Raw genomic sequence first — 115343 nt, forward strand, 5'->3', positions numbered from 1 at the left:
GTGGAGGGCCCGTGCAGACCGACATCGATCCGCGCAACCTGATCGGCCGCAAGGCGTTCGACCGCAACGGCACCAAGATCGGCACCGTCGACGAGGTCTATCTCGACGACGCGACCGGGGTCCCGGAGTGGGCGGCCATACGTACCGGCCTGTTCTCCCGCGACGCCTTCGTCCCCCTGGAGCCCAGCGAACTGGTCGAGGGCAGCCTGAAGGTCCCCTACGACCGCACCCTGATCAAGGACGCCCCCGACTTCGGCGTGGGCCGCCACCTCTCCCCGGCCCAGGAACTCCAGCTCTACCACCACTACGGCCTGCACCTGTCCCCACCGTCCCCCCTCCCGGACCGCCCCTTCGGCAAGGTGGCAGGCACGGAGGACGCAGAGACCTGACACCCGGCCGAGAGCCCTCGCCCCCCTCCCACTCCCCCACGATGTCCGGCGCAGGGCGAGCACCCACCTCCAGAGCCCACGAGCCGACCCCCACGCCCAGCCGACCACCCCCGGCACACGCCCACAACGACCAGCCGACCACTCCCCACGAGCAGCCCCACCACGCCCCCACTCCCCGCACCAACCGGCAGCCGCACCACGCCGACTCCCCCCAACCGCCCAGCGGCCCCGTCACACCCGAACTTCCCCACCACAGCCGGCGCCCCGCCACACCCCCGACTCACCCACCACCCAGCGGTCCCGCCACACCCCGACTTCCCCCACCACCCGACAGCCGCCGACGGCGCTCAGCCCCCACAGGGGCCACCCGCACCCGACGACGAAACCGTCACGGGTGGTGCGGGTGGGAACTCATCCCCGACGTCCCCTCAACCAGCGGCAACGGCTCAGCCACCTCCAGCCCAGGATCGTCGACAGAAAACGTCCGCACCCGCCCCGGCAGGGAATCCGGCGTCTCGAACCGCACGGTCACCCGCCCCAGCCCACTCCCCTGCACCCACCCATGCCCGTACTCGGCGTGCCGCACATCGTGACCGGCCACCCACCGCCGCTCGGACGCCGTCCGGGCCTCCACCACAGCCACCTCCCCGATGTCCTCCTCGGCGACCTCGACCCGCTCCCCCGCGGCCTGAGCGAACAGATCCTCCTGCGTGAAGTCGGCGAGCCCCGAAACCCCCACCCCCAGCAGCCGCACACCCCCGGTGGAATCCACCCCCTCCAGCAACCGCAGAGCGGCCTCCCGCACCACCGCCGGATCATCCGTGGGCCCCCGCAGCGTCTCGGACCGCGTCAGGGTCGAGAAGTCGTACCGCCGCACCTTCAACACAATGGTCCGCCCCGACAACCCGGCCCCCCGCAACCGCCGCACACACCGGTCCGCCAGCCGCTGCACCTCGAGCCCCACCCGGACCCGGTCATGGATGTCCACGTCGTACGTGTCCTCCACCGACACGGACTTCGTCTCCCGCTCCGCCACCACGGCCCGCTCGTCCCGCGCCAGCGCCATCGCGTACAGCCCGTGCCCGTGCGCCTTCCCAAGGAGCCGTACCAGCTCGTCCTCCCCCGCCTCCACGATCTCGTCGACCGTGTGGATCCCGGCCCGCCGCAGATGGTCCCCCGTCGCCGGCCCCACCCCCGGCAGGGTCCGCACCGACATCGGCCCCAGCATCGCCCGCTCGGTCCCCGGCTCGATCACCACCAGACCGTCCGGCTTGGCCTGCTCGGAGGCGATCTTCGCGAGCATCTTGGAAGCGGCGAGCCCCACGGACCCCGTGAGCCCCGTGACGGCCCGTATGTCGGCCCGCAGCTTCGCCCCGGCCAGCCGCGCCGACCCCTCGTCCCAGGCCGCTCCCCCGGCCTCCAGATCAACGAACGCCTCGTCCAGGCTCAGCGGCTCCACGAGCGGCGACAACTCCCGCAGCAGCCCCATCACCTGCTCGCTGATCGCCTTGTAGAACCCGAAGCGCGGCACGAGATACGCGGCGTTCGGCGCGAGCCGTCTCGCCTGGGCCATGGGCATCGCCGAGTGCACCCCGAACACCCGGGCCTCGTAGGACGCGGTGGCCACCACACCCCGCGGCCCCAGCCCGCCCACGACGACGGCCTTCCCACGCAGACTCGGCTTGGACGCCTGCTCCGCCGAGGCGTAGAAGGCATCCATGTCGAGATGCAGGATCGTGGGCGCTTTTCTCACATGTCCGATGCTGCCCTACGCCACTGACAATGCCCCGCCGAAGGCAGCGGGGCAGGCTTCAGACCGCCCGGTTGCGGCGCCTGGCCAGCTCGTCCGCGGGGTTGTGCCCGACCAGCGTCTCCCCGGTATCGACCCGCTCCCCGTGCAGCTGCGACAACGCGCTCTCGACGTCGCGCCACACGACACCCACGGCGATCCCGAAGATCCCCTGGCCGCCCTGGAGCAGCGCGTGGACCTCGTCGGGCGAGGTGCACTCGTAGACCGTGGCTCCGTCGCTCATGAGCGTCATGCGCTCCAGGTCCTGGAAGCCGCGCTCGCGCAGGTGCTGGACCGTGGTGCGGATGTTCTGCAGCGACACGCCCGTGTCGAGGAACCGCTTGACGATCTTCAGGACGACGACGTCCCGGAAGCTGTAGAGCCGCTGCGTGCCCGAACCGTAGGCGGGCCGCACGCTCGGCTCCACGAGCCCGGTGCGCGCCCAGTAGTCGAGTTGCCGGTAGGTGATACCGGCCGCCGCGCACGCCGTAGGGCCGCGATAGCCGATCTGCTCGGACGTCATGGACGTCGCCCCTCCGCTGCTCGGCACGGCCGCCGGTCGCTGCGGAGCGTGATGATCGGCCGCGCTGGTGTGAAGCGGGTACGGACCGCTCGCCCCGAGACTCCGTCCGGGGGCACCCCCAGCCGTACCGTCGCCGCTGCTTCTCACGCCGACCTCCGTCCTTGACCTGCCTTCTCGACGGTAGGCAGTCACCAGGGGTGCGTCAACGATCGCCACACTCGGCACGCCGAGTGATAATCACCCTAGGAGTGGTTTCCCGTACCCGTCCGCGGGGAAAGGCTAGCCGAATGCGCTCTGAGCGGGCCGCAGGACGCTCTCACGCGCCGGTGGCAAATGCCGGCATTTCAGTGGCGACCGGACACGGCCGACCCGTCACGGACCACTGATCCGCCGGACCGGCCGCCCCCGCCTCACTGACTGCTGGTGCCGAAGTCCTCGGGGGAGATCTGGTCGAGGAACTCGCGGAACTTCTCCACTTCGTCCTCCTGCTCGTCCGGGATCGCGATGCCGGCGTCGTCGAGCACTCCGTCGCTGCCGTAGATCGGCGTCCCGGTGCGCAGGGCCAGCGCTATGGCGTCGGACGGCCGCGCGCTCACCTCGACCCCGCTGGCGAACACCAGCTCCGCGTAGAAGACGCCCTCACGCAGGTCCGTGATGCGCACTTCGGTGAGCTCCTGGCCGACCGCCTCCAGCACGTCCTTGAACAGGTCGTGGGTCAGCGGTCGTGCGGGGGCCATGCCCTGCTGCGCGAAGGCGATCGCGGTCGCCTCCCCCGGCCCGATCCAGATGGGGAGGTAGCGGTCGCCTCCCACTTCACGCAGGAGCACGATCGGTTGGTTGGAGGGCATTTCGACCCGGACACCTACGACATCGAGCTCGTTCACACAGCAACCCTAGGCCGTGCCCGGGACGTTTGGGTAGTCGGGCAGGAAACGGGTGACAGTTCCTGCACCTGCCGTCCTCAGGGCAGCCGCACACCGAGGGCCGTCTGCACGAGCGCCGCGTGCAGCTTCACCGTGAGCCCCGCCAGTTCCTTCGTACGGGCTTCCGCGTGCACGCGGGTCTGCGGGTTGCGGTGGCGCTTCAGCGGAGCCACCACCTGGTCCACGAGCCCCGCCTCACGGTCGGCCGCTGCCTTCATCGCGCGCAGGTGCCGCGGCTCGATCCCGAACCGCCCGAGCTCGACGACGAGCGCGGCCACGGTCACCGTCTCCGCGTCGTACGCCCCGTCCGGCAGCGGGGTGATGAGCCCGTACGACTCCCACTCCGCGAGCTCCGCCTCACCGATCTCGGCGGCGGCGAGCAGCTCGGCCCGGCCGATCCGGGCCGCGGTGGGCCCCTCGGGGACCTCCAGGACCGTTTCTCCGTCCCGCTGACGGCCCACTGTGGGCAGCGCGACGGCCTCGCCCCGCTCCATGGCGTCCAGGTGCTCCCGGATCACCTTGAGCGGCAGATAGTGGTCCCGCTGCATCCTCAGGACGTGGCCGAGGCGCTCGACGTCCCGGTCGCTGAACTTGCGGTACCCGGAGGGGGTCCGCTGCGGCTCGATGAGGCCCTCGGACTCCAGGAAACGGATCTTGGAGATGGTGACTTCGGGAAACTCGTCGCGCAGCACGTTCAGCACCGTGCCGATGCTCATCAGTCCACTGTCCGTGGCGGCGGTGCCGTGTCCGGCACCGCCGCTCGGTGTTTGAAGCATGGACCTTCCCTGGGAGGGTCAGTAGCCCTGCTGGCTCGCGTAGAACACCAGCCGGTACTTGCCGATCTGCACCTCGTCGCCGTTGTTCAGGGCGACCGAGTCGATCCGCTCGCGGTTGACGTACGTACCGTTGAGGCTGCCCACGTCGGACACCGTGAACGAGCCGTCCTGGCCTCGGCGGAACTCCACATGGCGGCGCGAGACGGTGACGTCGTCGAGGAAGATGTCGCTCTGCGGGTGGCGGCCGGCCGTGGTCAGCTCGCCGTCCAGCAGGAAGCGGCTGCCCGAGTTCGGCCCCCGGCGCACGACCAGGAGCGCGGAGCCCAGCGGCAGCGCGTCGACGGCAGCCTGCGCCTCCGGGGAGAGCGCCGGCATCTGCGTCTGACCGGTGACCTCGGAGTCGTAGGCCTCGAGGCCGGAGATGGAGATGGTGGAGGTCGTCTCGGAAGGACGCTCGGGCACCGCCCCCGCCCGCAGCGGAGCTCCGCAGTTGGAGCAGAAGCGGCTGTTCTCCGCGTTGCGGTTACCGCACCTCGTACACACCTGGGCCGACATAGGGGAAAACCCTCCACCCGTACTTGAGGTTGACGGCTGCCCGAAACCTATGCCGCCGGACTGGGCAGGGTCAACAGAAGGCGCGCCCTGACCTCCGGAAATGTCGCCCGGCCCACCGACCTGGTCCCGGAACAGCGGACGCTGGCCCTCGGCGTCGGGCTGTGCGCGGTGCCGAGCGGTGGCGTTGTTGTCGCTGCCCTCTCGCGCGCTCTTGCCGAACAACTTCTGAAACAACTTCACGGGCGATTCCCCTTGACCGAAACAGACCCGCCCGTGGGGCAGGACGAACCCTGATTGAACACACCGGTCGACCCGGACATCCTCACAACGTCCGTTTCCACCAGACAGTTTCCACCACGCACCACCCAATCGGTGCGCCGACCCCCCGCAACCTCATGCCCTGGCCCGACGCCCCGCATGCACCCCCGGTTCACCGGGAGGACGACCGAGCGTAGTCAGGCCGCTTCGCCGCTCGCAAGGCGTCCACAACGATCTTGTCCGACCGCTCGACGATGACGGTGGCCTGCTCCTTCTCGAGAGTCTGCACCACGCCTCCAGGGATGTTGAGCGCCGGTTCCAGGTCCTGCGGATTGCCGATGACCTTGAAACGAAAGGGAGCGGTGATCTTGTTCCCGTCGACGCTCACGCTTTTGTCGGAGTCCGACAGATAGGTGCCGGCGACGACCCGCACGCCGTTCACCTGGATCGCCTCCGCGCCGGCCGCCCGCAGCTCCTGGATCGCGTCGAGCAGCATGTCCGCCTCGACCGTTCCCTTGGTGTCCTCGATCGTCATCTCGATGCCCGGCCCCTGCGCGGCCACCGTGCCCGCGAGGATGCCGAGTTGCCGCTCCTTCTCGACCGTCTGCTTGCGGGCCTCCTCCGCCTGGTCGGAGCTGTTCTCCAGCTCGTCCCGCTGCTTCTCGAGGCCCTGCTTCTCGTCTTCAAGACGCTGGGTACGGTCGTCCAGTTCATCGAGGATGCGTACGAGATCCTCCTGCCTCGCCCCCCGCAGCGCACTGTCACTGTCGCTGTTCGACGCCACCTGGACGGCGAGGCCGAATCCGAGGCCGAACAGCAGCACCGCGACGATGAGTTGGGCCCGGGTCACGCGCGGCGGCCACAGCCCCTTCACCAGCCTCTGACGGCCGGTGAGACCGGGCTCGTCGGCCGGGTCCGCGGTCTCCTCGGCAGGCGTCACCGGGAGTTCCTCGGGCAGTTCCTTGCGCAGCCTGTTGCCTGGCGTCTCTTCCTGCTCGCTCATCGGCGTCACGCCCGGAAGACGTGCCGGCGGATCGCCGCGGCGTTCGAGAAGATGCGGATCCCGAGCACGACGACGACACCGGTCGACAGCTGGGCACCCACACCCAACTTGTCGCCCAGGAACACGATCAGCGCGGCCACGACCACGTTCGACAGGAACGAGACGACGAAGACCTTGTCGTCGAAGATGCCGTCGAGCATGGCGCGCAGACCGCCGAAGACGGCGTCCAGCGCCGCCACCACGGCGATCGGCAGATAAGGCTCGACGACCGCCGGAACCTCAGGCCGGACCAACAGGCCGGCCACGACTCCCACGACGAGGCCCAGTACGGCGATCACGATGTGCCCTTCTCAGTTCTCGGCTCTGCTGTACGTACGATCACACTCGGTGCGGCCGGCAGCCGGAGGTCGTCCTCCACGGAAATCGCGGTCCGGATGCCGTAGTTCTCCTGCAGGGCGTGCAGATACAGCCCGTCGGCACTGTTCTGGAACTTCGTGCTGAGCCGCTGCCCGTCCCCCACCGCAAGCACCGTATACGGCGGAACCAGCGGCTTGTTGTCGACCAGTATCGCGTCACCCGCGGCCCTGATCGCCGACAGGGCCGTCAGCCGCTGTCCGTTGATGGAGACGGCCTCGGCGCCCGACTCCCACAGCCCGTTGACGACTCGCTGCATGTCGCGGTCGCGCACCCGCCCGGTGTCGGAGAACCCCGACGTCTCACGCGGGTTGCCGTCACCCCCCGTGGTGGCCTCCTTGGCGTCGTTCACGACCAGCTTGACGCCGGGGCCGTGCACCTCGGCCGCGCCCGACAGGATGTCCACGAGGTCGGCCTGGCCGCTGTCCCCGCTCTCCTTGAGCGCTTCACGCTGCCGCGTGCCCACGTCGTCACGCAGCTTGTCGACACTTTCCTCGAGCTTGTCCGCCGTGTCGCTCTCGCGGTCGATACGGTCGATGAGCTCCTGGCGCTCCTTGGCCACGACCGGAGCCGCCACCCGCGCCTGAGCCGCCCCCACGGTGACCACCAGGGCGGCGAGCACCAGGCCGACGGCCAGACCGAGCTTCGCCCTCAACGTCTTGGGCAACCCGCCGTCACCGGCGGCCTTCTTGCGGGCGGCCGCCTCGGCGTACCCGTCGTCGAGGCTGTGGTCCATGACGTTGGTGAGCAGCGACATGGAGGCGTCCGGGCGCGAGGGGCGCGTGGGGGTGCTCCGAATGGGGGGCTGCTGCGGCATGCCGCACATCGTCGCACGTCGCGGCCCCTACCTCCGAATGGCCCCATCGGCGTGCCGGACAGGCCCCCTTGGGGACACTTGTCCGGCACGCGTGCGTGCGTCGGTTCAGCGGCCGGCGCTGTCCACGACCGCCGACCACTCGTCCAGCAGGGCCTGCGCGGACGCGTCGTCGGGCCCCTCGGCCCACAGATGGGTGACCGCCTCGGCCGGGTCGGGCAGTACCATCACCCAGCGTCCGTCGGTCTCGACGACCCGGACCCCGTCGGTCGTGTCGACAAAGCGATCGCCCGCCGCCTCCACGACCCGCCGCATCACCAGTCCCTTGACGGCCCACGGGGTCGCCAGGTCCCGCTTGAGGACATGGGCCCGCGGAATCCGCGCGTCGATCTGGCTGAGCGTGAGCTGCGTCCGCGCCACCAGCCCGATCAGGCGTACGAAGGCCGCCGTACCGTCGAAGACGCTGCTGAACTCCGGCACGATGAAGGCGCCCTTGCCGTCACCGCCGAAGATCGTCGTTTCGTCGCGCCCGACCCTGGTGAGGTCGTCGGGCGAGGTGGTCGTCCACTCGACCTGAGTGCCGTGATAGGCGGCCACCTGCTCGGCGATCCGCGTCGTGGTGACCGGCAGCGCCACCCGTCCACTGCGCCGCTCCGCGGCGACAAGGTCGAGCATGACGAGCAGGGCGCGGTCGTCCTCGATGATGCGGCCCTTCTCGTCCACCAGGGACAGCCGCTCACCCACGGGGTCGAACCGCACACCGAAGGCGGCCCGCGCGGACGCCACGATCTCGCCCAGCCGCACCATCCCCGACCTACGGGCATCCGCCGTCTCGGTCGGCCGGGACTCGTCGAGCCCCGGGTTGATGGTCAGCGAGTCCACACCGAGCTTCCCGAGCAGGCTGGGCAGCACAAGCCCCGCACTGCCGTTGGACGCGTCCACGACGACCTTGAGCCCGGACTCGGAGATCCCGGTGATGTCGACGTTCCGCAGCAGCGACCCGGTGTACGAGTCGAAGACACTCGCCGGGAAGTGCAGGTCCCCGATCTCCCCGGGGAACGCCCGCCGGTACTCCTGCCGCGCGAACACCCGGTCCAGCTTGCGCTGACTCCCCTGGGACAGGTCGGCGCCCCGCCCGTCGAAGAACATGATGTCGACGGAGTCCGGCACCCCGGGTGTGGTCCGGATCATGATCCCGCCGGCACTGCCTCGCGCGGTCTGCTGCCGCGCCACGGGCAGCGGTACGTTCTCCAGATCGCGTACGTCGATGGCGCTGGCCTGCAGAGCGGAGATCACCGCCCGCTTGAGTGCTCGGGCGCCTCGGGAGTGGTCGCGGGCCGTGGTGACCGTCGAGCCCTTCTTGAGGGTCGTCGCGTAGGCACCGGCCAGCCGGACGGCGAGTTCCGGCGTGATCTCGACGTTCAGGATGCCGGACACCCCGCGGGCCCCGAAGAGATGCGCCTGTCCCCTGGACTCCCAGATGACGGAGGTATTGACGAAGGCGCCGGCTTCGATGGTCTTGAACGGGTAGACCCGGACATTCCCCTGAATAATCGATTCCTCGCCGACGAGGCACTCGTCCCCGATGACCGCGCCGTCCTCGATCCGCGCGGCACGCATGATGTCGGTGTTCTTCCCGACGACACAGCCACGGAGATTGCTCTGCTGTCCGACATACACGTTGTCGTGCACGACGGCCTTGTGCAGAAAGGCCCCGCTCTTGACGACGACATTGGAGCCGACGACGGTGTGCTCCCGGATTTCGGCGCCGGCCTCGACCTTCGCGTAGTCCCCGATGTACAGCGGGCCGCGCAGAACGGCGTCGGGATGCACCTCGGCACCCTCGGCCACCCACACGCCCGGGGAGAGCTCGAACCCGTCGATCTCGACGTCGACCTTGCCCTCGAGGACGTCGGCCTGGGCCTTCACATAGCTCTCGTGGGTGCCGACGTCCTCCCAGTAGCCCTCGGCGACATAGCCGTAGATCGGCTTGCCTTCCTTCATCAGCTGAGGAAAGACGTCACCGGACCAGTCCACAGGTACGTCGGCCTCGACATAGTCGAAGACCTCGGGCTCCATCACGTAGATGCCCGTGTTCACGGTGTCCGAGAAGACCTGGCCCCAGGTCGGCTTCTCCAGGAAGCGCTCGACCTTGCCCTCTTCATCGACGATGGTGATACCGAATTCAAGAGGATTGGGCACACGCGTCAGACAGACGGTGACCAGCGCGCCCTTTTCCTTGTGGAAGTTGATGAGCTCGGTGAGGTCGAAGTCGGTCAGGGCATCACCGGAGATGACAAGGAAAGCATCGTCCTTCAACGCCTCTTCGGCGTTCTTGACGCTTCCGGCGGTACCGAGTGGCTTCTCCTCATTGGCATAGGAGAGCTCCATGCCGAGCTCTTCACCGTCACCGAAGTAGTTCTTGACCAGAGAGGCCAGGAACTGGACGGTGACGACGGTCTCGTTGAGCCCATGCCTTTTGAGCAGCCTCAGAACGTGCTCCATGATCGGCCGGTTGGCCACCGGCAGGAGCGGCTTGGGCATGCTTGAGGTCATGGGACGAAGGCGTGTGCCTTCGCCTCCGGCCATCACGACGGCCTTCATGTCGGAAGCGTCCTCCTCTAAAGAGTTGACGGTCTAGCCGACTTCACCCGTCCAGATTGTCCCGCACTTTTCCGCCGGGGGCCATCGAGCCGCTTCGGCCGTGCCAAAGGACGAGTTCAATCGGCCATGGCGTCCGCACGGATCAGGCGGCGGACTTGTACCACGTAGAGGACTCCTGCCCACCAGTACAGCGTTGTACCCCATCCGGCGAACGCCCATCCGAAAATAGCAGCGAGTGACGAGATCCATCCAGTTCCGTCACTGAGCAGGAGGAGGGGGAAGGCGTACATCAGGTTGAACGTGGCCGCCTTGCCGAGGAAGTTCACCTGCGGCGGCGGATAACCGTGACGCCTGAGGATGCCCACCATCACCAGGAGAACCAGCTCCCGCAAGAGAAGTGCAGCCGTCAACCAGATCGGCAGAATCTCGCGCCAGGTGAGTCCGACCAGAGTCGACAGAATGTAGAGCCGGTCGGCCGCCGGGTCGAGCAGCCGGCCGAGGCTGCTGATCTGGTTCCACCTCCGGGCCAGCTTGCCGTCGAGGTAGTCGCTGATGCCGCTCAGCGCCAGTACCAGCAACGCCCAGCCGTCACTCTTCGGGCCTCCGAACTCAGGCCTGAGAATCAGCCACAGGAAGACCGGCACACCGACGAGCCGCGCCATGCTGAGGATGTTGGGGATGGTGAGGACCCGGTCCGTCTGGACCCGGGTCTCCTGGACCTCCACCCGGGGGCCTCCTGTGGGAAACGTGCCAACGATGCCCCCTGACCCTACCTCAACGCAAAAAAGCTCTGGCTCTTGGGCTGAGTGCCCAAGAGCCAGAGCTCTAAAAGGAGTTCGGCGGTGTCCTACTCTCCCACAGGGTCCCCCCTGCAGTACCATCGGCGCTGTAAGGCTTAGCTTCCGGGTTCGGAATGTAACCGGGCGTTTCCCTCACGCTATGACCACCGAAACACTATGAAACTCAGACCGGAAAACACACGGTCGTTGCCTCAGAACTAACACAGTGGACGCGAGCAAATATGGACAAGCCCTCGGCCTATTAGTACCGGTCACCTCCAGCGGTTACCCGCCTTCCAGATCCGGCCTATCAACCCAGTCGTCTACTGGGAGCCTTAACCCCTCAAAGGGGGTGGGAATACTCATCTCGAAGCAGGCTTCCCGCTTAGATGCTTTCAGCGGTTATCCCTCCCGAACGTAGCCAACCAGCCATGCCCTTGGCAGAACAACTGGCACACCAGAGGTTCGTCCGTCCCGGTCCTCTCGTACTAGGGACAGCCCTTCTCAATATTCCTACGCGCACAGCGGATAGGGACCGAACTGTCTCACGACGTTCTAAACCCAGCTCGCGTACCGCTTTAATGGGCGAACAGCCCAACCCTTGGGACCGACTCCAGCCCCAGGATGCGACGAGCCGACATCGAGGTGCCAAACCATCCCGTCGATATGGACTCTTGGGGAAGATCAGCCTGTTATCCCCGGGGTACCTTTTATCCGTTGAGCGACGGCGCTTCCACAAGCCACCGCCGGATCACTAGTCCCGACTTTCGTCCCTGCTCGACCCGTCGGTCTCACAGTCAAGCTCCCTTGTGCACTTACACTCAACACCTGATTACCAACCAGGCTGAGGGAACCTTTGGGCGCCTCCGTTACCCTTTAGGAGGCAACCGCCCCAGTTAAACTACCCATCAGACACTGTCCCTGATCCGGATCACGGACCCAGGTTAGACATCCAGCACGACCAGACTGGTATTTCAACGACGACTCCACAACCACTGGCGTGGCCGCTTCAAAGTCTCCCAGCTATCCTACACAAGCCGAACCGAACACCAATATCAAACTGTAGTAAAGGTCCCGGGGTCTTTCCGTCCTGCTGCGCGAAACGAGCATCTTTACTCGTAGTGCAATTTCACCGGGCCTATGGTTGAGACAGTCGAGAAGTCGTTACGCCATTCGTGCAGGTCGGAACTTACCCGACAAGGAATTTCGCTACCTTAGGATGGTTATAGTTACCACCGCCGTTTACTGGCGCTTAAGTTCTCAGCTTCGCCACACCGAAATGTGACTAACCGGTCCCCTTAACGTTCCAGCACCGGGCAGGCGTCAGTCCGTATACATCGCCTTACGGCTTCGCACGGACCTGTGTTTTTAGTAAACAGTCGCTTCTCGCTGGTCTCTGCGGCCACCCCCAGCTCACCAAGTAAATTGGATCACCAGGTGTGGCCCCCCTTCTCCCGAAGTTACGGGGGCATTTTGCCGAGTTCCTTAACCATAGTTCACCCGAACGCCTCGGTATTCTCTACCTGACCACCTGAGTCGGTTTAGGGTACGGGCCGCCATGAAACTCGCTAGAGGCTTTTCTCGACAGCATAGGATCATCCACTTCACCACAATCGGCTCGGCATCAGGTCTCAGCCTCATGTGCGACGGATTTGCCTATCGCACGGCCTACACCCTTACCCCGGGACAACCACCGCCCGGGATGGACTACCTTCCTGCGTCACCCCATCACTCACCTACTGCAAGTCTGGTTCGTCGGCTCCACCACTCCCCTTTGCCCGAAGGCTCCGGGGCGGCTTCACGGACTTAGCATCGCCTGGTTCGATGTTTGACGCTTCACAGCGGGTACCGGAATATCAACCGGTTATCCATCGACTACGCCTGTCGGCCTCGCCTTAGGTCCCGACTTACCCTGGGCAGATCAGCTTGACCCAGGAACCCTTAGTCAATCGGCGCACACGTTTCCCACGTGTGTATCGCTACTCATGCCTGCATTCTCACTCGTGAACCGTCCACCACTGCCTTCCGGCGCAGCTTCACCCGGCACACGACGCTCCCCTACCCATCACAGCCTCCGTTGGGAGTATTGCTGCAATGACACGACTTCGGCGGTACGCTTGAGCCCCGCTACATTGTCGGCGCGGAATCACTAGACCAGTGAGCTATTACGCACTCTTTCAAGGGTGGCTGCTTCTAAGCCAACCTCCTGGTTGTCTCTGCGACTCCACATCCTTTCCCACTTAGCGTACGCTTAGGGGCCTTAGTCGATGCTCTGGGCTGTTTCCCTCTCGACCATGGAGCTTATCCCCCACAGTCTCACTGCCGCGCTCTCACTTACCGGCATTCGGAGTTTGGCTAAGGTCAGTAACCCGGTAGGGCCCATCGCCTATCCAGTGCTCTACCTCCGGCAAGAAACACACGACGCTGCACCTAAATGCATTTCGGGGAGAACCAGCTATCACGGAGTTTGATTGGCCTTTCACCCCTAACCACAGGTCATCCCCCAGGTTTTCAACCCTGGTGGGTTCGGTCCTCCACGAAGTCTTACCTCCGCTTCAACCTGCCCATGGCTAGATCACTCCGCTTCGGGTCTTGAGCGTGCTACTGAAACGCCCTATTCGGACTCGCTTTCGCTACGGCTACCCCACCCGGGTTAACCTCGCAACACACCGCAAACTCGCAGGCTCATTCTTCAAAAGGCACGCAGTCACGAGACACCAAGCAAGCTTGATGTCCGACGCTCCCACGGCTTGTAGGCACACGGTTTCAGGTACTATTTCACTCCGCTCCCGCGGTACTTTTCACCATTCCCTCACGGTACTATCCGCTATCGGTCACCAGGGAATATTTAGGCTTAGCGGGTGGTCCCGCCAGATTCACACGGGATTTCTCGGGCCCCGTGCTACTTGGGTGTCTCTCAAACGAGCCGCTGACGTTTCGACTACGGGGGTCTTACCCTCTACGCCGGACCTTTCGCATGTCCTTCGCCTACATCAACGGTTTCTGACTCGTCCTGTCGCCGGCAGACGACAGAAGAGAGATCCCACAACCCCGCATGCGCAACCCCTGCCGGGTCTCACACGCATACGGTTTGGCCTCATCCGGTTTCGCTCGCCACTACTCCCGGAATCACGGTTGTTTTCTCTTCCTGCGGGTACTGAGATGTTTCACTTCCCCGCGTTCCCTCCACTTGCCCTATGTGTTCAGGCAAGGGTGACAGCCCATGACGACTGCCGGGTTTCCCCATTCGGAAACCCCCGGATCAAAGCCTGGTTGACGACTCCCCGGGGACTATCGTGGCCTCCCACGTCCTTCATCGGTTCCTGGTGCCAAGGCATCCACCGTGCGCCCTTAAAAACTTGGCCACAGATGCTCGCGTCCACTGTGCAGTTCTCAAACAACGACCAGCCACCCATCACCCCGCCCTACAAGGCGAGTTCACTGGGGCCGGCATCCGAAGACAGACCAAACGGCCGTGCCCTCAGACACCCAACAACGTGCCCGACCAGATCCCGTCCGGAGATCATGCGTTCCACGCTCCAAAAGAGCAGTACTTGCAGCCTCCGACCCGTGAACCCGGCCGAATAATCAACGTTCCACCCATGAGCAACCACCGTCGAACGTTTGCCGACGTAATGGCCCTGGACCACCAAGCAAGCTCGGCGGCCTAGATGCTCCTTAGAAAGGAGGTGATCCAGCCGCACCTTCCGGTACGGCTACCTTGTTACGACTTCGTCCCAATCGCCAGTCCCACCTTCGACAGCTCCCTCCCACAAGGGGTTGGGCCACCGGCTTCGGGTGTTACCGACTTTCGTGACGTGACGGGCGGTGTGTACAAGGCCCGGGAACGTATTCACCGCAGCAATGCTGATCTGCGATTACTAGCAACTCCGACTTCATGGGGTCGAGTTGCAGACCCCAATCCGAACTGAGACAGGCTTTTTGAGATTCGCTCCACCTCACGGTATCGCAGCTCATTGTACCTGCCATTGTAGCACGTGTGCAGCCCAAGACATAAGGGGCATGATGACTTGACGTCGTCCCCACCTTCCTCCGAGTTGACCCCGGCGGTCTCCTGTGAGTCCCCGTCACCCCGAAGGGCACGCTGGCAACACAGGACAAGGGTTGCGCTCGTTGCGGGACTTAACCCAACATCTCACGACACGAGCTGACGACAGCCATGCACCACCTGTACACCGACCACAAGGGGGCGACCATCTCTGGCCGTTTCCGGTGTATGTCAAGCCTTGGTAAGGTTCTTCGCGTTGCGTCGAATTAAGCCACATGCTCCGCTGCTTGTGCGGGCCCCCGTCAATTCCTTTGAGTTTTAGCCTTGCGGCCGTACTCCCCAGGCGGGGAACTTAATGCGTTAGCTGCGGCACCGACGACGTGGAATGTCGCCAACACCTAGTTCCCACCGTTTACGGCGTGGACTACCAGGGTATCTAATCCTGTTCGCTCCCCACGCTTTCGCTCCTCAGCGTCAGTAATGGCCCAGAGATCCGCCTTCGCCACCGGTGTTCCTCCTGATATCTGCGCATTTCACCGCTACACCAGGAATTCCGATCTCCCCTACCACACTCTAGCCTGCCCGTATCGAATGCAGACCCGGGGTTAAGCCCCGGGCTTTCACACCCGACGTGACAAGCCGCCTACGAGCTCTTTACGCCCAATAATTCCGGACAACGCTTGCGCCCTACGTATTACCGCGGCTGCTGGCACGTAGTTAGCCGGCGCTTCTTCTGCAGGTACCGTCACTTGCGCTTCTTCCCTGCTGAAAGAGGTTTACAACCCGAAGGCCGTCATCCCTCACGCGGCGTCGCTGCATCAGGCTTGCGCCCATTGTGCAATATTCCCCACTGCTGCCTCCCGTAGGAGTCTGGGCCGTGTCTCAGTCCCAGTGTGGCCGGTCGCCCTCTCAGGCCGGCTACCCGTCGTCGCCTTGGTGAGCCGTTACCTCACCAACAAGCTGATAGGCCGCGGGCTCATCCTTCACCGCCGGAGCTTTCAACCACCCAAGATGCCTTGGGCAGTGGTATCCGGTATTAGACCCCGTTTCCAGGGCTTGTCCCAGAGTGAAGGGCAGATTGCCCACGTGTTACTCACCCGTTCGCCACTAATCCCCACCGAAGTGGTTCATCGTTCGACTTGCATGTGTTAAGCACGCCGCCAGCGTTCGTCCTGAGCCAGGATCAAACTCTCCGTGAATGTTTACCCGTAATCGGGTGCACACATCACGAGAGCGGAGCGACCGCCGGAATAAGGCGATCGCTCACAGCGTCCTCGCTGTGTTTTTTCAAAGGAACCTCGTCCCAGCCGAATGGCCGGAGACGGGGTATCAACATATCTGGCGTTGATTTTTGGCACGCTGTTGAGTTCTCAAGGAACGGACGCTTCCTTTGTACTCACCCTCTCGGGCTTTCCTCCGGGCGCTTCCCTTCGGTGTTCCAAACACTATCAGTGTTTTTCCGTCTCCCTGACCACCGTCCTGCGGGCATGCAGAAGTTGATCGAGATAAGGTCTGACAAGTTTGGTTGCTGCCAGGCAAGGACACGTGGTCGCGTCACTCGGCCTCAAGCAGGAGTACGACTGTACACGGGGCCTCGAAGGCCGTGCAAATCCATGGGACTGGTGGTCTAGACCACCACCGGGTATCTTCCGTGCGGAACCCTCACTTCATCTGACATACGCTGCTGGACAGAGCCGTCCGAGACAGGCAGTGACGGCCCATATACGCAGCTCCACCCCTGGGAGGCTTCCCATGACCACCGTGACGTCCCCTCTTGCAGGACGCGCCATCGGACTGGCAGCAGTGCCGGATCCGGTCTTCTCCGGGGCCATGGTCGGCCCGGGCACCGCGATCGACCCCGTACGTGAACCGTCCGAGGCCGTCGCGCCCGTGGACGGAGTGATCGTCTCTCTCCACCCGCACGCGTTCGTCGTCGTGGACGAGACGGGGCACGGCGTGCTCGTGCACCTCGGCATCGACACCGTGCAGCTCAACGGCGAGGGCTTCGAACTGCTGGTGAACAAGGGTGACACCGTCACGCGCGGCCAGGCCGTCGTGCGGTGGAACCCGGCGGCCGTCGAGGCAGCCGGCAAGTCCGCGGTGTGCCCCGTCATCGCGCTGGAGGCCACGGCCGAGGCCCTCTCCGAGCTCCGTGACAACGGCGATGTGAAGGCCGGCGACAGTCTCTTCCTCTGGAAGTGACGTCAGCGCCGTCGTAGGACGGCAAACAGGCACGACAACCATCGCGGCGGCGGGACCCGCCGCACTATCGGAGACGGGTGAGATGGAGACAACGCTGCGAGGCGTCGGCGTGAGCCACGGTGTGGCGATCGGCGAGGTTCGGCATATGGGAACGGCGGTGCTGGAGCCGCCTGCCAAGCAGATACCGGCTGAGGACGCGGAGCGCGAACAGGGGCGTGCCCGCAAGGCCGTGGAGGCCGTCGCGGCCGACCTGATGGCGCGCGGCAACCTGGCGGGGGGCGAAGCCCAGGCGGTGCTCGAGGCGCAGGCCATGATGGCCCAGGACCCCGAGCTGATGGCTGATGTGGACCGCCGTATCGCTGTCGGCAGCACGGCCGAGCGTGCCGTGTACGACGCGTTCGCCGCGTACCGCGAGCTGCTGGCCGGTGCCGGTGAGTACCTCGCCGGGCGGGTCGCGGACCTCGACGACGTGCGGAATCGTATCGTCGCCCGGCTGCTCGGGGTGCCCATGCCGGGTGTCCCGGACAGCGACGAGCCGTATGTCCTGGTGGCGCGTGATCTCGCGCCCGCCGACACGGCTCTGCTGGACCCGACGCTCGTGCTGGGCTTCGTCACCGAGGAGGGCGGGCCGACCAGTCACAGTGCGATTCTGGCGCGGGCGCTCGGTGTGCCGGCCGTCGTGGCGCTGCCGGGTGCCGGTGAGCTCGCGGAGGGCACGGTCATCGCCGTCGACGGCAGTACCGGGGACATCTTCGTGAACCCGAGTGACGAGAAGAAGGCCGAGCTGGAGGCCGCTGCCGCTGAGCGGAAGGCTGCGCTCGCCGCGTCCACCGGTCCCGGTGCCACCGCGGACGGCCACAAGGTGCCGCTGCTCGCCAACGTGGGCGGTCCGGCGGACGTGCCCGCCGCCGTCGAGGCCGGTGCCGAGGGTGTGGGTCTCTTCCGTACCGAGTTCCTCTTCCTCGACGACAGCAAGAACGCCCCGACCGAGGAGAAGCAGGTCGAGGCCTACCGGCAGGTGCTGGAGGCCTTCCCGGAGGGGCGGGTCGTCGTTCGTGTGCTGGACGCGGGCGCGGACAAGCCGCTGGACTTCCTGACGCCGTCCGACGAGCCGAACCCGGCGTTGGGCGTGCGGGGGCTGCGGACGCTGCTCGACCACCCCGAGGTGCTGCGCACCCAGCTGACAGCGCTGGCGAAGGCTGCCGAGGGACTGCCCGTCTACCTTGAGGTCATGGCCCCGATGGTGGCCGACCGCGCCGATGCCAAGGCCTTCGCCGATGCCTGCCGGGAGGCGGGGCTCCGGGCGAAGTTCGGCGCGATGGTGGAGATTCCCTCGGCGGCGCTGCGGGCGCGGTCGATCCTTCAGGAGGTCGAGTTCCTGTCGCTGGGGACCAATGACCTCGCGCAGTACACCTTCGCGGCCGACCGTCAGGTGGGTGCGGTGTCCCGGCTCCAGGACCCGTGGCAGCCCGCGCTGCTCGACCTGGTCGCGCTGTCCGCGGAGGCGGCGAAGGCCGAGGGCAAGAGCTGTGGTGTCTGTGGCGAGGCCGCGTCCGACCCGCTGCTCGCCTGTGTCCTGACCGGTCTCGGGGTCACCTCTCTTTCCATGGGCGCCGCCTCCCTTCCTTATGTGCGGGCGACGCTGGCGAAGTACACGCTCGCCCAGTGCGAGCGGGCGGCCGCGGCCGCCCGGGCTGCGGACAGCGCCGACGAGGCGCGCGCCGCCGCTCAGGCGGTGCTGTCCGGCGAGTAGTCGGGCGGGGTCGGCCGATCGACGGTTCTGAGAGGGCGCTCCACCGGTGGGTGGGGCGCCCTCTCTTCGTATGTCAGTGGCTGTGGTGCGCTGTCGGTCCTTCCGGTCCGAGGTCGGGCGGGACGCAGTAGTCGACGTCCGATTCCGGGGAGATCAGGTCGCCGGAGTCGATGTCGGTGCAGTAGGCGTCGAAGACTTCTCCGGCGGTGAGGGGTTCGAGGTGGTCGCCGCGCAGGCGCCAGCCGTAGATGCGGTCGGTGGTCCCTGGGGTGCTGGTGCGCATGACCAGTCCGCCGGGGCTCTGGGTGGCGATGCCGAGTGCCAGGACGGTGGTGAATTCGAGGGCTTCGGCTTCGTCGAGTTGGACGGAGCCGTCGCTGTTCTCGTCGGAGTGGAGGACGGAGACGAGGGTTTCCGGGGTGCCGGTGATGCTGCACACGAGGTGGTGTTCGCCTGGCTGTGCGGTGTCGAGGATCCGGACGAGGAGGTCCGAGGCCCGGGTGAAGGCGGCGCGGCCGATGTCCTCCCCGCAGGAGCCGCAGCTGCCGAGGCGGGCGAGGAGTGTGGTCGCGTACTCCCAGGTGGCCTGGCGTACGGCCTCGTCCACGAGGGCGGGCACCAGGTCGGTCAGGGGCTGGCCCTCGTAGGGCAGTGCCGGCCCGGTGGAGGCGAGTTCCGCGGTGAAGCGGGTGCGGCTGGACGGGATGTCCGGGTTCAGGCCCGTCTCCTCGCAGAACTCGGCGTACTCCTGTGGGTCGAAGAGGGCGACGGTGGTGTGGCTGCCCTGTGAGGCGCGGGTCCTCAGGAGGTCTTCGACCTGTTTCAGGTAGGTGGCGTGGTCGTCGAAGGTGAAGCTGCGGTAGCGCCGCATGGCGCGGAAGTCGTGTTCGTCGGTGAGCAGGCCGATGGTGCCGGCGATTTCGCGGCGCAGGACGCGTCGCATTGTCTGGTGGCCGGTGTGCGCCATGTTTCCCCCTGTGCGCAGTCGATCAATGCTCACTCACAGTAACCGGCGGCACTGACAACGGCGTCCGGGCGAGGCGTGCCCGGATCACGCGGTGCTGAATTGCGCAGGTCAGGGCGATGGCTGTGCCGAAGGTGGCCCAGCCTGCGGGGCCGGTGGCGATGGCCGCCGTGACCGCGAGTGGGCCGAAGGTGCGCTGGACGGACTGGGCCAGGCCGTGGACGCCGAGGTAGGCGCCCTGGGCGGTGTCGGGGGCGAGTGCTACGGAGAGTTCCCAGGAGATGGTGGCGTGGAGCATCTCGGCCGTGGTGAAGGCGGCTGCCGCGGCGGTGAGGAGCAGTGTGGCGGTGACGGCTCCGCCGGTGGCCGCGAGTGCCATGGCGAGGCCGCCCAGGCCGAAGGCGAGGGAGAGCGGGAGCAGGAGGTTCCGGGCGGCGGCCGTGGTGGTGCCGAAGCGGGCGAGCGGGACCTGGAGGGCCACGACCATGACGTTGTTGAGGACCATCAGGAGGGGTGCCAGTCCGTTCGGTGCGTTGCTCGCGTGGGCGATCCACAGGGGCAGGCCGACCTTGAACATGGCGTCGTCGAGGAAGAGCACGGTCTCGGTGGCGACGTAGGCGAGGTAGGTGCGGTCGCGCCAGGGGTTCGCCGGTCTGGTGGTGAGGGTCGTGTGCTTCGAACCGGTGACCGTGCGGGACGGGGAGGCGGGTTCGCCGCAGCGCAGGGTGAGGAGTGCCGAGACAACGAAGGACAGTGCGTCGCCGGCCAGGAGCCACTGGTAGGCGCTGGTCGCGCCGAGCGCCAGGGCCGCTGCCGCGGCGAGGCCGCCCAGGGCCCAGCCCGCGTTGGCGATCGTCCGGTGGAATGCCTGGTAGCGGACGCGGTCGGGGCCGGCGACGCGGGTGGCGTACAGCTTGGTGAGGATGCTCGCGGCGCGGTCTCCGAGGCTGCCGACCGCCGAGAAGGCGATGAGCAGGGCGTAGTGGTCGGTGGTGAGCAGGGCGCAGGAGGCCAGGGCGCGCAGGAGCTGGACGATCAGCAGGATCCGGGTGATCGGGAAGCGGTCGGCGAGCTTGCCGCCCAGAGGGGCGCCCGCGATGCCGACGGCGCCCGCGGCCGCGGCGAGCGTGCCGACCTCGGCGAGGGAGAGATCGGAGACGTAGGTGAAGTAGAGGACCGACACGGAGGCCCACAGGCCGCTGCCGACGCGGTCGACGAGCGCGATGACGAGCATTCTTCGTCCGTCGCGCCCGCCGGGAATGCTTCTCGACCATGCTGCCGTGCGCCGTGTCGGATGCACCGCTCCCCCTGTCTCCTTGCTTTTCATTTATGTACTGATACATACTGTGCAACGTGGCAACACAATATGGGATCAGTGGTACGACGGCCAAGGGAATTGCCGCGTCCGTCGAACGGGCCGTGGCCGACGGCTCCTTGGCGCCCGGGGTCGCGCTGCCTCCGGTGCGGCGGCTCGCGGACGGGCTGGGGGTGAGTCCGGGGACCGTCGCGACGGCGTACAAGGAGCTGCGGCAGCGCGGGATCGTGGTCACCCGGGGGCGGGGTGGGACCGTGGTGGCATCGGCGCCGGCCGTGGCGTCACGGCGGCCGCCCAAAGTGCCCGAGGGGCTGCGGGACTTGGCGGGCGGTCATCCCGATCCGCGGCTGCTTCCCGCTCTGGTGCCGCCGTCCAGGCTCTCCCCCGGGGCTCGCTCGCACCGGTCGGCGCCTCGGCTGGCGCGGCTCGAGGATGTCGTACGCGAGTGGCTGGGGTCCGACGGGGTGCCTGTGGAGCAGGTGACCTTCGCTCATGGGGCGCTGGATCTGGTCGGGCGGCTGCTCTCCGTGGAGTTGCGGCCCGGGGACGTCGTCGCGATGGAGGATCCCGGGTACCACCATCTGCTGGACCTGGTCACGGCATCGGGGCTGCGCATGGTTCCCGTGGCGGTCGACGACGAGGGGGTGCGGCCCGATGCCCTGCGCGATGCGCTGCGGGGCGGTGCGCGCGCTGTCGTATGCAGTCCTCGGGCGCAGAATCCGTACGGCGGTCGCTTTTCCGTGGAGCGTCGGGACGCGCTGCTCGGTGTGCTCCGGGAGCATCCCGAGGTGCTGGTCGTGGAGAACGATCACGCCTCGGCCGTCGCCGACGCGCCGCTGTGGACGCTGGCCGGCGGGGGGCTGTCGCGCTGGGTGCATGTGCGGACGGTGAGCAAGTTCCTGGGGACGGACCTGCGGTGGGCGGCCGCGGCCTGTGACCCGATCACGCTGGCGCGGCACGACGGGCGGCTGTTGCTGACCTCCGGTTGGGTCAGTCATCTGCTCCAGGAGACGGTGTTCGGGCTGCTCGTGGACGAGGGCACGCGCGCGTTGGTGGCTCGTGCGCGGGAGACCTATGCCGTGCGCCGGAGCGGACTGGTGCGGGAGCTCGGTGAGCGGGGCATCGAGGCGCACGGGGTGAGCGGGATGAACGTGTGGGTGCCGGTCCGGGACGAGTCGGCGGTGGTGAACGGACTGCGGTCGCACGGCTGGTGGGTCGCGGCCGGGGCCCGGTTCCGGCTGTCGTCCGGTCCTGGGGTGCGGATCACGGTCGCCGAGCTGGAGGCGGCCGACGCGGCGCGGCTGGCCTCGGACTTCGCCCGTGTGCTGGGTGAGTCCGAGGCCACGTACGGTGGTTGATCCGCCGGGTCAGGCGCGTTTGCGGGCCAGGTTCTCGTAGAAGTGGAGCAGGTCGAGGTTGTCGATGGAGCCGGCGTTGACGGCCTTTTCCAGGGGGGTGCCCTGGAGGAGGCGTTTGACGGGGACCTCGATGCGCTTTCCGGTGAGGGTGTGCGGGATGCCGGGGACCTCGATGACCTCGTCGGGGATGTGGCGGGGTGAGAGGTTCTCGCGGATGGTCCGCTTGATGCGGTCCAGGAGTGCCTGGTCGAGGACGGCTCCGGGGGTCAGGTGCACGAAGAGCGGCATCCAGTAGCCGCCGTCGGACTGTTCGATGCCGATGACCAGGGATTCCTTGATCTCGGGGAGTCGCTCCACGGCCTCGTAGATGTCGGCGGAGCCCATGCGGACGCCCTGGCGGTTGAGCGTCGAGTCGGAGCGGCCGTGGATGACGACCGAGCCGCGCGAGGTGACGGTGATCCAGTCGCCGTGGCGCCACACATCGGGGTAGGTGTCGAAGTAGCTGTCGTGGTAGCGGCTGCCGTCGGGGTCGTTCCAGAAGTGGATCGGCATCGAGGGCATGGGGTTGGTGACGACGAGTTCGCCGACCTCGTCGATGAGCGGTTCGCCGCTGGGGTCCCAGGACTGGAGGTCGGTGCCGAGGCCGGGGGCCTGGAGTTCGCCGATGTACACGGGCAGGGTCGGTACGGCGCCCGCGAAGCAGGAGCACACGTCCGTGCCGCCGCTGACGGAGGCGATCCACAGGTCCTCGCGGACCTCGTCGTGCAGCCAGCGGAAGCCGTCGGGCGGGAGCGGTGAGCCGGTGGTGGCCACGCACCGCACCTTGGAGAGGTCGAAGTCGCGTCCCGGGTGCACGTCGGCCTTGCGGCAGGCCATGACGTACGCGGCGGAGGTGCCGTAGAGGGTGGCGCCCGTGCGTTCGGCGACGCGCCACTGGGCGCCGGTGTCGGGGTAGCCGGGGCTGCCGTCGTAGAGGACGACGGTCGTGCCGGTGAGGAGGCCGGAGACGAGGAAGTTCCACATCATCCAGCCGGTGGACGTGTACCAGAAGAAACGGTCCTCTGGGCCCAGGTCGCAGTGCAGGCCGAGCTGTTTGAGGTGTTCGACGAGGATGCCGCCCTGGGACTGGACGATGGCCTTGGGGAGGCCGGTCGTGCCCGAGGAGTACAGCACCCAGAGGGGGTGCGCGAAGGGCACCTGTTCGAAGACCGGTTCGGTGTCCGTGCTCGTGAGGGCCGACCACTCCAGGGCGCCTTCGGGGGCTTGGGTGCCGAGGAGCGGGATGTGGACGACGGCGCGCAGGGAGGGCAGTTCGCGGCGGAGTTCGGCGACGGTGTCGCGGCGGTCGTGCTCCTTGCCGCCGTAGCGGTAGCCGTCGACGGTGAACAGGATCACCGGTTCGACCTGCTGGAAGCGGTCCAGGACGCTGCGGGCGCCGAAGTCGGGGGCGCAGGAGGTCCAGACGGCGCCGACGGCGGCCGTGGCGAGGAGGGCGACCACTGCTTCCGGGATGTTCGGGAGGTAGCCGCTGACACGGTCTCCCGGCCGCACGCCGAGGGCCCGCAGCTCGGCGGCCAGGGAGCCGACCTGGCGGCGCAGCTCGGACCAGGTCACCGGGCGCGGCTCATGGGTCTCGTCGACGTACAGGAGGGCCGGTTCGTCCGCGCGGGTGTCGGCGGCGCGCAGGGCGTGCTCGGCGTAGTTGAGGGTGGCTCCGGGGAACCACTCGGCGCCGGGCATCGAGCGGTCGCCCAGCACGCGCGCGTAGGGGGTCGAGAACCGGACGTCGAACCACTGGGTGACGGCCTTCCAGAACGTCTCCAGCTCGTCCACCGACCAGCGGTGCAGGGCCGCGTAGCCGCCGTCGGCCGGGGCGCCGTGGTGCTCGGCCGCCCATGCCTGGAACCTGGTGACCTGGGACCGGGCGATGCGCTGCGGATCTGGCTGCCAGAGCGGCTGGGGGTTCACGGTCGACATGGGGCGGCTCCCGGACTCTGCGCGTCGTGTGCGTCTCCCGCGCACGGGCAAGGGGTGTGCGCGTGACGCGGCTGACAGGGACGATGCCATGTGATCAACTTCTACGCCAGGGTGCGGCCCACATAGTCCGTGTCGTGAAGATGTGGTCCCGGCACGGGTGAACGGAAGTTGAACGGCACACGCGTGTGGGGCAGTGAGTGGCAGGGTGAACAGCATGAACGGTCGTGACCTGGTGCGTTCGGTGAAGGCGGTCGGCTCTGCGGGGTCGCCCCAGGGGTTGCGTACCGTGCGGGCGGCGTGGCGCAGGCGGCGTACCGACGCCGCGGGGCTGCCGGCCCGGGGGGCCGAGCGGGCCCGGGTGCCGGGGCCGGTGCAGAGCGCCGAGCCTGGGCCCGGCGGGGGTGTCGTCCGGTTCGCCCGGTCCGAGCTGCGGATCACGGTCGCGGTGAACGGGGCGGTCTTCTGGGGCTGGGACGGGGCCGGACCCGAGCCGTCGTACGCGCTGGCGGGCCGCTGCCCGGAGCCGGATCCCCGTGCGGTCCTCGAGCCGGACAAGGACGACGGCTGGCGGGTTGTGTCCGAGCGGGCGACCGTGGTGGTGTCGCGGCACGGCGCGGTCGAGGTGCGTACGCCCGGTGGGGTGACCGTGCGCCGGGATCTGCCGCCCCGGTGGTGGGAGCCGGTGGAGGGCGGTACGGCGCGCTGGATGCAGCGGTCCGAGGTGGCCGCCGACGCGCGGTTCTTCGGGCTCGGGGGCCGGGCGTCGGGGCCGCGGCTGCGGGACGGCAAGTACCGGCTGTGGAACACCGATCCGGGCCGGGCCTTCGGGCCGGGCGACGACCCGCTGTACGTCACGATGCCGGTGCAGCTGGTCGTCGCCGACGTCACCACCCATCTCGTGTTCCACGACACCTCCTGGGACGGCACCGTGACCCTCCACGAGGGCGAGGAGGGTGCGGGGTCCGGGCACGACCGGGTCGGGACCTCCGAGCTGCGGATGGACGGCGGTCCGCTGCGCTGCTGGGTGATGGTGGGCACCCCCGCGCGCGTGCTGCTCGCGTGGGCCTCCCTCACCGGTGCGCCCGCCCTGCCGCCGTCGTGGGCGCTCGGCCATCATCACGCCCGCTGGGGCTTCGGCAGCGAGCAGGAGGTGCGCCGGATCGTCGCCGGGTACCAGGAGCGCGGTCTGCCGCTCGACGCCGTCCATCTGGACATCGACCACTTGGACGAGCACCAGGTGTTCACGGTGGACCAGGAGCGCTTCCCCAAGCTGCCCCAACTGGCCGGGGAGCTGCTGCGGGACGGGATCCGGCTGGTGTCGATCGTGGACCCCGCGGTCAAGGCGGCGCCGGGCAACGCGGTGTTCGACAGCGGGACGGCCGAGGACGCCTTCGTGAAGGACGCGGCCGGACAACTCGTGGAGGGGGTCGTGTGGCCCGGGGAGGCGGTCTATCCGGACTTCACACGCGCGCGCGTGCGTGAGTGGTGGGGCCGTCTCTACCAGGAGCGGCTCACGGCGGGCTTCGCTGGCTTCTGGCACGACATGAACGAGCCCACGTCGTTCACCGCCTTCGGGGAGTCCACGCTGCCGCGCTCGGCCCGGCACGCCCTCGAGGGCAGGGGCGGCGACCACCGGGAGGCGCACAACGTCTACGCCCTGTGCATGGCCCGGGCCGGCTATGAGGGGCTGCGCGCCCTCGTGCCGGACGAGCGGCCCTTCCTGTTCTCGCGCTCCGGCTGGGCCGGCATGCAGCGCTACGGCGGCACCTGGTCCGGTGACGTGGCCACCGGCTGGCCCGGTCTGCGGGCCTCGCTGTCCCTCGTGATGGGGCTCGGGCTGTGCGGGGTGCCGTACTCGGGGCCGGACGTGGGCGGCTTCGACGGGAGCCCGTCGCCCGAGCTGTATCTGCGCTGGTTCCAACTGGGCGCCTATATGCCGCTGTTCCGTACGCACGCGAGTCTGCGGGCGGGCCGCAGGGAGCCCTGGGAGTTCGGGGCCGAGGTGCTGGAGCACGCGCGTGTGGCGCTCGTGGAACGCCGGCGGCTGCTGCCGTACTTCATGACGCTCGCGCAGTTGGCCCGCCGTACCGGGGCGCCCTACGTACGGCCCTTGTGGTGGTCCGCGCCCGAGGACCGCGCCCTGCGGGACTGCGAGGACGCCTTCCTGCTCGGCGACAGCCTGCTGGTGGCCCCGGTGCTCGATCCGGGCGGCGACCGGCGGGCGGTCCAGTTGCCGCGCGGGCGCTGGTACGACACGACGACCGAGCAGGCGTACGACGGACCGGGGCAGGTGCTCGTCGACGCCCCGCTGTCGCGGATCCCGGTGCTCGCGCGCGCGGGTGCCGTCCTTCCGGTACGGGGCGCCGACGGCGGTCTCGAACTGGAGGTGTGGGCGCCCGCCCGGGGCCGGAGCGGGGGCGGACTGGTCGTGGTGGACGCGGGCGACGGGTGGGACGAACCGGAGATCGAACGCTACGTCGCCCGCTGGCAGGGCCGGAAGGTGGTCGTTCAGCGGGAGGGTGAGGACGGCGTGAGCGCGCCGTCCCTCCCGGTGCGGCTGCGCGGGCTCGGGGCGCGCTGAGTCTCAGACGTAGCGGCCCTCGAACCAGGCCCGGACGGCCACGGTGTGCAGGGGGAAGGCAAGTTCCTCGGGCCGGCGCAGGAGGTGCCAGCCCTCCGTCTCGTTCGTGGCGGCGGACTGCGGGAGGCCGTCGGCGGGGCGCTCCGGCAGCACCCCGAACAGGAGCAGGTGGCCGTCGGGCGAGCTGAGCGCGTCGACGAGCCGTACGTCGCGGCTCGCCGCCTCGATGCCGGTCTCTTCCCTCAGTTCGCGGACCAGGGCGTGCCGCCAGTCCTCGCGGTCGTCGACGAAGCCGCCGGGCAGGGCGATGCCTCCGCGCGCGGGGGCGACGGTCCGGGTGATGACGACGAGGGCGGTGCCCTGGGTGTCGTACACGGGCTGGAGCGCGACGGCGACCGGCAGGGGGTTGCGGTAGGCCACGGTGGCGCAGACGGGACAGGTGCGGGGCCAGCCCGCGACGCCCTCTCCGTAGGGCGCTCCGCAGCTCGAACAGTGGGAGCCGGGCGCGGAGTTGGGGATGGAGTGCAGAGTTTCGGACACGCGGCGGACTGTATCCGATCACCGGTGGCCTCGATTCCGCTGGGCCCCCTGCCTCTTCGCGGCCGCCCGTGCGACACTTCTGACGATCCGTCAGATGCCGTCCGTCAGATCTGCTCCGGGGAGGGACGTTGGCACGCACGCGTACACCAGTGGTCACCGGATGGTTCACCGGTGACGGAGACGACTTCACGCTTCTCGGGACCCGCTGCTCCGCCTGCGCCTCGGTGTTCTTCCCGCGCGAGGACGGCCATTGCCGCAACCCCGGATGCGTCGGTGGCGAGCTGGCGGAGATTCCCCTTTCGCGGCGCGGGCGGGTCTGGTCCTACACGGACAGCCGGTACCGGCCGCCGTCACCCTATGTGACCGATCCGGAACTTCCGTGGGAGCCGTACACGTTGATCGCTGTGGAGCTGGCCGCGGAGCGGATCGTGGTGCTGGGGCAGGCCGTTCCCGGGGTCACCGTCGCCGATCTGACGGTGGGGGCGGAGGTGGAGGTCGTCCCCGGTGTCCTGCATGAGGACGGGGAAACGGTGTTCACGACATGGCGGTGGCGGCCGACGGGGGTGACGGTATGACGGGAGAGGTGGCGGTGCTCGGCGCGGGCATGCACCCGTGGGGCAAGTGGGGGCGCGGTTTCGTCGAGTACGGCGTGGTGGCGGCCCGCGCGGCGCTGGCCGACGCGGGTCTGGAGTGGCGGGACGTCGGTTCGATCGTCGGCGCGGACACCGTGCGGGGCGGTTATCCGGGCTATGTGGCGGGGGCGACCTTCGCCAAGGCGCTGGGCTGGCAGGGGGCCCGGGTCGCCAGTGTCTACGCGGCGTGCGCGTCCGGGGCGCAGGCGGTCGCCGCCGCGCGGGCGCAGATCCTCGCGGGCCTCGCCGACGTGGTGCTGGTGGTGGGCGCCGACGCGGCTCCCAAGGGTTTCTTCCGGCCTGCCGGCGGCGACCGGCCCGACGATCCGGACTGGCTGCGGTTCCGGGTGCTCGGGGCCACCAACCCCACCTATTTCGGGCTGTACGCGCGGCGGCGGATGGCCGTGCACGGAGACACTCCCGAGGACTTCGCGCAGGTCAAGGTGAAGAACTCCGCGATGGGCGCGCTGAATCCGAACGCGCGCTACCGGAAGCGGGTCACCGCGGACGAGGTCGCGGCCTCGGCGGTGGTGGCCGATCCGCTGCGGCTGCTCGACATCTGCGCCACGTCGGACGGCGGGGCGGCGCTGGTGCTCTCCAGCATGGAGTTCGCGCGTCGGCGGGGTGCCACCGCGTCCGTGCGGATCAGGGCGGTGTCGACGGTGACGCCGACGTATCCGAACACCGTGCTGGATCTGCCGGACATCGCTACGGACTCCGCGGCGGCGGTCGAGCCGGCCGAGCGGACTTTCCGTGGGTCGATCGCGCACGCCGCCTACCAGGAGGCCGGCATCGGGCCGGAGGATCTCTCGCTCGCCGAGGTGTACGACCTCTCCACCGCGCTCGAACTGCAGTGGTACGAGGACCTCGGTCTGTGCGGGGAGGGCGAGGGCGCGAAGCTCCTGCGCGAGGGGGCCACGGCGGCGGGCGGGCGCATACCCGTCAACATGAGCGGCGGGCTCGCCTCCTTCGGCGAGGCGGTCCCGGCCCAGGCGATCGCCCAGGTGTGCGAGCTCACGTGGCAGTTGCGGGGCGACGCGGGCCAACGGCAGGTGGAGCACGCGCGCGTGGGGATCACCGCGAACCAGGGGCTGTTCGGGCACGGGTCGGCGGTGATGGCGGTGCGGTGACCGAGGGACCGCGTTCACGCTGCGTGAGGGCCGGCGAGGTGCCGGGCAGGCCGGAGGGTGGTTCCACCTTCCGTCGTCGAGGCCGGGCGGGCGGGCGTTGCAACCGTTGCCGTCGGCGACCTTGACGCCCCCCGGGGCCCGGTGAACACTTCCGGTGTCGGTCGACATCGCCGTACATTCTCGGCGTTCCAGGCACCACGCCGCGCGGGCCCCCCACGAGCCAAGGCCCGAACCCCCCACGGGCGATTCGGCCGCGACGGCACGCTCGTCGCGGACGCCGGGCGGGGCGCGGGATCCTCCCTGCCCTCGGCAGTTCGCCAAGGGAACCGCAACCCCTGCACGGAGGAGGACCGGGGCGGGACCGTCCCGGGCCAGGGCCTAGGAGCCGCCATGAGCAACGGAGACGTATTCCTCGGTGAGGTCATCGGTACGGCGATTCTGATCCTCTTCGGCGCCGGTGTGGTAGCCGCCGTCGTACTCAACTACTCCAAGGCGAAGGACGCCGGCTGGGTCGTCATCGCCTTCGGCTGGGGCTTCGGCGTGCTGGCCGGGGCGTACACCGCGGCCCCGCTGTCCGGCGGGCATCTCAACCCCGCCGTGACCCTCGGGATCGCCGTCGACACCGGGGACTGGGACCAGGTACCGATCTACATCGCCGGGCAGATGGTGGGCGCCATGCTCGGGGCGGTCCTGTGCTGGCTGACCTACTACGCGCAGTTCCAGGCCAACGCCGAGGAGGAGATCGCCCAGCCCACGCTCGGGATCTTCTCCACCGGGCCCGCGATCCGCAATCCCGTGGCGAACCTGATCACGGAGATCATCGCGACCGTCGGTCTGGTGCTGCCGATCCTGGCCTTCGGGCTCACCAAGGGGCTCGGCGAGTCGGGTACCGCGGTCCTGGTCGTCGCGTTCCTGGTGGTCGGCATCGGTCTGTCGCTCGGCGGGCCCACCGGATACGCCATCAACCCGGCCCGTGACCTGGGCCCGCGTATCGTCCACGCCCTGCTGCCGATCCCCAACAAGGGGACCTCGGACTGGGGTTATGCGTGGATACCGGTGGTGGGACCGCTGATCGGCGGGGCGCTGTCCGGGGTGATCTTCAACGCTGCCTTCTGAGACACCGACCCGGACACCGACCCTCCGCAACACCGGCCTACAGAACACGCCTTGTGCAGGAACCGACGAAGGGGACGTCATGACGGACAAGTTCGTCGCCGCTATCGACCAGGGCACCACCTCCAGCCGCTGCATCATCTTCAACCAGGACGGCGCGATCGTGGCCGTCGACCAGCGCGAGCACCGCCAGATCTTCCCCAAGCCCGGCTGGGTGGAGCACGACGCCACCGAGATCTGGTCCAAGGTGCAGGCCGTGGTCGCCGGCGCGATCGCCAAGGCCGGGCTCCGTGCCGACCAGCTCAGCGCGCTCGGCATCACCAACCAGCGGGAGACGACGGTCCTGTGGGACCGCGCCACCGGCAAGCCCGTGCACAACGCGATCGTGTGGCAGGACACCCGCACCGCGGCCCTGACCAACCAACTGGGCGGCTCGGACGGTCAGGACCGGTTCCGCGAGCAGACCGGGCTGCCGCTGGCCACCTACTTCTCCGGCCCGAAGGCGGCCTGGCTGCTGGACAATGTGCCGGGGCTGCGTGCGCGGGCCGAGAACGGCGAGATCGCCTTCGGCACGATCGACTCGTGGCTGATCTGGAACCTCACCGGCGGCACGGACGGCGGCCGGCACGTCACCGACGTGACCAACGCCGGGCGGACCATGCTGATGAACCTGGAGACCCTCCAGTGGGACCAGTCGATCCTGTCCGCCATGAACGTGCCGGACGCCGTGCTCCCCGAGATCAGGTCGTCCGCCGAGGTCTACGGCACCGCCGTCGGCCAACTCGCGGGCGTGCCCGTGGCGTCCGCGCTGGGCGACCAGCAGGCCGCGGTGTTCGGGCAGGCCTGCTACGACGTGGGCACGGCGAAGAACACGTACGGCACGGGTTCCTTCCTGCTGCTCAACACCGGCAGCCGGCCGGTGCCGTCGAAGAACGGGCTGCTGACGACCATGGGGTACAAGATCGGCTCCGAGGCGCCGGTCTACTGTCTGGAGGGGTCGATCGCCATCACGGGCGCCCTGGTGCAGTGGTTCCGCGACCAGCTCGGCATCATCCGTACCGCCGATGAGATCGAGCCTCTGGCGGCGAGCGTCGAGGACAACGGCGGCGCGTACATCGTGCCGGCCTTCTCCGGTCTGTTCGCGCCCTATTGGCGCTCGGACGCGCGCGGGGTCGTCACGGGGCTCACCCGGTACGTCACCAAGGCGCATCTCGCGCGGGCCGTACTGGAGGCGACGAGCTGGCAGACGCGCGAGGTCGTGGACGCCATGTACCAGGACTCCGGGGTGCAGATCACCACCCTGAAGGTCGACGGCGGCATGACCAAGAACAACCTGCTGATGCAGCACCAGGCCGATGTCCTTGACGTGCCCGTGGTCCGGCCGAAGGTCTCCGAGACCACGTGTCTGGGCGCCGCGTACGCGGCCGGGCTCGCCACGGGCGTGTGGAACGACCTCGACGAGCTGAAGTCCCACTGGCAGAAGGACGTCGAGTGGACGCCGGACATGGAGGCGTCCGTCCGGGACCGCCAGTACCACAACTGGCGCAAGGCCGTGGAGAAGAGCTTCGGCTGGGAGGAGGACGGCGAGAACTAGGCACACGCGTGTGGGGCCGTCGAGCCGCGGCCCGTACCCCTGTCGGCGGGGGTTCGGGCCGCACCCGCGCACGAGGGGCCGCGCCGGTGCCTCAAGTGCCGCGCCGGCGCTTCAGGTGGTGACCGGTCGGCGGTGGCGTGCCGAGAAGGCCATCGCGTGCTGGACGACGCCCACGAGGACCTCCTTGACCGACTGCTTGTCCCGGGCGTCGCACAGCACGACCGGTACGTCCTCGTCGAGGTCGAGGGCCTGCCGTACGTCCTCCTCGGGGTAACGGATCGCCCCCTCGAAGCAGTTGACGCCCACGAGGAAGGGGATGGAGCGCCGCTCGAAGTAGTCGACGGCGGCGAAGCAGTCCTCCAGGCGGCGGGTGTCGGCGAGCACGACGGCTCCGAGGGCGCCCTCGGAGAGCTCGTCCCACATGAACCAGAACCGCTCCTGTCCCGGCGTGCCGAACAGGTAGAGCACCAGGTCCTCGCGCAGGGTGATGCGGCCGAAGTCCATGGCGACGGTCGTGGTGCGCTTGCTCTCCACGCCGCTGATGTCGTCGACCGGGCGGCCTGCCTCGGTGAGCAGTTCCTCGGTGCGCAGCGGCCTGATCTCGCTGACCGCGCCCACGAGCGTGGTCTTGCCCACGCCGAAGCCGCCGGCCACCAGGATCTTGAGCGTGACGGGCTCGACCGGGGCCTTTCCGCGCTCAGAACGCCCGAAGATCATTGGTCTTTTTCTCCTGCTTGCTGGGGTTGTCGTTCAGGCGCGGGCCGGAGGGTCGGTCACAGGGCCCTCAGACCGTTGATCACATCGCGCAGGATGCTTTCGTCAGGGAGCTCGGCGGGCGGCACCGGCCGGTTCACATGGACCCACTCGGAGTCGACGAGGTCACCGATCAGGACCCGTACGACCCCGACGGGCAGGTCGAGTTCGGAGGACAGCTCGGCGACCGACTGGGGGGTGTCCCGGCACAGGTCGACGATGTCCACGTGCTCCGGGGACAGCGACTGGTCCCCTTCGGGATCGTCCGCGTGGGGTTCGGCCACGACGACCGCGATGAGGTCGAGACGGTGCTGGCCGACACTTGTGGTGCGGCCGCGTGTCATGGCGTACGGACGGACCACCGGTCCGGCCTCGTCGTCGAACCAGTGGCTTCTTCCCTGTCCTTCTGTGCTCATGCCATCTCACTACCCGCCCTGAGGCAGATCGGTGCGCGGGGCGGCACCGAGATGCACACCGACCCGCTTGACCAGGAGCGTCATCTCGTACGCGACGAGGCCCACGTCCGAGTCGGCGTCCGAGAGGACGGCGAGGCAGCTGCCGTCGCCGGCGGCCGTCACGAACAGGAAGGCGTCGTCCAGCTCGACCACGGTCTGGCGGACGTTGCCCGCCTCGAAGTGCCGGCCCACACCCTTGGCGAGGCTGTGGAAGCCGGACGCCACGGCAGCGAGGTGCTCGCTGTCCTCGCGGGTCAGGTCCTGGGACACACCGGTCGGGAGGCCGTCGCTGGAGAGCACCAGGGCCTTGCGGATGCTCGCGACGCGCTCCACCAGGTCGTCGAGGAGCCAGTTCAGCTCGCCGGACTTGTCGGTCGCCTTCGGTGCGGTCATCGACCGTCCCCCTTAGTCGTTCGTTGTGGTGCTGTGCCGCCGGACGTGTCGTCGCCCGCGGCGTTCTCCTCACGGCCGCGCTGCCAGCCGCGCTGGAGCGAGGCCATACGGCTGCGTACCTCGTCGGCGTCCCGGTCGGCGGGCTCCGCCTGCTTCTGGGGGCGCCGGTCGGGGGCCTGCTTCAGCTGCGGGGCCAGGTTCGCCTGCCGGACGCGGCGGGGCAGCGGGGTGGTGCCGGAAGCGGAGTCCTGCGGGCCGCGTGCGGCACCGCCGGAGCCGCCGCCGCTTCCGAGGGCCCCGGGAACGGATCTGACGGGGCCGAGAGCGGGCGCGGCCGGCCTACCGAAGGCTCCGGAGGCTCCCGCAGAGCCTGTGGGCCCGCTGACACCGGTGGCCCCCGTGGCGTCACCGGCGCCCGAAGGTCCGGCTGCTCCGGCAGCCGTGTCGTCCGACGCCGTGCCGCTCGACGCGATCTCCGCACGCCGGGTGCGTCGAGGCAGCGCGGGGGCTCCCGACGGGCCGCCGAGCTCACGGCCCGGCGATGCCGAGGAGGTCGGCACCTCCGTCAGCTCGTCGAGGCGGTCGGCCACGCCGGTGCCCCGGCGAAGAGCCGCGGCACGGCGGCGGCTCGGCAGCGTGGGAGGTTCCGGGCGCGAGGCACCCGCGGTCACCGAGGGAGCCGTCCGGGGCCGGGAGTCGCCGGGGCCGATCGCGGGCGACTCGTCCCGCTCCTCGCGGCCCGGCCGCTCGTCGGTGACCGGACGCCCGTGGGAGCTGACCAGCTTGGGTGTACGGCGGCGGGGCAGCGACACCGAACCGTCGCCGGCGCCACCGTCGGCGCCCGGGCCGTCGTCGTCCACCTGGGCCAGGGAGCGACGCGGCCGGAACAGCCCGCCGCGCTCGCTGTCCTCGGAGTCGAGCACGCCCGGGAAGTCGTTCAGGGCGTCCAGGTCGACGGGAGCCTCCAGTTCGACCGGGCCGTCCAGGATCGCGGGCGGCATGCCCGGCAGCTGGGCCGGTCCCCGGGTGAGCGAGACCCGCTGGGCAGCCTCCAGTTCGGCCTCCTTCGACGGCTGGGGGCGGTCCAGGCGGAAGCCGATGCCGTTGGTGTCGGGGACGTCGTCGGTCAGCAGCGCGTCGGGGATGAAGACGACGGCCGTCGTGCCGCCGTACGGCGAAGGCTGGAGCGAGACCCGGACGTTCTGCCGCTGGGCGAGCCGGCTGACCACGAACAGGCCCAGGCGGTCGGTGTCGGACAGCTCGAACTCGGGTGTCTCCGCGAGCCGGAGGTTGGCGTCCAGCAGCGCGTCGGCGGCCATGCCGAGTCCGCGGTCGTGGATCTCCAGGGTGAAGCCGTTGGCGACGCGCTCCCCCACGACCTGGACGGCGGTGTGAGGCGGGGAGAACACCGTGGCGTTCTCCAGGAGTTCGGCCACCAGGTGGGTGAGGTCCGCGACGGCTGGTCCGGTCACGGCGACCCTGGGCAGCCGTCGGACCTCGATGCGCTCGTAGTCCTCGACCTCGGCGACGGCGGCGCGTACGACGTCCATCAACTGGACGGGTTTACGCCACTGCCGGGAGGGGGCGGCGCCGGAGAGGATCACGAGGCCCTCGGCGTGCCGGCGCATACGGGTGGTCAGGTGGTCCAGGCGGAACAGGTCGGCGAGTTCGTCGGTGTCCTCGGTGCGACGCTCCATCGTGTCGAGCAGGGTGAGCTGCTTGTGCAGCAGGACCTGGCTGCGACGGGCGAGGTTGACGAAGACCTCGGAGACACCGGCCCGCAACTCGGCCTGTTTCACGGCGGCTTCGACAGCCGCGCGCTGGAGGGTGTTGAGGGCCTGGCCGACCTCGCCGATCTCGTTCTTGTCGTACTCCAGGCGCGGGACCTCGGTCTCGACGTCGACCTGTTCGCCCACGGACAGGCGGCGCATCACGCTGGGCAGCCGTACGCCGGACGCCTCGTGGGCCTCCAGGCGCAGTTGCCGCAGGTCGCGGATGAGGGTGCGGCCGACGCGGACGGACAGGATCAGCGAGAAGAGCAGGGCGATCAGGCCGAGGACGCCGACCGCGGCGGCCTTGATGATGACGCCCATCGCGTCCGGCCGGACCCGGTCCTGGAGGCGGTCGCCCGCCTGGTCGTCGAGCTTGGCGAGTTCGTCGAGCGCGGTGCCGGCGGCCGCGTCCCAGCTCTTGGCGCTGACCTTGTCGAAGGTGCCGGGCTGGGCGGTGGCCACGGACTGCTCGGCGGAGCGCAGCGGCGCCGTGCCGGCGTTCTTCCAGAACCGCTCGTAGCGCTCGCGCTCCGACGTCGGCAGCACCGCCAGGCTGACGTCGTACATCAGGGTGCGCTGGGCGACGAGGTCGGAGACGTCACGGATCTCGTCGCGGGTGAGCTTGCCCACCACCAGGGAGGATCCGAGCAGGGCGTCCTCGCGGGAGAGCAGTTCGCGGGCCCGGGTGATGTTGACCAGGGCCCGTGCCTGCTTGTCCAGTTCCACGCTGTCGACGCCGTCGAGGGTGGCGAGGAGGGCGTAGGCCGGGTCGACGAGGCGGTTGTACTGGTCGAGGGCCTGGAGCCGGGAGACGGTTCCCTCCTCGACGCTGCGGCGCAGCGAGTCGATGCCGTCGAAGGCGTCCAGGACGGCGGTGAGGCGTTCGTCGTCGTCCTGGTCCAGGCCGTCGCGCACATCGGGATCGTGGGCGCTCCGGCGGAACTTGGCGATGGCGTCGTCCGAGGCGTTCCTCGTGTCGCGCAGCGCGGACAGGGCGTCCGAGGCACGAGGATCGGCCAGGTAGACGAGCGACTGGCGGCGTTCCTGCTGGAGCACGCGCACGGTGTCCTCGATGGGATACCCGAGTTTCTCCGTGACGGTCGACACCTGGAAGAGCTGGGCGACCTCACGTCCCGTCAGTGCCGTGGCGAAGCCCCACACCGCGATCAGGGACACCAGCGGCACGAGAAGCAGCGCCACGATCTTCCGGCGGATCGACTTCCCGCGAAAGCGCATGGCCTCCCCCAGCTCGACCCCCACCGGCCGGGGGGTACACATGTACGTCAACAAACGGCGCGAGCCTACTACCGACGCACCCGTAACTCGAAGCTCCGTCCGGAACCTGAACTTCCGCTCCCAGGCGCGGGCATGGGGAGTTGTCCGCCCATTGCGGGAGATTGCCTCCTGTCACCAGGCAGTCCGCATCCGACCGGAACCGACCACCCAGGGCGGGTGGTTGGCTGGATTTTTTCGTTTCTTTGACGTCCTGCGGGAATCTTGAAGAGGTCTTGTTCGTCCTTCTCTTCGGGAAATGGCGGTGGATTCGGCCACAGGAGCCGCATCTGCAACTGGGCGGCGTAAAGCAGCGCAAGCCGGGCAGCCACATGGAAGCCCGGTCCACGGACACCGGGACGAGGGGACTGCCGGCGGTGGGGAGTGACACGGTGATGGGCACGGCGGAACGGCAGGAGGCGCCGCGAAGCGGCGTGGAGACGGCGCGTTCGAGGCCATCGCGGCGCCCGGAGGCGCCCGTTCACGACACTCCGGCGAGGGCGGACGTACGGCGCCGACGCGAGGCGGTCCGGGAGGAGCCGTACCGGCCATTGTGGGTCGAGGAGCCCGCGCGCAGGCGCCGGCTGCCGGATCCGGTGCGGACCTCCGCGGTGCGGGCGGTGCTCATCATCGCCGTGACCCTGCTCCAGGCGATGGTGGCCTTCCTGTGCACCATGGCCGGTTCCTGGCTGGCGTTCCCGATGGTGATCAGCAGCGTGGCCAGCACCGTGGTGGCCACCTGGGGCGCGCTGGACGTGTGGGTGACCCGTCAGGTGTGGAACCAGCGCAACGGCGTGGTGTCGACGCCCAGCAGCACCGCCCGTGCACTGCGGCGCGAGCGGCGCAAGGCCCGCCGGCAGGCGCGGCTCGCCGAGCGGGCCCAGGCGCGCATACGGCGGCAGGGCGGCAGCACGGGCCGACTGTCGCACTCCTGAGCCGCGAGGCTTCCCTACGGAGTCACCGCTGAGCTCCCTTGCGGAGTCACGGGCGCCGGACGCTTGAACATCCGCGTCGCCGTGATCTCGCTGTGCACCGCCTCGCCCGCCTGGGGCTGCTGCGGCAGACCCGGGCGGAGGTGTTCCTCCACGCTGATGTACTTCAGGCCGGCCCGGAGGTCGGCGTCGTTCCGCAGCCGGATGACCAGCGGGAACTCGGCCAGCGCGGTCGTGTCGAACAGGCCCGTGGTGTACAGGAGTTGCACCCCGAGCGCGTCCGACACGGCCCGCTGGAGCTCCAGCAGATACGTCGCGTTGGCGCGGCCGATCGGGTTGTCCAGGAACAGCGTGCCGGCGTGCCGGTGCTTGTCCCGGCCACGGTCGTTGGAGCGCAGGGCGGCCATCGTGCAGTACAGCGCGATGGCCGCGGTGAGCAGCTGACCGCCGGAGAACACGTCGCCCATCTGACCGACCGGCACCCGCTCGGCGCGCAGCACGGCGTCCGGCTTGAGGATCTCGACGGCCACGCCCCTGGGCTGGAGCGCGGCCGCGACTCCCCGCAGCAGCAGGGACATTCCGTCGCGCCGCAGGTCGGAGTTCTTCTTCACGGCCGCGCGGGTCGCCTCGTCGATGACCTCACCGAGCCGCTCGGTCAGCGTGGCCTGGTCGGGCTCCTCGAAGCGGATCCGCAGGAACTCCTGCCCGGACCACTCGCCGAGCCCCTCGGGCAGCCGGGACAGCCGCTGGGCGGACCTGAGCGTGGCGAGGGCGGACTCCACGAGCCCGCGCAGCCGGTCCACGATCGAGTCACGGTTGCGCTCCAGCTGCGCCAACTCGTCGGTCAGCACCCGGAGTCGGGGCGCGAAGGCGTCCGCCCACTTCTGCGCATGCTCGGGCAGCGCGGAGGCCGGCAGCTCGCGGATCTGCTGCCGGGCCGGGGTGCGGACCTGCTCGTAGCGCGTGGAGTTGGCGTGCCGGACCAGCACATCGCTCGCCTCGCGCACGGCCGACTCGGCGGCGGACAGGTCAGCGGCGCAGCCGCGCAGCGACCGGCGGGCCTCCGCGGCGGCCTGCCGGGCCTCCTCGGGGCTGCCCGGGTACGGCTCCGTCTCCTCCTGCTCGTCCTCCATCGCGTGCTCGCGCAGCAGGTCGCGGAGCATCGCCGCGATCTCGTCGAAGCCGCTCGCCGCGTCCTCGGCGGCCCGGTGGGAGCCGAGCAGCTCCGCGTGCGCCTCCCGGGCCTGCGTCAACGCCTCGGTGCGGGAGGCGAGTTCGGAGGTGGCCGTACGCAACAGCGCCTGCGCGTGCTCGGCGTCGCGCGGCTCCAGCTCCTGCGGCAGCTCGGTGTGCGCCTCGCCGTCCTCGGGCGCGTGCCGCTCGGCCTCCCCGCGCAGCCGCCCGAGCTGCTCGCTCGCGGTCGACATCCGGGTCTCGAGGAGCTGCACCAGCTCCTCGGCACGGGCGGCGGCGGCCTGCCGGGAGGGCCCGTCGGAGCCGTCGGGCGACTGGAGCAGTTGCTCGGCGCGCGTGCGGACCTTGTTGCTCAGCCGGTCCCACTCGGCCAGTGCACTGCTCTCGTCGCTCTCCGCGCGGGCCTGCTCGGCCCGCAGGTCGGCGCCCACGCCGACCTTCTCGTACACCTGGGACGCGGCCCGGTAGGCCTCGCGCAGGGCGGGCAGCGACGCCTTCGGCGTGGCCGCGTCGTCCTCCGGTACGTCGTCGGGGGCGCCGGCGATCTCGGCGCGCTCGGCGCGCAGCGCGCGGGCGGTGCGGCGGGCGTCGTCGGCGGCCCGCTGGGCGGCGCGCCGGTCCTCGTCGGCGGCGCGGGCGCGTTCCAGGCAGGTCTGGGCGCGGCCCTCCGACTCGGTGGCCTCGTCGGCCAGTTCGCGCAGCTTGACCTGCCAGCCGGCCCGCTCGCGCAGCCGGTAGGCGAGACCGGCGAGGGCGTCGGCGGCCCGGCGGGCCTTCTGCGCGGCCTCCTGCCGCTCGTCACGCGTCTGCGCGGCCTCCGCGGCAGCCTCGTCGGCCTCGGCCCGTACGGTGCGTGCCTCGGCCAGCTCGGCCTCCGCCTCCTCGGCGAACGCGCGCGTGTCCTCGGCGGCGCGGGCCAGCTCGACGAGCCGGCCTGCCGGACATCCGGTGCGCCAGGAGGCGAGCCGGGCGGCCAGTTCACGGTCCTTGCCGAGCCGGGCGGCGAGCGACCGGATCTCCTCGTCCCGCTCACCGGCCCGCGCGCGCAGCGCCTGGCGCTCCTCGTCGGCGGCGTGCTCGTCGTGCATGGCCGGGTTCGGCGGTACGAGGAAGACGTCGCCGCTCTGGGAGTCGGTCGCCGGAGTCGGCGCCAGGAGTGCGGCGGCGGTGCCGACCGCGACGGCCGAACGGGGCAGGAGGGCGGCGTCGCTCAGCGCCTCACGGGCACGCGCGTGCGTGTCGGGGTCGGTGATGATCACGCCGTCGACCAGTTCCGGCCGGGCGGCGAGCACGCGCGCGTGGTCGGCGGGGTCGACGGCCTGCGCGAGATAGCGCCAGCCGGGCAGCGCGGGGATGCCGTTCTCGCCGAGGAACTCGACCGTGGCCAGCACGTCGGGTCCCGGCGGCAGCAGTCCGCCGTCGCCGAGCGCGCCGAGGATCCGGGAGTCGTCGGCGGCGGCGGTGCGCAGCTCGAAGAGCTGGCGTTCGGCGGAGGACACCGAGTCGTCGAGCAACTCCCGCAGTTCGTCGGCGAAGCGGTCGAGTTCCTCGGGCGTGAGACCGCCGACGGAGTCGGCCTGCGGATCGGTGCCCTCGCGTCCCTTCCTGGTGCCGTCCGTCTCCGCGCGCGGCCCCGGCACCGCCCCGGAGGCCCCGGTCAGGCTCAGCAGCTCCGCGAGCCGCTCCTCCCCCGCCAGCCCCTCGGCGAGCCGGCGCTCGGCCTCGTAGGACCGGGCCGCGGCGGCGGCCGCGTCCTCCGCGCGGGCGGCGGTGAGTTCCGCGCGGGACTCGGCGGAGGCGGCCTCGCGCGCGTGCTCGCTCGCCCGTCGGGACGCCTCGCGAGCGGCGTCCCAGGCGGCCACGGCGGTCTTCTCGGCGTCGCTCGCGGCGAGCGCCGCGCGGGCGGGGTCGGCGTCGGGGGCGCTGTCGTCGAGCCAGCCCGCGCGGACCGCTTCCGCGGTCTCCTGCTCGACCTCGCTCAGCCGCTGGCGCAGGTGCCCGACCTCACTGCGGGCGCGCTGTGCCTCGGTGGCGGCCGAGGTGGAGTCCCGGTAGGCCGTCTCGCTGACCTCCTGGAGGGCGGCGGACCGCTCCTCCTCCTCGTTGGCGAGGGTCTCGGCGCGCTCGGCGGCCGCGTGCAGGGCCCGTACGAGGTCGACGGCGGCCTTGGCGCGGGCGGCGAGGGCGGGAGCCGCGTCCCGCTCGGCCTCCTGGATGGCGGCGGCGACGCGCGCGACCCGGTCGGCGGCGGCGCGGTGGCGCAGTACGGCCTCCGCGGCCTGCCAGGCGGAGTGGAGGGTGCGTGCGTCGGCGAGCTCGCGCTTCTGGGCGGCGGCCGACTTCTCGGCGGCGGCGAGCGCCAGGGAGGCGTGCCGGTAGGCGAGTTCGGCGGCGATCAGCGCGCTGCGCTCACGGCCCGCCTCGGCGTGGGTGACGGCGTACGCGGCGGCGGTGACCCGCTGGGCGAGATCGGCCGCCCGTACGCGCTCCCGCACCCCCCGCGCGGAGAGCCTGCGGGCCAGGGTCCGGGTACGGCGTTCCGCGCCGGTGTGGATGTCACGCGCGCGTGAGCGTGCCTCGGCGGCCTCGACGATCCGGCCCAGCAGGTCCACCGACCCGGCGGTGAAGTCGCGTTCGGCGATCAGTTCGGCGCGGCGTCCCAGCTTGTTCCCGAACCCGCTGACCAGGTCGGCGAGTCCGTCGGTGTCGCGGGTGTCGGTGACCGCGCGCAGCAGGAGGTCGGTGAAGTCGGAGTCCTTCTTCACCGCGAAGAGGCCGGCGGCCTCGCCCTCGTCGGCGTTCATCTCCCGCTGGTAGCGGAAGAGTTCGGGGTCCAGGCCGAGGTCGCCGAGGTGCTCGATCCAGCGGTCGTGGATCTCCTCCCAGTGCACCTCCAGATGCGGATAGGCCTTGCCCGCCTCGGTGATGGCGTCCCGGAAGCCCTTCATGGTGCGTCGGCGGCCCTGGGCGGCCGACTGGCCCTCGGCGGGCGGCCGCACGCCGGTGGACTCGGCGACCGGGAGGTTGTCCAGCGAGAGCCCGGGGCCGGGCCGGAAGGAGTACCAGGCCTCGGCGAACTTCCGCGGGTCGTTGGAGACCTGGCGCCCCCGCCACTCGCTCACCTTGCCCACGACGACGCACTCGCCGGTGAGGGTGTGCTGCCACTCCAGGGCCACATGCCCGCAGTCGTCGGCCAGCAGGAACTTCCGCAGCACGCCGGAGCTGGCGCCGCCCAGGGTGTTGCGGTGCCCGGGCAGCATCACCGAGAAGATCAGCTTGAGCAGGACGGACTTGCCGCCGCCGTTCTCCAGGAAGAGCACCCCGGCGGGCGCGGGCCGGCGCGGCGGGCCGACGGGCTCCTCCTCGAAGAACTCCGCCTGGGTGGGCGCGGGGTCGGGCACTTCCGCGCCGACGCCGCGCAGGTCAAGCACGGTGTCGGCGTAGCGCGCACCGGCGGGACCGATGGAGTAGAGGCGGACCCGGGACAGCTCGTACATGGCGGACTCTCGTAAGTCTTCGGCAGGTCAGGGAGGTTCAGGAGTGGAACGGCAGTCCGGCGTCGGCCACCAGCTCCGCGTCGTCGTCCGCGGCGGGCACCAGGGTCGGCGTGCCGTCGGTCACCGGGACGACGCCCAGCTCGAGGAGTTCGGCCATGGCGGCGCTGCCAGCCATGTCCCGCACCTGGAGCTGGTAACGAGCCGTGGTCCGGTAGGTACCGCCGTTGTCGTCCCCGGTGCGCTGGAGGAAGCCGGAGTCGGTGAGGAAGGCGGCGGCCTTGCCCACGATGCCGGTGGTGGACCCGGCGAGCCGACGCGCGTCCTTGGTCGCGCCGGCCGCGCTGCGTCTGGCCCAGATCCGCCAGGCCGCCTCCAGTCCGGGCGCGTCGGTGGCCGGGTCGGTGTTCTCGCCGGTCTCCTCGGCCCGCTCCTCCAGGCGTCGGCAGGCCTGCCGTACGAAGGCGTCGACGCCGTTGACCGAGACGCGCCCGATGTATCCGTCGTCGGCGAGGTCCTCGGGTCGCGGGAACGCCATGGCGGCGACGGCGAGGTGGGCGAGCCCGTGCAGGAAGCGGTCACCGCCGTCGGCCGACGTACGACGCGCGTAGTCCCCCATCCGCACGGCGAACACCGAGTCCTCGGCGGCGGTGACGGCCATGCCCGCGCGCGGGGACACCTCGAGGACGATCAGGCCGAGTCCGGCGGCGACGGCGTCGGCGAGCCGGGCGAACGGCGGGTCCTCCCGGTAGCGCCGCAGCAGCTCGGCGTACTCCTGGTCCCGCGCGGGCTGGAGCTTGGGCTGCAGTCCGAAGGCGACGAGCCGAGCGGCGTCGGCGGCGTCGGCGGGGGTGACGGGGGCGGGCGCCGACGGGGTCGGGGCTGCCTCCGTGTCGCTCCACTCGACATGCTCACTCACGGCTGGGGCTCCTTGTCACGCTCTTGCTCGCGCTTGCTGCTTCCGGGTCACGCTCTTGCTCGCTCATGCTGCTTCCGTCCGGTCCGCCGCCATCCCGAGGGCGTCCAGCAGGGCGGTGCCGACGATGAGGTCGGCGCCGCCGAAGTCCGGGTCGTCGAGTTCCGTCCCGTCGTCCACCGCGAAGAGCAGCTTCTCCTCGCCCTGGCGGTAGGCGGTGCCGACCGGGGGGCTGGCCGCGTGGATCGACATCAGGGCCACGAGGTAGGCCAGGTCGAAGCCGCCGGTCCTGCGGGCCTCCGCGAGCAGCCCCGACAGGCGCCGCGGTGCGTCCGCGGGCAGGTCCAGCAGTTCCTTGGCGGCCGCCAGCTGCTCCTCGCTGAACCGGCTGTCGTCCGGGGTGGCGATGAGGTCCGGCTCCGGCATCTCGGCGCCCAGGTGCTCCCGCTCCATGGGCGGGGTCAGCAGTATGTCGACGAGGTCGCCCACCCGCACGGACACCGGCGTGCGCATGCCGGTCCCGCGCGCGAAGAACGCGTCCGTGACCCGCGTGGCCTGTTCCAGCGGCAGGGGCAGCAGCGGCGCGACGAGGTGGCCGTAGAGGTCGATCCCGGAGGTGGTCATCGGTGTGGCGAAGGCCTGGCGGTCCTGCTCGGCGCGGAACAGCGGGCCCGCCTCCAGGAGCCGGGACTGTAGCTGGGTGTGGCGCCGGATGCAGTCCTTGACGATGTCGACGAGCTCGGCGGCCCGGCGCTTCTGCTCGGGGTCCTCGGACTCGTCCCGGGCCTTGCGGATGTTGGTCAGGATCGCGTTCTCGTGGCGGTACCGGTCGGCGACGTGGTCCAGGGCCTCGGCGATCATGTCGGGCACGGAGTTGAGCCAGTCGACGGCCCGGACATTGCGCCGGGTCGCGTCCAGGGCCCTGCGCAGGGTCTCGGAGTACTGCACGGTCCGGTACCGGGCCTGTTCGGCGGCGAGTTGGGCGTCGGCGAGGCGGCCGCGGCTGATCAGCACCTCCAGCTTGACCTCGGCGGCGATCTGGGCGCTGGTGACATCGGTGTCCAGGGCGCCGACGAGGACGTTGACCGCCTCGTCGGTCGTGCGGAGGTAGACCGAGCCGCCGGGACCCGGCACCTCCTCGATCAGCTTGAAGTCGTAGTCACGGCGGACATAGGTGCCGTCCGGTGCGAACGTGCCGTAGACGGCCCGGAATCCGCGGTCCACGCTGCCGACGTTGATCAGGTTCTCCAGCACCCAGCGGGCCACGCGCTCGTGCTCGGCGACGGGGCGCTGCGGGGCCTGGGCGGCGATGCGCGGGATGAGACGGGCGACGATCTGGTCGTGGTCGGCGCCGGTGTCGAAGTCCATGTTCAGGGTGACCAGGTCGATGCCGGCGAGGGCCACCTCGGCCATGCCGTACACCGAGTACTCACCCGCGAGGTTCGCCTTGCGCGCGTCCAGGTCGTGCAGCGGCGCGGTGCACGCGAGCGCGCGCAGCCGCCGCGCCAGCCCCTCGTCGGCGGCCGGGCCCGGAGCGGGGCGCGGCCCCGCGCTGAACTGGGGCGGAACGCTGTCCGTCGATGCAGGCGAAGTCACGGTGCACAGACTAGGTGCTGGGTCTGACAACTCCCCAAACGACGCGGATCGCCTCCGGCGGTCGGGCGGGAACTACGGGTTCTGATTCGTCTGCGGGCCGGTGGGGGCCGATCGCGCAGTTCCCCGCGCCCCTGACTAGGTGTCCTCGCCCACCCTTCGCCTGTACACCTCGACCACTCGCCCCAGAGAGTCCGAGAGGTACACGGCGAGCAGTCGCTCCGCCTCCTCCCGGTCGCCCGCCTGGAGCGCCTCCAGGATCTGCTGGTTTCGGGCCAGGTACGGCTCGTGCAGGGCCTTCGGGTCGTCCACCACGTGGAACGCCAGGCGGAGTTCGGCGAAGACGCTGCGCATCAGTTCGTCGGTGCGGTCGCTGCCGGCGAGGGCGACGAGTTCGCGGTGGAAGTGGATGTTGGCCGTGCCCAGCGTTTTCCAGTCACCTTCGCGCACCGCCCGCCGCCCCTCGGCGACCGCGCCGGCGAGCCCGTCCAGGGCGTACGGCGGCTCGCCGAGCCCGCGGACGACGGCGCACTCGACGAGCGCGCGGGTGCGGTAGATGTCCTCCACGTCCTCGACGGTGAGGACCCGCACGAACACGCCCCGGTTCAGTTCGTGGACGAGCAGGCGCTCGTGCGTGAGCAGGCGGAACGCCTCGCGCAGGGTGTTGCGGGAGACCCCGAGGGCGCCCCCGATGCTGTCCTCCGACAGCCGTGTCCCTGGCGGGAAATAGCCCTCCGCGATGCGGCTCCTGAGGATGTCCGAGACCCGCTCGGCCGTGCTGGTGCGGCCCAGGAGGGCGCGATCGTCGGCCAGTCCGCTCAGCTGCTCTGCCATGCCCGGAATTCAACCGCAGAGAGGAGAACGAAACAACAGGGGTATTGAAGGATCGTTGAACGATCCTCTACGTTGCTGGAACACCGCATGGCTCAGCTCCGCACCCTCCGTCCTCCCACTGCGAGGTGCCCATGAGCACGACCCGTCCCCCTCAGACCCTTACCAGCAGCCCCTCGTCGACCGAAGACGGGGCGTTGGGCTGGTTCCGGGCGCTCGGTCCGCGCGGCCGACGCGCCTTCGCCGGCGCGTTCGGCGGCTACGCCCTCGACTCCTACGACTACTTCACGCTGCCGTTGAGCATGGTCGCGCTGGCCGCGTACTTCGGCCTGGACAGCGGCCAGACCGGCCTGTTCACCACCGTCACCCTGCTGGCCTCCGGCATCGGCGGGGCCCTGGCAGGGGTGCTGGCCGACCGGGCCGGCCGAGTCCGGGCCCTGATGATCACAGTGATCACCTACGCGGTCTTCACCGTGGCCTGCGGCTTCGCGCCCAACTTCGAGTCACTGCTGGTCTTCCGCGCCCTCCAGGGCCTCGGTTTCGGCGGCGAGTGGGCGGTCGGCGCGATCCTGGTCGCCGAGTACGCGAGCGCCAAGCACCGGGGCCGCACCCTGGGCGCGATCCAGAGCTCCTGGGCCGTGGGCTGGGCCCTGGCCGCGATCATGTACACGCTGGTCTTCTCGGTCTTCGACGACGGCACGGCCTGGCGCGTGATGTTCTGGACCGGCGCGCTGCCCGCGCTGCTGGTCGTCTGGATGCGCCGCCGTGTCCAGGACGCCCCCGAGGCGGTGGCGGTACGCGAGAAGAGCGCCGGAAAGGGCTCCTTCGCGGCGATCTTCAAGCCGGATCTGCTCCGTACGACGATCTTCGCCGGGCTGCTGTCCACCGGCGTCCAGGGCGGCTACTACACGCTCGCCACCTGGGTGCCCACGTACCTGAAGAGCGACCGCGGGCTGTCGGTCGTCGGCACCGGCGGCTATCTGACGTTCCTGATCTCCGGCGCCTTCCTCGGCTATCTGACCGGGGGCTACCTCACCGACCGGCTGGGCCGCCGGCGCAACATCTGGCTCTTCGCCCTGCTCTCGGCCGTCTGCATCGTGGCCTACGGCAACATCCCGAGCGGAGCCGACACCTGGCTGCTGGTGCTCGGGTTCCCCCTCGGGTTCTGCATGTCGGCGATCTTCAGCGGCTTCGGGTCCTACCTGAGCGAGCTGTACCCGACCGCGGTGCGCGGCTCGGGCCAGGGCTTCACGTACAACGCGGGCCGCGCGGTCGGCGCGGTCTTCCCGACCACCGTCGGCTTCCTGGCCGACAGCTGGGGCGTGGGCGGGGCACTGGTCTTCGGCGCCATCGGCTACGGCATCGCCGCACTGGCCCTGCTCGGACTGCCGGAGACTCGAGGGAGGGAACTCGCGTGAACCGCACGGAAGACCGCCCCAGGACTCTCACGGACGACAGGCCCCCAATGCTCATGGAAGACCGCCCCCTGACCCTCGTCGACGAGCACGCGCACGCGTGGAGCCCGGCGCAGGCCCGCACCCGCTTCCGCGCGGGCCTGGCCGGACCCACCGCCGGGGTCGCGGCCGGCCACACCCAGGTGAACCTCATCTCGGTGCCCGCCGACTGGGCGTACGACATGCTGCTGTTCTGCCAGCGCAACCCCAAGCCGTGCCCGGTCCTCGACGTCACCGACGCCGGAGACTGGACCACCGTCCTCGCGGACGGGGCGGACCTGCGCACCGATCTGCCGCGCTACCGGGTGTGGCAGGACGGCGAGCTGGTGGACGAGCCGACGGACGTGCGCGCGTACTGGCGCGACGACCTGGTTTCGTTCCTGATCGGCTGCAGTTTCACCTTTGAGTGGGCACTTTCGGGGGCGGGCGTCCCGATCCGGCACATTCAGCAGGGCCGGAACGTTCCCATGTACGTGACCAGCCGACAGTGCCGCCCAGCGGGGCGGCTGCACGGGCCCATGGTGGTGTCCATGCGCCCGGTGCCGCCGCAGCACCTGGCGGCCGCCATCAGGGAGAGCAGCCTGCTCCCGGCGGTGCACGGCAGCCCCGTGCACTGCGGTGACCCTTCAGGGCTCGGCATCGCCGACCTCGGCCGTCCCGACTTCGGCGACCCGGTGGACGCCGAACCGGACGACATCCCGGTGTTCTGGGCCTGCGGGGTGACCCCGCAGGCCGCGGTGATGGCCTCGCGCCCGCCGTTCGCCCTCACCCACGCACCGGGCCAGATGTTCCTGACGGACGCGCGGGACGAGCAGTACCGAGTGGCCTGAGAAGAGCGGTCCGAGAAGAGCGAGCTGACAAGAATGGGCTGACAAGTCCCTGAAAGGAGCACCGAGACCTCCATGACCTCGATCGATCTGAACGCCGACCTCGGCGAGGGCTTCGGCCGCTGGCGACTGACCGACGACGAGCAGCTGCTGACCGTCGTCACCAGCGCCAACGTGGCCTGCGGGTTCCACGCCGGGGACGCGGTCACCATGCGGCGGGTGTGCGAGCTGGCGGCCGCGCGCGGGGTGCGGATCGGCGCCCAGGTCTCCTACCGGGACCTGGCCGGGTTCGGGCGGCGCGCGATGGACGTGCCGTCCGCCGAGCTGACGGCCGAGGTGGCCTACCAGATCGGCGCCCTGGAGGTCTTCGCCCGCGCGGCGGGCACCCGCGTGTCCTACGTCAAGCCGCACGGAGCGCTCTACAACCGGGTCGTGCACGACGAGGAGCAGGCCGACGCGGTCGTCGACGGCGTGCTCCTCGCCGACGCCACGCTGCCCGTGCTCGGCCTGCCCGGCTCGCGTCTGCTGGAAGCGGCCCGCGCGGCGGGCCTGACCGGCGTCCCGGAGGCCTTCGCGGACCGGGCGTACACCGAGGAGGGCACGCTCGTGCCCCGCGGCCAGGAGGGCGCGGTGGTCTCCGACCCGGAGGCCGTCGTGGAGCGCTCGCTGGACCTGGCCCGGGACCGCGCGGTCACCGCCCGTTCCGGGGCGCGGATCGACGTCGAGGCCCGCTCCCTGTGCCTGCACGGGGACACACCGGGCGCGGTGGAGCTGGCCCGGCGGGTCCGGGAGCGGCTGGAGTGCTCGGGCGTCCGGGTGGAGGCCTTCGTATGAGGACGCTGCCGGTCGGCGACGACGCGCTGCTCGTCGAGGTCTCCTCGGGCGAGGAGGCCCAGGCCCTGCACGCCGAACTGGTACGGCGCCGCGCGGAGGGCTCCCTGTCGGTCCGCGAGATCGTCCCGGCCGCCCGCACGGTCCTCCTGGACGGCCTCACCGACCCGGCCCGCCTTGCCGCCGAGCTCACCGCCGCCGAGGTACCGCCCGCTCCCCCACGCGCGCGTGAAGTCGTCGAACTCCGGGTGCGCTACGACGGCCCGGACCTGGCCGATGTGGCCGCGCACTGGGGTGTCAGCCCCCGGGAGGTGGCCCGCATCCACGCCGGCACCGAATTCACCGTCGCCTTCTGCGGATTCGCCCCCGGCTTCGGCTACCTCACCGGCCTGCCCGCCCGCTACGACGTCCCACGCCGGGCCACCCCGCGCACGGCCGTCCCGGCGGGTTCGGTCGCGCTCGCGGGCCCGTACACGGGCGTGTACCCGCGCTCCTCCCCCGGCGGCTGGCAGCTCATCGGCACCACGGACGCCGTCCTGTGGGACCACGCGCGCGTCCCGGCCGCACTCCTGTCACCGGGCACCCGGGTCCGCTTCGTGGAGGCGCCGTGACGGATGGAACCCTCCAGGCGCCAATGACGGGCCGGCTCCTCCTTACCGCGGAGGCACGGACGACCGATCGCACCGCGGAGGCACCGACGACCGGCCGCACCGCGGAGGCACGGACCTCGGGCCGCCCCCTCTCCGCCGTAGTGGTGGCGCCGATGGCAGGCCGCTCGCTCTCCGCCGTGGAGGCCCCATGACCGACCGCGCTCTCTTCGTCGTCCGGGCCGGTGCCCTCACGACCGTCCAGGACCGGGGCCGGCCCGGTCACGCCCATCTCGGCGTACCCCGCTCGGGTGCCCTCGACGGCCCCGCGGCCGCGCTCGCCAACCGCCTGGTGGGCAACCGCCCCGAGGCGGCCGTCCTGGAGACCACGCTCAACGGCTGCGCGCTGCGCCCCCGTTCGACGGTCACCGTGGCCGTCACGGGCGCCCCCTGTCCGGTCACGGTGGAGGGCCGTCCGGCATCCTGGGGCGGGCCGGTGCGCGTACCGGCCGGAGCGCTCCTGACCGTCGGCACGGCCCTGTCAGGGGTACGCAGTTATGTGGCCGTCTCCGGCGGCATCATCGTGGAGCCGGTCCTCGGCAGCCGCTCCACCGACCTCCTGTCGGGCCTGGGCCCGCCTCCCCTCACGGACGGCGCGATACTGCCCCTGGGCACACCGGCGGCGCTCCACACGCGTGTGGACACGGCCCCCCAGCCCGCGCCCCCCACCGAACTGGTCCTGCGCGTCACGCTGGGCCCCCGGGACGACTGGTTCACCCCGGAAGCGGTGCGGGCCTTCACGACCCACGCCTTCCGGGTGTCCTCGGCGAGCAATCGCATCGGCCTGCGCACGGACGGGCCCGCCCTGGAGCGGAGGCTCGAGGGCGAACTGCCCAGCGAGGGAATGGTCCTGGGAGCGGTCCAGGTACCGCCCGACGGCAGACCGGTGGTCTTCCTCGCCGACCACCCGACCACCGGCGGTTACCCGGTGATCGGAGTGGTCCGCGAGCCGGACCTGCCCGCCGCGGCCCAGGCGGTACCGGGAACACCGGTGCGCTTCCTGGCCGTACGGCGGCGGTGAATCGCTGGTCGGGGCCGACGCCTGGGCGTGCACTCCCCGCAGGCCGAACGCCTAGGCGGCCTCCGGCCCTTGCTCCACCACCGACAGGGCCGCCAACGCCGTCGAGACCGCGTGGGCCGTCCGAAGGTCGAGCCTGGCGCTCGTTCCCCGCACGCGGTGCCGTGTCTCGTCGGCGGCCAGCGCCAGCAGCTGGGGCAGCAGATCGGTGCACCGTCTGACCACCCACCCGGTACCGGCCGTCGCCAGCCACCACAGACTCGCCGACCTGGTGGGCACCGGGAACTCCGGCTCGGGCGAGGGAGCGGCGCCGGTCGCCCGACCGCGCTCCGCCAGCAACGCGTGGAACCTCGACGCGAGCTGCCGGTGACCCCGCTCACCGGGATGCAACCGGTCCGCGCTCCACATGGCCCGATCGGTGGTCCACTCCCCCTCGGCCGCGTGCAGATGCACCGCCCCGTACCGCTCGGACAGCGCGTGCACCACGGTGTTGACCGACCGCTGCCGCCGGGCCAACGGCCGTGACAGCGCCCCCGGCAGCCCGAGCATCGTTCCGGGATCGGGCAGACACGCCGTGAGCAGCAGTGCGCCCTGCTCGGTGCAGGCCGCGTACACCCGGTCCAGCCGGGCGGCCACCGCCTGGATGTCGAAGGTGCACCGCAGGGTGTCGTTGACACCGACGACCACGGACACGACGTCCGGCCGCAGGGCGAGGCCCGCCGGGAGCTGCCGCTCCAGGACGTCCCGCGTCTGCGCCCCGCTCACCGCGAGGTTGGTGAACTCGACGTCCCCGTCGGACAGCCCGGCGGCGAGCAGCGCGGCCCAGCCGCGCCACCCGTCGCCCACGGGATCCCCCACGCCCTCGGTGAGCGAGTCCCCGAGAGCGACGAAGCGCAGGTTCCTCATGACAAGCCCCCGCCTCTCATGACGCGCCCCCGCTCACGCCACACCCCCGCGCACAGAACGCCGTACGAACGCCTCCGCGTCATGCGCCGCGAGAAACGCCCGGACCGCCGCGTCCCAGCCGAAGCACTCCGCACGCGCGCGTGCGAGCCCGCGGCGCTCGGCCTCCGACCGCGCCAGCAGCAGGTCCACGGCGTCCGCGAACGCCTCCCCGCGGTCGGCGGCGACGGCTCCGGCGGAGCCGATCACCTCCGGCAGCGCGGAGGAGGCGCTGACCACGACCGGCGTGCCGCAGGCCATGGCCTCCAGCGCGGCGAGCCCGAAGGTCTCGGCGGGCCCGGGAGCCAGGCACACGTCGGCGGTGGCCTGGAGCGCGCCGAGCAGCCCGCGGTCCGAGACGTGCCCGAGGAAGGTCACCGGCAGCCCGCGCTCCCGCGCCCGCTGCTCCAGGCGCGGCCGCAGCGGCCCGTCCCCGGCCACCACGAGCACCGCCCGCCGCCCCCGGCGCACCAGCGACTCCACGGCGTCCAGGGCCGTGCTCGGCCGCTTCTCCACGGACAGCCGGGTGCACGTCACGAGCAGCGTCTCGTCGTCGCGCGCGTACCGGCTCCTGAGACCCGGGTCGCGCAGCGCCGGGCGCCGCTCGACCAGATCGACGCCGAGCGGGGCCCGTACGACATTGCGCGCCCCGATCCGCACGAACTCCCGCTCGGCGAACTCCGTGGTGCACACCACGCGTGCGTACGTGTGCGCCGTACGGACGTTGAGGGCATCGGCGGCACGCCGGGCCGCGTGCTCCGACAGTCCCCAGGTGCGCAGGACGCCGTCGGCGGTCTCGTGGGAGACCATCACGGCGGGGACGCGGGCGCGGCGGGCCCATTTGCCGGTCCACCTCAGGGTCGTCCGGTCGGAGACCTCCAGGCGGTCGGGGGCGAGTTCCTCCAGGAGCCGGGCCACGCGCCGCTTGTCGGCGAGGACGCGGTAGCCGCCGGTGCCGGGGAGCAGCGGGCCGGGCAGGGTGATGACGCGCCCCTGCTCGGTCTGCCGGTCGCTCGCGCGCTCGCCCGGCACGATGAGCACCGACTCGTGCCCGGCGGCCTGGTAGCCCTTGCCCAGCTCACGCAGGGCGGTGCGCAGGCCGCCCGAGGCGGGGGCGACGAAGTTGGCGAGGCGGACGATCCGCAGCGACTGTCCGCTCATGCCGCCACCGCCGTCTTCCGGCCGGCGAGGACGGCGCCGTAGTGGGCGATGAGCTGGTCGCCGACGGCGGCCCAGGTGCGGCCCCCGACCAGGGCCCGCGCGGCGGAGCCGAACGCGGCCCGCATGCCGGGGTCGGCGGCCAGGGACCGGACCGCGTCCCGTAGGGCGGCCGGGTCGCGCGGCGGGACGAGGAACCCGGTGCGCCCGTGGGCGACCAGGTCCAGCGGACCTCCGGCGGCGGGCGCGACGACGGGCACGCCGCTGGCCATGGCCTCCTGCACGGTCTGGCAGAAGGTCTCGAAGGGCCCGGTGTGCGCGAAGACGTCGAAGGAGGCGAAGATCCGGGCCAGTTCGTCACCCGTGCGACGGCCCAGGAAGACCGCGCCGGGCAGGGCCTCGGTGAGCGCGGGCTCACTCGGCCCGTCGCCGACCACCACGACCTTGACGCCCTCCAGGCGGCAGGCGTCGGCCAGCAGCTCGATGTGTTTCTCGGGGGCGAGCCGGCCGACATAGCCGACGATCGTCTCGCCGTTCGGGGCGAGCTGCCGGCGCAGGGCCTCGTCGCGCAGCTCGGGGCGGAAGCGGACGGTGTCGACGCCCCGCGGCCACAGCTTGACCCGGGGCACGCCGTGCGCCTCCAGGTCGTGCAGGGACGCGCTGGACGGGGCGAGGGTGAGGTCGGCGGCGGCGTGGACGGAGCGGATGCGGCGCCAGGCGGCGGCCTCACCCGCGTGCACATAGGTGCGGGCGTATCCGGCGAGGTCGGTCTGGTAGACGGCGACGGCGGGGATGCCGAGCCGGGCGGCGGCGGCCATGCCGCGGACGCCGAGGACGAAGGGGCTGGCCAGGTGGACGACGTCGGCACGGTGCTCGGCGATCGCCGCGGCCACGCGCCTGCTGGGGAGGGCGACGCGGACCTGGGGGTAGCCCGGGAGGGGGAGGGAGGGGACACGGACGACGGGGCAGGGCGCGAGGGCGTCCACGCCGGGCCCGGGGCCGGACGCGGTGGCCGGCGCGACGACGAGCGGGAGGTGACTGCGATCCACGAGGTGCCGGGCGGTCTGGAGCGCGCAGTGGGCCACGCCGTTCACGTCGGGGGGAAAGGATTCGGTCACTATGACGACACGCATACCGGTGTTGTCGCCGTACTGGACGTGGCCGCGTCAACGTGGATCTTTGCGAACGGTGAACGTCCCATGAGCGTTCCGCTGCGCACCCGAGCAGGTCAGGCCGTGTCCATGCCGACCTGACCCGCGGGTCACCCCGGGTTCACCCGCCGGGCGTGACGGTGCCCGGCGGTGCGCTTCCGGGCGGGTGTCACATGGCGGCGGTGTCCGGTCCGATGCGGCTGCGGACGACCGTCTGGACCTCGGCCTCCTCGGCCGGGTCGGCGGCGAGCCTGCGGAGCCGTTCCACGACCCGGGCGTCGCCGGTCTCGGCGTGCCGGGCGGCGATCTCGCGGGTGGTCTCCTCGCAGTCCCAGAGGCATTCGACGGCGAAGCCGGTGGCGAAGGAGGGGTCGGTGGCGGCGAGCGCGTGGGCGGCGCGGCCCCGGAGATGGGAGGAGGCGGTCTCCCGGTAGACGTGGCGCAGTACGGGGGCGGCGCAGGCGATGCCGAGCCGTCCGGCGCCGTCGACAAGGGTCCACAGGGTGGGTGCGTCGGGGCCTTCGCCCCGGACGGCCTCCCTGAGGGCCGCGAGCACGAGGTCGCGGTCCTGGGCTCCGCCCAGACAGGCGAGCATGCGTCCGGCGGCGGCGCCCAGCGGATCGGGCCGTCGGGCCCAGCCTCGGGCCCGGTCGACGGCGGCGATACTGCGCATACGTTCGAATGAGTCGAGCGCGGCCTCCACGACGGCCGCGGAGCCGGTCGTGACGGCCAGCTCGATCAGATCGAAGGCGGCGGGATCATTGCTGTCGGCCAGGTAGCGCAGTGCGGTGCAGCGCGCCCCGTCGGTGCCGTCCTCGGCGGCCGCGAGGATCTCGGAGCGGTCCTCGGGGCCCGCCACGGCGGCCAGACAGCGGGCGGCGGGCACATGCAGCGCGGCCCCCCGCTCGACGCCCTGCTGGGCCCACTCGAAGACGGCCCGCACGCTCCACCCCGGACGGGGCCCGGTAGGTCGCATCTGGCGTTGCCAGCGGTCGAAACAGCCGGCTTCCTGAGCGGCACGCACACGCGTGGAGACGGATTCGCGGGGATCGTCGGCCCACAACCGCCAGGGCCGCGGTTCGAAGGCGTCCCGGACGGCGGCGGCCAGCTCGGCCTCGCCCTCGGGATCGGTCCCGAACCGCGCGAGCACGGGAGCGGCCAGGGCCCGCAGGCCCGCGTCGTCGTCCCGCAGCGCCAGTTCGTCCAGGGCCCAGGCCCAGTTGGAGCCCGAGGCGGCGTACCTGCGCAGCAGTTCGAGCGCGTCGCGCCTGCCGTAGGAGGCGAGGTGGCCGAGGACGGCGAGGGCGAGGCCCGTGCGTGACTCCTCGGTGTCGAAGACGTCGTCCACCTCGAAGAGGTGCGCCTCGATCTCGTCCAGCTCGCCGTTGAGGTCGAGGTAGAGACGGGCGTAGTAAAGGGAGCGGTTCTCCACCTGCCAGTCGTGGCGGGGATCGCGCAGCACGCAGTGGTTCAGAGCCGCGAGCGCCTCGGCGCGCGGGGCGGTGAGCGCGTGCAGCGTGCCGTCGCCGCGGCCCCGCTGGAGCAGGCCGAGCAGCGTACCGCTGGGCGCTATGACCGGATCGAACATGGGAAACAGCCTCACATCAAGCGTCGACGCAACCGGGGACGTGCATTACCTGGCCGCGTGACAACACGTCGGGGCGCCCGCCGTTTCCTGCTTGCTGTAAGCCATCTTCCTCTGCCTCTCGTCGGTGGCCCATGCGGACCGTTTCACGGTCCACGCGGTGCGGCATCACCTGCCCAGCCATCCCGTCCGTGAACCACGACGTCATGATGACTCGGCACTTCCATCTGCCGCGACCGAAATTTCGGCGGCCTTGTACCGCCTCCCCCGTTGTCTGTGTTTTCGCTGGTCAGAACATTCGGATCAGTGTGCGCCGAACAATTCGAGCAGTTCTGTCCGGCCGAACATCCGGGCCGTGTCGACGGCCGACGGAGTGCCCTCGGACGGGTCGGCGCCGCCCTCGAGCAGAGCCTTGATGACACCCTCGGAGCCCTTGAAGACCGCTCCGGCGAGCGGTGTCTGCCCCCGGTCGTTGACGCCACCGGCCGCCGCCCCGCGGGCGACGAGCGCGCGTACCGCGTCCGCGTGGCCGTGGTAGGCGGCGAGCATCACGAGCGAGTCCCCGCGGTCGTTGGTGAGGCCTGCCGGGACACCCGCGTCGACGTACGCCACGAGTGCCTCGGTCTGCCCCTGCCGGGCCAGATCGAAGATCTTCGTCGCCAGCTCCACGACCTCGGGGTCGGGGGCTTCGCTCATCGGCCGGACCGCCTCTCATACAACCGTTCAGGTGAACCGCAAGGGTACTGGCTCGCGCGGCACATGACCCGAAGTGCCCGGAGGTAAGGATCACCGCGGCTCTGCCAACCAAGTGAAATCAAAAGAATTTCACCCATTTGCACCTTTTGTCGTATGGATACATGCTGTGATCCTGGAAGTACTCATGGTGACTGTCCCCACGAACCAGGAGCACTCACATGATCCTCTCCATCTCCGGTGTCGTACTGCTCGGCATCGTCGTCTTCATCTTCTTCCGCAAGGACGGGCTCAAGGCCTCCCACGCCCTGATCTCGGCGCTGTTCGGCTTCTACCTGGCCAGCACGGCGATCGCCCCGAGCATCAAGGCCGGCGGCGAGAGCCTGGCGAGCCTCCTCGGCGGCATCAAGTTCTGACGCCGTCCGTCCCGTCCGTACGCACCTCCAGGAGACAGCCGTGGCCCGCCGCCCCCTCCCCCGCATCCTGAGCACAGGCAGCGCGCAGATCGCCCGGAGCCGGGAGCTGGCCCGGACGGCGGCCGACAGCGCCACCGACGTCCTCCACCCGCTGATCACGATGACCCGCGGTCTGCGCCGCCTCGCCTCGGCCGGGCGGCGCAGATGGGCCGAGACCCCCAAGGACAAGCGCGGGCCGCTGCTTTTCCTGGTGGCCTCGGTGGTCCTGGTCGTCGCGCTCGTCCCGTACGGCCCGCTGCTCGCCGTCATCAGCCTGATGGCGGCGGCGGCCTGGCAGGGCCGGGACCGAAAGTCCCCCGAGCCGGAAGGACCGGACGAGTCGCAGACCCAGCGCCTCCAGTCGCTGTACGAAGCGCTCGTCCCGTACTTCTCGGCCGCCGAGGACCCGGACCCGCTGTACACACACGGCGGCGAGTGGGAGAAGGCCTTCCCGGCGTACGACTTCGACGCCACCGGCCGCATCACCCACCTGCTGATCCGCTACCCCGCCTACTTCACCGACGGTGAGGCCGAGTCCCGGGCCCGCATCGAGCAGCTGCTGCACGCCAAGTCGGGCCGCGGCCGCGAGTACCACTTCACCTGGGACGAGGAGGGCAACGAACTCACGGTCACCGTCCTCGCCCCGCTCCCCACCGACATCGCCGCCCAGCGCTTCGTCACCGCCCCGGGCGAGACGGTCCTCGGCTTCACCGACCCCACCCAGGTCCAGCGCACCCTCCCGCTCGGCTACGGCGACGAGCAGCGCGACGTCCCGCCGGTCGTCTGGCGCACCGGCATCCGCTCCACCGAGCCGCACCTGCTGGTCATGGGCCAGCCGGGCAGCGGCACCTCGACCCTGCTGCGCTCGATCGCGCTCCAGGCCCTTCAGTACGGCGATGTCGTCATCGTCGAGGGCGGCGGCACCGGCGAGTACGCGTGTCTGACCGGGCGGGACGGCGTCCTCGCGGTCGAGTGCGGACTGGCGGGGGCGCTGGCGAGCCTGGAGTGGGCGGCGACCGAGACCGAGCGCCGCCTGATCGCCGTCAACCGCGCCCGCCAGGCCGGCCACCCGTCGCCGGACGACACCAAGCGCCCCCTGTGGATCCTCCTCGACCGCCCCACCGCGTTCACCCACCTCGCCGCCGCGGACGGCCGCAAGGATCCGCAGTCCCTGCTCCAGGTCCCCCTGCGGCACGGTCGTGCGGCGAATGTCACGGTGGTGGTGGCCGACCAGTTCGACAGCGCGGAAGCGTTGAGCGATCCGGTACGGCAGCACACGCGCGCGCGTGTCGTGCTGGGGCCCGCGACCGCGGAGCAGTTGGAGTCCGTGCTGGGGGCGCCGCCGCACACGACTCCCGTGGCACAGGTGCCGCCCGGGCGGGGGTACGCCCGCCTGGGGACGGGGCCGGTGCATCGGCTCCAGGTTCCGGCGACCCCGGATCCCTACGACGACGCGACGAGTGAGGCGGACCGGCAGGCGGTGCTGGCGCTGCTGCCGGAGCGGACCACTCCGGCGGACGGGGAGACGGTGCCGTCTGATGCGGCCGACGGAAAGACGGTGCCTTCGGAGACGGTGCCTTCGGAGACGGTGCCTTCGGATGCGGTGGCCGCGGAGGCGCCGTAGCGGCGGAGGTCGTCATGCGGCTGCGGGCCGTTCGGGGCTGGTCGCGCAGTTCCCCGCGCCCCTGAGCGGGTTCCGGTCGCCGCGGGCCGCGACGCGTCACGGCCCTCCACCTCACGCCACGAAGGTCCGCGGCGACTCCCCGCTGCCCGACCCGCCGCTCTCCACCACCCTCGCCGCCGCGGCCAACCGCATCGCCGCCTCCTCGGCCACCACGCCTCCCACCGTGAACGGCAGTCGCACATAGCCCTCGAAAGCGCCGTCCACTCCGAAGCGCGGGCCCGACGGAACCCGGACTCCTACCCGCTCCCCCACCTCCGCCAGCCGCGACCCGGACAACCCCCCGGCCCGCACCCACAGCGTCAGGCCGCCCTGCGGGACCTCGAACTCCCAGGACGGCAGTTCCTTCCGTACCGCCGACACCAGCGCGTCCCGGTTCTCCCGGGCCTGGCCCCGCCGGAGTTCCACGGCGTGCTCCCAGCCGCCGGTGCTGAACAGCCAGTTCACGGCCAGCTGTTCGAGGACCGGGGTCCCGAGGTCGGCGTAGGCCCGCGCGGCGACCAGGCTGCGGATGACGTCGGGAGCCGCCCGCACCCAGCCGATGCGCATCCCCGCCCAGAACGCCTTGCTGGCGGAGCCGACGGTGACCACGGTGGAGCCGGCCGGGTCGAAGGCGCACACCGGGCGCGGCATCGTGACGTCCTCGTCGAGCCACAGCTCCGTCATCGTCTCGTCGGCCACCAGGACGGTCCCCGCGGACCGCGCAGCCTCCACCAGCCGCCGCCGCTGGTCGTCGTCGGCCAGCGCGCCGGTCGGGTTGTGGAAGTCGGCGACGACATAGGCGATCCGGGGTGCCGCGTCCCGCAGGACCTGACGCCAGCGGTCCATGTCCCAGCCGGTCAGCCCCTCCGCCATCGCGACGGGCACGAGCCGGGCGCCCGCCTCCCGCATCAGCTGGAGGATGTTCGCGTAGGACGGGGACTCGACCGCGATGCGCTCGCCCCGTCCCCCGAACAGGTGACAGATCGCGTCGATCGCGCCCATCGCGCCGGTCGTGACCATGATCTGCTCGGGCATGGTCGGGATCCCGCGCGCGGTGTAGCGCTCGGCGATCATCGCGCGCAGGGCGGGCAGCCCCGCCGGGTAGTCGCCATGGGTGTGGGCGTACGGCGGCAGCTCCTCCAGGGCGCCCTGCACCGCACGGGTCAGCCAGGGCTCGGGGGCGGGCAGCGCCGCGCAGCCGAGGTCGATCATCGAACCGAGGGCCTCGGGCGGGAGCGGCTCCAGGCCGCGGGCGGGGAGCGGGTTCCCGGCCGGGACCGCAGTCCAGCTGCCGGCGCCGCGCCGGGACTCCAGGAATCCCTCGGCCCGCAGTGCCTCGTAGGCCGCCGCGACGGTCGTACGGCTGACGGACAGGGAGAGGGCCAGTTCGCGTTCCGCGGGCAGGCGGGCGGCCACCGGGACCCGGCCCTCCAGGACCAGCAGGCGGATGCCGTCGGCGAGAGCGCGGTAGGCCGGCGGGCGACGCGTACCGGCGCCTGCCGGGCGGTCCTGCTGGGAGTTGAGCAGCCGGGCGAGTTGCGCGGCACCCACCGCGGAGGTCCACTGCGCCACCGAAATCAGTCCACCTTCCCGGAATTGGCCATGGATGGCGTGCCATCCCAAGCCACAGGGTGTCATGCGTCAGGCCACTACCACCACAGGGGGACCCGCCTTGTCCGCACAAAACCGTCTCGGGCGACGGTTGATCCAGCTGTACGTCGGACTCGCTCTGTACGGAGCCAGCTCCGCGCTGCTCGTCGAGGCGGGTCTGGGCCTGGAGCCCTGGGGTGTGCTGCACCAGGGCCTCGCCGAGCTCACCGGCCTGTCCATCGGGGTCGTGTCCATCATCGTGGGCGCGGTGGTGCTGCTGCTGTGGATCCCACTGCGCCAGCGGCCGGGGCTCGGCACCGTCTCCAACGTCTTCGTGGTCGGCATCGCCATGGACGCCACCCTCGCCGCCGTCCCCGAGGTGCACGGTCTCGCCGTACGGATACCCGTCCTGCTGGTCGGCGTCCTGCTCAACGGCGTGGCCACCGGCCTCTACATCGCGGCCCGGTTCGGCCCGGGACCGAGGGACGGGCTGATGACCGGGCTGCACCGGCGGACGGGGCGCTCGATCCGGCTGATGCGGACGGCGGTCGAAGTGGCCGTGGTGGTCACCGGGTTCGCCCTGGGCGGCACCATCGGGGTCGGCACCGTCCTCTACGCGCTGTCCATCGGCCCGCTCGCCCAGCTCTTCCTGCGGGTGTTCGCCGTGTCCCGGGCATCCGACGGCAGCACGGTCGTTGCCGGCGGGCAACCGCGGGGAGCGATACTGCGTCCGTGACCTCCCGGATACGCCACCCCTATCTCGACCATCCCGGCCCCATCCCCTTTGCCCACCGGGGCGGGGCGGCGGACGGTCTGGAGAACACCGCGTTCCAGTTCCGGCGGGCGGTCGAGGCGGGCTACCGGTATCTGGAGACCGACGTGCACGCCACCGCGGACGGCAGGCTGGTCGCCTTCCACGACGCCACTCTGGACCGGGTCACCGACGGCGCGGGACGGATAGCGGACCTCCCCTGGGCCGACGTACGGCACGCGCGCGTGGCGGGCCAGGAGCCGGTGCCGCTCTTCGAGGAGCTGCTGGAGACCTTCCCCGAGGCGCGCTGGAACATCGACGTCAAGGCCGAGCCGGCTCTCCTGCCGCTCCTGGACCTCGTCGAGCGCACCGATACCTGGGACCGGATCTGCGTCGGCTCCTTCTCCGAGGCGCGGGTGATGCGCGCCCAGCGGCTGGCGGGACCGCGGCTCGCGACGTCGTACGGCACCCGGGGTGTGCTCAATCTGCGGCTGCGCTCCTGGGGAGTGCCCGCGGCCCTGCGCCGCTCGGCCGTCGCCGCCCAGGTGCCCGAGACCCAGTCCGGCATCCAGGTGGTCGACCACCGCTTCGTGCGTACCGCCCACGCGCGCGGGCTCCAGGTGCACGTGTGGACCGTCAACGAACCCGAACGCATGCACCGGCTCCTGGACCTGGGAGTCGATGGCATCATGACCGATCACATCGACACACTGCGCAAGGTCATGGAGGACCGGGGCACCTGGGTCTGACACCCGCGTCCCCTGCTCCCGGTCCGCGCACGGCACCATGACGGGGAGGCACGGGTGGGCATCGACACCGTGCGGGCGGGCTCGGCCGACGAGGCCGCCGAACGGCGGCGCGAGCAGCGCGGCTGGTACTTCTACGACTGGGCGTGCTCCGTCTACTCGACGAGCGTGCTCACCGTGTTCCTCGGCCCCTATCTGACCTCGGTCGCCAAGCACGCGGCGGACGCGGACGGTTACGTCCACCCGCTGGGCATCCCGGTGCGGGCGGGCTCCTTCTTCGCGTACTCGGTGTCCCTGTCGGTGATCGTGGCCGTGCTGGTGATGCCCCTGGTGGGTGCCGCCGCCGACCGCAGGGGCCGTAAGAAGCCGCTGCTCGCGGCCGCCGCCTACACCGGGGCCGCCGCCACGACCGGGATGTTCTTCCTCGGCGGTGACCGCTATCTCCTCGGCGGCGTCCTCCTGGTCGTCGCGAACGCGGCGCAGTCCGTCGGGACGATGCTGTACAACTCCTACCTGCCGCAGATCGCCCCGCCCGAGGAGCGCGACGCGGTCTCGTCCAAGGGCTGGGCCTTCGGCTACGCGGCGGGCGCCCTGGTCCTGGTCGCGAACCTCGTGCTCTACATGGGCCACGACTCCTTCGGTCTCTCCGAGAGCGCCGCGGTCCGCATCTGTCTGGCCTCGGCAGGGCTGTGGTGGGGAGCCTTCGCGCTGATTCCGCTACGACGGCTGCGCGACCGGCGGTCGGCCGCGCACGGGACGAAGGAGCCCACGGCCCCCGGCTTCCGGCAGCTCGCCGCCACCGTCCGCGACATGCGCCGCCACCCGCTCACCCTCGCCTTCCTGTTGGCGTACCTGATCTACAACGACGGCATCCAGACCGTCATCTCCCAGGCGTCGATCTACGGCTCCGAGGAACTGGACCTCGGGCAGTCGACCCTCATCGCGGCCGTGCTCCTGGTCCAGGTGCTCGCGGTGGCGGGAGCGCTGGCGCTCGGCCGGCTCGCGCGGACCTACGGGGCCAAGCGCGCGATCCTCGGCTCGCTGGTCGCCTGGGCGGTGATCCTGGCGGCCGGGTACTTCCTGCCCGCCGGCGCGCCCGTGTGGTTCTTCGTGCTGGCGTCCGGGATCGGGCTGGTGCTCGGCGGCAGCCAGGCCCTGTCACGCTCCCTGTTCTCCCATCTCGTCCCGCCCGGCAAGGAGGCCGAGTACTTCTCGGCGTACGAGATGAGCGACCGGGGCATGAGCTGGCTGGGGCCGCTGCTGTTCGGGATCACCTACCAGGTAACCGGAAGTTATCGGGACGCGATCATCTCCCTGGTGGCCTTCTTCGTCATCGGATTCGCCCTGCTCGCGAGGGTTCCGGTGCGGCAGGCGATCAGCGACGCGGGCAATCCCGTACCCGAAAGGATTTAGCGTTCAACACCAAAGCGCTGTAGTGTACGCGTTTGGCCTGCCAGGCGTACCGTTACTGCGCGTCAAAGATGCCGAAGCGCTGGGTGACATCTGCTAGCAGATGTGACAAACCGGGCGCTGGTGGGTACAACAAGGGGCGGCTACGACGGCGACGCATTGCCCGGGACGGGACCCGGAACGGGAATCTTTACCGCCGACCGGACGTTGACCGGTATGACGACGACAGCGACACCTGTCCTGTGGGCGACAAGCCCGGGAGGCACGATTCATGAGTGAGCGAGCTCTTCGCGGCACGCGCCTCGTGGTGACCAGCTACGAGACGGACCGCGGCATCGACCTGGCCCCGCGCCAGGCCGTGGAGTACGCATGCGAGAAGGGGCACCGCTTCGAGATGCCCTTCTCGGTCGAGGCGGAGATCCCGCCGGAGTGGGAGTGCAAGGTCTGCGGGGCCCAGGCACTCCTGGTTGACGGCGACGGCCCTGAGGAAAAGAAGGCCAAGCCCGCGCGTACCCATTGGGACATGCTGATGGAGCGACGCACCCGTGAGGAGCTCGAAGAGGTCCTCGAGGAGCGTCTGGCGGTTCTGCGATCCGGGGCGATGAACATCGCGGTTCATCCCCGGGACAGCCGCAAGTCGGCGTAGTCCCCACGGGGGCTGGGCCGCAGCACAAGTGCACGTGAAACACCGCGGGCGCCGTACGTGACTCCACGTACGGCGCCCGCGGTTTGTGCTGTCCGGAGCCGTTGAGCAGCGGCTGCAGCCGGCCCCGGCTGGCTCGCGTGGCTCCCGGCCCGTCAGCGGGTCAGCGGCGGCCTCGGGTCCTGCGGGGTGTCCTCGGGCCGGTCCTGCGTGTCACGGATGACCTCGCCCTGGACCACCTTGCCGTCGGGGTGGTGGATCCTGGCCTGCTGGAAGGCGTCGCCCAGGGTGCCCGGGACGGCGGCGCGGAGCTTGCGGTCGAACGTGCGCTCGGCATAGCGGCCGACGGCCTTCTGGACCGGCGGGACCAGCAGGAGCAGGCCCACCGCGTCGGAGATCAGACCGGGGATCATCAGGAGCAGCCCGCCCAGCATCATCAGGCCGTTGCCGCCGCTGCCCGAGTCGGACGGGGCGCCGCCCCGCTGGAGCGCCTCGTTCAGGTTCTGGAAGGCGCGGCGGCCGGCGCGCTTGATCACCACCGAGCCGAGCACGAAGCCGGCTACCAGCAGCAGGAACACCGCGAACCCGCTCGCCGCGCTCGCCACCAGGGTCAGCAGCCAGATCTCCAGCACCAGCCAGGCGGCGACGCCCAGCGGCAGGAAGGTGCGGACACGGGAGCGGCGGGGCCGGGCGGGGTACGTGGGGGTCGAAGCGCCTGTCGTCATACGTCCAGTGTGCCTGGGCGCGGCTCAGCACGGCATAAGGGGACGATCAGCCGCACCTGTGCGGCCGTAGCGGGACCACAGGCCTACGGCCGCGGGCGCTTCCCGCGCGCGGTGATCCTGCCGACCCGCTCGCCCACGCCCCAGGTGGTGACCCGCCACAGGGCCTCCACCAGGATGTCGCGGCTCATCTTGGAGTCGCCGAGTTCACGCTCGACGAAGGTGATGGGCACCTCCACGACGTGGAAGCCGGCCTTGACCGCGCGGCGGGCGAGGTCGACCTGGAAGCAGTAGCCCTGGGACGCCACGTCCTCCAGGCCGAGGCCTTCGAGGGTCTCGCGGCGGAAGGCGCGGTAGCCGCCGGTGATGTCCCGCAGGGGGAGTTCGAGGGCGACCCGGGAGTAGAGGCTGCCGCCGCGGGAGATGAACTCGCGGGACCTGGGCCAGTTCACGACCCGGCCACCGGGCACCCAGCGCGAGCCGAGCACCAGGTCGGCGCTCTTGAGGGCGGTCAGCAGGCGGGGCAGTTCCTCGGGCTGGTGGGAGCCGTCGGCGTCCATCTCGACCAGGACGCCGTAGTCACGCTCCAGGCCCCAGCGGAAGCCCGCGAGGTAGGCGGCCCCGAGGCCCTCCTTGCCCTTGCGGTGCAGGACATGGACCTGGTCGTCCTCGACGGCCAGTTCGTCGGCGAGCTTGCCGGTGCCGTCGGGGCTGTTGTCGTCGGCCACGAGGACGTGCGCCTCCGGGACGGCCTTTCGCACCCGGCCGACGATGGCCTTGATGTTCTCCGCCTCGTTGTAGGTCGGAATGATCACCAAGGCTGTGCCGAGCGGGCCGAACCGTCTCCCCTGGGCCGTACGGGTCCCGTCGCCGTCGTTCACTGCTGCCCCTTCGAGTCATTGCGCAGGCGTCCACCATAGTGCGCACGGCCTGCGATGACGTGACAAGGCGTTCGTATGCTGGTGTCGTTTCCACAAGATCGGGGTAAGAATGCGGTTTTCGGCCGCTGTGGCGACATCATGCTCCCCCGGCGGAGGCGGTCGCCTCGCTGCGGATGGGGGCCCGGCGCCCTTCGGGCCGACCTGGGGCCCGCTGGCTGCGGGTCGACCGAAAGCCGTTGTCTACTGAGCGCCCGGGCCCCACCCGGGTCACACCTCCCCGACCGGACGGAACGTTCCCTCGCCGTGGCGCGAGCGCTGAGCCTGGCTCCCAGTGGCGGTGCCCCGGTGCGGCACACCGTCCCTGACCCAGCGGCGCTGCGACGACTGGGCGGAGGTTCCGCGGTCGGGCGTCCGGTGGTGGACCCGGCCGAACCTACCGGCCCCCTGCCGTCGGCTGTCAACAGCCGTTTGACCTGCGGCTCCGCCGTCAACGCCCTGGTCAGCGGGGAGGATGCGCAGGTCGCGCGACAGGTCGGCCGGTACCGCGCCACCCCGGGAGATCACTCGCCCGGCCGTACGAAGACCGTCCGTCCGCCGACCACTGTGCGCAGACAGACGGGCAGGTCACGGCCCGGCGTCAGGTCGGGCAGGCCGGGGGTGCCGGAGCGCGGGTCGGTGGACCAGCGGGCCACCCGGTCGTCGGGGGCCTGCACGACCAGTTCGTCGGTGCGCCACACCGCGTAGTCCGCGGGGGCGCCGGGCACCAGGACGCCGGCGTCGTCGCGGCCGACCGCCCGCCAGCCGCCCCGGGTGTGCGCGGTGAAGGCGGCGCGCACGGAGACCCGGTGCTCGGGGGTGTGGTGGAAGGCGGCGGCGCGGACCGTGCCCCACGGGTCGAGGGGGGTCACCGGGCTGTCGGAGCCGAAGGCGAGCGGGACGCCGGCCCGCAGGAGGGCCGCGAAGGGGTTCAGGCGGCTCGCCCGCTCCCGGCCCAGGCGCCGGGCGTACATGCCGTCCTCGCCGCCCCACAGGGCGTCGAAGGCGGGCTGGACGGAGGCGGTCAGACCGAGTTCGGCGAAGGCGGCGATCGCCTCGGGAGTGAGCATCTCGGCGTGCTCGACGCGGTGCCGGGCGGCACGGACGCGGGCGAGGCCGAGCTTCTCCGCGGCGGCGCGGACACCCTCGACCACGGCGGTCACGGCCGCGTCGCCGATCGCGTGGAAGCCGGCCTGGAGGCCCGCCTCGGTACAGGCGATGACATGGGCGGCCACGGCGGCGGTGTCCAGGTAGGCGGTGCCGGTGTGGTCGGCGTCGGTGTAGGGCTCGTGCAGGCAGGCGGTGTGGGAGCCGAGGGCGCCGTCGACGAAGAGGTCCCCGGCGGCGCCGACCGCGCCGAGCTCGCGTGCCTTGACCACGCCTTCGTCGGCCCGCTCCGCCCAGTAGCCGACGACCCGTGGACCGGGCTCCGCTTCCGCGAGGCGCAGGAGGCCGGTGAAGTCGTCCTCCGAGGAGATCTCGGGGCCTGCGCATTCGTGAACGGTCCCGATGCCGTGTGAGGCCGCGTGGGCGAGGGCGGCACGCTGCGCTTGTGCCCGCTGGGCCGGGGAGACGGCGGCGAGCGCCGTCGCGCGTACGGCGTGATGGGCGTCGGCGGTGAGAGGTCCGTCCACGTGCCCCACGGCCGTCATGTCGAGGAGTGCCGTCGTCACGACCGCGGAGTGGACGTCGATGCGGCTCAGATAGAGCGGGCGGCCCCCGGTGGCCTCGTCGAGTTCCGCGCGGGTGGGCGGGCGGTTGCCGGGCCAGCGCGAGGCGTCCCAGCCGTGACCGAGGAGGACGCGGTCGTGCGGACGGGCGGCCGCGAACTCCCGTACAAGGGTCAGCGCCGCGTCGAGCGACGGCGCGTCCGACAGGTCGAGACCGGTGAGGGCGAGGCCGGTGGCGGTCGTGTGCACGTGTGCGTCGGTGAACGCGGGAGTGACCAGGGCGCCGTCCAGGTCGACGGTCTCGTCGACCCCGTCCGCGAAGGCGTCGGCGGCGCCTTCCGAGCCGACCCAGGCGACTTGGCCCCGCTCCACGACCATCGCCGTGGCGAAGGGGTCGGCGGGGCTGTGCACCTCGCCGCGGCGCAGGAGGACGGTCTTCGGTTCACTCATGAGGGACAGTGTTCCAGGGGCCGCGCGACCACCGGAGTGCGGGTGATCAGATGCGCGGCGGCCTGGCCTCGTACGGGGTCGACAGCACCACCGTCGTGCGCGTCGAGACGCCCGCCAGGGAGCGGAGCCTCGCGAGCAGCTCCTCCAGTTCGTGCGGGGTCGCCACCCGCACCTTGAGGATGTAGTTCTCGTCGCCCGCCACGCTGTGGCACGCCTCGATCTCGGGGACGCCGGCCAGGCGTTCCGCGATGTCGTCGGGGGCGCTGGGGTCGAAGGGTTTCACCGAGATGAAGGCGGTCATGGGCAGGCCCACCGCCTCGGGGTCGACCACCGCGGCGTACCCGCGGATGACACCGCGCTGCTCCAGCCGTCGCACCCGCTGGTGCACGGCCGACGTGGACAGGCCGGTGGCCTTGCCCAGGTCTGTGTAACTCATCCGCCCGTCCTTGACGAGCAGCTGCACGATTTGTCGGTCCAGCTCCTCCATGGCGCAAGAACCTACAGTGCGTCTGATCTCCTCGGATACAGGAGCGGCCCAGGTCATGCCCGGTTCGTGATGTGACCGGGCACGACCTGTGCGCCGCCTGAGGGACAAAGCGACCGCCACGGGCATCTGCGAGCGGCATGTGACGAAGGCCACACGCCCGCGGGAGCCTCCGTGATGTTCTCGTGATTACCCCCGCGACCGGACGGGAAGTGCTTGCTGTGGTCGAGGCCGCAGTGCCTTCACGGCCCAGCCCGAGGGGGAGAACCCAATGCAGAGTCTTAAGCGTCCTGGTCGTACCGCGCCCAAGCGCCTGGCAGTCGTCGAGCCCGAGCCGGAGGGCGTCGAACCCGACGCTCTCGACGACGAGTTCGACGCGTACGACACCTTCGAGATGTACCGGGTGATCTGCCCGGACTGCGCGCAGCCCATCGCCCTGCTGGCGGACGAGGAGGTGCTGCCGGAGCACGCGCTGTGTGCCTCGCCGTGGAACCCCTTCGGCCTGACGGTCTGCGCCGGTACGGGTCGCAGGGCCGCCGAGGCCCGCTCGGCGGACGAGTCGGCGCAGCCCCAGGAGCAGGACACCGCGCTGCTGTTGACGCTCCCTCAGGGGCTCGACTGGCGGACCCAGCCCTTCTCGCACGTCGGTGGCCCGGGTTCGCGCCCCATGCGCGTGCCGGTGATGCGCCGCCAGGCCGCGGCCTGAGTCAGGTCTTCCGGCGCTCCGGCGCCCGAGCCGGCTCGCTCATTCCCAGTAGCTGCCCTGCACCATGGCCCGCAGGCTGCCGTGGTGCAGGATCAGTGTGTCCGGGTCCGCCGGTACGGCCACCTCACCGAAGTGGACCTGCCGGTAGGCGACGCGCAGCATGACGATCGCGTGCCGCAGCGCGGCGTACAGCGTGAAGAAGTCCATGTCGTGCGGGGTGTGGCCGGTGAGTTCGGCGTAGCGGGCCTCGATGCGGTCGCGGCGCAGGAAGTCGGGCAGTCCGCGCTGCCCGAAGGCGACCGTGAGGTCCTGGAAGAAGCGGTGCAGGTAGACCGTCCAGCCGAGGTCCACCTCGCGCGGGGCCAGGGCGGCCATCTCCCAGTCCAGTACGGCGACGGGGTCGAAGCCGTCGTAGATCACGTTGCCGATGCGTGCGTCGCCCCAGTTGAGGACGGGTGGGCACGGGTCGTGCGGCCAGAGGTCCTCCAGCCGGTCGAAGGCCTGCTCGATGAGGGGTGAGCGGGGCAGTCCGGCCACCACCCAGTCGTAGTAGGCGCGTTGGGCCGTGACATGGCGGCGCAGCGCGTCGCCCTCGCCGGGCAGCGCCAGGAACTCGGCCTCGGCCAAGGGGACTTGGTCGTGCAGGCGGGCCAGCAGTCCGACCGTGGCCGCCTCCAGGTGCTCGCGTTCGGTGTCGCTCGCCGCGTGCAGCCAGTTGCCCTCGTAGGTGTACGGCATGACGTCCGGCGGTACGCGCCCCTCGACCCGCTCCATCACGAAGAAGGGCGCCCCGAGCGGGCCCGGGTCCTCCTCCAGCCACTGGACCCTCGGGACGGGAAGGTCCGTGCAGCGAGCCACCGTGAGCATCGTGCGGTACTGGCGGACCATGTCGTAGACCGGGAAGACGGTGTACGCCGACGGGTCCGCGGCGAGTCTCAACGCGCAGCAGCGCAGGGGCGGTTCGGGGTGCTCGATGTCGAAGAGCAGGGTCTCGCTGGACAGGCCGTTGGAGGCGGGGACGCTGACGTCCACGGCCTGCGCGCCGGGCAGGCGCGCCGCGAGCCAGGCGGTGAGGCGGTGGGCGAGCTCCTCCGGGTCGCGGGTGGTGGTGCGGGGGCGGGGTGCCGTGGCCATGGTCGTCAACTCCCTTGTGGAGCAGCCGGATCCTTCCTACGGAGCGACCGAGTCGAACCCGGTGAAGCCGCTCGGGTCGTGCCGTCCGATCGAGCCGTGCTCGAAGATGCCGTGGCCGACGCGGCCGTCCAGGCGGAAGCGGGCCGCGTGGTCGGTGACGCCGTAGGCGGCCAGGGGGTGCGGCTCGGTGAGGTCGTAGGTGCGCCGGTCGGTCCAGTCGCGGCCCTGCCAGGTGCCGTGCTGCCAGTCGTCGGCCGGTGGATAGCCGGCGCCGACGGCGAGCGGGGAGGAGGTGAGGACCTCCACCTCCAGCTCCATGGGTTTGCGGACGTCGCCGAGGTGGATGAGGGCGCGCTCCGGGTGCCGGGTGCCGGTACGGTAGCCGATCTCGGGCTGGGGCCAGCCGAGTTGGCGGTCGCGCCGGCCGGGGCGGACCAGGGTCGCGTCGTTCAGTGAGCGGTGGCCGTCGGCGTCCTCCTGGACGATCACCATGAGGAAGCGGTCGTCGAAGCGGACCGGGCACCAGATCCAGTGGAAGCCCTCCGTCGGGTGCTCCTCGGCGAACCGGCCGCCCTCCTCCCCCGGCACCGGCCGCACCCCCCAGCTGCGGTCCCGGGTCCCGGTCCAGCCCTGGACGGAAATCTCGCGCCCACCCACCCGGATCCAGCCGTCGCAGTGCCCGGCCTGCACGAAACGCCGGCCCTCCAGGGTGAGCCGGCCGCCCCGCCGCTGGAGGTGGTGCGGCTCCCACAGGGCCGGGAAGTCGGCGGTCCAGTTGATCTCGTACGACAGTCCCTCCGGGTCGCCCGGGGCGGCCTCGCAGCTCAACACGAAGTCGCGCAGCGGGCGTTCGACGAGGATGCGCAGCGGGCCGACGCTCAGGTCGGTGCGGGCGTCGTCGCGCAGGGCGTCCGAGGCGCGCACCGCGTGCAGGGTGTCACCCAGGCGCAGGGTGGCGTAGGCGTCGATGACCCCGAGGTTGGGGTACACCCCGAGCCCGAGGATCAGCAGGGCGCGTCCCTCGTGGTCGAGGACGTGGAAGATGCAGCGGTCGTAGGCGTTGCGGTCCCCGGTCGCCACGTACTTCATGGACAGGGGCACCTGGTGCACGGGGTACTCGTCGAGCGGTACCGGGCGGTCGTCGGCCACGGTCAACCTCCCTGCCGGGGTGGGGGCTGACGGTACGTCAGGCGGGCGTCGGTGGCCAGATGTTCGGCCGGACGCCGGTGAACTCACGCTCGATTACGGGGAGCGGTGACCCGGTTGCCGGCTTCCGCGTTGCCCCGGTATGACCCTTGCCTACGCGCCGGTCGCAGAATCGGTTCCGCCTGCCTACCGCCCTGCTCCGCCGCCGCCCCAGGACCCGCCCATCTACCGCGATCTGATGCGCACCTGGGCCAGCGGCGGGCGCACCCTGCCGGGGCGCCACGACCCGGAGTGGGTCCGGCTCGCGGCGCCGCAGGTCAGGCCGGGGCAGTTCAGCGGGTCTCAGGACCCGCCAGGTGACGGGCGATGACCATGCGCTGGATCTGGTTGGTGCCCTCGACGATCTGCAGGACCTTGGCCTCGCGCATGTACCGCTCGGCCGGGAAGTCCGCGGTGTAGCCGTAGCCGCCGAGGACCTGGACGGCGTCGGTGGTGACCTTCATCGCGGTGTCGGTGCAGTGCAGCTTGGCCATGGCCGCCTGCTTGGCGAAGGGGCGCCCGGCATCCCGCAGCCGAGCCGCCGCGAGGTACAGCGCCCGGCCGGCCTCGATCTGGGTCGCCATGTCGGCGAGCATGAAGCGCAGCCCCTGGAAGTCGGCGATCGGCCGCCCGAACTGCTGCCGCCCGGTCGCATAGTCGACCGCCTCGTCGAGGGCCGCCTGGGCCAGTCCGATCGCGCAGGCCGCGATGCCCAGCCGCCCCGAGTCCAGCGCGGACAGGGCGATCGCGAAGCCCTGGCCCTCGTCGCCGATGCGCCGCGCGTCCGGGACGCGGACCCCGTCGAAGTGGACCTGGGCGGTGGGCGAGCCCTTCATGCCCATCTTCTTCTCCGGGGCCGCGGCACTGACCCCGGGCGCGTCGGCGGGGACCAGGAACGCGGTGATCCCGCGCGGGCCCTCCTCGCCGGTCCGCGCCATGACGGTGTAGAAGTCGGCGACCCCACCGTGGGTGATCCAGGCCTTGGTGCCGGTGATCACCCAGTCGTCGCTGTCCCGGACCGCTCTGGTGCGCAGCGAGGCCGCGTCGGAACCGGAGGACGGCTCGGAGAGGCAGTAGGCGCCGAGGAGCCCGCCGCCGAGCATCGCGGGCAGGTGCTCGACCTGCTGTTCCTTGGTGCCGTAGGTGGCGAGCGCGTAGGAGGCGAGGGTGTGCACGCTGACGCCGAGGCCGACGGTGAGGCGAGCGGCGGCGAGCTCTTCGAGGACCTGGAGGTAGACCTCGTACGGCTGGTCGGCGCCGCCGTGTTCGGAGTCGTAGGGCAGGCCGAGCAGTCCGGTGCGGGAGAGCAGGGTGAAGACCTCGCGCGGGAAGTGCCCGGCGTCCTCCTGCTCGGCCGCCCGCGGGACGATCTCGTGCTGCGCGATGTCGCGGACGAGCGAGATCAGGTCCCGGGCCTCGTCCGTGGGCAGTTGCCGGTCCACCGGCTGCGGGGCGCGGTCGGGCATGGCGACGCTCTCCTCCCTGTAGGGGCGCTGGCGGACGCACGCCGTGGGGTGGGGCGGCTCCGCCGGTCTCACTGGGCGCCGCTCGCTGCTCGCGTCTCCCGGGTCACGGAAGCTGCTGACCAGCGGCTGCGCCCTGTGAGTATGCCCGATCGGGGACCCCTGGTCACTGGTTAACGACCGCTTACTTCAAGATAGCCCAGAGCGCCGACAACCGGCCCGAGAAGCGGACCGGAATTGGTCCGAACCATTGACGTGGTGGTCTAGTCCTCCTACTGTTCCGGCAACGCATTACCGCGTTCATGCCAAACAGCTGGCGTTCCCCTCTCCCCCACGAGGAGACACCGATGCACTTTCCCCAGCGCGCCCGCTTCCGGGCGCTGATCTCCGCCGCGTGTTGCGCGGTCCTCGGCGCGGGCCTGCTGGCCGGCGCGACCAGCGCGACCGCGACCACTCCCGAGGCTCCCGTCGCGAAGGCGGCCGGCTCCAAGGTCGTCGGCTACTTCACCGAATGGGGCACCTACGACCGCAAGTACTACGTCAAGAACATCGAGACCTCCGGCTCGGCGGCGAAGCTGACCCACATCAACTACGCCTTCGGCAACGTCACCGGCGGCAAGTGCGCGATGGGCGACGCCTACCCCGCCACCGACAAGGCGTACACCGCGGCCGAGTCGGTGGACGGTGTCGCCGACACCTGGGACCAGCCGCTGCGGGGCAACTTCAACCAGCTGCTGAAGCTGAAGAAGAAGCACCCCGGCCTCAAGGTCATCTGGTCCTTCGGCGGTTGGACCTGGTCGAGCGGGTTCGGCGAGGCGTCGAGGAACCCGGCCGCGTTCGCCCAGTCCTGCTACGACCTGGTGAAGAACTCCAAGTGGGCGGGTGTCTTCGACGGCATCGACATCGACTGGGAGTACCCGAACGCGTGCGGCAACACCTGTGACACCAGCGGCCGGGAGGCGTTCAAGAACGTGATGGCGGCGCTGCGCGCCAAGTTCGGGAGCGGCTCGCTGGTCACCGCAGCGATCACCGCCGACGCCACGGCGGGCGGCAAGATCGACGCGGCGAACTACGCGGGCGCGGCCCAGTACGTCGACTGGTACAACCCCATGACGTACGACTACTTCGGCGCCTGGGACGCGGCGGGACCGACGGCCCCGCACTCGGCGCTGAACAGCTACTCGGGCATCCCGAAGGCCGACTTCCACACCTCGGCGACGATCGCCAAGCTCAAGGGCCTCGGCATCCCGGCCTCGAAACTGCTGCTCGGCATCGGCTTCTACGGCCGCGGCTGGACCGGCGTGACCCAGTCGGCGCCGGGCGGCACCGCGACGGGCCCGGCGGCGGGCACGTACGAGCAGGGCATCGACGACTACAAGGTGCTCAAGACCAAGTGCCCGGCGACGGGGACGGTCGGCGGCACGGCGTACGCCAAGTGCGGCAACAACTGGTGGAGTTACGACACTCCCGCGACCATCGCGACGAAGATGACGTACAAGAACCAGCAGGGCCTCGGCGGCACCTTCTTCTGGGAGCTGAGCGGGGACACCTCGGGCGGTGAGCTGATCAAGGCGATCAACTAGCCGGGCCCGGTCAGGGACTTGGGGCGGGGGACCACGAGCCTCCGCCCCTTGCCGTCAGCCGTCCCGGCGGGCGGGCCGGGGAGCGGGGTAGTTCGGGTCCATCTCCTCGATCGCCCGCATCGAGCCACCGAGCGCCTTCACCAGCAGCTCGCGCATGGTGTCGCGGGAGAGCTGCGACGGGCCGTCGATCCAGTCCAGGGTGGCGCCCTCGACGCTGCACACCCAGGCGAGCAGTCCCATGCGGGCCAGCGGGGCGATGTCGGTACGGCCGTACGCGCCCTCGGCGATGGTCGCGACGATCGCCTCGCGCACCCCGTCCCGGATGGCGTGCACCTCGGCGTCGAAACCGACGCCGCCGCTGACGACCGTACGGTAGGCGGCCTGGTTGTGTTCGGCGTAGCGCAGGTAGCTGTCCAGGGTGCGGTGGACGCGGTCCACCTGTTCCATCTCGAGACCGCTCGCCGCGTAGGTGACCAGGTCGGCGACGGAGTCCTGGATGATCGCCAGGTAGTAGCCCCGCTTGGACTGGAAGTAGTAGTAGATCAGCCCCTTGGCGACATGCGCCTGCTTGGCGATGTCGTCCATGGAGAGCGCGTCGTAGGAGGTGTCCGCGAACAACTTCCGCCCGATGGCGATGAGTTCGGCGCGGCGCGCAACCGAGCGCTCGGTGCCGCGGGCCCGCGGCCGGGCGGCTTCACGCTGATCACTGATATTCACATTGCGACCCTGATCTCGGGCTGGCGGCGGGACAAGCGCAGTATGTCAGGTCACCTTTGAGTCAGGTCACAGCAGACGGATGAGCCGGATCACAGCAGACCGAGTTGCGTGACGAGCATGGCGATCACCGCGACGAGGACCCAGCCCGCGAGGTGTTCGACGACGCTCGGGCCGTCGTCCCGGGGGCCGCCGGTGCGGGTGCGGGCGGCGGTGGCTGACTGTGCGGTCATGATGTCTCGCTGCTCTCGGACGACTGGGTGGACTCCCCCCACCGATCCGTCCACCTTGCCACCGAAAGGGGCTTTTGCGGCAGAGACCTTGGTCACAGGGCCCCGGTCGCCCGGGGCCCCGGAGGACCTCAGCGCACGCCCACCACTTCGAGCGCCTTGCGCTGGCGCGGGGTCGGGCAGGCGGGGAAGTACAGGTAGCAGACGCCTCCGGTGCCGGAGACGACCTTGCCGCTGGCGTTGTACCGCTTGGTGCGCAGCCAGATGTTCTCCCACTCGCGCCGCTTGTAGACGCGCCGCACCGCCGCGTCGCTGGGCGAGGCCGGGTCGTTGGCGATCACATCGCCCTCGGCGGTGAAGCCGATCACCGTCATGAGGTGGCCCGAGGTGCCGTAACCGGCCCCGGTGAGCTCCTCCTTGAGGAACGACTGGGACGTTATGGCCGGGATGCCGGCCGCGATCAGGGTCTCCAGGTCGGTGAGCGAGCCGAGCCGGGTGACCACGCCCTGGAGGTCCTTGAAGGTGGCCGCGTAGGCCGCGTTGAACGGCCAGTTGCCGCAGCCCGCGTACTGGTAGTCGTAGGTGTAGCGGGCCGCGTGGCAGACCTGCGGGTCGGCGTACGACGGGTCGACCCAGGCCAGTTGCTCCTTGGTGAGCCGGCCGCCCCAGTACTCGATGATCATCTGCGAGCTGGTGGGACTGCACCAGGCCTCGCCGCCGTTGTCGTACTCCGGGTACTGGCCCACGTGGATCTCCTGCGAGTAGCGCGGGACGATCAGCTCACGGGCGAGGCCGGGCGTGGAGGCCGGGACGGTGAAGCGGTCGGGGACGTCCGAGCCCATCGCGCCCAGCCGCCACACGGTCGGCGTGTACTTCGCGCCCGGCCTGCGGTACAGGGTCAGCCGCAGCCGGTACGACGCCAGGCGCAGCCCGGTCGCCGGGTCGTCGATCGCGAAGGTGTCCGTCCAGATGGTGCTCTTGCCGTCGGTCTGGTCGTCGACCGAGGTCCGCCTGATGTCCCCGTCCCCGGCGGCCCAGCGGCCCATCACGTACCAGGGGGTGGCCGTGCCGTCGGAGTACGTCCCCTGGAGCTCGATCTGGATCCAGGTGCCGGCCGGGGTGTGGGCGTTCCAGGAGGCGATCACCTCGGTCGAGGGCACGGCGAGCGTGTGGACCGGGGAGGTCCAGGTCGCGTACTCCCAGGTGGCGGTGGTGCCGGTGTGCGGGTCGGTGTAGTCGGTGGTGCCGACGGGCGCGCCGATCACGAGGCCGGGGCGGCTGCCGGCGACGGCTCGGGTGCCCTGCGCGGTGCCGGCGCGCCAGTCGCCGTACATGGTCCAGGCGTGGTTGTCGACCAGGCGGGCGGCCTCGTCGGGGTCCGCGTCGGCCGTGGTGCCGACGGCGGCCGCGGGGCCCGCGGTGCCGGCCACCGCGGCGGCGACCGCGACGGCGAGAACGGTTCTGCGGGACGGCTGTTCGGCTCTGCTCATGGGTGGGAGATCCCCCAGGTGTCCGAGTCGGGCGGGTCCAATGCACGGTTGTGCGCCAACTATGGATGAGGCGGCATGCTCCTGCCAGCACTTCGGGCCATGCCACGCCTACGAATATTGGTCTCGTCCACTGGCATGACCTGGGAAGCTGCCGTTCCGGCGGCGATCACAGGCCCCTCACTAGACTGGACGGGCCCGACCGTCCGTCCGTATGAGCACCTCCAGGAATTGTCATCCACCTCCTCGCCTCCCGGCTCCGCCGACTGCCCCCGTCCTGCGGCCTGGTCCGGCTGATCGGCGTCGACGGCCACGCCGGCTCCGGAAAGTCCACCTTCGCCGGGCAGTTGGCGGACGCCCTCGGCGGCGCTCCGGTGCTGCACCTCGACGACATCGCCAGCCACGAGGAACTGTTCGAGTGGACCGGACGGCTGCTGCGCGAGGTGATCGACCCGCTCGGGCGCGGCGAGACCGCCCACTACGCCCCCTACGACTGGCACACCCGGCGCTTCGGAGCGACCCGTGCCCTGCCGCCGGCGCCCGTGATCCTGCTGGAGGGGGTGGGCGCGGGCCGGCGCGCGCTGCGGCCGCACCTCGCGCTCCTGCTGTGGATGGACCTGCCCCGCGAGGAGTCCTGGGCACGCGGGCGGTCCCGGGACGGGGTGGAGCAGCGGGAGTTCTGGGAGGGATGGGTCGTGGCGGAACAACGGCATTTCGCCGAAGACCCCTCGCGGCCCTTCGCCGATCTGCTGGTACGACAGTGTCGGGAGCGCTACGAGACGCTCGATGGGCCTGCGGTGACTGCTGGACCGGACCATGTCATCACGCACGGTGACGGTCCGACGTCGATGTGTTGAACCTGTGAAGACCCCCCGGTAAGAACTTGCCTCAGTCGCCCAACTCCGCTTGACCGAGGGGTCGTACAGGTCTTACGTTCTCAATGTGCGGCCGTTGGAGGTCGCCCGCAGTCGCGAAGCCCCCGGTTGTTCCCCCGTGATCGGGGGCTTCGTTCTGCCCTCACACAGAAATATCCACGCGGTGAGGCGCGATTCGCTCACCCTCGGTCACCGTCCGCGGTGCGCCCCATCTGCTCCCACCTCGCCAAACGGCCTGTGCGGCACCCTACGGCGGGCAACACCACCGCAGGTACGATGCCCTCGGTGCGACCTACGGACAACCGCTCTGCGCACCGTTGCAACTCCGGTCCGCGGCACAGCGGTTGGACGAAGGCGGCCACCGGGCGTCGGCCCGGTGGTGAAACCACGGGGGCACGGTTTGTGGGGGACGTGATGGATTTCGGCACGCAGGGCCCCGAGGCCCCGGCCGACCTCGCCTGGCTGCGAGGTGTGGACGCCTACACGATGGGCGCCTACCCCCAGGCGGAGGAGGAGTTCCGGGCCGCGGTGCGGATCGATCCCGGGATGGCCGACGGCTGGCTCGGACTGCACGCGCTGCGCGTCGACACGACGACCGCGCTGCTCCGGATGTTCCGGCACCGCGAGCGCTTCGGCGAGCAACGCGCCCGCCATCGCCGTACCCTCAACTCCTGGTACTGGCTGGGCTGGTGGGTGCAGCCGGTCCTGGAGAGCCCGCGTGACCTGCTGCTCGCGCACGCCTCGCACTGGCTGGACGGCCGGCACGTCCCGGAGCTGGACCGGGCCCTCGCGGGCCTGCCCCCGGTGGACACCGACCACCAGGTCCGCTTCCTGCACGCCTGCCGCGCCTATCTCGTCAAGGACTGGGAACAGCTGGTCCGGCACACCGACCCGCTGATCGACGACGCCATGCTCGGCATCGAGGCAGGTCTGTTCGGGGGCATGGCCCGGGTCCGCCTGGAGATGTTCGGCCAGGCCGAACCGCTGCTCTCGGCGGCCCTGATGCGCTGTCGCAGCGAGCAGCCGCAGCGCAAGGAACTGCGGTACTGGCTGGCCCGGGCCCACGAGGGCACGGGCCGTTCCGCCGCCGCGCTCCCCCTGTACCGGGCGGTGCACCGCGTCGACCCCGCCTTCATGGACACCTCGGCCCGGCTCGCCGCGATCGCCGAGGGCGACGGCTACGACGACCCGGCCGACCTCGCGGCGATCACGCTCACCGGGTTCGGGCAGGACGTGCTGGAGGGCCCCGACGGGGTCGACCCGCTGTTCGGCGTCGAGGGACGGGAGTTGAAGCTCTCCGAGCCGGAGCCGCCGCCGACCGGGTCGCTGCCGTCCATGACGGACCCGGCCGGACGGGAACGGTCCGGCAGCCCGACGGGGGCGCTGCCCGCAGGCCCCACCGACCCCGTCTTACTGGAGGAGGCGCTCGCCGAACTCGAGCGCATGGTGGGTCTCGAGCCGGTGAAGCGCCAAGTCAAGGCGCTGTCGGCCCAGTTGAACATGGCCCGTCTGCGGGCCGGTCAGGGCCTGCCGGTCCAGCCGCCCAAACGTCACTTCGTCTTCTCCGGCCCCTCCGGCACCGGCAAGACCACCGTGGCCCGCATCCTCGGCCGGGTGTTCTACGCCCTCGGGCTGCTCGGCGGCGACCACCTCGTGGAGGCGCAGCGGGCGGACCTGGTCGGGGAGTACCTCGGCCAGACGGCGGTCAAGGCGAACGAACTGATCGACTCGGCGCTGGGCGGGGTCCTGTTCGTGGACGAGGCCTACTCGCTCTCCAACTCCGGTTACGGGAAGGGCGACGCGTACGGCGACGAGGCGCTCCAGGTGCTGCTGAAGCGGGCCGAGGACAACCGGGATCACCTGGTCGTGATCCTGGCGGGTTACCCGGAGGGCATGGACCGCCTGCTGGCCGCGAACCCCGGCCTGTCCTCGCGCTTCACGACCCGGGTCGACTTCCCCTCCTACCGCCCCCTCGAACTCACCTCCATCGGCGAGGTGCTGGCCGCCGAGAACGGCGACGTCTGGGACGAGGAGGCACTGGACGAGCTGCGCTCCATCGCCGGGCACGTGGTGGACCAGGGGTGGATCGACGAACTGGGCAACGGGCGGTTCCTGCGGACGCTGTACGAGAAGAGCTGTGCGTACCGGGATCTTCGGTTGTCGACGTATCCGGGGGTGTTGAGCCGGGACGACTTGTCGACACTTCGGCTGGCGGATCTGATGCAGGCGTACGGGGAGGTCCTGTCGGGGCGGGGGCCGCAGGATCCGTCGGCGACGTAGTTCGTCGGCAGTTCGTCGGCTGCGGGCCGGTGGGGGCTGGTCGCGCAGTTCCCCGCGCCCCTGAGTGGGTGCAGGCAATGTCTGCCCAGCAGCACCCACTGCTTTTAAGGGGCGCGGGGAACGGCGCAAGAAGCCCCCACCGGCCCGCAGCCGTACGACGACCCCTACGACGCCAGCGCTTCCTCACTGCTCCGAGGCTCCGTGACCCGGACCTCCGGCAGCTCCCGGTGCGCGGGATCCCGTACCTCGCCGACCAGCAGCTCCAGCACGTCCTCCAGTGCCACCAGGCCCAGCACCTTCCCGGACCCGTCCGCCACCTGCGCCAGGTGTGTCGCCGCTCGCCGCATCACCGTGAGCGCGTCGTCCAGCGGCAGGTCGGAGCGGAGTTTCGTCATCGGGCGCCAGATCTGCTGGGGTACCGCCCGCTGGGACTCCTCCAGATCGAGTACGTCCTTCACGTGCAGGTAGCCCATGAACGCGCCGTTCTCCGCCGCGATCGGGAAGCGGGAGTACCCGGTGCGGCCGGTGAGCTCGATGATCTGGCCCGGGGTCACCGAGGGGCGGACGGTCACCAGGGACTCGCGCTTGAGGAGGACGTCGGTGACCGGGCGGGAGCCCAGTTCCAGCGCGTCCTCCAGGCGCTCCTGTTCCTCCGGGTCCAGCAGGCCCGCCTGGCCGGAGTCCTCCACCAGTCGGTTGAGCTGTTCGCTGGTGAAGACCGCCTCGACCTCGTCCTTCGGCTCGACACGGAAGAGCCGCAGGATGGCGGCGGCGCAGGCGCCGAGGGCGATGGTGATGGGCCGGCACAGTCGCGCGAAGGCCACCAGGCCCGGGCTGAGCCACAGCGCGACCTTCTCCGGGGCCGCCATCGCGAGGTTCTTCGGGACCATCTCACCGATGACGAGGTGGAAGAAGACGACCGCGGCCAGGGCGATGACGTAGCCGAGCGGGTGGATCATGCCGTGCGGCAGGTGGATCCACTCGAACACCGGCTCCAGCAGGTGCGCGACCGTCGGTTCGGCGACCGCGCCGAGCGTCAGCGAGCACACCGTGATGCCGAACTGGGCCGCCGCCATCATCTGCGGGAGCCGCTCGAGGCCGTACAGCACCTGGCGGGCCCGTGCGGTGCCGAGCGGTTCGATCTGGCTGCGGCGCACGGAGACGAGCGCGAACTCGGCGCCGACGAAGAAGCCGTTGGCGAGCACGAGCAGGGCGGCGAAGAGGAGTTGGAGCACGCTCATCGGGCGGCCTCCATGACGTTGACCGCGGGGACCGTGCGGACCAGGCGGACCCGCTCGGCGCGGTAGTGCCCGACCTGGCGCACGGTGAGCCGCCAGCCGGGCAGCTCGGCCCGGTCTCCGACGGCGGGGATACGGCCGAGCAGGTCGGCGACCAGCCCGGCGACGGTCTCGTACGGCCCCTCGGGCACGTCGAGGCCTATGCGCTGGAGGATGTCGACCCGGCAGCTGCCGTCGGCGTCCCAGGCGAGGCGGCCGTCCTCCGGCGGGGCGGCGGCGAGTTCGGGGACGTCCTGGCCGTCGTGCTCGTCGCGGACCTCGCCGACGATCTCCTCGACGATGTCCTCCAGGGTGACCACGCCGGCGGTGCCGCCGTACTCGTCGACGACGACGGCGATGGGCTGCTCGCTGCGCAGCTGGGCCAGCAGGGGCTGGACCGGGAGGGTCTCCGGGACCAGCAGCGCCGGGCGGGCGATCCGGCCCACGGGGGTGCGCAGCCGGTCCTGCGCGGGAACCGCGAGGGCGTCCTTGAGGTGGGCCATGCCGACGATCTCGTCGATCTTCTCGCGGTAGACCGGGAAGCGGGACAGCCCGGTGGCGCGGGTGAGGTTGACGACGTCCTCGGCGGTCGCGGAGGCCTGGAGCGAGCTGACCTTCACCCGCGGGGTCATGACGTGCTGCGCGGTGAGCTCGCCGAGGGACAGGGTGCGCACGAAGAGGTCCGCGGTGTCCTGTTCCAGGGTGCCGGCCTGCGCGGAGTGGCGGGCCAGGGAGACCAGTTCGCCGGGGGTGCGAGCGGAGGCCAGTTCGTCGGCGGGCTCGATTCCGAGCGCGCGGACGAGGCGGTTGGCGACCGCGTTCAGGGCGGCGATCACCGGCCGGAAGAGGCGGGCGAAGGCGTGCTGGGGTCCCGCGACGAAGCGGGCGACCTGCATCGGCTTGGACACCGCCCAGTTCTTGGGCACGAGCTCGCCGATCACCATCTGCACGGCCGAGGCCAGCAGCATGCCGACGACGACGGCCACGCCGGAGACCGCTCCCTCGGGGATGCCGACGGCCGTGAACGGGCCGTGCAGCAGTTCCGCGAGGGCCGGTTCGGCGAGCATGCCGACGACCAGGGAGGTGATGGTGATGCCGAGCTGGGTGCCGGAGAGCTGGAAGGACAGCTCCTTGAGCGACTCGGCGACCCGGCGGGCCCGCCGGTCGCCTTCCGCGGCGGCCTTCTCGGCGTCGGTGGCCTCCACGGTGACGAGGCCGAACTCGGCCGCCACGAAGAAGCCGTTGGCGAGAATCAGCAGGAACGCCGCTCCGAGGAGCAGCAGGGGGATGGTCATGCCGCCGCCTCGGTATGCCGGGAGGGGGCGGCGCAGGTACTACAGGACGATCCGTCCATCGCTGGAGGGAGTCACTCCTCGGGTAGCAGGAACAACGAGAGGCGGAGGCGCGATGAGAACGCCTCCGCCAACAGATTAATCAAGACAGGGCCGACTGCGGCAGGGTGGAAGCCCCTGAGTCAGCCCTGATCTTCGTCGGAACGGGCTGTGGAACGGGCCTCGGCGAGTGCCCTGAGGGCCTTCGCGTCGGCGATGGCCTGCTCTTTCGCGATGCCCGGCTGGATGCCGAGCGCCGGCAGGCTGGTGCCGTCGCTGAGGTTGAGGAACACCCACGGGTCGCCCGGGCGGAGGTTCACCTGGATGATCTCGGCCCACTCCAGACGCCGCCTGCTGGCGATGTTCTGGACGGTGACGCCGGACTCGTCGGCGACGACCTTCACCCTGGCCAGCAGGAACAGCACTCCGGCGAGCAGGGCCGCGGTGACGATGAAGCTCAGGCGCTCGCCGGGCCCGAGCTGCTCCAGGAGCAGCGCGATCACCGTGATCACCACGAAGATCGCGACTCCGGCGGTGAGCAGGACCACACGGGTGCGGCCCGGCCGGAACGTGACGGGGAGGGCGGGCGGTGCGGAGGACATGGCGGTACGGCCCCTCAGAGACGGCAGGCGTGGATGGCCGTCGTCAGGATGGCCCGCGCGCCGATGTCGTACAGGTCGTCCATGATCCGCTGCGCCTCCTTGGCCGGGACCATCGCGCGGACGGCGACCCAGCCCTCGTTGTGCAGCGGGGAGACGGTCGGGGACTCGAGGCCCGGGGTGAGCGCGACGGCCTTCTCGAGCTGCTCGACGCGGCAGTCGTAGTCCATCATCACGTAGGTCCGCGCCACCAGGACGCCCTGGAGGCGGCGCAGGAACTGCTGGACCTTGGGTTCCTCACCATCGGCACCGGTACGGCGGATGACGATCGCCTCGGACTTCATGATGGGCTCGCCGAAGACCTCCAGGCCCGCGTTGCGCAGGCTGGTGCCGGTCTCGACGACGTCCGCGATGACCTCGGCGACGCCGAGCTCGATGGCGGTCTCGACGGCGCCGTCGAGGTGGACGACGGCCGCGTCGACGCCGTTGTCGGCGAGGTGCCCGGCGACGATCCCCTCGTAGGAGGTGGCGACCGTCTTGCCCTTGAGGTCCTCGACGCCGTTCGCGGTGCCGGGCTTGGAGGCGAAGCGGAAGGTGGAGCGGGCGAAGCCGAGCGGGAGGATCTCCTCGGCGTCGGCGCCGGAGTCGATCAGCAGGTCACGGCCGGTGATGCCGATGTCGAGCCGGCCGGAGGAGACGTAGATCGCGATGTCCCGGGGGCGGAGGTAGAAGAACTCCACGTCGTTGACCGGGTCGACGATCCGCAGTTCCTTGGACTCGCGGCGCTGCTGGTAGCCGGCCTCATGCAGCATGTCCGCCGCAGGTCCTGACAGGGAACCCTTGTTGGGGACGGCGATGCGCAGCATGAGGTCGGCTTCCTTTGCTCTCAGGGGTGGTTTCGGCGACTGGCTTACAGGTGGGCGTAGACGTCGTCGAGGGAGATCCCGCGCGCGACCATCATCACCTGGACGTGGTAGAGCAGCTGCGAGATCTCCTCCGCGGCCGCCTCCTTGCCCTCGTACTCGGCGGCCATCCAGACCTCGGCGGCCTCTTCGACGACTTTCTTGCCGATCGCATGGACGCCCTTGCCGACCAGTTCTGCGGTGCGGGAAGTGGCGGGGTCGCCGGTGGCGGCCTTCTGCTGGAGCTCGGTGAAGAGCTCCTCGAACGTCTTGTTGGACATGGTGGCGCCCACTTTACGCGTAAGCCCGCACCACCTAGTGCCACGGTTCAGATACTGAGCGGAGGGTGGCCGCCGTGGCCACCGCGGCGGTCACCGCCTCGTGCCCCTTGTCCTCGTTGGAGCCCTCGATACCGGCCCGGTCCAGGGCCTGTTCCTCGGTGTCGCAGGTCAGCACGCCCATGCCGACGGGGACCCCGGTCTCCACCGAGACCTGGGTCAGGCCCTGGGTGACGCCCTGGCACACGTACTCGAAGTGCGGGGTGCCGCCGCGGATGACGACACCGAGGGCGACGATCGCGTCGTAGCCGCGGCCCGCGAGGACCTTGGCGACGACCGGGAGTTCCCAGCTGCCGGGGACCCGGAGCAGGGTGGGCTCGTCGATGCCCAGGTCGTGCAGGGCCCGCAGGGCGCCGTCGACCAGTCCGTCCATCACCTTCTCGTGCCACTGCGCCGCGATGACGGCGACCCTGAGGTCGCCCACGTTGCGTACGGACAGCTCCGGTGCACCCTTGCCGCTCACGTTCTCAGACTCTCCTCGAAGTGCTTGTGCTACTGGTTGCTGCAGGTGGACACGGGGGTGGTGTCCAGCCAGGGCAGGTCGTGGCCCATCCGGTCCCGCTTGGTGCGCAGGTAGCGGAGGTTGTGCTCGCCCGCCTGTACGGGCATCGGCTCCCGGCCGGTGACCTTGAGGCCGTGGCGCAGGAGGGCGTCGGACTTGTCGGGGTTGTTGGTCATCAGGCGCAGGCTGCGCACCCCGAGGTCCTCCAGGATCTGCGCACCGGCGCCGTAGTCCCGGGCGTCGGCGGGCAGGCCGAGCTCCAGGTTGGCGTCGAGGGTGTCGTGGCCCTGCTCCTGGAGTTCGTACGCCCGCAGCTTGGACAGCAGGCCGATGCCGCGCCCCTCGTGGCCGCGCAGGTAGACCACCACTCCCCTGCCCTCTTCCTGGATGCGCTCCAGGGAGGCGTCGAGCTGGGGGCCGCAGTCGCAGCGCAGGGAGCCGAAGATGTCGCCGGTGAGGCACTCGGAGTGGACGCGGACCAGGACGTCCTCGCCGTCGCCGATCTCGCCGTGGACGAGGGCGACATGCTCGACGCCGTCGACGGTGGAGCGGTAGCCGTACGCCGTGAAGGTGCCGTGGGCGGTGGGCAGCCGGGTCTCGGTCTCGCGGCGGACGGTGGGCTCGCTGGTGCGGCGGTAGGCGATCAGGTCCTCGATGGAGATGATCGTCAGGCCGTGCTTGCGGGCGAAGGGGATCAGCTCGGGGAGGCGGAGCATCCGGCCGTCCTCGCCCGCGATCTCGACGATGGCGCCGGCCGGGCGCAGTCCCGCGAGCCGGGCGAGGTCGACGGCGGCCTCGGTGTGGCCGTTGCGGGTGAGGACGCCGCCGTCCTTGGCGCGCAGCGGGAAGATGTGGCCGGGGCGGACGAAGTCGGTGTGGTCGGCGTCGCCGCTCGCGAGGAGCCGGAGCGTGGTCGCGCGGTCGGCGGCCGAGATGCCGGTGGTCACGCCGTGCGCGCCGGAGGCGTCCACGGAGACGGTGAAGGCGGTCTTCATCGACTCGGTGTTGTCGTCGACCATCTGAGGCAGCTTCAGCCGGTCCAGTTCGTCGCCCTCCATGGGGGCGCAGATCAGGCCGCGGCACTCGCTCATCATGAAGGCGACGATCTCGGGGGTGATCTTCTCGGCGGCGACGACGAGGTCGCCCTCGTTCTCGCGGTCCTCGTCGTCGACGACCACGATCGGGCGGCCGGCCGCGATGTCGGCGATGGCCTGCTCGACGGGGTCCAGCGCGAAGTCCTCGAACCCGTCGGTGCTGTAGAGAATCGGTGCGGCGGTCATGCCGGCGCTCCTTCCATGACGGGCCGCGCGGACTGACGCGAGCGCAGCCACCAGTCGCGCATGCCCCACAGGACGAGCGCGCCGTAGATGACGTAGACGAAGCCTGAGAAGGCGTAGCCGTTGGCGAAGTTCAGGGGGACGCCTACCAGGTCGACCAGGAGCCAGGCGAACCAGAACTCGACCATGCCGCGCGCCTGGGCGTACATGGCGACGACGGTGCCGACGAAGATGTAGGCGTCCGGCCAGGGGTCCCAGGACAGGCTCGGGTAGGCCTTGAAGAGCAGGGCGACGGCGACGGTGCCGACGGCGGCGGCGCCGATCATCGAAGCGCGCTCGGCCCAGGTGGCGAACCGCGGCGCGATGTGTCCGTCGCCGGACTGCCCCTTGTTGCGGTTCCACTGCCACCAGCCGTACAGGGCGACGAGCATGACGACGGCCTGCTTGCCGGCGCTGCCGGTGAGGTGCCCGTAGAAGGCGCCGAAGAGGATGAGGCCGGAGGCGAACTGCACCGGCCAGCTCCACAGGTTGCGCCGCCAGCCGAGGGCGAGGGCGATGAGGCCGAGGATGTTGCCGATCATGTCCGACCAGAGGATGTGCTGGCCGAACAGGGTGAAGGCCTCGGTGTTGAGGGAGTTCACTTCCCGGCCCCCTGACTGCTCGCGAGCAGGCGCTCGACGTACTTGGCGACGACGTCGACCTCGAGGTTGACCGGGGCGCCGGGCTGCTTGAGGCCGAGCGTGGTCAGCGCGAGCGTGGTGGGGATGAGGCTGACGGTGAAGTAGTCGGGGCCGGCCTCCACGACGGTGAGGCTGATGCCGTCGACCGTGATGGAGCCCTTCTCCACGACGTAGCGGGAGAGGTCCGCGGGCAGCGAGATCTTGATGATCTCCCAGTTCTCGGAGGGCTTGCGCTCCAGGACCTCGCCGGTGCCGTCCACGTGACCCTGCACGATGTGCCCGCCGAGGCGCGCGCCTACGGCGGTGGGGCGCTCCAGGTTGACGCGGGAGCCGACGCCCAGGGCGCCGAGGCTGGAGCGGTCGAGGGTCTCGGCCATGACGTCGGCGGTGAACTCGTCGCCCTCGTGGTCGACGACGGTGAGGCAGACGCCGTTGACGGCGATGGAGTCCCCGTGTTTCGCGCCCTCGGTCACGACGGGGCCGCGCAGTCGGAAGCGACACGCATCGCCGAGGTTCTCGACGGCGGTGATCTCGCCCAGCTCTTCGACGATTCCGGTGAACACTTCCCGGGTCCTCCCTGCCTCATTCGGGCACGGACTCCGGGGCTGTCGATGACGACAGAATGAACGAGCAGGGACACCGGGGGCGACGCCGGACGGGGCCTCACCCGCGAGGGTGAACCCTGATACGGCGGCGCGCATACAGGTATGCCCGCCCGCCGCGCACTGCCTCCCATCCGGACTTTAACCGTCGGTCCAGGAATTTCACCTGGTCAACCGGCCGCTGGAAGCGGTCGGGTCGCGGACTGTAACCGCCGGTTCGGACTTTCACCGACCCCGGAGTGCGCTGCTTCTGGTACGCAACCAGTCTGCCACGCCTGATCGGCGTCCATACGGGCGATGCGTGTGCAGTGGCTCACAACCCGTGGCCGGAAACCTCTTGACCTAATGGTCTAGTCCTTTTTAGGGTCGCCGTGGCTGGACACCCGTAGAGACGGGCCCGGCGGCGGTGACGACGGCCCTTGCCCGCCGCCGGGTCTCCTTCGCCGGTATGTACGGCCTCTGGCAGGGTGATCGGGATGACGACAGCGATCGCCGTGTCCGCGGAGCAGCGGGACGCCAGGTCGCGTCCGCCGCCGGCAGCTTCTCCAGTCCGGCGAGGCAGCCTTCGCGGGCCGCGGTGACGAAGGTCGCCACCAGCCCCTCCTGCCGCTCGGGCGCCGCCGCGAACCGCCCTCCCCCACTGCCTCCAGGAGCACCAGCATCGCCATCGACACGGCGGGAGGGACGAGTGCGGCCACACCCAGTAAGGCCGGTCGCGCAAGCGGGCACCTCGATGGACCCGACCGCACCCGACGGGCCAGCCACGAAGGAAGGCGACCCGCGCGACCATCGCGGACACGGTGTACGCCGTGTACTCGGGCCCCGACTTGCGCGGCCACCCCCGGTGGACCCAGCCCGCGCTAGCGCGGCGCGAACAGTTCGTCCTGCGCCCTGTCCCTCGCCGTGAGCAGCGCGCCCCTCAGCACCGCCTCGCCGCCCAGCGCGCTCGCCCGCACCTCCGTGGGCAGCGGTGACATACGGCGGACCCGTCGCTCCACTCGCGCGGCGAGGTCCGCCCCGCCCGCCTGGCCCACCTCGCCGGCCAGCACCACGCACCCCGGGTCCAGGACGGCGACGACCGACGCGACGCCCACGGCGACGCGGTCGGCGAGCGCGTCCAGGAAGCGGGACTCACCATGCGCCACCGCCTCCCGCACCACACCCGCGGCGCCTTCCCCCCGCACCACACCCGCGGCACCGTCCCCCCGCACCACAGTCACGGCACGGTCCCCCGGCACGACCCCCGCGGCCCCCTCCCCCGGCACCGCGAGACCGTACTCCCCCGCCAGCCGCACGACCCCCGCCGACCCCGCCAGCGAATGGAAGCCCCCCTCGCAGTCCACCGCCGACGGCAGTCCCGCCGTCCCCGGCACCGGCAGGAACCCGATCTCGCCCGTGCCGCCCGAGGCGCCCCGCCGCAGGGTGCCGTCCAGGACCACCGCCGCGCCGGTACCGTGGCCCAGCCAGAGCAGCACGAAGGTGTCCCGGTCCCGGGCGATCCCGTCGCGCTGTTCCGCCAGCGCCGCGAGGTTGGTCTCGTTCTCCACGTGGATGCGGGTGCCGGGCAGCCGTTCGTGCAGCGCCAGAACCAGTCGGCGGTGCCATTCGGGCAGGCCGGTGGTATCACGGAGTTCGCCGCTGGCCGGGTCGATGAGACCGGGGGCGCCGATGCCGACGGTGTGGAGTTCGGCCACCCCCGCCTCCTTCGCCGCCCGCTCGACGAGTGCGACGGCCTGCTCGACCGCGGGGCCCGTCCCCGTGTCCCCGCCGATCGGCACCGACGCCTCGGCCAGCACCCGGCCCAGCAGGTCGGAGACGACGACGGAGACGCCCTCGGTGCGGACGTCGAGGGCCGCCAGATGGGCCTGGTCGGCGACGATGCCGTACAGCCTGGCGTTGGGGCCGCGGCGCTGCTCCCCCGACTCCCCCACCACGTCGATCAGTCCGGCGGCGGCCAGGCGCTCGACGAGGTCGGCGACGGTCGGCCGGGACAGTCCGGTGAGCTGCTTCAACTGGCCTGCCGTCAGCGGACCTTCCTGCTGGAGCAGCCGCAGGGCGAGCCGGTCGTTGATGGCCCGGGCGGTGCTCGGGGATGCGGGCATGCCGGGAATCCTCTCAGATCCACAGAGCCGGATATGCGCTATCTATCAGGCAGGCTTCCTGATAGTTTACGGCGGCCGGAAGCGGCAAGCAGGGGAAAGACAAGGTTCCGGGGAGGGGCCCGACAATGAGCGATGTGGTCCACACATCAGCAGAGGTACGGCGGGCCCGGTACGCGGTGGCCGCCGTGTTCGCCGTGCACGGGGCCGTGACCGGCTCGTTCGCGACGCGGGTGCCGTGGATCCAGGAGCACTCCTCGGTGAGCGCCGGTCAGCTGGGCCTGGCGCTCGCCTTCCCGGCGCTCGGCGCCTCCGTGGCGATGCCGCTGGCCGGCCGGGTCAGTCACCGCTTCGGGGCCCGGAACGCCCTGCGCGGCCTGATCTCGCTGTGGACGCTGGCCCTGGTCCTGCCCTCGCTCGCCCCGAACCTCCTGACGCTCTGCGTGGCCCTGTTCGTCTACGGCGCCACGGCCGGCATGGCGGACGTGGCGATGAACGCGCTCGGCGTGGAGGTCGAGAACCGCCTCGGCCGCTCGATCATGTCCGGGCTGCACGGCATGTGGAGCGCGGGCGCCCTGATCGGGTCGGCGGCCGGCACCCTCGCCGCACACCTGGGCTCGGACGCCCGGCTGCACCACGCGCTCGCGTCGGCGGCCCTCACCCTGCTCGGTCTGCTCGCCTGCCGCTGGGTCCTGGACCTCCAGCCCACCGAGGACGAGGAGCCGCCGCCCCGGTTCGCGCTGCCGCCGAAGTCGGCGCTGCTCATCGGCGCGGTCGGTTTCTGCGCCGTGTTCGCGGAGGGCGCGAGCCTGGACTGGTCGGCGGTGTACCTGCGCGACCAGTTGAAGACCTCGGCGGGGCTCGCCGCCGCCTGTACGACCGGTTTCACGCTCACGATGGCCCTGGCGCGGATCGCCGGGGACCGGCTCGTGGACCGGTTCGGATCGGTGCGCACGGTCCGGGCGAGCGGTGTCCTCGCGGTGCTCGGCGGGCTGCTCATCGTCGTCGCGGAGCAGCCGGCCGTGGCGATGGGCGGGTTCGCGCTGATGGGGCTCGGCATCGCGGTGGTCGTGCCGCTGTGCTTCGCCGCCGCGGGCCGCAGCGGGTCCAACCCCAGTCTGGCGATCGCCGGTGTCGCGACGATCACCTACACCTCGGGGCTGATCGCCCCGAGCGCGATCGGCACGCTGGCCCAGGCGACCAGCCTGATGGTGTCGTTCGTCCTGGTGACGGTCCTGGCCTGCGGACTCGTGGCCTTCGCGGGGGTCCTGCGGGCCGGCGACCGGGACCGGCCGAAGGTAGGCGCCCCGGCGGCGACGGTTCCCGACCCGCGGCACTGAGACCGCTCGGCCTCAGGACGAGGCCAGGTCATAGGCGTACGACGCGCTGAACGTGCCCGGTGTGCCCTTGCAGCCGTCCGACTCCCCCGGGAGTTTCACCCACAGGTAGGCGTCGATCCCGGGTTCGCCGGTGTTCAGGGTCGGGGCCTGCCCGATCTTCCGGCCGGCCGGGTCGCACCACTCGCCCTCCGGCGGGGCGCCGTTGCCGTTGCGGCTGGTGTCGATGACGGCGCCGAGGCCCGGCGGTCCGCCCAGGGCGGCGAGGACCCGGCGGTCGTAGGCGATCTCGGCGGACGTGGTGTGGAAGTTGGAGACGTTGCTGAAGATCCCGTCGGAGGAGGCGGCCGAGGCGGCGCCCGCCTGCCTGAGCAGGGACGCCTGTTGCCCGGCCGGGTTCCAGCCGGAGTGACCGGCGTCGTAGTAGACGCGGGCGTTCGGGTTCGCGGCCTTCAGGACCCGGCCCGCGCGGGCCAGTGAGGCGAAGCGGCCGGCCCGCGCGGCGTCCGAGAGGCAGTCCGACTGGGCGATCGAGTCGGGTTCCAGGACGACGACCACCTCGCGGGAGCCGAGCCCCGCGGCGAACCGGTCGATCCAGGCGTCGTACGCGCCGAGATCCGGCGCCCCGCCCTGGGACGCGCCGCCGCAGTCACGGTCGGGGACCGCGTACGCCACGAGCACCGGGACCCGGCCCTGCGCGGCGCCGCCGGAGGTGACCGCGCGGACCCTGGAGGTGATGGTCGCCGGGGCGTAGTCGGCGAACCAGACCGCGGCCGGCCGGTCGGCGATACGGGACCGGATGACGTCGGCACGCCAGTCGCCCGGGTTCTCCTGCACCCAGTCGAGCACCTGGGAGGCGGGGTGGCGGTAGAGGCGGTGCGCGGCGGTGGCCCGGGGCTGGGTGGGGCTCGCCTTCTTGCTCGGGGACGACGGGGAGGCGCTCGCCTTGGTGGAGACGGACGCGGAGGCGGTGGGGGCGACGGAAGGCGAACCCGGGGCCGACGGCGGGACCCGCACCCGGTCCGGGCTCGGCGAGCCGTCGGTCAGCGCCGGTCGCGCCGCATCCGAGGCGGCACGGTCGTCGAGCGCGGCGAGCGTCCCGGTCGCGGTGCCGACGGCGACGACCGCACAGGCCAGCGCGACCATGGCGCCACGGCCCACGGCACGTCTGCGGGCGGCGCGGCGCGCGGCCAGTCGCTGGGCACGTAAGCCTGACACCCTGTCGCTCCCCCCTCGCGCGGCGGGCGGCGTCCCCCGTTCTGGGGAAGCGTCGGGCCCGCCGGTACGCCGGCCAGCCTAGGACTGGGACCCTGCCGTTATGGCGCAATTGGAACAGTTCACCACTCCCGTCGACGCGGTCGTCTCCCGTATGCGCGCCCTGGACGAGGCCCTTCCGGAACGGGACGGCGTAGCGGTCTTCAACCGCGTCTACCTCGCCGTCACCGAGGCCGTCGACCGCTGCGTCGACGCGGGCGGGTTCACGGACGCGCGGGCCGCGATCACGCTGGACGTGCGGTTCGCCGAGCGCTATCTGGCGGCGGTGGACGCGGCCGCCCGCGAACACCGTCCGCCGGCCTGCTGGCGGCCGCTGTTCCAGTTCCGCCGTCATCCCGGTGTACGACCCCTGCAGTTCGCGTTGGCGGGCATCAACGCGCACATCGGGCACGACCTCGCGCTGGCCGTGGTGGACACGTGTCGTAGCCTCGGCTGCGAACCCGCCGACGTGGAGGACGAGTTCGACCGCGTGGGCGACCTCCTCGTCTCGCTGGAGGAGCGCATCCGCGAGGAGCTGATGCCGGGCCCCGACGTCCTCCAGGTCGCCGACCCGCTCACCCATCTCCTCGGCTCCTGGAGCCTGGACCGCGCCCGCGACGCCACCTGGACCGCGGCCCGTGCCCTGTGGGCGCTGCGCGGACTGCCCGACGTGGCCGGCGAGTTCACCGAACGCCTGGACACGGCGGTGGGATTCGCAGGCCGCATGCTCCTGACCCCGCTCCCGGACTGAACCCCGGGCTCGACCGGACCCTGACCGGACACGGCGCCGGTGGGCGAGGCGGAAGGCGGCTTTACCCCTGGTACAGGTCGATGTGGTTGCCGCCGGGGTCCTGCACCGTCGAGGACCGTGGCTTCCACGGCCTGTCGACCGGTGGTTGGATCTCCACCGCGCCGGCGGCGAGCGCCCGCTCGTGCGCGGCGTCGACGTCCTCCACGCCCAGGCCGAATTTGGCCGGGCCGCCGGGCCACGGGTGCGAGTCGGGGTTGGCCACCGTCAGGAGGAAGAAGTCGTCGTCCGGGTACGTGCCGAACTGGAACGAGCTGATCTCCTCGTGGAAGGCGGCGTCGAAGGCGTCGCGGTAGAACGCGACCGACGCGGTCAGGTCGTCGGCCACGATCGTGACCTGGCTGATACGACGGGTCTTCACGGGCAGCCCCTTCTCCATGTAGCGATCGACGATCTCGATGAGGTTCGTCAGCGAGTCGGCTCTGGACCGCAGGCGCTCACGGTGCTCGGCAAGCACAGCGCCGACGCCGAGTTCGCCCACCGCGCGCATCGCATCGACCGGCACCTGGAGACGGCGCAGCGTCGCGTACAGACGCGCCTCGTCGACCTGGTCGGGCCGGTACCGTCGGTATCCGGTGTCGGGGTCGACGTAGGCGGGCTTGAGCAGCCCGACCTCGTCGTAATGCCGCAACGCGGTGATCGACAGACCGGTGACCAGTGAGAAGCTCCCGATGCTCAGCACGGGACCATTCTGCGAGTCTCGGGTGGCCCGAGAGTCAACCGTCCGGGTTCCTCTCCGGGGCCTAGTCCTCCGGCAGCTCCACCGGCGCGATCTCGTCGTACAGGTCGCCCGGGCCGGGGTTGGTCGCGTCGGTCTCGCCGCCGAAGTGGTGCATGACGCCCCAGACCGCGTTCAGGGCGGTCTGGATCGCGCCCTCGGCCCAGCCCGCCGTCCAGGAGATGTCGTCGCCGGCGAGGAAGATGCCCCGCTTGTCCTCGGGCAGCCGGTCCTGCATGAAGTGGGTGAACAGGCGCCGCTGGTAGCGGTAGTGGCCGGGCAGGTTGGCCTTGAACGCGCCCATGAAGTAGGGCTCGTTCTCCCAGGAGACGGTGACCGGGTTGCCGATGACGTGGCTGCGGATGTCGACCTTCGGGTAGATCTCGCCGAGGGACTTCAGCATGACCTCCATCCGCTCGTTCGCGGACAGCGGCAGCCACTTCAGGCTGTCGTCGCACCAGGTGTAGGAGAGGCAGATGACGGCCGGCTTGCCGGGCCCGTCGTCGAGGAGGTAAGTCCCGCGCGTCATACGGTCGGTGAGCGTCATCGACATGACGTCACGGCCCGTCTCCTCGTCCTTGTCCAGCCAGAACGGCCGGTCGACGGGCACGAACAGCTTGGAGCTCTCCATGTAGTGCGTGCGCTCGATCGCCGTCCAGTGGTCGATCGGGAAGAGCGAGTCGTCGCAGGCGATCTTGGACAGCAGCATCCAGGACTGCGCGGTGAAGATCGCCGCCCGGTAGGTGCGGATGTCACCGTCCGCGTCCGTCACGGTGATCCGGTTGCCGGCGGTGCGGTGCAGCCGGGTGACGGCGGGCCGGGGCTCGCCGTTCGGGTGCAGGCTCGCCGGCGAGGTGCCGTACGGCCAGTGCACGATCTTCTCCGGCGCGCGCTCCCACAGCCGGAGCGGCAGCTGCTGCGAGCCGCCCACGATCCCGCGGTGGTGGTCGTCGGCCTCGGTGTAGACGACCCGCAGGATCTCCAGGATGGAGTTGGGGAAGTCGGTGTCCCAGCCGCCGGTGCCGAAGCCGACCTGGCCGAAGATCTCGCGGTGCCGGAAGGACTTGAACGCCTCGGAGTCGCAGAGGAAGCCGTAGAAGGTCTGGTTGTCGAGCTTCTCCACGAGCCGGGACCAGATCTCGCGGATGCGCGGCACGTCCCGCTCGCGCAGGGCGCGGTTCATGTCGGTGAAGTCGGCGCCTTCTTCGAGGCACTTGTTCCAGGCCGCGGCGACATCGCGGTAGACCTGCGGGAGGTCGTCGATCGTCTCGGCGTAGTGGGACTCGCCCTTGAGGTCGACGACCGTCGAAGGGGTGGCCTCCGCGAGGGGGTTGGGGAACGGGCGGGTCTCGAGACCGACGAGGTCGATGTAGTGCTGGAGGGCCGTCGAGGAGGGCGGGAAGCGCATCGCGCCCATCTCCGCGGTGAGGCCCTCCGTGCCCTGGCCCTCGAAGCCCACGGTCCGCAGTCGGCCGCCGATCCGGTCGGCCTCGTACACGACCGGCTTGAGGCCCATCTTCATCAGCTCGTACGCGGCCACGATGCCGGAGAGACCGCCGCCGATCACCGCGACCTCGGTGCCGTGCTCGGTGGCCGGGATCTGCCCGAGGCCCGCCGGGTGGGCGAGGAAGTCGTCGTAGGCGTACGGGAAGTCCGGCCCGAACATGGTGATCGGCGGCTGCTGCTCGTCTGCGTGCTCGACGGCGTTGGGCACGGTGGACGTCATGGGGTGCGAACTCCTTGAAGCGGGCTTGGGGCAGGCGGGGGCCGGACGAGGGACCCGTGGGCGAGCGGGTGGGTCAGACGAGGGAGCCGTAGAGGCCGGGCCGGCGGTCCGTCAGATACGGGTTGGCCTCGCGGGAGGCGGCGAGGAGGGCGGGGTCGAGGTCGGCGAGGACCAGTTCCTCACCGCGCCCGGCGCGGGCCCGGGCCACCCCGTCGGGTCCGGCCAGCATCGACAGCCCGACGAAGTCGAACTCCCCTTCCTGGCCGACCCGGTTGACGTAGGCGACGTACATCTGGTTCTCCCAGGCCCGCACCGGCACGAGGGACTCGGCGACGAACTGGAAGGGGTGCATCTGGGCCGTGGGGACGATCAGGAGGTCCGTGCCGGCGAGGGCGTGGGCGCGGACGTTCTCCGGGAACTCGACGTCGTAGCAGATCATCAACCCGACGCGCAGGCCGCCCAGTTCGGCCTGGACCACCGGCTGCTCCCCCGCCGTGAAGTGGTCGCGTTCGAAGCAGCCGAAGAGGTGGGTCTTGCGGTAGCCGGCGAGGCGGGTGCCGTCGGCGGAGATCAGCTGGGCGGAGTTGTGGACGGTGTCGCCGCAGCGCTCCGGGTAGCCGTACGCGATCGCGAGGCCGTGCCGGGAGGCGATCTCCGCGACGGCGTCCGCGCCGTCCCCGTCGGCCGCCTCGGCGAGTCGGCCGATGTCGTCGCCGATCGCGTACCCGGTGAGGAACATCTCCGGAGCGGCCAGCAGCGCGGCACCCGCGGCGGCGGCCCTGGCCGCGGCCTCGTCGAGGACCTTGAGGTTCCCCTCGACGGAGCCGGGGCGGCCGGAGCTCTGGAGCAGGGCGGTGCGCATGCGTGATCCTCACCGGGCGGAAGGTGGATGTGGGGGCCACGGAGCGGGCCATATAGAAGGTACGGGCGGCTCACCGGCGCGAACAAGAAGGAGCCGTTGCGCGCCGGTGAGCGGTTCATTGCGTGCGGAGGCGGTCGTCCGGCGATTCGTTGCGCGGACGTCGGCGCCCGCGGGACAGCACCAGCGCGGTCATCAGATACGGCACGGACAGGATCACGAAGACCGTGCTGTGCGCCAGCGACGCGCCGAGCAGCGTGTACACGCCGAACACGGCGACCGTGACCAGCTCGGTGCCCAGGCTCGCCACCGAGGTCAGGGTGGCCCGCCGGGCGTCGTCGATGCGGTGCTGGAGGCGGACGTCGGCGAGCACCTCGGCCAGCTGGAAGCCGGCGAAGGCGAGGCCGACGAGGGCGATACCGGCCGGGGTGCGGGCCCCGGCGCCCACGGCCAGGGCGAGCGCGGCCCCGGCGATCAGGGCGGCGAGGCCCCGGGTGCCGAGGCGTTCGGCGGGCCCGGCGAACAGGCTGCCGACGGTGACGGCCGCCCAGACCAGTAGGACCAGCCAGGGCACGGTGGTGTCGGCCACGCCGAGGTCGCGGATCAGCAGCGACACGTACTCGTCGAGCGCCCCCCACACCGCGGCGACGGCAGGGACCAGCAGCAGGGCGCCCCGGACGGTCCGGTCGCCGCGGGCCTCGGCGACTCCGGCCCGCAGGGTCGCCGACCAGCTGGTGCCGCCCTTGCCGGCCGGCACCCGGTGTTCCGGCAGCCGGGTCGCCGTGACCGCGGCCAGCAGACAGGCCAGGACGCTCGCGGCGCCCACGGCCGGGTAGCCGCCGAGCGCGAGGACCGGCCCGGCGAGGCCCATCGCGGCCACCGTGGCCAGCAGCCGGGCCGCCCGGGTGCGCCCCATCACACGCGCGTACCGGTCGGTGGCGCCGAGCCGTTCCATCTCGTCGTAGACCAGCGCCTCCAGCGAACCGGAGCCGAGGGCGCCGCCGGCGCCCCACAGGACGAATCCCAGCGCGAAGGCGCCGTACGACGGCACGGTCACCCACAGCGCGAAGCCGGCCGCGGTGAGCAGCGGGCCGATCCACAGCAGCCGGCGCCGCGAGACGGTGTCGGCCCAGGCCCCGGAGGGAACCTCCAGGACGACGGCCGTGAGGGACCACAGGGCGAACAGCGAGGAGATCTGCCAGAGCGGCAGGCCGGTGTCGGCGAACAGCAGCGCGTACACCGGGTAGAGCAGGACGAGGTCGTCGAGGAACGCGTAGCCGTACAGCGTGGTCGTCAGCCGGCGGACGCCGGTCGCGGGCACACGTGCGGGTGAGAGTGTCATGAGGCCTTCCCGGAAGGGCGGTTCGGACGTCGTGGGTACGGCGTCCGAGGCGGCCCTCGGGAGGCGCGGCTGGTGGATCAATGTCGCCAGGTCATGTCACCAATGCTAGACAGTTCCCGGCCCGCTGCCCAGCGAGAATGTGGTGATCACGGCGGCGTGGTCGGACGGCCAGTCGTTGTCCTCGACATCCGGCCAGGTCCGCGGGGTGCCACTGACGTACGTCCGCGAGTCGAGGACCTTCAGTCCCCGGTGCAGCACGAAGTCGATGCGGTCCTGGGGCTCCGGCTCGGCGTGGACCGGGGACCAGGTGTGCCCCGGGTCGCGCACGGCGTCGGGACGCGCCTCCCGGTAGGAGTCACGGAAGCCCGCCTCCTCCGCCGCCTTGGTCACCGGCCACTCGACGTCGGGCCAGTCCAGGTGGGAGGGGCAGTTGAAGTCGCCGACCAGCACGACGGGCGCCGCGTCACCGATCCGGCGCAGGGTGTCCCGCAGCTGCCCGAGCCGCACCTCCTCGTGGGCGAGACGGGCGAGCGGTTCGGCCGTGTAGGGCCCGTACCGCTCGTAGTCGAGGTGCGCGGTCCACAGCTCGACCTCCCGATCCCCTACGGCGATCCGCGCGCCGGCGGCTCCGTAGAACCCCACGTCCGGGTCGCCCAGCACGGCGGTGATCGGGTACCGGCTGATGATGCCGAGGTTCGACCCGGCGCGGTGGTGGTGCCAGCCCAGCGCCTCGGCGAGTTCCGTGGCGGCACTGCCGTACGTCTCCTGGAGTCCGACCACGTCCACGCCGGTCTCGGCGATGACCTTGAGCTGCTTGGCGCGGTGGTCGTGGACCTTGGTGCCGCCGTACCAGAGGTTCCAGGTCATCACGCGGAGCCGGTACGGCAGCAGGGCGCGGAGCCGGGCCACGGTGACGCCCTCCAGCCCGGGCAGGACCGTACGCCCCGGGGCCGCCTCGACGGGGGCGAGCGAGGGCACCGCGAGGACCGCGCAGCCGGCCGCCTCGGCGGAGCGGACGCCGGTCTCCGTGTCCTCGACGGCGACACAGCGCGCGGGGGCCACGCCGAGCTCCCGGCAGGCGGCGAGGTAGGGGTCGGGGGCGGGTTTGGTGTGCTCGGTGTCGTCGGCGGTGACGGAGACGGCGAACCGGCTCGCGCCACCCAGGGCTTCGAGGACGGTGTCGGCGACCGACCGGGGAGAGGCTGTCACGAGGGCGGTGGGGACGCCCTCGCGGGCCAGCGCGTCGAGCAGGTCGAGGGCGCCGGGGCGGGGCACGACGCCGGTGCGGACGCGGTCGGCGAACTCCCGGTGCAGGGTGTCGGCGAGGTCCACGGCCGGGGTGCCGGTGGCCGCGGCCAGCCAGGCGGCGGTGTGCTCGACCGGGCGGCCGAGCACGTCCGGCCGGTCCGCCTCGGTCAGCGGACGTCCGGCGACCTCCTCCACCGCCTCCCACCAGAGCCGCTCGGTGTCGACGAGCGTGCCGTCCATGTCGAACAGGACGGCCTGGAGCGGGAGTCGAGTCACAGCGGTCTCTTTCGTGGGGGGATTCGTACGTGGGGGATCAGGGGGTGCGTCGTTCCGCCACCAGCACCGGCCGTTCGGGCAGCGACACGCTCACCGGGGCGCCGGCGGTCAGCTCGGCGGACTCGTGGGCAGGCAGGTCGGCCTTGACCTCGGTGCCGTCGGCGAGCCGGACGGTGAGGCGGACGGACGCGCCCAGGAAGGACGTGGCGACCACCCGGGCCGTCCCGTCGGCCTCGGCCCGCACCCGTACGGCCTCGGGACGCACCAGTACGTCGACCTCGGTGGCGGTCGGCACCGGGCCGTCGACGGGGAGCCGCTGTCCCAGCACCTCGGCCGTGTCCTGGACGAGCCGGCCGGGGATCCGGCTCATCGTGCCGACGAACTCGGCGACGAAGGCGGTGGCGGGACGGCCGTACAACTCACTGGGCGCCGCGCACTGTTCGAGCCGGCCGGCGTGCATCACGGCGACCCGGTCCGCCATGGACAGGGCCTCCTCCTGGTCGTGGGTGACGAAGAGGGTGGTGATGCCGAGCTCCTGCTGGAGCCGCCGGATCTCCTCGCGGAGGCTGAGCCGCACCTTGGCGTCCAGCGCCGACAGGGGTTCGTCGAGGAGCAGTACGCGGGGGCGCAGGGCGAGCGCGCGGGCCAGCGCGACCCGCTGCTGCTGGCCGCCGGAGAGCTGGTGCGGGAACCGCCCGCCCTTGTCGGCGAGCCCGACGAGGTCGAGCAACTCGGCTGCCCTGGCCCGACGTTCGGCCGTACGGACCCCACGCATCCGCAGTCCGAAGGCCACGTTGTCGCGGGCGTCGAGGTGCGGGAAGAGGCTGTACGACTGGAAGACCATCCCGGCGTCCCGGCGGTGGGCCGGGACCCGGCTCACGTCCTCGCCGTCCACCAGTACCCGCCCGGAGTCGGGGTGTTCGAAGCCGGCGAGCATCCTGAGCGCGGTCGTCTTGCCGCAGCCGGACGGGCCGAGCAGGGCGAGGAGTTCACCCGGCCGCACGGTCAGGTCGAGTCCGTCGAGGGCGACGGTCGGGCCGAACTCCCGCCTGAGGCCCTGGAATTCGACGGTCGCCGCGGTCGTCTGGGTCTTTTCGAGAACGGTCATGGTTCATCCCCGGGAAACGGTACGGGTACGGCCGCCGAAGCCGGCCAGGACGAGGAGCAGCACCCAGGTCACCAGCAGGCTGAGCACGGACACGGCGACGGACAACTGGGCCTGCGAGCCGCTGACGTTGACGATCCACACCGCGAAGGGCTGGAAGCCCAGCAGCTGGGCCACGGTGAACTCGCCGAGCACCAGGGCCAGGGTGAGGAAGGAGGCGTTGAGCAGCGCGCCCCGCAGATTGGGCAGTACGGCTTGGACGAGGGCCTGCGGCCAGCCGGCACCGCAGCTGCGGGCGGCCTCGACGAGGGTGCGCACGTCGACGGCCCGCAGCCCGGCGTCCAGGGCCCGGTACACGAAGGGCAGCGCCATCACGACGTACGCGAGGACGAGCACGAACGGGAAGTCGGGGTTCTGGATCGCCACGAAGGTCTCGAACAGCGGGGTGCGCGAGAGGTGGTCGGGGCCCCACTTGAGGACCGTGCCGATGCCGGCGACGAACGCGATCGGCGGGACGACCAGCGGCAGCGAGCACACCACCTCGACGACCGGGCGCAGCCGGGGCGCGCCCAGCCGCAGCGCGACCATGGCGGGCACCATCAGCAGCAGCACGACGGCGATGGTGGCCAGGGCCAGCTCCAGCGAGAGCAGCAGGCTGGAGACGAAGCCGTCGGTGGAGAAGATCTGGGTGTAGGCGTCGAAGGTGATCCCCTGCCCGGGCACGTCGACGGTGAAGACGACGGACGCGGCGAGCGGCACCAGGAAGTACAGCCCGGCGAGGCCGAGCACGCCCCACCGCCACGGGTTCAGGCGAGCCATCGGGCGCTCCTTCGCTGAAGGGGCAGGTACACGGCCATCACCAGGCCGGCGACCAGGACCATGTCGAGGCTGAGGGCGAGCGCCACGTTCTCCTGGCCGACGAGGACGTTGCCGGAGATCGCGTCGGCGATCTGGAGGGTGACCAGCGGGATCGAACTGCCCACCATCGCGGCGGCGGTGGCGTAGGCGGCGAAGGCGCTGCCGAAGAGCAGCACGAACCCGCCGAGCAGCGTGGGCAGCAGGACGGGCAGGGCCACGAAGCGCCAGTACTGCACGGCCGTCGCCCCGTTGTTCTGGGCGGCCTCGCGCCACTGGGCGCGCAGCCCGTCCAGGGCCGGGGTGATGGTGAGGACCATCAGCGGGATCAGGAAGTACAGGTAGACGATGACCAGGCCCCAGAAGCTGTAGAGGTCCCAGCCCTTGTCGGTGAGGCCCAAGTGCCGGGTCAGGACGCCCGCGTTGCCGAGGGTGGCGACGAAGGCGAAGGCCAGCGGGACCCCGCCGAAGTTGGCGAGGACCCCGGAGGCGGTGAGCACGGCCTCGCGCAGGGCACGGAAGCGGGAGGTCACCACGGCCTGGGCGAGCGGCAGTCCGACCAGGGTGCCGAGCGCGGCGGACACGGCCGACAGCTTCACGCTGCCGAGCAGTGCGGTGAGGTACGCGCCCTCGAGGGAGGCCGTCAGGTTGTCGACGGTGTACGAAGTCGCCCCGGTGGCCGGGTCCTTGGCGGTGAAGGCGCCGTCGAGCATGGCGACGGCCGGGAGTCCGAAGGCGACCGCGACGAACGCGAGCAGCGGGACGACGGCGAGCCAGCCGAGGGCACGGCGCCGCCGCTGCGCCGGAGCGGCGGTCGCCGTGTCGTCGACCCGTGGGAGGGTGGTCGTCATCCGGAGACGGCCTTCGCCCAGCCCCCGGCGATGACCGTCTTGGCCTTGTCCTGCTGGGCCTCGGTCGGGAAGGACGGGGTGCCGGAGACCTGGGGCAGCTTGGCGGCGGCCGTCTTGTCGAGGGTGCCGGCCTTCTCCATGGCGGTCATCAGGGCCGGGCGGGCGTAGCCCTTGAGCCACAGGTTCTGGCCCTCGGTGCTGTAGAGGTACTCCTGCCACAGGCGGGCGGCCGCGGGGTGCGGGGCGTCCTTGTTGATGGCCTGGGAGTAGTACTGCGAGAACTCGCCGTCGCTCGGGACCGCGACCTTCCAGTCGACGCTCTTGGACTTGAACTCGTCGGCGTACCCCGCGTTCAGGTAGTCCCAGTCGATGCTGATCGGCGTCTCGCCCTTCTCGACGGTGGCCGGGGTCGACTCGACGGGCGTGTAGTTGCCGTTCTTCTTCAGCTTGGCGAAGAAGTCCAGGCCGGGCTGGATGTCGTCGAAGGAACCGCCGCTCGCGAGCGCGGCCGCGTAGACCCCGCCGAAGGCCGAACCGGACTTGGTGGGGTTGCCGTTGAGGGCGACCTGGCCCTTGTACTGCGGCTTGAGCAGGTCGGCGAAGGTGGTGGGGCAGGTCTTGACCCGCTTGGCGTCGCAGCCGATGGAGATGTAGCCGCCGTAGTCGTTGTACCAGCGGGCCTGCGCGTCCTTCTGCCCGGTGGGGATGTCGGCGTACGACGCCACCTTGTACGGCGCGAGCAGGCCCTGCTGGGCGGCGCTGAGCGCGAAGGAGGAGCCGAGGTCGAGGACGTCCGGCGCGCGGTCCTGGCCCTTCCTGGACGTCACGGCGTTGATCTCGTCCTGGCTGGAGCCGTCGGGGTTCTCGACGGAGACCTTGATGCCGTACTTCTTCTGGAAGCCGTCGATGAGGGCGCCGTAGTTGGCCCAGTCGCGGGGCAGGGCGATGGCGTTGAGCGTTCCCTCCTTCTTCGCGGCGGCGACCAGCTTGTCCAGGCCGCCGAAGTCCGCGGCGGAGCCGGCGGTGGCGGCGCTCTTGCCGTCGGCGGTGCTCGACGCGGTGTCGGGGGCGGCGCCACAGGCGCTCAGGGCGAGGGCGGCGAGGGTGGCGAGAACACCGAGGGCGGCGCTTCTCGGCAGGGACACGGTCACGGCTTCTCCAGGGGACGCGCGAGGGTGCAGGAGCCAAAGGGAGGAAACTTGTCTGAACAAGTTGGCCCCAGTAAGGCGGGCGATGGTGTCCCACCGGTAAACACTGGCGAAACGCTGGCCCCCGAATTCCCGCACAATCCGGGCCCCCAGCGCACCTCTCGAAATCTCGACTACGCTGGTCACGCTGTGCACAGTGACCGACTCAGAGGGGAAGCATGGCGGCGCGACACGAGGAGATCGCCGACGAACTGCGCCGGGCGATCGACCGCGAGGAGTACACCGTCGGCAGTCTGCTGCCCGCCGAGACGGAACTCGCGGCGCACTACGGCGTCTCGCGCGGAACGGTCCGCCAGGCGGTCGCCGCGCTGACCGCCGAGGGACTCATCGGCTCCCGCCAGGGCGCCCGCCGCGTGGTGCTCGCCAGCCGCCGCAGCCAGAGCTTCGCGGAGCTCAGGAGCTTCGCGGAATGGGCGCGGGCGATGGGCCGGGAGGCTACCGGGCAGGTGGTCGAGCAGGAGTACCGTCCGGCGTCGAAGGAGGACTCGGTCCGCCTCCAACTGCCCGTCGGCACACCGGTGTTGCACGTGCTGCGGATCCGCGGCCTGGACGGTGAACCGGTGTTGCTGGAGCGCACGGTGTACGCCGACTGGATCTCCCCGACCGTCGAGACGATCGAGCCGGACTGCCCCTCGGTCACCCAACGCCTGTACGACGACATGGGGTTGGTCTTCGCCTATGGCGAGCACGTCATCGACGCGGTGGCGGCGGGTGCGCGGGACGCGGCACTGCTGGACGTTCGCCGCACCAGTCCGCTCCTGCGGGTCCGCCGGGTCACCACGACCCGCGAGGGCCGCCCGGTGGAGTGGTCGGACGACCGCTACCGTTCCGATGCGGTGAGCTTCAGCGTGCACAACTCGATAGGAAACAACGCGCTGGCCCGGAAGACGGCGGAGTAGACGACGGAGGTTCCGGTGAACATCCCCGCACTGCCCCGGATCGACGAGCACAGCACACTGGTCCAGGCCGACGTGGGCGACGTCTGGCAGGCACTCTGCGAGACCCTGGAGAACGCCTTCGGCCGCCCTCGCACCGCCCGCTACGCCCGTTTCGTCGGTGCGGCCGACCCCGCGGTGTCCGGACCGCGCCCGCTCGCCGAGGGCTCGACGTTCCCCGGGTTCCGGGTGGCCGCCGCCAGGCCCGGCCGGGAGCTCGTCCTGATCGGCCGCCACCACTTCTCGACGTACGCGCTGATCTTCCGCCTGGACGCGACCGGGGACGGCCGCGTCCGGCTGCGGGCCGAGAGCCGGGCCCGGTTCCCCGGCCCCGGGGGTGCCCTCTACCGCCTCCTGGTCATCGGCACGGGCGCGCATGCCACAGGCGTACGGCATGTGCTGGCAACGGTCCGCAGACGCGCCCTGAAGGGGCGCGGGGAACGGCGCGACCGGCCCCCACCGGCCCGCGGCCAGGACGCTACGTAGGCGAGCCCGAGGAGAAGCGGCGCAGCAGCGGGGAGAGCACCAGGACCGACTTGGTGCGCTCCACGAAGGGCTCGCCCGCGATCCGCTCCAGGACCCGTTCGAAGTGCCGCATGTCCGAGGCGAAGACCTGCACCACCGCGTCCGCGTCACCGGTGACGGTGGAGGCGGCCACGACCTCCTGGTAGCGCTCCAGGCCCCGCTGGATGGTCTCCGGGGAGGTGTTGCGCCGGCAGTAGATCTCGACGAACCCCTCGGTCTCCCAGCCGAGGGCCGCCGGGTCCACCCGTACGGTGAAGCCGGTGATGGCTCCGGTGGCGCGCAGCCGGTCCACGCGCCGCTTCACGGCGGGCGCGGACAGACCGACGATCTGCCCGATGTCCGCGTAGGAGCGGCGGGCGTCCTCGGCGAGGGCGTGCACGATGCGTTCGTCGAGATCGTTCAGCACGGTGGGTGGATCAGCTTTCGGGTGTTGCGAGTCGGGAACGGCGATGGCCGTACACGAAGTAGAACACGAGCCCGACGGCCATCCAGACCCCGAAGACCACCCAGGTGACGGTGGACAGGCTGCCCATCATCCACACGCAGAAGGCGAAGCCCAGCGCCGGGAAGACCGGCGAGAGCGGGACACGGAAGGTACGGGGCATGTCGGGGCGGGTCCGGCGCAGCACCACGACGGCGATGTTGACCAGCGCGAAGGCGAAGAGCGTGCCGATGCTGGTGGCGTCGGCGAGCTGCCCGAGCGGGATCGCCGCGGCCAGCACCCCGCAGAACAGGGACACGATCACGGTGTTGGCCCGGGGCGCCCCGGTCTTGGGGTGGACGCGCGCGAACACCTTCGGCACGAGTCCGTCCCGGGCCATCGCGAAGAGGATGCGGGTCTGGCCGTAGAGCACGGTCAGGACGACGCTCGCGATGGCGATGACCGCGCAGAACGCCAGCAGGGTGCCCCAGAAGCTCTGCCCGGTCACCTCGCGCATGATCTGGGCGAGCGCGGCCTCGGAGTCGTTGAAGTGCTGCCAGGGCTTCGCACCGACCGCGACGGCCGCGACCAGGACGTAGAGCGCGGTCACGATGACCAGCGAGAGCATGATCGCGCGCGGCAGGTCGCGCTGGGCGTTCTTCGCCTCCTCGCCGGCGGTGGAGGCGGCGTCGAAGCCGATGTACGAGAAGAACAGCGTGGCACCGGCCGCGCTGACCCCGGCCATGCCGAGCGGCATGAAGTGCTCGTAGTTGCCCGAGCGGAAGCCCTGGACGCCGATCGCGCAGAACAGCACCAGCGCGGCGATCTTCACGACGACCATGACGGTGTTGGCGCGGGCGGACTCGCGGGCGCCGCCCAGCAGGAAGGCCATCGCGAGCAGGACGACGATCAGTGCCGGAAGGTTGAAGACGCCGCCGTCGCCGGGCGGGGCGGACAGGGCGTCCGGGATGGTGACGCCGATCGTCCCGTCGAGCAGCTCGTTCAGGTACTCGCCCCAGCCGACGGCCACGGCGGCGACCGAGACGCCGTACTCCAGGACCAGGCACCAGCCGCAGATCCAGGCGATCAGTTCGCCCATGGTTGCGTACGCGTACGAGTACGAGGATCCGGAGACCGGGATGGTGCCGGCCAGCTCGGCGTAGGAGAGGGCGGAGAACAGGGCGGTGAGTCCGGCAATCACGAAGGAGAGCGTGACGGCGGGGCCGGCCTTGGGGACCGCCTCGCCGAGCACCACGAAGATGCCGGTGCCGAGGGTGGCGCCGATGCTGATCATCGTCAGCTGCCACAGGCCCAGGGAGCGCCGCAGCGCGCCTCCCTCGCCCTGGCCGCCCTCGGCGACCAGGCGTTCCACGGGCTTGCGCCGCATGAGGCGGGCGCCGAGCCCCGTGGCCTGTGGGGTCCGCTGTTGCGGGGGTGCGCCTTGGTCGAGCACGCGCTGACTCCTTCGTCGCTGCAGGTGAGTACAGCGAAGCACCCTACGAGCCCGGACGTCACAGTCGTAATGCAGCAACCTTGCACGCACTCGCAAGATCGTTGCGTTCCGCACGGAAGGGCGGCCCTTCGTTGCGCGCGCCCCTGACCGGGCATGCGAACGGCCCCCGCATCCGCGCGGGGGCCGCATGCGACGGACCTAGCTCCAGCTGGCGTGCAGCGGCTTGCCCTCCGCGTAGCCCGCCGCGCTCTGGATGCCCACGACCGCCTTCTCGGCGAACTCCGCGAGGGAGTTCGCGCCGGCGTAGGTGCAGGAGGAGCGGACCCCCGCGATGATCGAGTCGATCAGGTCCTCCACGCCCGGGCGGGCCGGGTCGAGGAACATCCGGGAGGTGGAGATGCCCTCCTCGAACAGCGCCTTGCGGGCCCGGTCGTACGCCGACTCCTCGGACGTGCGGTTGCGGACGGCCCGCGCGGAGGCCATGCCGAAGGACTCCTTGTAGAGCCGCCCGTTCGCGTCCTGCTGGAGGTCGCCCGGCGACTCGTACGTGCCCGCGAACCACGACCCGATCATCACGTTGGAGGCACCGGCCGCCAGCGCCATGGCGACATCGCGGGGGTGCCGTACACCGCCGTCGGCCCACACGTGCTTGCCGTACTTCTTCGCCTCGGCCGCGCACTCCAGCACGGCGGAGAACTGCGGGCGGCCGACGCCGGTCATCATGCGGGTGGTGCACATGGCGCCGGGGCCCACGCCGACCTTGATGATGTCGGCACCGGCCTCGACGAGGTCCCTGACGCCCTCCGCGGCGACGATGTTGCCGGCCACGATCGGGACCCGCGGGTCGAGCCCCCGGACCGTCCTGATCGCGGTGATCATCGACTCCTGGTGGCCGTGCGCGGTGTCGATGACGAGCGTGTCCACGCCCGCGTCCAGCAGCTGCTTGGCCTTGCCCGCCACATCGCCGTTGATGCCGACCGCGGCGGCGATCCGCAGCCTGCCCTGCGCGTCCACGGCCGGTGTGTACAGCGTGGCCCGGAGCGCGCCCTTGCGGGTGAGGATGCCGGCGAGCCTGCCGTCCGTGTCGACGGCCGGGGCGTAGCGGCGGTTGGCCGCGTCGAGCCGGTTGAAGGCCTCGCGCGGGTCGATGCCGGCGTCCAGGAGCAGCAGGTCGCGCGACATGACGACCTCCAGCTGGGTGAAGCGGTCGACACCGGTCAGGTCCTGGTCGGTGACGACACCGACGGGCCGGCCCGCCTCGTCGACGACCACCCCGGCGTTGTGCGCGCGCTTGGGCAGCAGGGCCAGCGCGTCGGCGACGGTCTGGTGCGGGGCCAGCACGATCGGGGTGTCCAGGACGTGGTGGCGGCTCTTCACCCAGGAGACGACCTCGGTGACGACCTCGATCGGGATGTCCTGCGGGATGACGACCAAGCCGCCGCGCCGGGCCATCGTCTCGGCCATGCGGCGCCCGGCGATGGCGGTCATGTTGGCGACGACCAGCGGGATCGTGGTGCCGGTCCCGTCCGGGGAGCTGAGGTCCACGCCCTGCCGCGAACCGACGGCGCTACGGCTCGGGACCATGAAGACGTCGTCGTAGGTCAGGTCGTACGGGGGCTGGATGTCGTTGAGGAAACGCACGTGCTGCACATCCCAGTCGATCGGAGGCGGCCCCCGGTCAGGTCAGCCAGGGGGAAAGAGCACGTACTTCATTCTCCCACGTCGGGCGCGCGGTCACCCACGGTCGAATCGTCCAGACCGGCCGGAGGGGGCTTGGGACGAACCTCCAAAGGGCGTGGTCGCCCTGTATGCGACCCGAGCCACGCGGAAGGGGGCGGTCACCGCACGGTGACCGCCCCCTCCTGCCTGACCTTCCGTCAGGACCCGTCAGGGTCCGCCCTGTTGAGGGCCGGCTTCGGGGTGGGGCCCGCCGTCATCAGGGAGTCCGCCGCGGAGGTGTCCGTCACCAGGCTGGTGACGAGCCCCGACCGCAGCACCGCGTCGATCGCGGCCGCCTTCCGCTGCCCGCCCGCGATCGCGACGACCTCGGGGATACGGCGGAGCTGGTCGGCCTTGACGGTGATGCACCGCTCGCCCAGGTCCCGCCCGACCCGGCGGCCCTCGGCGTCGAAGAGGTGCGCGGACATCTCGGCGGCGACACCGAGCGAGGCGTAGTGGCCGCGCTCCTCGTCGCTGAGCATGTCGTGCACCGTGGAGATGCCGGGCTCCCAGGAGCCGATGGAGACACAGGCGACCGTGACCTTGTCGAAGTACTCGAAGGCCCGGGCGATCCCGGTCTGGTTGCGCAGCGCCGCCGCGGTGGCCGCGTCCGGCAGCAGCATCGGCGCGTAGATGGGGTGGGCGTCCCCGCCGGACACCTGGGCGGCCCGGCGCACCGCCTCCACCGAACCGCGCTCGGCGGTCCCGGCGTCGTAGACACCCGTCAACTGCACGACCGTGCACGGCGGCAGCCGGTCCAGCGCCGCCGCCATGTGGATGGTGGACCGGCCCCACGCCAGTCCCAGCACATCCCCCTCGTTCACCAGCTCGCCGAGCAGGTCGGCGGCCACTTCCCCCAGGTTCTCCGGGTCGGGCGAGTCCTCGACATCGGCCGGGGACTCGACCACGACGGCGTGCCTGAGGCCGTAGCGGGCGCGGAGCGCGTCGGAGCGCTCGGCGTCCAGTTCGGCCGGCACGCGGATCTCGATCCGCACGAGATCCCGTTCGAGGGCGGTCTCCAGGACCCGGGCCACCTTGAAGCGGCTGACGCCGAACTCCTCGGCGATCTGGATCTTGGATTTGCCCTCGAGGTAGAAGCGGCGGGCCATGGCCGCCGCCTGCACCAGCTCAGCGGGTCCCATCCGCATGGCTGACCGGCCCGCCGACATACCCGACACGGCGATCTCCTCACTGCTGTTCACACTCTGGATTCGCCGTTCATCCTTGCAGATCCGGCGCACTTGATCAGCCCTGATCGGAGCCGTTCACGTTCCTGACGCTCAGTGGTCGCACGCCCACGAGGCCTTGGTGATCGCCCCCTCGGCTTGGTTGCGCAATGCACGTACCGCTTCTGCCGGGTCGGACGCCCCGTACACCGCGGACCCCGCGACGAAGACATCGGCGCCCGCGTCCGCGCAGCGCTCGATGGTGGCCGCCGAGACCCCGCCGTCGACCTGGAGCCACAGCTCGAGGCCGTGCTTGCTGATCAACTCGCGGGTCCGGCGAATCTTGGGGAGCATGATGTCGAGGAACGCCTGTCCCCCGAAACCGGGCTCGACGGTCATGATCAGCAACATGTCGAGCTCGGGGAGCAGGTCCTCGTACGGCTCGATCGGCGTCGCGGGCCTCAGCGCCATGGAGGCGCGCGCGCCCTTGGCCCGGATCTCCCGGGCGAGCCGGACCGGAGCGGCGGCCGCCTCCACGTGGAAGGTGACGGAGGAGGCCCCCGCCTCTACGTACTGGGGCGCCCAGCGATCGGGGGCCTCGATCATCAGATGGCAGTCCAGCGGGGTGTCCGTCGCACGGGCCAGCGACTCTACGACCGGCACCCCGAGCGTGAGGTTCGGGACGAAATGGTTGTCCATGACGTCGACGTGGAGCCAGTCGGCTCCTTCCACCGCCTTCGCCTCGTCCGCGAGGCGGGCGAAGTCGGCGGACAGGATGCTGGGATTGATCTGCGCGGCCATACCCCAAGCCTCCCATGCCGGGGCGCGACGGGGCGCGCCGGTCCGGACCTAAGCCGTTCATCGGATGTTGTGGACGAGCTGTGCGTGCCATGCTGGGCGGCTGATCGACTCGACTGGTGGCGCCGGGGGTGGCCATGACCGGAAATCGAGGCATCGCGCACTTCGTCTGCGGACGGCGTGCCAAGTGGGTGGTACTGGCCTTCTGGCTGGTGGTGCTGTTCCTGACGGCACCCCTCGCCTCGAAGCTCACCGACGCCCAGGACAACGACGCGGCCTCCTGGCTGCCCGGCTCCGCGGAGTCGACCCAGGTCCTCCAGATCTCCGAGGACTTCAGGCCGGAACAGATCCCCGCGGTCGTCGTCTACGCGCGCGACAGCGGCCTGACCCCGCAGGAACGGGCCACGATCGCCAAGGACGTCGCCGAGATCAAGCGGCTGACCGCGCACGGCATCCGCGGCGCCGAGACCCGGGGGCCGATCTACGACCGGCAGAACGACCCGCGCGCGGCCCAGATCCTCGTCCCGATCACCATGGACGAGAAGGGCTGGGAGGAGATCGCGCCGGCGGTCGACTCCATCCGTGACGTGGTGGGCAAGGGCGGCGACGGGCTCGCCGTGCACATCACCGGGCCCGGCGGCACCTCCGCGGACTTCTCCGAGGCATTCGAGGGCATCGACTCGACGCTGCTGCTGTCGGCGATGGCCGTCGTGATCGTCATGCTGCTCATCACCTTCCGCAGCCCCACCCTGCTCCTCGTCCCGCTGCTCTCGGTGGTCGCGGCGCTCTTCACCGCGCAGGCCTTCATCTACCTGCTCGCCGAACACGCGGGCCTGACGGTCAACGGCCAGAGCGCGGGCATCCTGACGGTCCTCGTCTTCGGCGCGGGGACCGACTACGCCCTGTTGCTGGTCGCCCGCTACCGCGAGGAACTGCACCGCCACGAGGACCGCCACGAGGCGATGGCCCTCGCCCTGCACCGCGCGGGTCCCGCCGTGCTCGCCTCGGGCGCGACCGTCGTCCTGAGCATGCTGGTGCTGCTGGCCGCCGAGATGAACTCGACCCGCGGTCTCGGCCCGGTCGCCGCGATCGGCGTCATGGTCGCCCTGCTGGCGATGATGACCCTGTTCCCGGCCCTGCTGGTGATCTTCGGCCGCTGGATCTTCTGGCCGGCAACCCCGCGCTTCGGCGCCCCCGACCGCATCGAGACCGGCGTCTGGGCCCGCACCGGCCGCCGGATCGCCCAGCGCCCCCGCATGACCTGGATCATCACGGCCCTGGTCCTCGCGGTCTGTTCCCTCGGCCTGATCCAGCTGCGCGCCGAGGGCATCGGCAACGCGGACGCGTTCACCGGGAAACCGGACTCCATCACCGGCCAGGAGGTGTCCGCGAAGTACTTCCCGGCGGGCAGCGGCGACCCCTTGGTGATCGTCAGCAACCAGGCCCAGGCACGCCAGGTGGGCGAGGCGGTCGCCGGCACCCGGGGCGTGGTGCCCGAGTCCCTCGGCCTGCCACCGGGCACGAAACCGTCGTACGAGGGCAAGGTCCTGTTCGAGGCGACGATGACGGCGCCGGCCGACAGCGAGGCCGCGAAACAGACCGTGGAGCGGGTCCGGGACGCCGTCCACGCGATCCCGGACGCCGACGCCCAGGTCGGCGGCGGTACGGCTTCGCTGCTGGACATGGACAAGGCGACCACGCACGACAACATCCTGATCATCCCGCTGGTGCTGGTCGTCGTGATGCTGATCCTGTGCGGCCTGCTGCGCGCCCTGATCGCCCCGCTGCTGCTGATCGGGACCGTGATCCTGTCCTTCGCGGCGGCCCTGGGCATCAGCGCCCTGGCCTTCCGCCACCTGTTCGACTACGCGGGCGAGTCGACGGACTTCCCGCTGTTCGTCTTCGTCTTCCTGGTCGCCCTCGGCATCGACTACAACATCTTCCTGACCACCCGCATCCGGGAGGAGGCGGCCCACCGCGGCACACGGCCGGGCGTGGTCACGGGCCTGGCCGCGACCGGCGCGGTCATCACCTCCGCCGGCCTGGTCCTGGCCGGCACCTTCGCCGCCCTCGGCACCCTCCCCATGGTCGCCTTCGCGGAGATCGGCTTCGCGGTGGCCCTGGGCGTCCTCCTGGACACGTTCATCGTCCGCTCGGTCCTGGTGACGTCGTTGTTCCTGGACGTGGGCGAGAAGATCTGGTGGCCGCACAGTCTCGCCAAGGCGGACGATGCCGACCTGGGGGCGCGGGGAACTGCGCGACCGGCCGAGACGGCGCAGCAGACGCAGGACTAGCTCAGCCCGTCCTGCGCATGACCGCCATATACATCGCATCCGTCCCGTGCACGTGCGGCCACAACTGAACGTCGGGCCCCTCACCGAGTTCCGGCACACCGGGGAACAACGGCCGCGCGTCGATCAGTTCCGCGGCCGGCCACTGCTTCAGCACGTCCTGAACCACCGCCCGGGTCTCCGCGAGATGAGGAGAACAGGTCGCGTATCCCACCACCCCGCCCACCCTGACGGAGTCCAACGCGGTGCTCAGCAACTCCCGCTGCAACGGCCCGAACTGCTCCAGATCCTCCGGCCGGCGCCGCCACCGCGCCTCCGGCCGCCGCCGCAACGCCCCGAGCCCGGTGCACGGCACATCCATCAACACCCGGTCGAAGCTGCCCGGTTGCCAGGGCGGCCGGGTCCCGTCCGCGGCGATGACCTGATACGGCCCCGGGTTGCCGGCGAGCGCCTTGGCGACCAGCCCGGCCCGGTGCGGCTGCTTCTCGGAGGCCAGCAGCGCGGCCCCCCGCTCGGCGGCGAGCGCGGCGAGCAGCGCGGCCTTGCCACCCGGTCCCGCACACCCGTCGAGCCACTTCTCGTCCCGCCCTTCGAGGGGCGCGTTCGCGAGGGCCAGCGCGACGAGCTGACTGCCCTCGTCCTGCACTCCGGCCCGGCCTTCGCGTACGGCCTCGACGGCACCGGGCTCACCGCCCTCGGCGAGCCGTACGGCGTACGGCGACCAGCGCCCGGGCGCGGCGGCCTCCTCGCGCGACAGCTCCTCGGTGGTGGACCGGCCCGGCCGGGCGACCAGCGTGACCTCGGGCCGCTCGTTGTCGGCCTCCAGGAGTTTCTCGATGCCGGCTCGGCCGCCGCCGAGGGAGTCCCACAGCGCGGAGACGACCCAGCGGGGATGGGAGTGCACGACCGCGAGATGGTCCTCGGGGTCGTCGTCGTAAGGCGGGGCGACCTTGGCGACCCACCCGTCGAGATCATCCTGAGCGACCTTCCGCAGCACGGCGTTGACGAACTTGGCCCGTCCGTCCCCGAGCACGACCCGGGCGAGCTCGACGGTGGCGGACACGGCGGCGTGCGTCGGGATGCGCGTCCCCAGCAGCTGGTGCGCACCGAGGCTCAGCACGTCGAGCACCGGCGGGTCGACCTCGCGCAACGGCCGGTCGACACACTGGGCGATGATCGCGTCGTACGTCCCCTGCCGGCGCAGTGTCCCGTAGACGAGCTCGGTGGCGAGCGCCGCGTCCCGCCCGTCGAAGCCGCCCTTCTCCCGCGCCTTGCGCAGCAGCGGCGGCAGGACGAGATTGGCGTACGCGTCCCGCTCGTCCACCGCCCGCAGCGCCTCGAAGGCGAGGATGCGGACGGGGTCCTTCTGGGGCCGACGGTAGGGCTTTCCGGGCTTTCCCGGCTTACCGGACTTGCCGGTTGCGCCGGGCCGGCTGGGCTGCTCGCTCACGAAAAAGGTGCTCCGGGGATAAGGGCTGGATACGCCCCAAGAGTACGTCCGCCGGGGACACCGTCGCCCTCCGAGGTCCTGGGCCAGCCCTGCGTGACCCGCCGCGGTTCTCTCTCCCCCCGCGTACCCGGCGCCGCCTGCACCTGCGCCTGCACCTGCGTCACGGACGTCACCGGCGTCACCCGCCGACGCGCTCCCCGTCCGAGATCCTGACCCCCCGCGCCCAGTCCGCGGCCTTCATCGGCTTCTTCCCCTGCGCCTGCACCCAGAGCAGCTCGACGCCGTACGACCCCGTGCCGACGTGGACGCTGTTCTTGCCGACGGCGAGCGCGCCGGGGGCGAGATCGGTCCGGTCGGTGGCCGACTGGACCTGGATCAGCTTGAGCCGCTCGCCGCGGAACGTCGTCCACGCCCCGGGCGAGGGGTGGCACCCGCGCACCACCCGGTCCACCCGCAGCGCCGGCGCGGCCCAGTCCACCCGCGCGTCCTCGACGGTGATCTTCGGCGCGACGGTGATCCCCTCGGACGGCTGCGGTACGGCCTTCAGCGTGCCGTCCGCGATCCCGTCCATGGTCGCCGCGAGCAGCCCGGCCCCGGCGAAGGCCAGCCGGGTCAGCAGGTCACCGCTGGTGTCGGTGTGCCGGATCTCCTCGGTGACGGTGCCGTAGACGGGCCCGGAGTCCAGCCCCTCCTCGATGAGGAAGGTCGAGGCCCCCGTGATCTCGTCGCCGGCCATGATCGAGTGCTGCACGGGAGCGGCCCCACGCCAGGCGGGCAGCAGCGAGAAGTGCAGGTTGACCCAGCCGTGGGCGGGGATGTCGAGGGCGACGCGGGGCAGCAGGGCGCCGTAGGCGACGACGGGGCAGCAGTCGGGGGCGATCTCCCGCAGCCGCTCGAGGAACTCGGGGTCCCGCGGCTTGACGGGCTTGAGCACCTCGATCCCCGCCTCCTCGGCCCGCTCCGCGACGGGGCTCGCGACCAGCCTGCGCCCCCGTCCGGCCGGCGCGTCCGGCCGCGTGACGACGGCGGCGACCTCGTGCCGCCCGGAGGCGATGAGAGCGTCCAGAGCGGGAACGGCGACCTCGGGAGTACCGGCGAAGACGAGCTTCATGGGTGGGCGGGACCTCTCGGACGAGGGTGACGACGGGCAACGCACAAGTCTATGGCGAGCCGTGGCCACGGCCCGCGAGGAACCCCCGTACGCAGTCCCCGCCCACCTGCCCCAAGGCGCGCACCCCCCACCCCCGGCGCACGCATATGCCGGTACGCCCCCATTGCGTGACCAGCGGAGCGTAGACGCGTTGGTCAAGAAAGAGTTGACCACAACGGGCCGCGATCGCGGCCCCGTCCTTTTCAACGCCGGTTCGAGAGGCTTGTTCATGGCCGACCACGCAACCCACGACGCCCAGGCTCGGGCCAGCCTGCACTTGCTGGTGCGGGACATCGAGCGGGTCCGCCGGCAGGTGGACGCACTGCGCACGCTGACCGCCCAGCTGGGCAACGTCTACCGCCCGCGCCGCTCCGGTCCCTCCACGGGCTTCGTCGTCTACGGACGCGCCCCCGCCCCCACGGTCCGTCTCGCGCAGGAGTTGCGGGACAGCGTCGAGACCCTGGTGACGGCCGCGGTCGACTTCGACCGCTCGCTCGGCTTCTCGTGGGACGCGGTGGGTTCCGCCCTCGGGGTCACCAAACAGGCGGTCCACCGCCGCTACGGCGCCCGCAGGGCCGCGGCCCAGACCACGACCGAGGCCGAGCGCACCCCGGAGCCGACGGGGACCCGCACGGTCAGCGTCAACACCGGCATCCCCGCGGTCCCTTCGGTCCCCACGGTCCCCGCGGCCCGCTCCATGCCGACCCAGCCCACCGCGGGCAGCCCCGCCCTCCGCGACGAAGCAAGACCCACAGCCTTCCCCGGCCCCCGCAACGGCTGACCCACACCCCATCTCTGCCCTCCCCACGCTGGGGAGGGCAGACGCATGTCCAGCCCGTACGGCGACGGTCGCCGTCGCCCGTGCCAGAGAAGACCCGTCACTCGCCGACGGCGCCGCACCCCCACAGGGGCCACCCGCACCCGACAACGAAAGCCGCACGGGTGGTGCGGGTGGGAACCCCAAAAACCACCCACCCACCCACCCACCCGCACCCGAAAACCAACCCCGTCACCCGATGTCAGGCGGATCCACCCGCACCCACACCACCCCCTCCCCCCGCGCAGCCATCCGCGCAGCCTGCGCCGCCTTCAGCGAAGCGGCCAACGCCGCCCCCCTCCCCGGCGGCACCCGCACCAACACCCGCTCCCACCGCTCCCCCACCGGCGGCGCCCCCAC

98 protein-coding genes, 3 rRNA genes and 1 riboswitch (1 of these 102 cut by a window edge) are annotated in these 115343 nt (G+C 71.0%); of the genes, 32 read left to right on the plus strand and 69 right to left on the minus strand.

Translation table 11 applies throughout. The features are described from left to right. The first annotated feature begins 11 nt into the window (after positions 1 to 11). Positions 12 to 389, plus strand: a complete 378-nt coding sequence (locus tag AC2XR2_RS06925; RefSeq protein WP_381300842.1) for a PRC-barrel domain-containing protein — start codon at positions 12 to 14, stop codon at positions 387 to 389. A gap of 388 nt (positions 390 to 777) precedes the next feature. Here the strand turns inward: AC2XR2_RS06925 and AC2XR2_RS06930 are convergent, their stop codons facing one another. The 13 genes from AC2XR2_RS06930 to AC2XR2_RS06990 form a co-directional block, all read right to left on the minus strand. Continuing rightward, complete coding sequence (locus tag AC2XR2_RS06930) at positions 778 to 2142, minus strand: DNA polymerase IV (RefSeq protein WP_491514589.1); 1365 nt, start codon at positions 2140 to 2142, stop codon at positions 778 to 780. Between the two features lie 58 nt (positions 2143 to 2200). Further along, the gene (locus AC2XR2_RS06935) at positions 2201 to 2848 is read right to left on the minus strand and encodes a MerR family transcriptional regulator (protein ID WP_381300846.1); all 648 of its coding nucleotides are present in this window, start codon (positions 2846 to 2848) and stop codon (positions 2201 to 2203) included. Positions 2849 to 3111: 263 nt separating this feature from the next. Next, the gene (locus AC2XR2_RS06940; RefSeq protein ID WP_004002801.1) at positions 3112 to 3585 is read right to left on the minus strand and encodes a bifunctional nuclease family protein; all 474 of its coding nucleotides are present in this window, start codon (positions 3583 to 3585) and stop codon (positions 3112 to 3114) included. Between the two features lie 77 nt (positions 3586 to 3662). Beyond that, the gene (gene ftsR / locus AC2XR2_RS06945; RefSeq protein WP_449351159.1) at positions 3663 to 4400 is read right to left on the minus strand and encodes a transcriptional regulator FtsR; all 738 of its coding nucleotides are present in this window, start codon (positions 4398 to 4400) and stop codon (positions 3663 to 3665) included. An 18-nt stretch (positions 4401 to 4418) separates the two neighbouring features. Beyond that, positions 4419 to 5324, minus strand: a complete 906-nt coding sequence (locus AC2XR2_RS06950; protein WP_381300852.1) for a zinc-ribbon and FHA domain-containing protein — start codon at positions 5322 to 5324, stop codon at positions 4419 to 4421. Positions 5325 to 5385: 61 nt separating this feature from the next. Next, positions 5386 to 6216, minus strand: a complete 831-nt coding sequence (locus tag AC2XR2_RS06955) for a DUF881 domain-containing protein (protein ID WP_330268275.1) — start codon at positions 6214 to 6216, stop codon at positions 5386 to 5388. A gap of 5 nt (positions 6217 to 6221) precedes the next feature. Continuing rightward, on the minus strand, positions 6222 to 6554 hold the full coding sequence (locus tag AC2XR2_RS06960; protein ID WP_003988855.1) for a small basic family protein: 333 nt from the start codon (positions 6552 to 6554) through the stop codon (positions 6222 to 6224). Then, complete coding sequence (locus tag AC2XR2_RS06965; protein WP_381300854.1) at positions 6551 to 7447, minus strand: DUF881 domain-containing protein; 897 nt, start codon at positions 7445 to 7447, stop codon at positions 6551 to 6553. The genes AC2XR2_RS06960 and AC2XR2_RS06965 overlap by 4 nt, the downstream gene beginning before the upstream one ends. Positions 7448 to 7552: 105 nt before the next feature. Beyond that, positions 7553 to 10048, minus strand: coding sequence for a sugar phosphate nucleotidyltransferase (locus AC2XR2_RS06970; RefSeq protein WP_123759415.1), 2496 nt, complete (start codon positions 10046 to 10048; stop codon positions 7553 to 7555). A gap of 116 nt (positions 10049 to 10164) precedes the next feature. Beyond that, the gene (gene clsA, locus AC2XR2_RS06975) at positions 10165 to 10773 is read right to left on the minus strand and encodes a cardiolipin synthase ClsA (RefSeq protein ID WP_123759416.1); all 609 of its coding nucleotides are present in this window, start codon (positions 10771 to 10773) and stop codon (positions 10165 to 10167) included. Between the two features lie 109 nt (positions 10774 to 10882). Next, positions 10883 to 10999: ribosomal RNA gene (rrf, locus tag AC2XR2_RS06980) — 5S ribosomal RNA — on the minus strand. A gap of 70 nt (positions 11000 to 11069) precedes the next feature. Then, positions 11070 to 14192: ribosomal RNA gene (locus AC2XR2_RS06985) — 23S ribosomal RNA — on the minus strand. 317 nt (positions 14193 to 14509) lie between these two features. Beyond that, a 16S ribosomal RNA gene (locus tag AC2XR2_RS06990) occupies positions 14510 to 16035 on the minus strand. Together the 16S, 23S and 5S rRNA genes form the textbook arrangement of a ribosomal RNA operon. Positions 16036 to 16588: 553 nt before the next feature. Here AC2XR2_RS06990 and AC2XR2_RS06995 point away from each other — a divergent pair. Together AC2XR2_RS06995 and ptsP are read left to right on the plus strand one after the other, a co-directional pair. Then, positions 16589 to 17038, plus strand: a complete 450-nt coding sequence (locus AC2XR2_RS06995) for a PTS sugar transporter subunit IIA (protein ID WP_381304548.1) — start codon at positions 16589 to 16591, stop codon at positions 17036 to 17038. 82 nt (positions 17039 to 17120) lie between these two features. After that, positions 17121 to 18791: a phosphoenolpyruvate--protein phosphotransferase gene (gene ptsP, locus AC2XR2_RS07000; protein ID WP_356464382.1), complete on the plus strand. Its 1671-nt coding sequence runs from the start codon at positions 17121 to 17123 to the stop codon at positions 18789 to 18791. A gap of 73 nt (positions 18792 to 18864) precedes the next feature. On the opposite strand, the gene AC2XR2_RS07005 is transcribed toward ptsP, so the two are convergent. Continuing rightward, entirely contained in the window at positions 18865 to 19758 is an 894-nt protein-coding gene (locus AC2XR2_RS07005) for a DUF8829 domain-containing protein (RefSeq protein WP_330268271.1), read from the minus strand. A gap of 22 nt (positions 19759 to 19780) precedes the next feature. After that, a complete protein-coding gene (locus AC2XR2_RS07010) occupies positions 19781 to 20989 on the minus strand; it encodes an MFS transporter (protein WP_491514590.1) in 1209 nt (402 codons plus the stop codon). Positions 20990 to 21108: 119 nt separating this feature from the next. Here AC2XR2_RS07010 and AC2XR2_RS07015 point away from each other — a divergent pair, with 119 nt between their 5' ends. Continuing rightward, entirely contained in the window at positions 21109 to 22428 is a 1320-nt protein-coding gene (locus tag AC2XR2_RS07015; protein WP_491514591.1) for an aminotransferase class I/II-fold pyridoxal phosphate-dependent enzyme, read from the plus strand. A gap of 9 nt (positions 22429 to 22437) precedes the next feature. On the opposite strand, the gene AC2XR2_RS07020 is transcribed toward AC2XR2_RS07015, so the two are convergent. Next, positions 22438 to 24405, minus strand: coding sequence for an acetoacetate--CoA ligase (locus AC2XR2_RS07020; RefSeq protein WP_491514592.1), 1968 nt, complete (start codon positions 24403 to 24405; stop codon positions 22438 to 22440). Between the two features lie 214 nt (positions 24406 to 24619). Between AC2XR2_RS07020 and AC2XR2_RS07025 the strand changes: the two genes are divergently transcribed. Next, positions 24620 to 26986: a glycoside hydrolase family 31 protein gene (locus AC2XR2_RS07025; protein WP_491514593.1), complete on the plus strand. Its 2367-nt coding sequence runs from the start codon at positions 24620 to 24622 to the stop codon at positions 26984 to 26986. A 3-nt stretch (positions 26987 to 26989) separates the two neighbouring features. Here AC2XR2_RS07025 and AC2XR2_RS07030 read toward each other — a convergent pair whose 3' ends face one another. Continuing rightward, positions 26990 to 27526: an NUDIX domain-containing protein gene (locus AC2XR2_RS07030; protein WP_381304565.1), complete on the minus strand. Its 537-nt coding sequence runs from the start codon at positions 27524 to 27526 to the stop codon at positions 26990 to 26992. A 149-nt stretch (positions 27527 to 27675) separates the two neighbouring features. Here AC2XR2_RS07030 and AC2XR2_RS07035 point away from each other — a divergent pair, with 149 nt between their 5' ends. The 4 genes from AC2XR2_RS07035 (at position 27676) to glpK (ending at position 31995) form a co-directional block, all read left to right on the plus strand. Further along, entirely contained in the window at positions 27676 to 28101 is a 426-nt protein-coding gene (locus AC2XR2_RS07035) for a Zn-ribbon domain-containing OB-fold protein (protein ID WP_381304620.1), read from the plus strand. After that, complete coding sequence (locus tag AC2XR2_RS07040; RefSeq protein WP_381304568.1) at positions 28098 to 29288, plus strand: lipid-transfer protein; 1191 nt, start codon at positions 28098 to 28100, stop codon at positions 29286 to 29288. The genes AC2XR2_RS07035 and AC2XR2_RS07040 overlap by 4 nt, the downstream gene beginning before the upstream one ends. A 390-nt stretch (positions 29289 to 29678) precedes the next feature. Continuing rightward, positions 29679 to 30404, plus strand: a complete 726-nt coding sequence (locus AC2XR2_RS07045; protein ID WP_330268265.1) for an MIP/aquaporin family protein — start codon at positions 29679 to 29681, stop codon at positions 30402 to 30404. Between the two features lie 79 nt (positions 30405 to 30483). Further along, complete coding sequence (gene glpK, locus AC2XR2_RS07050; RefSeq protein WP_381304573.1) at positions 30484 to 31995, plus strand: glycerol kinase GlpK; 1512 nt, start codon at positions 30484 to 30486, stop codon at positions 31993 to 31995. 111 nt (positions 31996 to 32106) lie between these two features. On the opposite strand, the gene AC2XR2_RS07055 is transcribed toward glpK, so the two are convergent. Genes AC2XR2_RS07055 through AC2XR2_RS07070 form a run of 4 tightly spaced genes read right to left on the minus strand, consistent with a single transcriptional unit; the run spans position 32107 to position 36604 of the window. After that, entirely contained in the window at positions 32107 to 32712 is a 606-nt protein-coding gene (locus tag AC2XR2_RS07055) for a GTP-binding protein (RefSeq protein ID WP_381304576.1), read from the minus strand. Positions 32713 to 32768: 56 nt separating this feature from the next. Beyond that, positions 32769 to 33164, minus strand: a complete 396-nt coding sequence (locus AC2XR2_RS07060) for a DUF742 domain-containing protein (protein ID WP_330268262.1) — start codon at positions 33162 to 33164, stop codon at positions 32769 to 32771. Positions 33165 to 33173: 9 nt separating this feature from the next. Then, the gene (locus AC2XR2_RS07065) at positions 33174 to 33596 is read right to left on the minus strand and encodes a roadblock/LC7 domain-containing protein (RefSeq protein WP_123759431.1); all 423 of its coding nucleotides are present in this window, start codon (positions 33594 to 33596) and stop codon (positions 33174 to 33176) included. Further along, a complete protein-coding gene (locus tag AC2XR2_RS07070) occupies positions 33593 to 36604 on the minus strand; it encodes a nitrate- and nitrite sensing domain-containing protein (protein ID WP_491518417.1) in 3012 nt (1003 codons plus the stop codon). Before AC2XR2_RS07070 ends, AC2XR2_RS07065 begins: the two co-directional genes overlap by 4 nt. A gap of 431 nt (positions 36605 to 37035) precedes the next feature. On the opposite strand from AC2XR2_RS07070, the gene AC2XR2_RS07075 reads away from it, so the two are divergent. Further along, positions 37036 to 37575: a hypothetical protein gene (locus tag AC2XR2_RS07075; RefSeq protein ID WP_449350229.1), complete on the plus strand. Its 540-nt coding sequence runs from the start codon at positions 37036 to 37038 to the stop codon at positions 37573 to 37575. A 14-nt stretch (positions 37576 to 37589) separates the two neighbouring features. Here the strand turns inward: AC2XR2_RS07075 and AC2XR2_RS07080 are convergent, their stop codons facing one another. The 4 genes from AC2XR2_RS07080 to AC2XR2_RS07095 form a co-directional block, all read right to left on the minus strand. Further along, positions 37590 to 42263, minus strand: a complete 4674-nt coding sequence (locus AC2XR2_RS07080) for a hypothetical protein (RefSeq protein ID WP_491514594.1) — start codon at positions 42261 to 42263, stop codon at positions 37590 to 37592. Between the two features lie 37 nt (positions 42264 to 42300). Continuing rightward, entirely contained in the window at positions 42301 to 43179 is an 879-nt protein-coding gene (locus AC2XR2_RS07085; protein WP_123759434.1) for a hypothetical protein, read from the minus strand. 63 nt (positions 43180 to 43242) lie between these two features. After that, entirely contained in the window at positions 43243 to 44772 is a 1530-nt protein-coding gene (locus AC2XR2_RS07090) for a hypothetical protein (RefSeq protein WP_356464407.1), read from the minus strand. Positions 44773 to 44907: 135 nt separating this feature from the next. Next, positions 44908 to 45603, minus strand: a complete 696-nt coding sequence (locus tag AC2XR2_RS07095; protein ID WP_381304583.1) for a GntR family transcriptional regulator — start codon at positions 45601 to 45603, stop codon at positions 44908 to 44910. Between the two features lie 131 nt (positions 45604 to 45734). Here AC2XR2_RS07095 and AC2XR2_RS07100 point away from each other — a divergent pair, with 131 nt between their 5' ends. From AC2XR2_RS07100 to AC2XR2_RS07125, 6 genes are all read left to right on the plus strand, one after another. Further along, entirely contained in the window at positions 45735 to 47018 is a 1284-nt protein-coding gene (locus AC2XR2_RS07100; RefSeq protein ID WP_491514595.1) for an MFS transporter, read from the plus strand. Between the two features lie 47 nt (positions 47019 to 47065). Next, the gene (locus tag AC2XR2_RS07105; RefSeq protein WP_356464623.1) at positions 47066 to 47884 is read left to right on the plus strand and encodes a putative hydro-lyase; all 819 of its coding nucleotides are present in this window, start codon (positions 47066 to 47068) and stop codon (positions 47882 to 47884) included. A gap of 72 nt (positions 47885 to 47956) precedes the next feature. Beyond that, positions 47957 to 48715, plus strand: a complete 759-nt coding sequence (locus AC2XR2_RS07110) for a LamB/YcsF family protein (protein ID WP_491514596.1) — start codon at positions 47957 to 47959, stop codon at positions 48713 to 48715. Further along, positions 48712 to 49323 carry a 5-oxoprolinase subunit B family protein gene (locus tag AC2XR2_RS07115; protein ID WP_491514597.1) on the plus strand — a complete coding sequence of 204 codons (612 nt, stop codon included), beginning with the start codon at positions 48712 to 48714 and terminating at the stop codon, positions 49321 to 49323. The genes AC2XR2_RS07110 and AC2XR2_RS07115 overlap by 4 nt, the downstream gene beginning before the upstream one ends. Continuing rightward, positions 49320 to 49514: a hypothetical protein gene (locus tag AC2XR2_RS07120; protein ID WP_491514598.1), complete on the plus strand. Its 195-nt coding sequence runs from the start codon at positions 49320 to 49322 to the stop codon at positions 49512 to 49514. The genes AC2XR2_RS07115 and AC2XR2_RS07120 overlap by 4 nt, the downstream gene beginning before the upstream one ends. Continuing rightward, on the plus strand, positions 49511 to 50380 hold the full coding sequence (locus AC2XR2_RS07125; RefSeq protein ID WP_449350761.1) for a 5-oxoprolinase subunit C family protein: 870 nt from the start codon (positions 49511 to 49513) through the stop codon (positions 50378 to 50380). The genes AC2XR2_RS07120 and AC2XR2_RS07125 overlap by 4 nt, the downstream gene beginning before the upstream one ends. Before the next feature lie 51 nt (positions 50381 to 50431). Here the strand turns inward: AC2XR2_RS07125 and AC2XR2_RS07130 are convergent, their stop codons facing one another. The 5 genes from AC2XR2_RS07130 to AC2XR2_RS07150 form a co-directional block, all read right to left on the minus strand. Then, positions 50432 to 51283 (minus strand): SGNH/GDSL hydrolase family protein, encoded by an 852-nt coding sequence (locus AC2XR2_RS07130; protein ID WP_491514599.1) that lies wholly within the window; start codon positions 51281 to 51283, stop codon positions 50432 to 50434. A 33-nt stretch (positions 51284 to 51316) separates the two neighbouring features. Continuing rightward, positions 51317 to 52480, minus strand: a complete 1164-nt coding sequence (locus AC2XR2_RS07135) for a glycosyltransferase (protein WP_491514600.1) — start codon at positions 52478 to 52480, stop codon at positions 51317 to 51319. Continuing rightward, positions 52477 to 53610 (minus strand): glycosyltransferase family 4 protein, encoded by a 1134-nt coding sequence (locus tag AC2XR2_RS07140; protein ID WP_491514601.1) that lies wholly within the window; start codon positions 53608 to 53610, stop codon positions 52477 to 52479. Before AC2XR2_RS07140 ends, AC2XR2_RS07135 begins: the two co-directional genes overlap by 4 nt. 187 nt (positions 53611 to 53797) lie before the next feature. Further along, on the minus strand, positions 53798 to 55216 hold the full coding sequence (locus tag AC2XR2_RS07145; RefSeq protein WP_381304604.1) for a HEAT repeat domain-containing protein: 1419 nt from the start codon (positions 55214 to 55216) through the stop codon (positions 53798 to 53800). Positions 55217 to 55516: 300 nt separating this feature from the next. After that, entirely contained in the window at positions 55517 to 55909 is a 393-nt protein-coding gene (locus AC2XR2_RS07150; RefSeq protein WP_062241394.1) for an ankyrin repeat domain-containing protein, read from the minus strand. A gap of 218 nt (positions 55910 to 56127) precedes the next feature. Here AC2XR2_RS07150 and AC2XR2_RS07155 point away from each other — a divergent pair, with 218 nt between their 5' ends. Both AC2XR2_RS07155 and AC2XR2_RS07160 read left to right on the plus strand, forming a co-directional pair. Beyond that, positions 56128 to 56322 carry a hypothetical protein gene (locus AC2XR2_RS07155; RefSeq protein ID WP_007380617.1) on the plus strand — a complete coding sequence of 65 codons (195 nt, stop codon included), beginning with the start codon at positions 56128 to 56130 and terminating at the stop codon, positions 56320 to 56322. A 40-nt stretch (positions 56323 to 56362) separates the two neighbouring features. After that, positions 56363 to 57985, plus strand: coding sequence for a P-loop NTPase family protein (locus AC2XR2_RS07160; protein WP_491514602.1), 1623 nt, complete (start codon positions 56363 to 56365; stop codon positions 57983 to 57985). A gap of 111 nt (positions 57986 to 58096) precedes the next feature. Here the strand turns inward: AC2XR2_RS07160 and AC2XR2_RS07165 are convergent, their stop codons facing one another. Further along, positions 58097 to 59596: an SCO1417 family PLP biosynthesis transcription factor gene (locus tag AC2XR2_RS07165; protein WP_381304610.1), complete on the minus strand. Its 1500-nt coding sequence runs from the start codon at positions 59594 to 59596 to the stop codon at positions 58097 to 58099. A gap of 64 nt (positions 59597 to 59660) precedes the next feature. Between AC2XR2_RS07165 and yczE the strand changes: the two genes are divergently transcribed. From yczE to AC2XR2_RS07185, 4 genes are all read left to right on the plus strand, one after another. Continuing rightward, positions 59661 to 60350, plus strand: coding sequence for a membrane protein YczE (gene yczE / locus AC2XR2_RS07170; protein WP_491514603.1), 690 nt, complete (start codon positions 59661 to 59663; stop codon positions 60348 to 60350). Beyond that, positions 60347 to 61114 carry a glycerophosphodiester phosphodiesterase family protein gene (locus AC2XR2_RS07175; RefSeq protein ID WP_491514604.1) on the plus strand — a complete coding sequence of 256 codons (768 nt, stop codon included), beginning with the start codon at positions 60347 to 60349 and terminating at the stop codon, positions 61112 to 61114. The genes yczE and AC2XR2_RS07175 overlap by 4 nt, the downstream gene beginning before the upstream one ends. 54 nt (positions 61115 to 61168) lie before the next feature. After that, positions 61169 to 62524 carry an MFS transporter gene (locus AC2XR2_RS07180; RefSeq protein WP_491514605.1) on the plus strand — a complete coding sequence of 452 codons (1356 nt, stop codon included), beginning with the start codon at positions 61169 to 61171 and terminating at the stop codon, positions 62522 to 62524. A 268-nt stretch (positions 62525 to 62792) separates the two neighbouring features. Next, on the plus strand, positions 62793 to 63167 hold the full coding sequence (locus tag AC2XR2_RS07185) for an RNA polymerase-binding protein RbpA (RefSeq protein WP_003977404.1): 375 nt from the start codon (positions 62793 to 62795) through the stop codon (positions 63165 to 63167). 152 nt (positions 63168 to 63319) lie between these two features. Here AC2XR2_RS07185 and fxsA read toward each other — a convergent pair whose 3' ends face one another. The 4 genes from fxsA to AC2XR2_RS07205 all read right to left on the minus strand — a co-directional run bounded on the left by fxsA (position 63320) and on the right by AC2XR2_RS07205 (position 67410). Continuing rightward, entirely contained in the window at positions 63320 to 63889 is a 570-nt protein-coding gene (fxsA, locus tag AC2XR2_RS07190) for an FxsA family membrane protein (RefSeq protein ID WP_491514606.1), read from the minus strand. An 83-nt stretch (positions 63890 to 63972) separates the two neighbouring features. Next, positions 63973 to 64767, minus strand: coding sequence for a polyprenol monophosphomannose synthase (locus tag AC2XR2_RS07195; RefSeq protein ID WP_381305494.1), 795 nt, complete (start codon positions 64765 to 64767; stop codon positions 63973 to 63975). Positions 64768 to 65327: 560 nt separating this feature from the next. Next, positions 65328 to 66923, minus strand: coding sequence for an amidohydrolase (locus AC2XR2_RS07200; RefSeq protein WP_491514607.1), 1596 nt, complete (start codon positions 66921 to 66923; stop codon positions 65328 to 65330). A 46-nt stretch (positions 66924 to 66969) separates the two neighbouring features. Then, positions 66970 to 67410 carry an Lrp/AsnC family transcriptional regulator gene (locus AC2XR2_RS07205; RefSeq protein ID WP_030677853.1) on the minus strand — a complete coding sequence of 147 codons (441 nt, stop codon included), beginning with the start codon at positions 67408 to 67410 and terminating at the stop codon, positions 66970 to 66972. A 268-nt stretch (positions 67411 to 67678) separates the two neighbouring features. Here AC2XR2_RS07205 and AC2XR2_RS07210 point away from each other — a divergent pair, with 268 nt between their 5' ends. Next, positions 67679 to 68113 (plus strand): hypothetical protein, encoded by a 435-nt coding sequence (locus tag AC2XR2_RS07210; RefSeq protein ID WP_330268240.1) that lies wholly within the window; start codon positions 67679 to 67681, stop codon positions 68111 to 68113. A 39-nt stretch (positions 68114 to 68152) separates the two neighbouring features. Here the strand turns inward: AC2XR2_RS07210 and AC2XR2_RS07215 are convergent, their stop codons facing one another. The 3 genes from AC2XR2_RS07215 to AC2XR2_RS07225 form a co-directional block, all read right to left on the minus strand. Then, complete coding sequence (locus tag AC2XR2_RS07215) at positions 68153 to 69247, minus strand: phosphotransferase family protein (protein ID WP_491514608.1); 1095 nt, start codon at positions 69245 to 69247, stop codon at positions 68153 to 68155. 36 nt (positions 69248 to 69283) lie between these two features. Further along, complete coding sequence (locus tag AC2XR2_RS07220) at positions 69284 to 70396, minus strand: Rv3169 family protein (protein WP_491514609.1); 1113 nt, start codon at positions 70394 to 70396, stop codon at positions 69284 to 69286. 329 nt (positions 70397 to 70725) lie between these two features. Continuing rightward, positions 70726 to 71898 (minus strand): acyl-CoA dehydrogenase, encoded by a 1173-nt coding sequence (locus tag AC2XR2_RS07225; protein WP_449350204.1) that lies wholly within the window; start codon positions 71896 to 71898, stop codon positions 70726 to 70728. 344 nt (positions 71899 to 72242) lie between these two features. On the opposite strand from AC2XR2_RS07225, the gene AC2XR2_RS07230 reads away from it, so the two are divergent. Continuing rightward, entirely contained in the window at positions 72243 to 73478 is a 1236-nt protein-coding gene (locus tag AC2XR2_RS07230; RefSeq protein ID WP_491514610.1) for a glycoside hydrolase family 18 protein, read from the plus strand. Positions 73479 to 73532: 54 nt separating this feature from the next. On the opposite strand, the gene AC2XR2_RS07235 is transcribed toward AC2XR2_RS07230, so the two are convergent. The 3 genes from AC2XR2_RS07235 to AC2XR2_RS07245 all read right to left on the minus strand — a co-directional run bounded on the left by AC2XR2_RS07235 (position 73533) and on the right by AC2XR2_RS07245 (position 75912). Continuing rightward, positions 73533 to 74195: a TetR/AcrR family transcriptional regulator gene (locus tag AC2XR2_RS07235; RefSeq protein WP_449350202.1), complete on the minus strand. Its 663-nt coding sequence runs from the start codon at positions 74193 to 74195 to the stop codon at positions 73533 to 73535. Between the two features lie 89 nt (positions 74196 to 74284). Beyond that, complete coding sequence (locus tag AC2XR2_RS07240; protein ID WP_107047873.1) at positions 74285 to 74425, minus strand: SCO1431 family membrane protein; 141 nt, start codon at positions 74423 to 74425, stop codon at positions 74285 to 74287. A 128-nt stretch (positions 74426 to 74553) separates the two neighbouring features. Beyond that, positions 74554 to 75912, minus strand: coding sequence for a C39 family peptidase (locus tag AC2XR2_RS07245; protein WP_491514611.1), 1359 nt, complete (start codon positions 75910 to 75912; stop codon positions 74554 to 74556). A 233-nt stretch (positions 75913 to 76145) separates the two neighbouring features. On the opposite strand from AC2XR2_RS07245, the gene AC2XR2_RS07250 reads away from it, so the two are divergent. Both AC2XR2_RS07250 and AC2XR2_RS07255 read left to right on the plus strand, forming a co-directional pair. Next, entirely contained in the window at positions 76146 to 76766 is a 621-nt protein-coding gene (locus tag AC2XR2_RS07250; RefSeq protein ID WP_491518418.1) for a uridine kinase family protein, read from the plus strand. A 432-nt stretch (positions 76767 to 77198) separates the two neighbouring features. Then, positions 77199 to 79064 (plus strand): AAA family ATPase, encoded by a 1866-nt coding sequence (locus AC2XR2_RS07255; protein WP_381305517.1) that lies wholly within the window; start codon positions 77199 to 77201, stop codon positions 79062 to 79064. A gap of 164 nt (positions 79065 to 79228) precedes the next feature. Here AC2XR2_RS07255 and AC2XR2_RS07260 read toward each other — a convergent pair whose 3' ends face one another. The 10 genes from AC2XR2_RS07260 to AC2XR2_RS07305 all read right to left on the minus strand — a co-directional run bounded on the left by AC2XR2_RS07260 (position 79229) and on the right by AC2XR2_RS07305 (position 88674). Continuing rightward, positions 79229 to 80305, minus strand: a complete 1077-nt coding sequence (locus AC2XR2_RS07260) for a hemolysin family protein (RefSeq protein ID WP_123759464.1) — start codon at positions 80303 to 80305, stop codon at positions 79229 to 79231. Then, a complete protein-coding gene (locus AC2XR2_RS07265) occupies positions 80302 to 81636 on the minus strand; it encodes a hemolysin family protein (protein ID WP_330268231.1) in 1335 nt (444 codons plus the stop codon). Before AC2XR2_RS07265 ends, AC2XR2_RS07260 begins: the two co-directional genes overlap by 4 nt. A gap of 179 nt (positions 81637 to 81815) precedes the next feature. Then, entirely contained in the window at positions 81816 to 82274 is a 459-nt protein-coding gene (locus AC2XR2_RS07270) for a PH domain-containing protein (protein WP_381305521.1), read from the minus strand. Positions 82275 to 82288: 14 nt separating this feature from the next. Next, positions 82289 to 83137 (minus strand): ATP phosphoribosyltransferase, encoded by an 849-nt coding sequence (hisG, locus tag AC2XR2_RS07275; protein WP_381305524.1) that lies wholly within the window; start codon positions 83135 to 83137, stop codon positions 82289 to 82291. A gap of 44 nt (positions 83138 to 83181) precedes the next feature. Continuing rightward, the gene (locus AC2XR2_RS07280) at positions 83182 to 83454 is read right to left on the minus strand and encodes a phosphoribosyl-ATP diphosphatase (RefSeq protein ID WP_018534786.1); all 273 of its coding nucleotides are present in this window, start codon (positions 83452 to 83454) and stop codon (positions 83182 to 83184) included. 34 nt (positions 83455 to 83488) lie between these two features. Next, the gene (gene ribH, locus AC2XR2_RS07285; RefSeq protein WP_020117407.1) at positions 83489 to 83974 is read right to left on the minus strand and encodes a 6,7-dimethyl-8-ribityllumazine synthase; all 486 of its coding nucleotides are present in this window, start codon (positions 83972 to 83974) and stop codon (positions 83489 to 83491) included. 29 nt (positions 83975 to 84003) lie between these two features. After that, positions 84004 to 85293 (minus strand): bifunctional 3,4-dihydroxy-2-butanone-4-phosphate synthase/GTP cyclohydrolase II, encoded by a 1290-nt coding sequence (locus tag AC2XR2_RS07290; RefSeq protein WP_491514612.1) that lies wholly within the window; start codon positions 85291 to 85293, stop codon positions 84004 to 84006. Next, complete coding sequence (locus tag AC2XR2_RS07295; protein ID WP_381305532.1) at positions 85290 to 85931, minus strand: nicotinamide mononucleotide transporter family protein; 642 nt, start codon at positions 85929 to 85931, stop codon at positions 85290 to 85292. The genes AC2XR2_RS07290 and AC2XR2_RS07295 overlap by 4 nt, the downstream gene beginning before the upstream one ends. Further along, entirely contained in the window at positions 85928 to 86533 is a 606-nt protein-coding gene (locus AC2XR2_RS07300; protein WP_330268226.1) for a riboflavin synthase, read from the minus strand. The genes AC2XR2_RS07295 and AC2XR2_RS07300 overlap by 4 nt, the downstream gene beginning before the upstream one ends. Before the next feature lie 155 nt (positions 86534 to 86688). Beyond that, positions 86689 to 86819: riboswitch (FMN riboswitch) on the minus strand. Positions 86820 to 87432: 613 nt separating this feature from the next. Further along, positions 87433 to 88674: an ROK family transcriptional regulator gene (locus AC2XR2_RS07305; RefSeq protein ID WP_491514613.1), complete on the minus strand. Its 1242-nt coding sequence runs from the start codon at positions 88672 to 88674 to the stop codon at positions 87433 to 87435. Positions 88675 to 88799: 125 nt separating this feature from the next. On the opposite strand from AC2XR2_RS07305, the gene AC2XR2_RS07310 reads away from it, so the two are divergent. Further along, positions 88800 to 90011, plus strand: coding sequence for an MFS transporter (locus AC2XR2_RS07310; protein ID WP_491514614.1), 1212 nt, complete (start codon positions 88800 to 88802; stop codon positions 90009 to 90011). A gap of 12 nt (positions 90012 to 90023) precedes the next feature. Here AC2XR2_RS07310 and AC2XR2_RS07315 read toward each other — a convergent pair whose 3' ends face one another. Beyond that, complete coding sequence (locus tag AC2XR2_RS07315) at positions 90024 to 91154, minus strand: glycoside hydrolase family 6 protein (RefSeq protein ID WP_491518419.1); 1131 nt, start codon at positions 91152 to 91154, stop codon at positions 90024 to 90026. Between the two features lie 172 nt (positions 91155 to 91326). Between AC2XR2_RS07315 and AC2XR2_RS07320 the strand changes: the two genes are divergently transcribed. Further along, the gene (locus tag AC2XR2_RS07320) at positions 91327 to 92013 is read left to right on the plus strand and encodes a DUF5995 family protein (RefSeq protein WP_491514615.1); all 687 of its coding nucleotides are present in this window, start codon (positions 91327 to 91329) and stop codon (positions 92011 to 92013) included. A 61-nt stretch (positions 92014 to 92074) separates the two neighbouring features. Here AC2XR2_RS07320 and AC2XR2_RS07325 read toward each other — a convergent pair whose 3' ends face one another. From AC2XR2_RS07325 to AC2XR2_RS07365, 9 genes are all read right to left on the minus strand, one after another. Next, on the minus strand, positions 92075 to 92752 hold the full coding sequence (locus tag AC2XR2_RS07325; protein ID WP_381305543.1) for a VOC family protein: 678 nt from the start codon (positions 92750 to 92752) through the stop codon (positions 92075 to 92077). Between the two features lie 61 nt (positions 92753 to 92813). Further along, positions 92814 to 94514 carry a flavin monoamine oxidase family protein gene (locus tag AC2XR2_RS07330; protein WP_491514616.1) on the minus strand — a complete coding sequence of 567 codons (1701 nt, stop codon included), beginning with the start codon at positions 94512 to 94514 and terminating at the stop codon, positions 92814 to 92816. A gap of 73 nt (positions 94515 to 94587) precedes the next feature. Then, positions 94588 to 95376, minus strand: a complete 789-nt coding sequence (locus AC2XR2_RS07335) for a carbon-nitrogen hydrolase family protein (RefSeq protein WP_491514617.1) — start codon at positions 95374 to 95376, stop codon at positions 94588 to 94590. 115 nt (positions 95377 to 95491) lie between these two features. Continuing rightward, the gene (locus AC2XR2_RS07340; RefSeq protein WP_491514618.1) at positions 95492 to 96715 is read right to left on the minus strand and encodes an MFS transporter; all 1224 of its coding nucleotides are present in this window, start codon (positions 96713 to 96715) and stop codon (positions 95492 to 95494) included. A 105-nt stretch (positions 96716 to 96820) separates the two neighbouring features. After that, positions 96821 to 98239, minus strand: coding sequence for an HAD-IA family hydrolase (locus AC2XR2_RS07345; protein WP_491514619.1), 1419 nt, complete (start codon positions 98237 to 98239; stop codon positions 96821 to 96823). Between the two features lie 37 nt (positions 98240 to 98276). Beyond that, a complete protein-coding gene (locus tag AC2XR2_RS07350; protein WP_491514620.1) occupies positions 98277 to 99347 on the minus strand; it encodes an ABC transporter ATP-binding protein in 1071 nt (356 codons plus the stop codon). A 3-nt stretch (positions 99348 to 99350) separates the two neighbouring features. Further along, entirely contained in the window at positions 99351 to 100163 is an 813-nt protein-coding gene (locus AC2XR2_RS07355; RefSeq protein WP_123759479.1) for an ABC transporter permease, read from the minus strand. Further along, a complete protein-coding gene (locus AC2XR2_RS07360; protein WP_449350189.1) occupies positions 100151 to 101050 on the minus strand; it encodes an ABC transporter permease in 900 nt (299 codons plus the stop codon). Before AC2XR2_RS07360 ends, AC2XR2_RS07355 begins: the two co-directional genes overlap by 13 nt. Then, positions 101047 to 102201 (minus strand): ABC transporter substrate-binding protein, encoded by a 1155-nt coding sequence (locus AC2XR2_RS07365; protein WP_491514621.1) that lies wholly within the window; start codon positions 102199 to 102201, stop codon positions 101047 to 101049. The genes AC2XR2_RS07360 and AC2XR2_RS07365 overlap by 4 nt, the downstream gene beginning before the upstream one ends. A 215-nt stretch (positions 102202 to 102416) precedes the next feature. Here AC2XR2_RS07365 and AC2XR2_RS07370 point away from each other — a divergent pair, with 215 nt between their 5' ends. Further along, a complete protein-coding gene (locus tag AC2XR2_RS07370; protein WP_449350187.1) occupies positions 102417 to 103157 on the plus strand; it encodes a GntR family transcriptional regulator in 741 nt (246 codons plus the stop codon). Between the two features lie 15 nt (positions 103158 to 103172). Continuing rightward, entirely contained in the window at positions 103173 to 103679 is a 507-nt protein-coding gene (locus AC2XR2_RS07375; protein WP_491514622.1) for a hypothetical protein, read from the plus strand. On the opposite strand, the gene AC2XR2_RS07380 is transcribed toward AC2XR2_RS07375, so the two are convergent. The 5 genes from AC2XR2_RS07380 to rpe form a co-directional block, all read right to left on the minus strand. Further along, positions 103672 to 104124, minus strand: a complete 453-nt coding sequence (locus tag AC2XR2_RS07380; protein ID WP_020117426.1) for an Lrp/AsnC family transcriptional regulator — start codon at positions 104122 to 104124, stop codon at positions 103672 to 103674. The genes AC2XR2_RS07375 and AC2XR2_RS07380 overlap by 8 nt on opposite strands. A gap of 10 nt (positions 104125 to 104134) precedes the next feature. Then, positions 104135 to 105592 (minus strand): amino acid permease, encoded by a 1458-nt coding sequence (locus AC2XR2_RS07385; protein ID WP_449350186.1) that lies wholly within the window; start codon positions 105590 to 105592, stop codon positions 104135 to 104137. Between the two features lie 198 nt (positions 105593 to 105790). Then, positions 105791 to 107233, minus strand: a complete 1443-nt coding sequence (locus AC2XR2_RS07390; protein ID WP_381305582.1) for a GuaB1 family IMP dehydrogenase-related protein — start codon at positions 107231 to 107233, stop codon at positions 105791 to 105793. Positions 107234 to 107469: 236 nt separating this feature from the next. Beyond that, entirely contained in the window at positions 107470 to 108513 is a 1044-nt protein-coding gene (locus tag AC2XR2_RS07395; protein ID WP_356464506.1) for a sugar-binding transcriptional regulator, read from the minus strand. A 78-nt stretch (positions 108514 to 108591) separates the two neighbouring features. After that, on the minus strand, positions 108592 to 109278 hold the full coding sequence (gene rpe / locus AC2XR2_RS07400; RefSeq protein ID WP_330268204.1) for a ribulose-phosphate 3-epimerase: 687 nt from the start codon (positions 109276 to 109278) through the stop codon (positions 108592 to 108594). 134 nt (positions 109279 to 109412) lie between these two features. On the opposite strand from rpe, the gene AC2XR2_RS07405 reads away from it, so the two are divergent. Next, entirely contained in the window at positions 109413 to 111569 is a 2157-nt protein-coding gene (locus tag AC2XR2_RS07405) for an MMPL family transporter (protein WP_491514623.1), read from the plus strand. Position 111570: 1 nt separating this feature from the next. Here the strand turns inward: AC2XR2_RS07405 and AC2XR2_RS07410 are convergent, their stop codons facing one another. Continuing rightward, the gene (locus tag AC2XR2_RS07410; RefSeq protein WP_381307876.1) at positions 111571 to 113016 is read right to left on the minus strand and encodes an RsmB/NOP family class I SAM-dependent RNA methyltransferase; all 1446 of its coding nucleotides are present in this window, start codon (positions 113014 to 113016) and stop codon (positions 111571 to 111573) included. 178 nt (positions 113017 to 113194) lie between these two features. Next, on the minus strand, positions 113195 to 114127 hold the full coding sequence (fmt, locus tag AC2XR2_RS07415; RefSeq protein WP_491514624.1) for a methionyl-tRNA formyltransferase: 933 nt from the start codon (positions 114125 to 114127) through the stop codon (positions 113195 to 113197). Positions 114128 to 114395: 268 nt separating this feature from the next. Here fmt and AC2XR2_RS07420 point away from each other — a divergent pair, with 268 nt between their 5' ends. After that, positions 114396 to 114947 carry a hypothetical protein gene (locus tag AC2XR2_RS07420; protein WP_330268200.1) on the plus strand — a complete coding sequence of 184 codons (552 nt, stop codon included), beginning with the start codon at positions 114396 to 114398 and terminating at the stop codon, positions 114945 to 114947. 228 nt (positions 114948 to 115175) lie between these two features. Here AC2XR2_RS07420 and AC2XR2_RS07425 read toward each other — a convergent pair whose 3' ends face one another. After that, a protein-coding gene (locus tag AC2XR2_RS07425) for a primosomal protein N' (RefSeq protein ID WP_491514625.1) crosses the window boundary here: on the minus strand, positions 115176 to 115343 show its final stretch. Its footprint extends 1983 nt past the window's final position; the window shows 168 of its 2151 coding nt (coding positions 1984-2151); its start codon lies off the right edge, out of view; it ends in the stop codon at positions 115176 to 115178.

The sequence above is a fragment of the Streptomyces sp. LS-MS-L19 genome (genome assembly GCF_058382285.1).

Coding starts and splice junctions, on each gene's coding strand:
- AC2XR2_RS07155 (WP_007380617.1), top strand. CDS start 56,128: ATGATCCTCTCCATCTCCGGTGTCGTACTGCTCGGCATCGTCGTCTTC.
- AC2XR2_RS07070 (WP_491518417.1), bottom strand. CDS start 36,604: ATGCGCTTTCGCGGGAAGTCGATCCGCCGGAAGATCGTGGCGCTGCTT.
- AC2XR2_RS07020 (WP_491514592.1), bottom strand. CDS start 24,405: ATGTCGACCGTGAACCCCCAGCCGCTCTGGCAGCCAGATCCGCAGCGC.
- AC2XR2_RS07270 (WP_381305521.1), bottom strand. CDS start 82,274: ATGTCCTCCGCACCGCCCGCCCTCCCCGTCACGTTCCGGCCGGGCCGC.
- AC2XR2_RS06955 (WP_330268275.1), bottom strand. CDS start 6,216: ATGAGCGAGCAGGAAGAGACGCCAGGCAACAGGCTGCGCAAGGAACTG.
- AC2XR2_RS07230 (WP_491514610.1), top strand. CDS start 72,243: ATGCACTTTCCCCAGCGCGCCCGCTTCCGGGCGCTGATCTCCGCCGCG.
- AC2XR2_RS06970 (WP_123759415.1), bottom strand. CDS start 10,048: ATGAAGGCCGTCGTGATGGCCGGAGGCGAAGGCACACGCCTTCGTCCC.
- AC2XR2_RS07060 (WP_330268262.1), bottom strand. CDS start 33,164: ATGAGCACAGAAGGACAGGGAAGAAGCCACTGGTTCGACGACGAGGCC.
- AC2XR2_RS07290 (WP_491514612.1), bottom strand. CDS start 85,293: ATGACCGCCGCACCGATTCTCTACAGCACCGACGGGTTCGAGGACTTC.
- AC2XR2_RS07065 (WP_123759431.1), bottom strand. CDS start 33,596: ATGACCGCACCGAAGGCGACCGACAAGTCCGGCGAGCTGAACTGGCTC.
- fxsA (WP_491514606.1), bottom strand. CDS start 63,889: ATGACGACAGGCGCTTCGACCCCCACGTACCCCGCCCGGCCCCGCCGC.
- AC2XR2_RS07115 (WP_491514597.1), top strand. CDS start 48,712: ATGAGGACGCTGCCGGTCGGCGACGACGCGCTGCTCGTCGAGGTCTCC.
- AC2XR2_RS07320 (WP_491514615.1), top strand. CDS start 91,327: ATGGCGCAATTGGAACAGTTCACCACTCCCGTCGACGCGGTCGTCTCC.
- AC2XR2_RS07125 (WP_449350761.1), top strand. CDS start 49,511: ATGACCGACCGCGCTCTCTTCGTCGTCCGGGCCGGTGCCCTCACGACC.
- glpK (WP_381304573.1), top strand. CDS start 30,484: ATGACGGACAAGTTCGTCGCCGCTATCGACCAGGGCACCACCTCCAGC.
- AC2XR2_RS07025 (WP_491514593.1), top strand. CDS start 24,620: ATGAACGGTCGTGACCTGGTGCGTTCGGTGAAGGCGGTCGGCTCTGCG.
- AC2XR2_RS07210 (WP_330268240.1), top strand. CDS start 67,679: ATGCAGAGTCTTAAGCGTCCTGGTCGTACCGCGCCCAAGCGCCTGGCA.
- AC2XR2_RS07335 (WP_491514617.1), bottom strand. CDS start 95,376: ATGCGCACCGCCCTGCTCCAGAGCTCCGGCCGCCCCGGCTCCGTCGAG.
- AC2XR2_RS07095 (WP_381304583.1), bottom strand. CDS start 45,603: ATGGCAGAGCAGCTGAGCGGACTGGCCGACGATCGCGCCCTCCTGGGC.
- ftsR (WP_449351159.1), bottom strand. CDS start 4,400: ATGCTTCAAACACCGAGCGGCGGTGCCGGACACGGCACCGCCGCCACG.
- AC2XR2_RS07420 (WP_330268200.1), top strand. CDS start 114,396: ATGGCCGACCACGCAACCCACGACGCCCAGGCTCGGGCCAGCCTGCAC.
- AC2XR2_RS07370 (WP_449350187.1), top strand. CDS start 102,417: ATGGCGGCGCGACACGAGGAGATCGCCGACGAACTGCGCCGGGCGATC.
- AC2XR2_RS07055 (WP_381304576.1), bottom strand. CDS start 32,712: ATGATCTTCGGGCGTTCTGAGCGCGGAAAGGCCCCGGTCGAGCCCGTC.
- AC2XR2_RS07315 (WP_491518419.1), bottom strand. CDS start 91,154: ATGGTCGCGCTGGCCTGTGCGGTCGTCGCCGTCGGCACCGCGACCGGG.
- AC2XR2_RS07205 (WP_030677853.1), bottom strand. CDS start 67,410: ATGGAGGAGCTGGACCGACAAATCGTGCAGCTGCTCGTCAAGGACGGG.
- AC2XR2_RS07045 (WP_330268265.1), top strand. CDS start 29,679: ATGAGCAACGGAGACGTATTCCTCGGTGAGGTCATCGGTACGGCGATT.
- AC2XR2_RS07200 (WP_491514607.1), bottom strand. CDS start 66,923: ATGAGTGAACCGAAGACCGTCCTCCTGCGCCGCGGCGAGGTGCACAGC.
- rpe (WP_330268204.1), bottom strand. CDS start 109,278: ATGGCCGCGCAGATCAATCCCAGCATCCTGTCCGCCGACTTCGCCCGC.
- AC2XR2_RS07110 (WP_491514596.1), top strand. CDS start 47,957: ATGACCTCGATCGATCTGAACGCCGACCTCGGCGAGGGCTTCGGCCGC.
- ptsP (WP_356464382.1), top strand. CDS start 17,121: ATGGAGACAACGCTGCGAGGCGTCGGCGTGAGCCACGGTGTGGCGATC.
- AC2XR2_RS07080 (WP_491514594.1), bottom strand. CDS start 42,263: ATGTACGAGCTGTCCCGGGTCCGCCTCTACTCCATCGGTCCCGCCGGT.
- yczE (WP_491514603.1), top strand. CDS start 59,661: ATGCGTCAGGCCACTACCACCACAGGGGGACCCGCCTTGTCCGCACAA.
- AC2XR2_RS07185 (WP_003977404.1), top strand. CDS start 62,793: ATGAGTGAGCGAGCTCTTCGCGGCACGCGCCTCGTGGTGACCAGCTAC.
- AC2XR2_RS07140 (WP_491514601.1), bottom strand. CDS start 53,610: ATGCGTGTCGTCATAGTGACCGAATCCTTTCCCCCCGACGTGAACGGC.
- AC2XR2_RS07040 (WP_381304568.1), top strand. CDS start 28,098: ATGACGGGAGAGGTGGCGGTGCTCGGCGCGGGCATGCACCCGTGGGGC.
- AC2XR2_RS06995 (WP_381304548.1), top strand. CDS start 16,589: ATGACCACCGTGACGTCCCCTCTTGCAGGACGCGCCATCGGACTGGCA.
- AC2XR2_RS07135 (WP_491514600.1), bottom strand. CDS start 52,480: ATGAGCGGACAGTCGCTGCGGATCGTCCGCCTCGCCAACTTCGTCGCC.
- AC2XR2_RS07225 (WP_449350204.1), bottom strand. CDS start 71,898: ATGCCCGACCGCGCCCCGCAGCCGGTGGACCGGCAACTGCCCACGGAC.
- AC2XR2_RS07010 (WP_491514590.1), bottom strand. CDS start 20,989: ATGCTCGTCATCGCGCTCGTCGACCGCGTCGGCAGCGGCCTGTGGGCC.
- AC2XR2_RS07405 (WP_491514623.1), top strand. CDS start 109,413: ATGACCGGAAATCGAGGCATCGCGCACTTCGTCTGCGGACGGCGTGCC.
- AC2XR2_RS07150 (WP_062241394.1), bottom strand. CDS start 55,909: ATGAGCGAAGCCCCCGACCCCGAGGTCGTGGAGCTGGCGACGAAGATC.
- AC2XR2_RS07355 (WP_123759479.1), bottom strand. CDS start 100,163: ATGGCTCGCCTGAACCCGTGGCGGTGGGGCGTGCTCGGCCTCGCCGGG.
- AC2XR2_RS07280 (WP_018534786.1), bottom strand. CDS start 83,454: ATGTCCAACAAGACGTTCGAGGAGCTCTTCACCGAGCTCCAGCAGAAG.
- AC2XR2_RS06965 (WP_381300854.1), bottom strand. CDS start 7,447: ATGCCGCAGCAGCCCCCCATTCGGAGCACCCCCACGCGCCCCTCGCGC.
- AC2XR2_RS07350 (WP_491514620.1), bottom strand. CDS start 99,347: ATGACCGTTCTCGAAAAGACCCAGACGACCGCGGCGACCGTCGAATTC.
- hisG (WP_381305524.1), bottom strand. CDS start 83,137: ATGCTGCGCATCGCCGTCCCCAACAAGGGTTCCCTGTCAGGACCTGCG.
- AC2XR2_RS07255 (WP_381305517.1), top strand. CDS start 77,199: ATGGATTTCGGCACGCAGGGCCCCGAGGCCCCGGCCGACCTCGCCTGG.
- AC2XR2_RS07145 (WP_381304604.1), bottom strand. CDS start 55,216: ATGTTCGATCCGGTCATAGCGCCCAGCGGTACGCTGCTCGGCCTGCTC.
- AC2XR2_RS07310 (WP_491514614.1), top strand. CDS start 88,800: ATGAGCGATGTGGTCCACACATCAGCAGAGGTACGGCGGGCCCGGTAC.
- AC2XR2_RS07245 (WP_491514611.1), bottom strand. CDS start 75,912: ATGAGCAGAGCCGAACAGCCGTCCCGCAGAACCGTTCTCGCCGTCGCG.
- AC2XR2_RS07100 (WP_491514595.1), top strand. CDS start 45,735: ATGAGCACGACCCGTCCCCCTCAGACCCTTACCAGCAGCCCCTCGTCG.
- AC2XR2_RS07330 (WP_491514616.1), bottom strand. CDS start 94,514: ATGACGTCCACCGTGCCCAACGCCGTCGAGCACGCAGACGAGCAGCAG.
- AC2XR2_RS07260 (WP_123759464.1), bottom strand. CDS start 80,305: ATGAGCGTGCTCCAACTCCTCTTCGCCGCCCTGCTCGTGCTCGCCAAC.
- AC2XR2_RS07105 (WP_356464623.1), top strand. CDS start 47,066: ATGCTCATGGAAGACCGCCCCCTGACCCTCGTCGACGAGCACGCGCAC.
- AC2XR2_RS07215 (WP_491514608.1), bottom strand. CDS start 69,247: ATGGCCACGGCACCCCGCCCCCGCACCACCACCCGCGACCCGGAGGAG.
- AC2XR2_RS07075 (WP_449350229.1), top strand. CDS start 37,036: ATGGGCACGGCGGAACGGCAGGAGGCGCCGCGAAGCGGCGTGGAGACG.
- AC2XR2_RS07305 (WP_491514613.1), bottom strand. CDS start 88,674: ATGCCCGCATCCCCGAGCACCGCCCGGGCCATCAACGACCGGCTCGCC.
- fmt (WP_491514624.1), bottom strand. CDS start 114,127: ATGAAGCTCGTCTTCGCCGGTACTCCCGAGGTCGCCGTTCCCGCTCTG.
- AC2XR2_RS07360 (WP_449350189.1), bottom strand. CDS start 101,050: ATGACGACCACCCTCCCACGGGTCGACGACACGGCGACCGCCGCTCCG.
- AC2XR2_RS07340 (WP_491514618.1), bottom strand. CDS start 96,715: ATGACACTCTCACCCGCACGTGTGCCCGCGACCGGCGTCCGCCGGCTG.
- AC2XR2_RS07130 (WP_491514599.1), bottom strand. CDS start 51,283: ATGAGGAACCTGCGCTTCGTCGCTCTCGGGGACTCGCTCACCGAGGGC.
- AC2XR2_RS07005 (WP_330268271.1), bottom strand. CDS start 19,758: ATGGCGCACACCGGCCACCAGACAATGCGACGCGTCCTGCGCCGCGAA.
- AC2XR2_RS07265 (WP_330268231.1), bottom strand. CDS start 81,636: ATGACCATCCCCCTGCTGCTCCTCGGAGCGGCGTTCCTGCTGATTCTC.
- AC2XR2_RS07240 (WP_107047873.1), bottom strand. CDS start 74,425: ATGACCGCACAGTCAGCCACCGCCGCCCGCACCCGCACCGGCGGCCCC.